The following is a 115,343-nucleotide window of genomic DNA, read 5'->3' on the forward strand; positions in this document are numbered from 1 at the left end:
AAAAGTAGTCCCAACAGCAATAGCTTATGGGATAGCGGGGTTGGACGGTAACCAGTCCGTCAACGTGTCAACTCCACTGGTGTTAAGCATTCGGTAGCAGGTACGAATGACACACCAGAGACCCCCACTTCAACCGGAGTGTCAGCGGAGGTAAGTGGTGGGAGTATTCATTAGGGTCATTAATGTTTAATAAGAGCGAAGGCTGCTGATATAGCAGCCTTTTTTAATAGAATTAATAAGTTCTGTAGAGTTCTATAGTTTCGGGGCTGCCAGACGCTTCGCAAGAGCTGTGATCACTTATAATCCGAGTCTTTATGACGATATCCCTTCGACTCAGGACCGACTTGTTCGATTTATTCTTCACCTGAGCGAAGGGGATTTCGTCATAAAAGGGCGAGAAGGGAGGGTCTGAAAGAAGGGGATATCACCCTAGATATATATATTCCCAAAAATAAATAATGGTTGACACCGTAAAAACAGCGATGCTATGATAAGCCCCATAAACAAATCCGAAGTAAAGAGGTGAAGGGAAATGAACCAGTTCTTCCAAACGTTTGAGGGAAAACTTAAGCCAGCATATAACGAGCATCAATCCATCAGCGATATGCAGCAGGAGCCTCATTTCACCGACATCCAATTTCATAATCAAGATCTTTACAGCAACGTTAGCCGATCGGTTAGTCGGGTGCACTCCACACCCTGATGTACATGCCGATAGTTCTACATAAGCGTTCCTCGTAAAGACGACTTGATGCCAAGTGGTCTTTTTCTATGGCTGAAATGCCGTGGAGAAAGGTCGATTGGGCGGAAGTGGTCTTTTTTTTCAAATTCAAGGAAAGGCAAGGTGATAACCATGAGAAACAGCAAACAGCACAATTATCAACCAGTCGAACATAAGATTAATCGAGTTTTTATTGCTGATTTCTTTGGTTTCCTATTGCCTCATAACCCCTTAGGTAGTCGATTTACGAAACAAGGAAGCGGACCGTCACATCATCGGCGAAGCTTACCTTCGTTGACTGGGTGATGTTACCCTATATTCGTGTATCGAGCTACCTAAGATCCGGATGATCCGTTCGCTGCCTGTCGGCAGAAGCGGTACCGGTGAACAGGTAGCTTTTTTCATGGAGACCATGGCGAAAAGGCGAACGCAGCGGATTGTGACTCCGTTAGTACCAGTTCGAGTCTGGTTGGTCTCCCCAAATATTGCCCGATTGCCAAGCGGCAAGGCAGATGACTTTGAATCATCGATCGCAGGTTCGATCCCTGCCGTTCCGACCACAATTTTATGGAGGCGTTAAGATGGCAAAGAGTAAAGCACGTAAACAAAGAGAACAACTCGTAAGACAAGGTAAGTTAGATCCCGTGATGGGCAGAGGAAGTTGGCATGGCGTACGACCTGTAACACGGAGTATTCCAAACAAGAAGAGAGACGCAAAGAATCATGACTACAGTCGAGCACTTAACGCGGGTTGAAGGTTGGACTGTGGTCATGGTGAAACATATCGGAAGGGTCGAGGCGATAGGCGCGCCTTATCGCAATTTCGCGGTCGCATAGCTACTATGAAATTTATAAAGAGGAGTTGACACACATGGCTTACCAAACCATCGCGGGGGTCCGCGTCTGGGGGAACCCGGATGAAGGCGTGTTAGCCCAAGCCCATACTTGCGCGGCCTATGGCAACGTGGTTCAAACCCTGTTAATGGCCGATCATCACAAAGGCTACAGCCAACCGATCGGGGGAGTTGTCGTATACGACGGTCAAATCTCACCTTCAGGAGTAGGTTACGACATCGCTTGCGGCAACAAGGCGGTCAGAACGAATCTATACGCCGCAGATATGAAATCCCAACTAGGGAGCATCATGAATGAAATCGCACGGAAAATTTCGTTCGGGGTCGGGCGCGTGAACAGTGAGAAGGTGGATCATTCGTTATTCGACGATCCGGATTGGAGCGTATATTCGTCCGCTGCATGGCAGGGGCCGATGAGTTCGACCCTTATAAAGATTAGATAGGTGCGGAAGATATGGATGCTGGCTCACTATGAACTAGCGGAGATGAATAGATAGATTCTATTTTCTCGGTTGTGAACGTGATTTAACGATAGCAGGCTGGCAAAGGATCGACATTATTCGTGAATATCTAGAATGTATTTCAGAGCTAAGAAGGGATATGCCTCTGCTTACCTCACGGGGTTGGTTTCAGATGTTTATAGATTTTATGAACGATTCAAATAGAACAAGCTCTTCTTCAACACTCAAATGAGCTGGAAGTCTAGGCAATTATTCAAAAATTGAACCTATAGGTTAAAGTTGAATTCGTGTGTATGTAAGAGCGAAGGGAGGATTGTTATAGTCTGATTGGGTGATGAACATTGAGCTTCGACTATTCTATTATTGGAAACCGGATTAAGAAAGCTAGGGAAGACAAGGGGATCACACAGGAGATTCTTGCGGAATCCATGGATGTTTCCAACGCTTACATAAGTAAGATAGAGAGAGGCCGGACACCGGTTAATCTTGATAATTTGGATAAAATATGCGCGGTTCTTGAGACAACTACCGATTATATTTTGCGTGGAACGAATACCACTACCGACGATTATATGCGGAATGAAATTATAGATATGCTAGAAGGCTGCTCACCGGAGAAGATCAAGCTGATAGCAAGGGTGATTAAACCGATTCTTGAATACAAAGAGTAATGACAAATAGAGGAGGCTGCAATCCTTGGCTCTAACTCTGGCTCTGGAATTAGCGGAAACCTTCATCCGAATCAAGTTGCGAGTATTGGCAATGACACATCTTTATGTTCGTACTCAGAGCAATAGCTTAGTCATTTACTCTATGGAAAGAAATGAGGAGGCAATAAGGGGAATTCTGACACATTCTTCAGGGAATGAATTTATTCTTAGTATCGCTAATCATCGAGGTAAGTGGGAATTGATTCCATTCGTAGGTGAACTGGCGAAGATGATGGATTTGTTGACTGAAGATCTGACGTTTGCTTTGGCTCGATGGTCTGAAAGCGAAATCATTGTATAACATGGGCACATGCTGAAAATAGGTGGAAGATCGGGGACAAAAGTCGGCCCCTCGCTCCCACCATGCCCCATCTAACTACGACGAATCCGGCCTCAAGATACTAACGATATAGTCACTTCAGCATCAGCCCTTTTCAAATAAAAGAGAGCCGAGTAAAGTTACTCCGCGACTCTCAAATTAATGCTATAATCTTCCTTGTACAGCCGCCTTGGGTGGGAAAATACATGCCTCCAGTACGGAGGTGGTGTGTATGTCGTTTTCGTTAATTGAGGTTATAATGCTGGGATCTTTTCTTCTCGCCCTTTTAACTTACTTAAAACGAAAATAACCCATCCTTAGGTTGCGCCAGGGAATAGGTTACTTTCATCTAGACACGTTTTTTGCTTGGTAGGCTCCCCACTCAAGCGTTGTACAGGGGGAATGGCGTTGGCGCGCCGTTCCCTTTCTTTATTTACAAGTGTAAACCACAAATTTGAATTACGCAATTGTTAGATAATAAATATTCATTGTTTTTGCGGATAACGGCAGAACGCAGGGCGAGATGGTCGTCTGGATACGCAGCAATCAAGCTGTTTATGTTACTTTATATGACATGAAAATACATGTAATGATATATTCATTGACACAACATGGGGTTGGACCTTTATAATGGAGTTAATGGAAAGACAGAACGATAACCGAATACGCGGATGATGGTAGCGGGAGAGATTACCGGTTTCGAAGGTAACGCCGAAGGAGTAAGCCCCCTTGCGGGTGAATCTCTCAGGTAAAAAGGACCGCTATCGGACGCAACTCTGGAGAGAATCCCGGCAGCGGGATCACCCAAGGGGAAACTTGCGTATCGTTTACATGGACACCATGGAGCGAAGGCGAGGTAACTCTCAGGTAAAAAGGACAGAGCGAAAGGAACGCATGCAAGCGCCTACGGCGAAACGCGTGCAGATCCTTTCGGCTGTCCTTTTTGTTGTTCCGAATAGACTGTATATGAGGTGATGGAATGAGCGAATTACGACGGACTCCTCTGTTTCCCCTTTATGCGGGTTGTCCCGCCGTCCGATGCATCGATTTCGGCGGTTGGGAGCTGCCGGTCCAGTTCTATGGCATTCAGCGGGAGCATGATGCGGTTCGCGGGCAGGCGGGACTGTTCGATGTGTCTCACATGGGTGAGTTCATAGTGACCGGACAAAACGCGGAAGCCTTCCTGCAGCGGATGACGACGAACGATGTGTCCCGTCTATCGACGGGACAGGCGCAGTATACACTCCTGTGTTATCCGAATGGTGGCGTTGTCGACGATCTGCTGATTTACAAGCTGAACCAAGACCAGTACCTGCTCGTGGTCAACGCCTCGAATATTGAAAAGGATTTCGCTTGGCTGAGCGAGCACCTGCTCGGAGACGTCGTATTGGAGAACCGTTCCGAACAGACTGCGCTGCTGGCGCTCCAAGGGCCGGCAGCCGCGCAGATTCTAGCCCGCGTCACGGCGGAGCCGATCGGTAAGCTTGCTCCGTTTTATTTCCTCCATCAAGCGGAAGTGTGCGGACGCAAGGCACTTGTCTCGCGCACAGGTTATACGGGAGAGGACGGCTTCGAAATATATCTCGACTCCGGGGACGCTCCGCATGTATGGCGGGAGTTACTGCGGGCAGGCGAGATAGACGGCCTTATTCCTGCAGGGTTGGGCGCGCGGGATACTCTCCGCTTCGAGGCTAAGCTTCCCTTGTATGGTCAGGAGCTGTCCAAAGACATCTCGCCGCTGGAAGCGGGACTCGGCATGTTCGTGAAGCTGGCTAAGGAGGGCGGTTTCATCGGCCGGGAAGCACTGGAGAGGCAGAAACAAGAAGGCTTGACTCGCAAGTTGGTCGGAATCGAAATGCTGGACCGCGGCATTCCGAGATCCCATTATCCGGTGTTTGCAGGCGACCGCCAGATCGGCGAAGTGACGACAGGAACGCAGTCGCCGACGTTGAAGCGCAATCTGGGATTGGCGTTGCTGGATATTGCTTATACTGAATTGGACACGGAAGTATGGGTGGAAATTCGCGGCAAACGGCTGAAGGCCGCCGTCATCAAAGCCCCTTTTTACAAAAGAACGCAGACAACGGGTGAAGGAGCAAAACCATGACAAAGCACCGCTACTTACCGATGACGGAACAGGACGAAACCGAAATGCTGAAGGCGATTGGAGCAAATTCCATTGAAGAGCTCTTTATGGATATTCCCCAATCTGTTCGCTATGACGGCATCCTGCCGATGTCCGGGGCGCTGAGCGAACCCGCATTGCTGAAGCATATGCACCAACTCGCGGACAAGAACGCCGATTTCGACCGATTCACCAGCTTTTTGGGCGCAGGCATTTATGATCATCATATCCCCGTCGTCATTAATCACGTCATTTCCCGATCTGAATTTTACACGGCTTATACGCCGTATCAGCCGGAGATCAGCCAAGGAGAGCTGCAAGCCATCTTCGAATTCCAGTCGTACGTTTGCGAGCTGACCGGCATGAAGGTTGCCAACGCCAGCATGTACGACGGCGCCACCGCGTTGGCGGAAGCCGCCGCGCTTGCCAGCGGGGCAACGAAGCGCAAGCGAATCGTCGTCTCCCGCACCGTTCACCCGGAAGCCCGGGAAATTCTACTTACCTCGGCGCGCGGGTTGGGACTCGAGGTCGTTGAGGTCGGCTATGTGAACGGCACAACCGACCTGGCTGAGCTGGATGCGGCGATAACCGACGATACGGCAGCAGTGCTCGTTCAGACGCCGAACTTCTTCGGCTGCTTGGAGGATATCCGGTCCATAGAACCGGTTATTCATGCGCGCAAAGGTCTGCTCGTCATGAGCGTCAACCCGTTATCGCTCGGAATACTCGAATCGCCTGGTGAGCTGGGTGCGGACGTTGTCGTAGGAGATGCGCAGCCGCTTGGCATTCCTGCATCGCTCGGCGGTCCGACCTGCGGCTTCTTCGCGGTGTCGGAGCCTTTGATGCGGCGAATTCCTGGCCGGATCGTCGGGCAGACGGTTGACTCGGAAGGTAAGCGGGGGTTTGTGCTGACGCTGCAGGCGCGCGAGCAGCATATCCGCCGGGAGAAGGCGACATCCAATATTTGCTCGAACCAGGCGCTGCTAGCTCTATGCGCTTCTGTATATATGTCCACCTTAGGCAAAGCGGGCATGCAGGAAGCGGCTTTACTGAACCTGAGGAAATCCCATTACGCCTCCGGGCAGGTGGAAGGGAGCAGGTCTTTCTCGCTGCCGTTCACCGCTCCGTTCTTTAACGAGTTTGTCGTGAAGCTGCCGGCGGGGGCGGAAGCGGGCTTATTAAACGCCAAGCTGCTCAAGGCGGGATATATCGGGGGTTATGATTTGGGTGCCGCATATCCGGAGCTTGCGGGACATCTGCTCGTCGCCGTGACGGAACGCAGAACGAAGGAAGAAATCGAAGGATTTATTTCCGAAATGGAGGCTTGTCTATGAAACCGGAAAAAGCACTGATCTTCGAGATGAGCAGGCCGGGACGTATCGCGTACTCTTTGCCTGAATGCGATGTTCCCGACATTGAGGCTTCCACCGTTGTTCCCTTCGGGCTGCTGCGCGGTAAGCCGGCAGAGCTTCCGGAAGTGTACGAGGTTGATGTTATTCGCCACTATACGGAATTGTCCCGCCGCAACTTCGGCGTCGATAACGGTTTCTATCCGCTCGGCTCCTGCACGATGAAATACAATCCGAAGATAAATGAAGATGTGGCACGATTCGCCGGCTTTGCCAAGATTCATCCTTACCAGCCGGAAGAGAGCATCCAAGGCGCACTTGAGCTGTTGTATACACTCCAGAATGATTTGGCCGCGTTAACGGGCATGGATCAGGTGACGCTGCAGCCGGCGGCCGGAGCGCACGGCGAGTGGACCGGACTGATGCTCATTCGGGCATATCACGAAAGCCGCGGCGATCACCGCACGAAGGTAATCGTGCCGGACTCCTCCCACGGAACGAACCCGGCCAGCGCTACGGTGGCCGGATTCGAGACCGTCACCATTAAATCCGACGCACGCGGCATGGTCGATCTCGATGCGCTGCGCGCCGCGGTCGGCAGCGATACCGCGGCGCTCATGCTGACGAATCCAAGCACGCTCGGCTTGTTCGAGGAGCAAATCGTAGAAATCGCTGAAATTGTGCATAATGCAGGGGGCTTGCTCTATTATGACGGGGCCAATTCGAATGCTATTATGGGAATTACCCGTCCTGGGGACATGGGCTTTGACGTCGTCCACCTCAATCTGCATAAGACGATGAGCACGCCGCATGGCGGAGGCGGTCCGGGTGCAGGACCCGTTGGCGTCAAGAGCAGGCTGACCCCGTTCCTGCCGAAACCGATCGTAAGCCGACGTGAAGACGGAACGTATTATTGGGACACAGACCGTCCGCAGTCGATCGGTCGCGTCAAAGCCTTCTACGGAAATTTCGGCATTCTCGTTCGTGCTTATGCGTACATTCGTACGTACGGTCCCGATGGTCTCCGTCGTGTGTCCGAATGCGCCGTACTGAATGCTAACTATATGATGCACCGGCTCGCTCCCTATTACGAAGTCGCTTATCCCGGCATCTGCAAGCATGAATTCGTGTTATCCGGCAAACGGCTTAAGACATTTGGCGTCCGTACGCTCGACGTGGCCAAGCGGCTGCTCGATTTCGGTTATCATCCGCCGACCATCTATTTCCCGCTTAATGTCGAGGAAAGCATCATGATCGAGCCGACGGAAACCGAAAGCAAGGACACGCTCGACGCGTTCATCGAAACGATGATCCAGATCGCCAAGGAAGCGGAGACAGATCCGCAGATCGTGCTGAACGCGCCTTATTCGACCGTCGTCAAGCGGCTTGACGAAACGACGGCCGCGCGCAAGCCGGTACTCTATTGCACTTGCGGCTGAGCCGCTGCGCATCGGATGTCCAAGCGATAAGACAGACAATCTATATGAAGAGAGAAGGCGCTTAGATGAGCGAAGTCAGAGAACATTTGGTGTACAGTCCAGAGCACGAATGGGCAGTAACAGTTGAAGGGCAGATCGTCAGAATAGGTATTACGGATTATGCGCAAAGCCAATTGGGCGACATCGTATTCGTCGAACTTCCGGAGCCGGGAGCGAGTGTCAATGCCGGAGAAAGCATGGGATCGATCGAATCGGTCAAAACCGTCTCCGAGCTGTACAGCCCGGTATCCGGCAAGGTGCTCAAAGTAAACGAGATATTGATCGATCAGCCCGAGCTTCTGAACGGAGAGCCCTATGAAGGCGGTTGGATCGTCGAAGTGGAAGTCGAGGGAAGCGTGGAAGAAGCCTTCGGCAAGCTCCTGACGGCGGAAGGGTACCAGGCCATTATCGAGTAAAGGATTAAATGGCGAGGAGGGATCTAATCTTGAAGCAGTTCGATATTGTCGTATTGGGCGGCGGTCCCGGAGGATACGTTGCTGCGATACGGGCGGCACAGCTCGGACGGACTGTTGCGGTAATAGAGCGGGATAAATTGGGGGGTACATGCCTGCATAGGGGCTGTACCCCCAGTAAGGCGATGCTGCGCAGCGCGGAAGTCTATCATTCGATTCGGCACAGCGCGGAATACGGGATAGAAACGGAAGGCAGCAGGCTGCGTCTGGAGCTGGTGCATGCACGCAAGAATACGATAATCGAGCAGCTGCATAAAGGCGTTCAGTTTCTTATGAAGAAGAATCGTATCGAAGTGCTGCATGGTCACGGACGGATTGTTTCGGTTCCGGGAAAAGAAGGTTCTCCGGGGGTTATAGCCGTTGCGGCGGCAGGAGAAGAGAGTGATATCGCTTTCGACAACTTGATCATCGCCACCGGATCCCGCCCACGCTCTTTGCCCGGTCTTGCGATCGACGGGAAGTATGTCATTACCAGTGAGGAAGCGCTGGAAATGGACGCTCTGCCCGCCTCGGTCGTCATCCTCGGCGGCGGAGCAATTGGCGTCGAATGGGCGTCCATGCTGAACGATTTCGGCGTGGAGGTTACGATCGTAGAGTTCGAAGGCCGCCTGCTTCCGCTTGAGGATGCAGATGTGTCCAAAGAACTTCAGCGGCTGTTCGCCAAGCGGGGGATTAAAGTGCTGACCGGCGCAAAGCTGCTTCCGGAATCGCTGAAAACCGGACCGCATGGCATATACGTTCAGGCGGAGCAAGCGGCTGGCCTGAAGGAGCTGTCCGCAGACAAACTTCTTGTAGCCGTCGGTCGTGAGGCGAATGTTGCTGGCTTTGGCCTTGAGCAGACAGGGGTCCATATTGAGCGGGGGGTAATCGCTGTAGATGGTGCAATGAGAACCGCTGAACCGAATATTTACGCAATCGGCGACGTGATCGGCGGCCTGCAGCTTGCTCATGCGGCCAGCCACGAAGGTCTATGCGCGGTTGAAGCAATTGCCGGGACGCATCCGGAGCCGATCGATCTTACGCTTGTACCACGATGCATTTACGGCCGTCCGGAGATCGCCAGCGTCGGGGTAACCGAACAGCAGGCGGTGGAGCGGGGGCATGAAGTCAAAACAGGGAAATTCTCGTTCAAGGGCATCGGAAAATCGCTTGTCTACGGAGCGTCCGACGGGTTCGTCAAAGTGGTGGCGGATGCCCGCGACAATGCCATATTAGGGGTTCATATGATCGGACCCCATGTCACGGATTATATCGGAGAAGCCTCTCTGGCCCAATTGTTAGGCGCGACGACCTTGCAGGTAGGGAAGATGATCCACCCCCATCCGACGCTATCCGAAATTATCGGCGAAGCGATGCTGGCAGTAGATAGAGCAGCTATCCACATGTAGTAAATCGACAAGCAAGAGGAGGGGATACGCATGTGGAGATTCGTGCATACCGGCAACCGTTCACCAGCCGAAAATATGGCGATTGACGAAGCGATGCTCTCAGCGCATCAAGAGGGAATTACCCCGCCGACCGTCCGTTTTTACGGGTGGAACCCCGCAACATTGTCCATCGGCTACTTCCAGCAAGCGGACAAGGAAGTTGATTTCGCCGCCCTTCGTTCCCGCGGCATCGGATTTGTCCGGCGGGCAACCGGCGGGCGTGCTGTGCTTCACGACCGCGAGCTGACTTACAGCATCATCGTTTCCGAATCTTATCCGGGCATCCCGGCCAGCGTGACGGAAGCATACCGCGTGCTTAGCATCGGATTGCTTGAGGGTTTCCGCCGCCTTGGATTAGACGCGCGTATGACGGGAATGGACGCTGTGATGGATGAAGCCGAGGAGACCGCAGCATTGTCCAGCACGGGTTCTTCGGCTTGCTTCGACTCGCCTACGCGCTACGAACTTGTCGTCGAAGGCCGAAAGATCGCCGGCAGCGCGCAAATGCGGGCCAAAGGCGTTATTCTCCAGCATGGTTCCATCTTACTGGATCTCGATACAAACCTTCTATTCGATGTGCTTCGTTTTCCCGACGAACGCGCGAAGATCAGGATGAAACGCGTCTTCGAGAGCAAGGCGGTTGCGGTCAATGCTTGCATGCGCGAGAGGAATAAACCAACGGTAACCATGACGGAGCTCGAGGCCGCCTTCCGCGCAGGATTCGCGGAAGGTCTCGGTGCCGATTTGGTGCCGGGCAAGCTATCGGATTTGGAGGAGGAGCGGGCGCGGCTTCTTGCCATCGAGAAATATGCCTCTGACGGGTGGAACCTTCGAAGATGAGCTTCATCCATTATTGTAATATTTTATAAATAATTGATTCATAGCTATCAATCCGCAGTTTAGACGAATCTTTCTCAGAGCGACGATCGTCTTTTCCCGTACGATAGATTACATTCTCGCTATCTCTAGAAAATTCGCTTGCCAAAATGTTATTTTCAAAACTGACATACAAACAATCCTTTGATAAATTAACTAACACCAAATACTTGCTGTCTTCATATTGTCGCGTATAAGACAATACCATCTCTTCCGAGTTACGAATGAACTCTAGTTCTCCCATCCAAAATGCCGGATTGTTTGTTCGAAGATGAATCAGGAATTTATAGTGCTCAAACATCTCGGTATCAAATTGATTCCAGTTCAATTTATATTCATCGAATAGAGACGTCCAAGTTTCCATCGTTCTCTCATTAAATTCTTGCCCCATCATAATGAAAGGTGTACCTTCAAGAGTCAACAAGATAGTAGCTGCAGGCCCTGCAAGCTTTTCGCCAAAATCATCACATATTCTTGACTGTTCTTTCTCCTCTAGCCAACTCATTCTTCGAGCATTTTTAGGAAAGCTGTACTTATAAGAGTTATAAATCTCCATAAAATCATTTTGCGTAATTGTTCCGTCACTCATATCGCGAATCAGTATCCGGGGATTGCCATCGTAGGTCAAGTCACAAGATTCAATATGATGATATTCATCGTATGATTGGGAGATAAGGATGAGATCGGCTTTTACTTGTTGCAGTGCATGCTTAATCTCGGATAGAAAGTCATAGGGAGTAAGGTCCGAATCATCTAATCTAAACCCGTCGAAATCAAACTCAATAATCCAATATTTCATAGCCTCAATGACGTAATTCCTCATTTGACGGTTATTAAATTGTATACCGGCGAAATACTCTCGATTGGGTACATCATAATAGATTTCATTTCGTTCATTTCGCGTAAAATATTCCGGATGGCTTCCCGTCAGAATGTGATCCGCGCTTGTGCGGTTCAAAACCCAATCCATAATGACTTTAATCCCGTTCTCATGTGCTTTGCGAATAAATAGTAATAGGTCATCTTTTGTTCCCAAACAAGGATCAATCGAATAAAAATCTTTTACCGCATAGGGGTCTCCGTATTTACCAATCCTCCCTTTAAGTCCAATTTCGTTAAACGGCATCAGCCAAAGTGTATTTATGCCTATTTCTTTGAAATAGTCTAACTTCTCTGTTAGTCCATTAAAACCGTACTCGGTAAACGCCCTAATATGAAGTTCATAAATCACCGATTTTTTAATCCATTCCGGACTATGGATAGCCGTAAAGTTCTCATACATATATCCCGGCCGTTCTTTGGAAATCTCATTTGTTCTGATCAGAACTTCTCCATCCTCAGTAACAGTAATTGCCGAATTATTCTGCCCATCCTCCGACACGCTCGGATTCATGGGGTCCAAAATCCACGCTTCCCCGTTAAACACGAATTTATAGAGATGTCTTCCCTTAGGTATGGCTAATTCAATTTCCCAACCTTTTGCATCCTCCATTTTGCTCATGCAGTTTCTATCGCCATTCCAATGATTAAAAGTCCCTGCTACCGAGACACGATCAACTTGAACATCCGGGTAGTAAACAAATCTTACACCCTGTGCTCCTTTTGTCGGAAAGTGAGGTGGCATCGTATGATCTCCTTTATTGTGTAATGCGGCTCTATTCTTTCTCTTCTCATATAGTAGCTGAAATGAAACAATCTACCAATTACAGATTCCATTCAAATATGACGCTATTCTGCTGTTATCTTCTATTCCTAGGAGATGAGATTCGGATTGAGCATCGATTAGATTTATTTTCCAAAGACAGAGCTGCTACCCTCTTAAAATCAGATAGAGTACCGAATACTTATAGAGAGTAAGCAGATAATTTAAGGAGGAGTATAAAAAATGAGAAAAAGTTGGATGATCATCGGATCGTGTGTAATGGCGTTAAGTCTTATGACCGGATCGGCATTTGCAGCATCGGGAAACAGTAATGGTTCAGCAGGTGCGAGTAAGCAGGGGTCGGGACAATTAAACGTGGATATTACGGTGGAAGCCGAGGCAAACGCGTCTGTTACCTCCGCTACCTATGGCGACCAAGGTCATAATGGATACAAGGGACTTCTTAAAGCGATCGTTAATGTGAAGGACAAGCCTGCCGGAGCAGCTATCGCAGAGCTTTTGATAACCAAATACGATACAAAGCTTACTGCTGAAATGAAAGCTGAACTTGAGGCTATCGTAGAGGCGGATGCGGCTTTGTCGGCGGTTGCTGATTATATGGTTATTAACGGAGACGTGAACGGCGCGGTTTCTGTACAGAAGGAAGCTGTTTTGGCTGATGTCGAAAATCTTGAGGCTTACAAAAAGCTAGGGAAGCTGTACGCTAAAATAGGGAAAAAGGGCATCAAGCTATATGTAAACGGTGAAGAGCCTGCTTTTACTACAGCCCCATTCGTTCGCAGCGGTAAAACTCTAGTGCCATTCCGCGCTATTGCAGTGGCTTTAAAAGCAGATGTAAGCTGGAACGCAGAGGAGCGTTCTGTTACCGTTATCCGTGACGGTATAACCGTTAAACTCTTTATTGATAGTAAGACTGCATTTGTTGACGGCAAGAAATTAACCCTTGAGGTTGCGGCAGCAATCGAAGGGGGCAGCACTGTTATTCCCGTTCGATTCGTCAGTGAAGCTTTGAAGGCCTCTGTTAAATGGGAAGCTGAAACCAAATCCGTAGTCATTTACGAGTAATAATCCGGAAAATACCGATCGACTATATTTCTTTCGTGCCAAAGCAGTTGTCGCAGAGTTTCCTCTGCGACGGCTGCTTTTTAATAGGAAGTTATAGCGTTATGTGAAAAATGATTACCCGCGAATCTTGTTTCTTGCTGAAATGATTTATTTCCCTTTACAATTTATTTAAAGGGGAGTGACGAGATGACAAGTGCTGTGCGAGAACCGAATATTTCTAAATACGCCCCTAAACGGTATCTTTGCAGGAGAACGAATCTAGCATTGACTTCACTTGACGGTCGGCTGGATAAACCGTTCTGGGATATCGCGGAATGGAGCGATAATTTTGTGGATATTGAAGGCGACGCCAAGCCCTCGCCTGCCAAGAGAACACGAGTTAAGATGCTTTGGGACAACAACTATTTGTACTTCGGCGCTGAGCTCGAGGAAGACGAAATATGGGCGACGCTCACCGAACGGGAATCCGTTATTTTTCAGGACAACGATTTTGAGATTTTTATCGATCCCGACGGTGATACCCATAACTACTACGAATTCGAAATGAACGCTTTGAATACGATTTGGGACTTATTGCTGGTGAAGCCGTATCGCGAAGGAGGACCGTGCGTGAACGGCTGGGATATCCATGGTATCCGATCTGCGGTTCATATTGACGGGAGGTTAAATGAACCTTCAGCAGACAACCGTTCTTGGAGCGTTGAGGTGCTGATGCCGTGGAACGCACTGAAAGAATGTGCTCTGGAAGCGCGGCCTCCTCTTCCCGGTGAGTTTTGGCGGGTTAATTTCTCACGGGTACAATGGCAAGTGGAAGTAAAGGACGGTAAGTACGTGAAGAAACAGGATCCCCAGACAGGGCGTCCTTATCCGGAGGATAACTGGGTCTGGTCTCCGATGGGCATTGTTAACATGCATTATCCGGAGCTATGGGGTTATGTCTTTTTCACCAATGATCCGTCCGGAGGAATACCTCAAATCCCTGAGGATGAACAACGGAAGTGGGATCTCCGAAGGCTGTACTATCGTCAGAGTCAATATTATGCGGAACACGGACGATACAGCAACGATATTGCGGCCTTGCAAGTAAAGGATTGTATTGCTAAGCCCGAGATTGAGACAACATCCCGAACGTTCCTCGCATCCGTACCGAGTTCAGACGGGAGAACGCGGATATATATACAGGAGGACGGGAAAGTATGGAGCCCGTGAACCATAATGTTCTGTCAATGGAGAAACAATTTATATTCGCGGACGACCGGCCGTTTCCGAGCTGCCACGCCTCCACGCTGGCTATTCTACCTAACGGGGACGTACTGGCGGCATGGTTCGGCGGGTCTTACGAAAAGGCGAGCGATGTCGCGATTTGGATGTCCCGCCGAAGCGGGGACGCGTGGTCGGCGCCGTATAAAATCGCGGATGAAGAAGGCATTGCGCACTGGAATCCTGTTCTGTATGCGGAGGGCCTGAAGATTTGGCTATTCTACAAAGTGGGACATGAAATCCCGGCCTGGTTTACACGGATTATGCGCTCGGAAGACGGCGGGCAGACCTGGTCGGAGCCGGAGGAGCTCGTCCCCGGCGATATTGGAGGCCGGGGCCCCGTTCGCAGCAAGCCGATCCGGTTAAGCGACGGTTCAATGGTAGCTCCAACTTCGGTGGAATACCGCGATCCGGAAACGCCGGGAAAGGAAATCTGGGAAGCCTATGTGGATATCACCGGGGACTCTGGAAATACATGGACTCGCAGTGCTATCGTTCCGATGAATGTATCGGAACTGGTTGGAACAAACTATGGGCCGAGCAAAGGGCTCATTCAACCGACGCTGTGGTCGCCCGGCGGCTTTATCGTTCACATGCTGCTCCGGAGCACGGAAGGAATGATATTCCGGAGCGATTCCGAAGATGGCGGTTTCACCTGGTGTACGGCGTATCCCGCAGGCTTGCCGAACAACAACAGCGGGATCGATGTTGTTCTCATGGACAAGGGGAAGCTGGCACTCGTGTTTAACCCCGTGAGCGGTTTTACGACCGATTCTCCGCGCACCCCTTTGGTCATCCGCTTCTCTTCGGACAACGGATTCACATGGACGGATGAGGTTGTCCTCGAAGACGGTCCCGGCGAATATTCCTATCCGGCAATTGTTTACAGAGACAATGAACTTTACGTCACCTACACGTGGAACAGGGAACGGATCGTCTTCAGGAAGCTGGTTATGCTACCGTGAAGCGTTGGCTTGAAAACGGGGATTTTGGGTCCCGTTTCTTTTTTTTTCAGGAAAAGCATCCGAATCCAGGCAATCGCGAGGAAAAATGCAATCTTTCAGAATTAAGTGAATTGCGGAATCCGGCACCTGTTTTGTAAAGTTTAAGTAAACAGGGGAGGTATTTTTAAGTGAGCGATTTCACTGAGGAAGTGCAGAACGGAGTTCACAATTTCAGCAGCGAATCCGATTGGGTTAAACCGGAAGATCCGCTTATTCTAGAGCGGCTGGAATGGTTCAAGGATCAAAAACTGGGATTGATGATGCATTGGGGTCCCTATTCCCAACTGGGTACGGTGGAGTCGTGGGCTCTGAGCGACGAGGACGGCGACTGGTCACGCGACGACATTAACTGGACAAGCGACATGGAGGAATTTAAACGCCAATATTTCGGATTGAACAAGACGTTTAATCCGGTTCGCTTTCAGCCGGACGTATGGGCGGAGCTCGCTGCCGAAGGCGGGTTCAAGTATTTGATATTCACGACCAAACATCACGACGGCTTCAGCATGTGGGATACGCATGCGACGGACTACCGGATTACGGGCTCGGACACTCCTTTTCACACCCACCCCTATGCGGACATTTGCAAGCACGTATTCGATGCGTTTCGCTCGAAAGGATTGGCCATCGCCGCTTATTTCTCCAAAGCGGATTGGAACACCCCGTACTATTGGGCGCCGGGTATGGCGCGAGGCCGCAACATGTGGCGGGGACCATCCTATGACCCGAAGGACTATCCCTGGCTGTGGGAAAAGTTCGTTCAGTTTACCCATGAGCAAATCATGGAATTGATGACCCGGTATGGTCGAATCGATGTACTGTGGTTGGATGCCGGCTGGGTTAAAGCAGGAAGGGGCGGGCAGGATATAAGGCTTGGCGAGGTCGTTGAACGGGCGCGTGAAACCCAGCCGTGGCTGCTTTCGGCCGATCGCACGGTTGGAGGTCCGTATGAAAATTACGTAACGCCGGAGCAGACGATTCCGGACGGCCCCCTGAATGTGCCATGGGAAAGCTGCATAACAATGGGTACCTCCTTCTCTTTCCGCTATGAGGATCAATATAAATCGACCAGAAAACTGGTGCATATTCTTCTAGAGGTGGTGGCGAAAGGAGGCAACCTAGCGTTAAATGTGGGACCCCAGCCCGACGGTCGATTGCCGGAAGGTGCTGTTAGACGAATGAAGGAGCTTGGCGCATGGATGAAAAAGTACGGGGAAGCCGTATATGGGACACGAATTTGCGCTCCTTATTATACAAGCGGATGCGCGTTCACCCGCAAAGAGGATACGGTATACTGCTCTTATCTATATCCAAGTCCGGATTCACCTGTAACGGAACATATCCATATTCCCTATATGGAAACAGTTGCGAGCATCGAATTGATCGGCGTCGACGGAAATCTAGAATATGTCCGGTCAGAAGAAGGGATAACTGTTCGTCTTCCAAGGTCCGAATGGACGGGCGAAGCCCCGATCGCTCACGTATTGCGGATCATGACGCTTTGATCGGAGAGCCGCTCATTTCCAATCTTTACATGATACGCTAATGCCGCAAAAGGGCACTTTTCGGGTATGAGTTGTGATATAAAGGAGAAAAGGGGGTTCCGTTCCGTATGAATAGAAACTGGTTCCGCAAACTCCTTTTATCATACCTGCCTGTGTTTTTCGTCGTCATCACGATTTTATTCGTGGTTTTCTTTCAGACGTTAAATGAACAGAGCCGCAAAGAAACGATCAAAGCCAATGAATTTCTAGCCCAGCAAGTTATACGGACCACGGACAACTCGCTGAAAGCGATAGATTACAATGTCGTGAGAGATATACTCATCCATCCGGTCCTGTCGCGGTTTTTCAGCCTTGAAAACATCGACGCTTACGAGAACATTCAGGCCGTTAAGGTTATGGAAAACTTGAAATTCAATTATCCGATCATTGATTCCATTTATTTCGTACGATTGAAGGACCAGTACGTGTTAGGTGATGGTTCCTCCTTCAGAATGGAAGAGTTCGCGGATAAAACCTTCATCGAACAGGTTAAGCAGAGCAAAGCTAACGTTAAATGGACGGACAAAAGGATTTATAAAGCGTACCCCGATGTCGCTGGAGAAGAAGTCATTACGCTTGTGCGGGGATACCCTTATTTTAGCAGTGTAAAAAAAGGTTTTTTTGTAGTGAATGTCAGTTTGCCGAAACTTACGGCTTCCATCGTCCAAATGTATAATCCCGGTATCAGCTTTGTCCGTTTAATCGACGGCCAAGGACAGAATCTGGTGGGAGTAGAGGATGAAGGGAAAGTATTCTCCCAGTTTGTCTCTCCTTATACCGGTTGGCAGGTGGAAAGCGGCCTTATCGACAAAGGGATTATTCGTCTTACCCTGAAGTTTTATAATGTTTGGCTTATCACGGCGATTGCCGCGGTGCTGCTTGGCGTCATTTGGCTGATCTACGTAACCAAACGGAATTATAAACCGATCGGGCAGATTGTCTCGCTGATCCAAACCAGCTCATTGACGAATAAGGAAGCTGGCAAGCCGGGCGAGAACGAATTCGGCTTCATTCGCGGCGCATTGGAGCATATGATGGAGGAAATGCAGAAAATCCGGCAGCAGAACCTGGACATTTTCATCCGGCAAAAAAAGCATAGATTTCAGGAAGCGATGGAAGGATCCGTTCCGATTAACGAGAAGGAATGGCTATCCGACTTGAAAAAATATAATCTGGATGTCGTCGGACAGAAAGCCTACGTTCAAGTGCTGGAAATCGATGGTTATCACTCTTTTTCTCAAACCTATAATCAACACGATCAATCCCTGCTCAAGTTTCTTCTATCCAGCGTCCTTCAGGAAACGGTTCAGATTCGAGAAGCGTACATTTGGGCGGAATGGATGACCGACCGCCGGCTCGCCGCTATCGTATGGGTTCCAGATGAGGAGAAAATGATAGAGCTTAGAGATAAAACAGCCGCATTGGCCATTCAGTGGGTGAAACAGAATCTGAGCTTCACGATCACCCTTGGTCAGGGAAGCACGGCTTCCACGCTCGAAGAGCTGCGCAGTTCTTACGAAATTGCAGTCAGCATGCTTCAATATAAAGCTGTTCTGGGCACGGGTCGGGTTATTCATCCGGTAGAAGTAACAAGGCCCCAAACAAGGAGTCACGAATACTTCCACACGATCTATTCTTTTACCCAAGCCTTTCGGTTGCCCGATCATGAATGGGACAAGCATTTGAACGAATTGTTCAAGCAAATCAGGGACTCCATCTCCTCGCGGAAAGAAATCGAAAGTCTCTTGCAATTTCTTCATCAGCATTTGGACCGCGTCTTTTTGGAACTGTCCAAAGAGTATCGGAATGTTTGGAAAGAAGCGGAAAAGGAATTACTTGAATTAGAGAAATACTGGGAAACAGTTAATGAACTCGAGCGCCACTGCATCCGTATCTTTGGGGCTGCATCCGAAAAAATGAAAACCTTAAGGGATTCTCATCGAAACCGGATCGTCATTGGCGAAATCCGCAGCTACATCGAAGAGCATTATGCCAACCCGGATCTTTCACTCGACTATTTGAGTAATAAATTCCTGATGCAGGCAAAAAACATCAGCAAATTGTTCAAGGAAGAATTCGGCGAAAACTTCGTGGACTTCCTGATCGGGCTCCGCATCAAAAATGCTCAAACAAGACTTCTTGATACGGAGAAATCACTGCAAGAGATCGGCTTAGAGGTAGGGTACTACAATTACAATTCCTTTAACCGCGCCTTCAAAAATATCGCGGGAGTTTCTCCCAGCGATTTCCGCAAGCAAGCTGGAATTTGATTTATAATGTTGCGACTATTCGTTCAAATCCTTGGTTCGTGTCAATAAATCTGACGCGAACTAAGGATTTTCTATTAGGTGAAAAGTGAGAAGCGTAGAAAATTACGAAGTAAGCGCTTTATTCCAACTTTTATAAGCTATTTCTGGTGTTGAGAAAAATGTGTTGTCAACGAATCTTACAAATTGATCGATGAAGTAGGGGGAGTTTAGTATTAAGTTATCAACCGGGGCAACCTGCAGAGCAACGCTCGGGCTAATCGGGACAATAAGGGGAAATGCGTATGAGCCAATCTTGGATAAAGATGAAGCGAAGTTGGGAATTATACTGTCTTGTTTTTCTCCCAGTGCTGTATCTACTGATTTTCAAATACATTCCGATGGTCGGAGTCCAAATCGCTTTCAAAGATTTTAATGTTATAGACGGGGTTTGGGGGAGCCCTTGGGTCGGAATGAAGCACTTCGAATTGTTCTTTAATTCCCCAAATTTTTGGATGATTATCAAGAATACGCTTGGCGTCAGTTTCTATTCCTTGTTTGCCGGGTTTCCTGTTCCAGTCTTGCTTGCATTGGCGTTGAATGAAATTCGCACCGGTTTCTTCAAGCGGTCGGTACAAATGGTAACGTATGCCCCGCACTTTATTTCCACCGTTGTCATGGTTTCTATCCTCATTCTGATGCTCACGCCGCATGTCGGAGTAGTAGAGCGCATATTCACGTTCCTAGGACTGCCGACATCCAACTTCATGGGGGTTCCAGAATATTTCAAATCCATCTATGTCTGGTCCGGTGTGTGGCAGGAAATGGGGTACAATTCCATCATCTTCATCGCGGCGCTCGCAAGTGTCGATCCTTCCTTATATGAAGCGGCCCGAATCGATGGAGCCTCCAGAGTGCGGAAGATTATTCATATCGATCTGCCTGCTCTGGTTCCGGTTATGATCATCATGATGATCCTGAAACTAGGACAGGTTATGGGCATCGAATTTGAAAAGATTTATTTGATGCAAAACTCGCTCAATATAAGCTCGTCCGAAGTCATCTCCACTTATGTTTACAAGGTAGGTTTGCTCGGCGCGAATTTCAGCTTCTCCACGGCCGTCTCCTTTTTCAATTCCGTCATAAACCTGATCCTGGTTCTATTTGTAAATTCCATTGCGCGCAGATTTTCACAGACAAGCCTGTGGTAAAGGAGGAGAAACATGTTTAACAAAAATAGAATCAAAGAATCCTTCGGCGACCGTGTCCTCCTCATATCCCTTTACACCTTATTAAGTGTGTTGATGCTGAGTGTCTTATATCCCCTCCTGTACATTTTAAGTTCGTCGCTCAGTTCGCCAAGAGCGGTCGTGTCCGGGCAAGTATGGCTGTTTCCGGTAGAGTTTTCGTTCAGGGCATATGAATCAGTGCTCCAAAGCTCTCAGATTATGCTTGGCTATATGAACTCGATTATTTATATGGTGGTCGGAACGTTGATCAATGTCGTGTTAACGGTGCTGCTGGCGTTCCCGCTTTCACAGAAAAATTTTTATGGACGTAATATCGTCGTCATTATCATGATGATTACCTTCTTCTTCAATGGGGGACTCATACCCACCTATTTGCTCGTCAAGGACCTTCACATGCTGGATACCCGTTGGGCGCTTTGGCTTCCAAGTGCGTTGTCCGTCTTTCAGGTCATCGTTGCCAGGACTTTTTTCCAAACCTCCATACCGTCAGAGCTTCAGGAAGCAGCTCAGATCGACGGGTGCAGGGACATCCGGTTTCTGGTAAGCATCGTAGTTCCGTTGTCCAAACCAGTTCTTGCCGTTTTGGCACTGTTGTACTCGGTAGGTCATTGGAATGCATACTTCGATGCCTTGATCTACTTAAGGTCGGAACACTTATTCCCGTTGCAATATGTACTTCGCAACCTGCTGATCCTCAACGCGGCCGATCCCGAAATGCTGGCGAATACGGCGCAAAAGATGCGCGACCAAGGCTTCGAGACAGTACTCAAGTACGCGCTGATCGTGGTAGCCTGCATCCCTGTCCTGGTTATGTATCCTTTTATACAAAAGCATTTTGTCAAAGGCGTCATGATCGGTTCCTTAAAAGGCTGAGTGCAGAAACCAGGTTTATTCTTGATGGAGGTGAGGGCCCAAAGAGAAGGAAGGCGCAATACCGCTGCACCGCCGTATCATGAGTTTTCTGCATTTTGGATTTACATTCAAAGGAGGAGTCTGTTTTGAAAAAATCATTGTGGGTAACGGTCATAATCTTGCTAATCGTAAGTATGGTGCTAGCCGCTTGTGGCAACAACAAAAAAGAGAATGCTGCAGAAACGCCGAGCGCCGGAACTAGCCCTACAGCCAGCGCAGAACAATCGACACCAGCGGAACCGGTGGAAGTTACTTTCTTCGCTCCTCAGGGAAAAGCTCCATTGGAAGCCAACGATTATACGAAGCTGGTCGAAGAGAAGTTTAACGTCAAAATTAAGTGGGATCTTGCTCCCGCAGATGCATTGGTTGACCGCAGACAGCTTCTGCTGGCCAGCGGCGACTATCCGGAAGTGTTCTTGGAAGGCAAGTTTTCGAATTCAGATCTCATGACGTATGGCAAGCAGGGTGTATTGCTTCCACTCAACGATCTGATCGAGAAATATGCTCCGAATCTCAAAGCGTTGATGGAGAAGAAGCCGTTTTTGAAACAAGCGATGACGGCTCCGGACGGCAATATATACGGAATTCCGCGTTTCAACGAATGTTACCATTGCACATATTCCCAGAAGTACTGGATGAACAAAGAATGGCTCGACAAGGTTGGATTGCCGGTACCGACAACGACGGACGAGCTGTACACCGTGCTTAAAGCTTTCAAAACGATGGATCCGAACGGCAACGGTAAAGCCGATGAAATTCCGCTGACCGGCGCGCCAAACAAATCCGTCTGGAATGGCAACATCGACGCTTACCTGATGAACTCGTTTATTTATAACGACAACGATAAATATTTGACGATGGAGGGCGGCAGGGTAGATTTTGCTCCAAACAAAGAAGCATGGAAGGAAGGCCTCGCGTACATGAACAAATTGTACAAAGAGGGGTTGATCGATCCTGCTTCGTTCACACAGAACGATCAGGCGATTGGCCAGCTGGGCAACCGTGAGGGCGTGGAAATAACTGGCTCCATAACCACCGCGCTGGTCAGCTACCTGCTTAATGTCGGGGAAGAAAGCATTACCCGTCACAAGCATTGGGTCATCGTGCCGCCGCTCAAAGGACCGCAAGGTGTTCAGCTTGCAGGTACGTGGCAAGGTCTGGGAGAATTCGCGTTCACGATTACGAACAAAGCGAGCGAAGCGCAGCAAATCGCCGCTATCCAAATTGCCGATTATGCCTTTAGCGAAGAAGGCGCACTGTTAAGCGAATACGGAACGAACGAAGGCGTCGGCTGGAACAAGGCGCAGCCGGGCGAGAAAAACAACGACGGCGAACAGGCTAAATATTCCTTCGAGGGCCTCAAGGCGCAGGATGAGAACGCTGTTAGAAACGACAGCTGGTCGCTGCTCGGACCTAAGGATATGTCAAAGGAATTCCGCGACTCGTTCGCGTCATCGCAGGATCCTTTAAGCATCAAGGGCTACGAAAGACGTCTGGCGGATGCGACGAAGGCATATGAGCCATATGCTCCTAAAGAAATCTATCCGGCAAGCGCATATATCCTTCCGGAGGATTCAGACGTTGCAGCACAGCTTGCGACTTCGATCAAAGACTATGTGCAAAGCAATATGGCCCAATTCATTCTCGGCAAAAAAACCATCGACAAGGACTGGGATTCATACGTGAAAGGCTTTGACGGATTGAACCTGACGAAATATATTGAAATTTACCAAAATGCGATCGCAAAAAAATAATCGCTAAACGAGCGGAACGGAAAATAACCTTCGGGTTTGCTTCCTTCCGCTTTGTTTATAAATAGAGCAAAGGAGCGGGATTATGAGCTATAGGGATTCGTCTCTGCCGGCAGCGGAAAGAGCCCGGAAGCTGCTGGCTTTAATGACGATCGAAGAGAAGATCGGCCAACTGATTCAGCCCTTCGGTTGGAAAATATACCATAAAGACAATGGCAGCATCCTTCTTGATGAAGCCTTCAAAAATCAAGTGATAAATGGCGGCGTCGGGTCGCTGTACGGAGTGCTTCGCGCCGATCCGTGGACTAGGGTTACGTTGGAAAACGGACTGTCGCCGGAAGAGGGAGCCAAAGCGGTCAATGAAATTCAACGCTACGCAATCGGAAGCTCGCGGCTCGGAATTCCGATCCTGTTTGGCGAGGAATGCTCGCATGGACATATGGCGATCGGCGCAACTGTTTTCCCGGTTCCAATCCTAGTAGGCAGTACATGGAATTTGGACTTATATAGGCGAATGTGCCGCGCGATTGCAGCGGAGACCCGAAGCCAGGGAGGTGCTGTGACTTATTCCCCCGTACTGGATGTTGTCAGGGATCCCCGCTGGGGCCGAACCGAGGAGTGCTTCGGAGAAGATCCCTATATGATCGGAGAAATGGCGGTGGCCGCAGTCGAAGGGCTGCAAGGAGAAAATCTAGATTCCGAGGATAGCGTTATCGCGACGCTGAAGCATTTCGTAGCATACGGCAGCTCCGAAGGGGGTCGGAATGCGGGGCCGGTTCATATGGGCTTGCGTGAGCTGCAAGAAAGCGACCTTCTCCCATTCCGTAAAGGAGTTGAGGCAGGCGCTTTGTCCGTCATGACAGCTTACAACGAAATCGATGGGGTTCCTTGCACGTCGAACGAATATTTGTTGCAGCAGCTTTTGCGTGAAGAATGGGGCTTTGACGGATTTGTTATTACGGACTGCGGCGCCATCAATATGTTGGCCTACGGTCATGATGTTGCTCAGGATGGGGAAGAAGCGGCGGCGATCTCCCTCAAAGCGGGCGTCGATATGGAGATGTCCGGTGAAATGTTCGGCAAGCACCTTCAATCGGCACTGCAGAACAAAAAGGTTACGGAAGCGGATCTGGACGAAGCGGTTAACCGCGTATTGAACATTAAGTTTAGGCTCGGATTGTTTGAACGCCCGTATGTCGATCCCGGCAAAGCCGCGCAAATCATCGGCTGCCGGGAGCATGTCGAGCTTGCCCGGCAGGTCGCCCTTGAAGGGATCGTTTTACTGAAAAACGACGGCGGGACGCTTCCTTTGAACAAAGACACCGGTAAAATCGCGGTGATCGGGCCAAACGCGAACCAAATTTATAATCAACTTGGAGACTATACCTCTCCGCAGCCCCGCCATCAAGTGGTTACCCTATTGGACGGTATCCGCAACAAATTAGGCGGGCATCGTGATGATCGGATCCTGTACGCACCGGGCTGCAGGATTAAAGGGGATTCCAAAGAAGGCTTCGAGCTGGCATTGAAATGCGCCGCGCAAGCGGACGTTGTCGTCTTGGCGCTGGGCGGCTCCAGTGCGCGCGATTTCGGCGAAGGGACGATCGATCTCCGAACAGGTGCTTCCGTTGTAACCGAGCATTCGTGGAGTGACATGGAATGCGGCGAAGGGATTGACCGGACGGGCCTGCATTTGCTTGGCGTACAGCTGGAGTTGGCGCAAGAAATTCATAAGCTGGGGAAACCTGTAATTATCGTTTATATCAATGGCCGTCCGATTGTGGAGCCATGGATTGACGAGTTTGCCCATGCGATCATAGAGGCTTGGTATCCGGGACAGGAAGGCGGTAACGCCCTGGCCGATATTTTGTTCGGCGACGCTAATCCTTCCGGTCGTTTAACCGTATCGGTTCCGAAAGACGTAGGTCAGCTGCCGGTTTATTACAACGGGAAAAGAAGCAGGGGCAAGCGGTATCTAGAAACGGACGCGAAGCCTCGTTATCCGTTCGGCTTCGGGTTAAGCTACACGTCGTTTCATTACGACGGACTGAGCATTTCCCCTGAACGGATCACTCCGGATATGGAAGTGACTGTAACGGTCAACATCACCAACACGGGCGCGGTTTCGGGCATGGAAGTAGTACAGTTATACGTTTCCGATAAGGTCAGCTCCGTAACCAGACCTGAGAAAGAATTGAAAGGTTTCCGTAAAGTGACGCTTGCGCCCGGAGAAACCCGTATGGTTGCCTTTACGCTTGCGAGGGAGCATCTACAATTGTTTAATCAGCAGTTTGAGCCAGTCGTCGAAGATGGGGAATTCCGAATTATAGTCGGGGGAAACGCTGACGAGGAATTTATCAGCACGTCTTTATTCGTTCAGAATGAGGTGTAACCTAATGTACCGAATATTACGTTTCATTAAATATTTATCCGATAAACAATGGCTGAACGCCGTCCCGATTCGCGACTGGGAGATGAGAAAAGCCCGTTATGTCAACCCGGGAGAATATGAATTCGAATCGGCCCAAGACAGTTTGTTTATGACGGATCGGTTGGACGGCAAGCATGGAATTACTTACTTTTTGGCTAAGAAAATTGTGATTCCTTCGGAGTGGGCGTCCGATCCGGTCGGTTTGGTCATCGAAGGCGGAGGAGAAGGGCTGCTGAGAGTAAACGGCGTTTCTTATCACGGGTTGGACCGAAACCATCCTTTCGTTCCGCTGTATTTGGGCGAGATCGGCAGCGAACCGCTGTTCGAAATCGAGCTGTACGATCCGATTCCGGAGCCGGTCGATCCGTTAAACGCTCAATCTACGATCCATCCGCCCGTCCAAAGCCTTCATATTCGGCTTGTTCGCGTGAATAAACCACTGCAGAGCTTATTATATAGCGTCATGGTGGCTTACGAAGCGATGCTGCTGCTTCCCGAGCAGGATTTGGCCCGGTTGAAAATGATGAAAGCTTTGTATGAAGCGATGGATGAAACGGACCGGTTTCTTGAAAGCCGACCGACCGATGGAGAATGGATGCGCTCCATGGAGGAAAGACTGGTGGATCGCATTCAAGCGTTAATGCCTGATCAACGTGCGGGCGGTATGATGCATATGGTCGGCCAATCGCACATCGATGTGGCTTGGCTATGGCCCGTGCGGGAAACCGTCCGCAAAGTCAGTCGTACATTTTCCACCGTGACTACTTTGATGGAGGAGTATCCGGATTTCGTCTATTCCCAGAGCCAGCCGTTGTTATATGCTTTCGCGAAGGAACACGATCCGGCGTTATACGAGATAATCAAAACGAGAATCGCGGAAGGACGTTGGGAATTGGTTGGCGGCATGTGGGTGGAGCCGGATTTGAACATTCCGAGCGGAGAATCCCTCGTACGCCAAATGCTGTACGGCCAATCCTTTTATAAAGAGGAATTTGGGAAAACCTCGAATATAGAATGGCTGCCGGACACATTCGGATACTGCGCTTCGCTTCCGCAGATGTTGAAGCTTGCAGGCATCGAATATTTCATGACAACGAAATTGAATTGGAACGATACCAACAAGTTCCCTTACGATCTGTTCCACTGGGTAGGAATTGACGGGACGTCGATCCTATCTTATTTGAACCATGGCTTGAACGAGCATACGAAACCGAAGGATATCCATGAGCATTGGCAAGCTTTTCGTCAAAAAGACAAGCATGACGAGCTAATGCTGCTGTACGGGCATGGAGATGGCGGCGGCGGGGTTACCCGCGAGATGATCGAATTCGTACGCCGTTCTCCGCTCATGACCCATTTGCCATCTAGCCAGTTCAGTACAGCCGGGGCTTTCTTCGAAGAGGTCGGGAAAATCGGACAATCGCTGCCGCAATGGAACGGCGACTTGTATTTGGAGCTTCATAGGGGAACCTACACGACGCATGCTCGCAATAAACGCAACAATCGAAAGGCAGAAGTGCTGTACCGTGAGGCGGAAATTTGGAATAGTATTGCGCCCCTTTATAGGAATAGGGAACAGGTGAACAACATTCAAGAAGCGCTTCGCGAAGGCTGGAAGCTAATTATGTTGAACCAGTTTCATGATATTATACCGGGCACGGCGATAACCGAAACCTATGAAACGTCCGCAAGAGAGTACGAGCGGGTGTTTGAGCTGGGGAATGAATGCCTTGAGCAATCGCTGCAGACAATAGCGGCGCAAGTTTCGGCAACCGGAGAAGGAACGCCTTATCTCGTATTCAACAGTCTCGGTTGGGAGCGGGATGAAGTCGTCACGATTGACGGGGACGCCGAACTCTTGAGATCAGGCGTAATCGATCATACCGGAAATCAATTGGAATGCGATGTCCGAGGCAAGGAGTCTGTTCCCGGCCATTATACGATGTCGGTTAACGTTCCATCGATTCCAGCCTTCGGTTATACGACGATATGGCTCAAGACGTTGAAGGAATCCGCCGGCGATGATTCATTTCGCGCGATAACAACGGATTCGTTTGACGCTTGGGAAACCGGCCAATACCGGCTGGAGTTCAATTCGGAAGGGGAAATTACGCGCTGGCTGGATAAAACCGCCGATCGCGAGCTTTTACTTCCCGGAGCGAAAGCCAATGAATTGCAATTTTTTCACGATAAACCGCTCTATTGGGATGCCTGGGATATCGACCCTCGTTTTGAAGCGCAGCGTGCCGGTCAGGTTAAACTGGTCAAGAAGGAGCTTGTCTCGCAAGGAAAGACGGCGGACGTGTTAAGGTTTGAGTGGATGTTAAACAGATCGTTCATCAGCCAGGACATCATCCTGTATCATCATCAACAACGGGTCGATTTCAAAACAAGCGTACAGTGGAATGAAGACCATAAATTATTGAAGGTAGCGTTCCCTGTCGACATCGTTGCCAACAAGGCGACCTATGAAATTCCATTCGGCGCTTTGGAAAGGCCGACCCATAACAACACGAGCTGGGAACAAGCCCAGTATGAGGTTTGCGGCCATCGCTGGGCGGATTTGTCCGAGGGCGGATACGGCGTAAGCCTGCTGAACGATTGCAAATACGGCTACGATATCAAGGGCAGCACCATGAGACTATCTTTATTGCGAGCTCCGAAATGGCCGGATGCTTCGGCAGATCAAGGGGAGCATGAATTTACTTACTCCTTGTATCCCCACCAGCTGGATTGGCGGAGAGCAGGAGTTGTTCGCAAAGCCGCCGAACTGAATCACCCCGTCATAGTCATGCGTATCCCTGCACCGAAATTTACTGCGATCGATCAAGCTTCCTTGCCAAGCGAACAGTCCATAATCTTCTGGGAGAGCCGCTCTGTGATACTAGACACGATAAAAGCCGCGGAGCGCGGCACCGGAACGATCCTTCGGTTATACGAATCATCGGGAAGCCGGGAGAGTGTCAGCATCCGTATTCCGAATTTGCCTGCCCAGGTTTATACTGTCAACCTGCTTGAAGAAGAGCTGGAACTCTTGAACATAAACAATGGAATTCTGAGCTTGGATTTCAAGCCGTTCGAGATCAAATCCGTCTTATTGCTGATGTAGAGGGAGATAGAATGAAATGAAATTACCGCAGGCGATACAAGATGTATTGAAGATAGCCGAATCAAAACTAAGTCACGACCCGAAATTGCTGTACATGTTTAAGCAGTGCTTTCCCAACACTTTGGAAACAACGACAAAGGTCTCGGATGACGGGACCTCTTTCGTGTTTACGGGAGACATTCCGGCAATGTGGCTCAGGGATTCAAGCGCGCAGGTTCGGCATTACTTGCCGTTTGCCGCACAGGATCACGAGCTGCAGCAAATCATAAAGGGATTGATCAAGCGGCAGTTGCAGTATATCGCTGTCGATCCTTATGCGAATGCATTCAACGAGGAACCGAATAACCAACGGTACTCGGAAGATATTACGGAGCACAATCCTTGGGTATGGGAACGCAAGTATGAATTGGATTCCTTGTGTTATCCGCTTCAGCTCAGTTATTTGTACTGGCAATCCACGGGTGATGCTTCGTTGTTCGATGATCGCTTTAAGGAAATCGTTTATTTGATCATTCGGCTATGGACAACCGAACAGAGACATCTTGAACAGTCACCGTATCGTTTCACTAGATTGAACGGTCCGGCTACAGAGACACTCCAAAACTACGGAATGGGTATGCCCGTTAATTATACGGGAATGACTTGGTCAGGCTTTCGTCCAAGCGATGATGCCTGTACCTTCGGCTATTTGATCCCTTCGAATATGTTTGCGGTTGTTGTCCTTCGATATATACAGGAAATAGCCAGTGAAGTCTATCAGGATGAAGCTTTGGAGAAGCGGGCCGCCGTTCTAGAGGCGGAAATTAATTATGGGATTCAAACCTATGGCATTGTGCAGCATCCTGTTTTCGGTAAAATATATGCCTATGAAACGGATGGATATGGCAACTACAACTTAATGGACGATGCGAATGTACCCAGCCTGTTATCCATCCCTTATTTAGGCTATGCCTCTAAGGAGGATCCTATCTATTGCAATACGAGAAGATTCATCTTGAGTGCGGAGAACCCTTATTATTATGCAGGAGAACACGCTCAAGGGATCGGCAGTCCTCATACGCCGAAGCGCTACATTTGGCCGATCAGTCTCGCCATGCAGGGATTAACATCCAATGACCCGGAAGAAATTCAGAGCTTGGTCAAGGTGTTGACCGCTACGGATGCTCAAACTGGATTCATGCACGAAGGCTTTCATGCGGATGACCCGAAGCAATTCACAAGAGAATGGTTTGCTTGGGCGAATAGCTTGTTTGCCGAATTCATATACAGCGTATTCATTGCGTCACCTTAGTCATTCAGCAGCCGAACATAGTTCAAGGCTTTGACAGAAAGCTGTTCCCAATGCATGGAATGGCGAGAAGGCACTTGAACCCATCCATTCATGGGGCGACCGGGCATTGGCTCAAATATTCGGACTCCTTCCATAGACATTAAGCTGTCTTCCGCAGGAAGCTTGAACACCATCTCTTCTTGATGGTACATGGCGAATGCTTTATTGTTTATCTTTAGGCACTTTGCGCCGAACATATTGCCTTTAGCTGCGTTATCCGTAAGGTTAAGGTGCGCGGCAATTTCATTAAACTTTTCCTCAGACTGCGACAATGAATTTCCTCCTAATGAAAACTACACGAATAATTTTCAATTGCCATGACAACATTAAGATGAATGCAAAGAACAGCAAGACAAGTCTTTCTCACAAATAGGAGGTTGCTTCATGACCAATAGTCTGGATGCCATTCGTGCCGATCAAGCTAATTTCCTGGACGAAACTGAGGATGAAGTGAAGGAAGTCCCATCAAGTACGGTTGGCGGTGAAGCAGTCGAGGCGATGGTTACGCACATAAATAAATATGATGTGCCGGAAGAAAAAGAAGGCAAGTGAAGCTTAGGTTTCATTCGTCCCTCCAAAAAACCTGACCTAGTAGGGTCAGGTTTTTGATTGTATGATCTCAAACAGGCAAGGGGGTGAATCCCGTGAGCGAAATGGACTCCGATGTAAATGAAGACCGCAATAGAGAATGGCAGTTGGATCAGTCTTTTGAAGAATGGTATGCACAGATGGAAGACCAATTTCAACAACAAGAAGGAATTACACGTGTTCCTACTCAAAATGTATTCGAAGCTGCGGAACAGATGGATGATGGCTCCTCATGAAAATAAGCAATAAACAAAAAACAGTCTAACACTTTCGTGTTTGACTGTTTTTTGTTTCCGTCAGCTATCGGATACCGGTATACTTTCGGAGGAGGCTAAGATTTACCATGTGCACGCAATAAAATTCACACTTCTTCGATAAGATTCATACTGGACAAGGCAGGAATCCTGTCATACTGTTCTTTATATGTATTGATTAAGGAAGAAGGGTTTGCCATGTGGAGCCGGATTAGACCGAAAAAGATGTATTTAAGCATATTTTTATTTTCCTGCATAGCCGTGAGCTTGCTCACCCTAGTATTCACCATGTTGCTGAGTCAGCAGTTCGCTCGAAGCGCAATGGATGAAATGGAAAAGTCTAATCGGGAGAAAATGAAGCAAGTCGTGAAAACCTCGGAATTTACCTTGCAGAAATTACGTCAGTTTGCGCTGAGAATCTATTCGGATGAAAGTATTGCACTTTGGACGAACACGGATAATAACGATTACTCTCCATTAGCATTGAGTAAAGCCGCGACAAGCGTAAGGGAATTTATGAGCAGCGAGCCTTTCATTCACGGCATTTATTTAATCAATTTCAGTATTGACCAAATCTACACCTCAGACTCAAGCATTTACACGACGCAGAATTTCTACGACCCCATCATGTTGGACTACATTAAGGTCCAAAAAACGCCGTATTTGCAGTATGTTAACCATGAGGTGGAAGGTGAATCGTTTCTGGCTCTTGTCGTGCCGGCAGCCGGTCCTAATCAGAACTATCATGGTTTTGTTGCGATTCTGTTCAGTAAACCCTTGTTGAATGTGAACATGCTGCAGATTTCGGAGGAAGATCAGAACAAAATATATATCGAAGGCAAGAATAAGGAGTTCATTCTGGGCAATACGGATCCTGCGTTAACGAAAGAACTAATGGAAATGGATAAATCGGCAGCAAAGCAGAACGGGAGATGGAAGTCCGGCAATGAAACCTGGTCTATTCAGACAGAACGGTTGCCTATAGAAGGATGGAATGTTTATCACTTATCGCCGATCTCTCTCTGGCAAGCAAAGGTAGCCAAGATTCGGACCGAAATTATCGGTTCCTCAATCATTCTGCTGTTAACTCTACTGTTATACTTGTTCTGGCAGTCCTACCGCAGCTTGAAGCCTATTAGCGACTTGGCCTATCAAATACAAAACAAGCTGGGCAAGAAACATCCCATCGTACAGACAACGAAAACCAATAATGAAATGTCATGGATTCATTCAGGGTTCGATTCCCTTGTTGAGAAGATCGAACAATTGGATTTATCGCTCAAGAGCAGCAAAGCATTGGTGAAGGATGATTTCTTGCGCCAATGGATTCTAAATTCGAAGTCTTCCAGACCGATTAAAGAGTTTATTAGAAACCAAACGCAAATTCTCCGAACCGGATGGTTCCGCATGGCGGTCATACGTCTGGAATCGTATGGACGCTTCGAAGAGCAATTCGACTTTGCTTCGCGCAAATCATTGCGCTTTGCATTAGGAAACATTATGACCGAAGTCCTTGTGAATCACGGCTATGCTGCAGAAACGGTAGATTTCGGCTCTGATCACATCGTGGCGCTCATTTCTTCGTCTACTTCAGAGGAAGACTTGGGATTAGTTGTGGGAGCGATGGAGGACGTAAAGATCCAGATCAGTCGATGGCTGAAGCTGGAGGTGCACGCTGCTGTAAGCTCCGTGCTTGATGTGGAGGAGAATTTGCAGATTATTTATACCCAGCTGTACGAACTGACGTTAATGGGATTCATTAATCATGAGGACAGGGTGTTTACCTCCGAAGATCTGGAGCGATATGAACGCGGCAAAGACAGTGATCTAGATGAAGCATTGCTGAAGCAGGTTATTCACTCTGTTCAGCTCAAGAACGATAAGGCTCTTGAAGGTTATTTGGATCATCTCACCTTGCACATGCAGGAGCTAAGCTATGAGGAATGCAAGCTGCAGCTGACCCACATTATTTATTCGATAATGAAGAGTTTCAAAAATTATAAAACGTTTCAAGGGATGAAGAGTATCCATACTTTCCTGGAGCAATTTGCAACCTTAGGGGAAGTGAAATCGTGGTTGTACCAGGAGATGCTGCAGATCATAGACCAGCACCGCAACAAGAATGCCTCAAGCCGGAAGGATGAGGTCGCTGCCGAGATGGTCGAATACGTACGTAATCATCTTCACAATCCGATGCTTTCCGTGGATGACATTGCCGCCCATGTATCTATGTCCGTGAACTATACCAGACAAATATTCAAGGACCATTTCCATTGCTCATTATCCGATTATATTACAAACCAACGGATAGAGTATGCTATCAAGCTGCTTACAACGACCGATTGGACCGTAGCCGATATAACGGAACAGTCCGGTTTTCAAACCAAGAGCACCTTCTTTTCCTTGTTCAAACGAGCAACCGGAATGACGCCGAATCAATACCGTTTGGATAAGACACAAGCTGAACAGTAGAAATTCGTACTCGGTTTGTTAGAATATATGTACTCATCCATTTGTAACATTCCGTACCGTTTGATAGATACCGGACTGTACGGAAGCTGAGCAATCCCATTATGATCAGACACGAACCGAGCAAGCGGGATGCACGAGCAAAACGCAAATGATCGGCATGTCACTGCTCAGTTGATCTTAAAAAATGGAGGGGTTAATCAATGAAGCTAAGAAGGAAAGGTCTTATGTTAATGGCGGCTTCGCTAATGCTGGCAGGAACGTTGGCCGGCTGCGGTTCGAATGAGGCGGCATCGTCAGAAACCGGTAAATCAAATGCGGCCGAACCGAGTGCATCAGCAGCTTCCACAGACGCCAAATTAGATCCAGTCACACTGAAAATCATGTTCCCGGGAGATCCGCCGGCCGATTGGAGTGAAGTGAAGGGAGAGATGGAGACCCGTCTTGCCGATTCGCTTAATGTGAAGCTGAACGTGGTGTTTATTCCATGGGCCGATGTCCTTCAGAAGCGTCAAGTCGCCTTGTCCTCCGCGGAAGACTACGATCTGATCTGGGACAATAGACCGGAACAAAGCATTGCTGCTGGTCTCTATGAACCGTTGGACGAACTGATCGAGAAGTACGGACCTGACATCAAGAGCAACCGCTCTCCGCAGCTGATGGAAGCCAACAAAGTAAACGGCAAATTGTACGCGGTTCCGCTTGAAGTCAATTTCATACGTCCGTGGACGTTTGTCATCCGTAAGGACATTCGGGAGAAGCTGGGTATCGAGCCGATCAAGAGCTATGACGATCTGATCAAATTCATGTACGCTGTGAAAGAGAAGGTTCCTGAGGTAACTCCATTCATCGCTAATGGTTCTGAACATGTTGGTCTGAGGTTGGCTAGTATGCTTGATCCCAATGCCAACCTTGCCGCCGTATTGAATTATCCAGGATTGTACACCAAAGGGAATGATGGCAAGGTCTATAATATTTTCGATGACATGGACCCAATGATCATGAAAAATTTCGAGCAAAATCACAAGTTCTATCAGGACGGGATTTTTGCCAAGGATGCCCTTTTGCTTAAAAATGGAGAGTTCACCAAGGGGAAGGCAGCGGTTTCTACCTTCTTTGATTTCGGAGTAAATCTAGGTACTCGTACAGGGTTAGATAAGTCGGTTCCGGGAGCGACCGCGGAAGCTTTCAGCCTATTTGACCCGAGCATGAAGCTAAGCTCGACGTACAAAGCAGGCAACCATATTGCCGTTCCCGTTGTCAGTAAAAACAAAGAACGCGCCATTCAATTCGTCAACTGGCTGAACCAGAAGGATAATTACGATTTGCTTGCATACGGTATCAAAGGTAAAAACTGGGAAGATGCGGGAGAAGGCTTATATAAACCAATCATAGAAAAGCCTTATGGCGGTATTCCTTTCGCTTGGGGCTGGAACCCTGCATTGGATCGCATCGATGCCAGCTTACCTGAAGATGTCATCAAGCTGAACAAGTGGCAGAGGGATCCGGATAATTTCACAACGGATATTCTCTCCGGCTTCACCTTCGATCCAAGCCCGGTATCCAATGAAGTGGCACAATTAAGCAATGCCGGTAAAGAGTACTATGAGCCGATTGTATTAGGTCTGGTGGAACCAACAGAGGGTTTGGTCAAGCTTAAAGAAAAGACGTATGAGAATGTCAAAAAAATTCAAACCGAGTATCAAAAGCAGCTGGATGCGTTCCTAGCCAGCAAGAAGTAGCTTAACCCTGTAAGCCGGTGACCTGGAATTCTAGGTCTTCCGGCTTTTTTTAATGGACGAAAACAAACGTTTACCGCCGTCCAGGTTTGTTGGTACCTGGATTTAAACTCATGATCTGCTTAGGGATACCAAGATCTGGAGATGGTGCCTTATCGCTTTAAAGTGTGAAGCGGTTCTGTACGAAATGTTCGTGCGGAGAACAGCTTGCAAACAAGAAGACGGAGAAAGCAGATGCAAGAACCCGGAGCCAACCGCGACAGGCAGTTAGAACAGGTGGTTGTTGAAGCTACAATCCGGTAGTTCTACGAATCACCCACAACCCGTCAATCCTTTTGTGTGTCCGTAAATCTGTATGATTTTTCGAATAGAATAGTTGGGATAAGCGCTAAAAGGAGAGATTCTATACGATTTTTCATACAGATTTAACGATATTAACATCTTGGGGGAAAATCGATATGATTTTTCATACAGAATCGCTCGAATCGAGTGTTACGCACGAAGTAATGTGAGCATTAAAAAGAGTAGCAAAAGTGCATCTAAATTCACCTTGAACACCTCATTTTTAGCCATTACTTGTAAAAGTGCATTTAATATTGCGCATTTAGGCTGAAATAGGCTAATGGCAACAATATAGATGTACTTTTACATCAATGATGCAGAAACCCCCGGAAATCCAACAATCAGATGTATTTTTACAACTAATTGGAACATGGCCTAGAGGTCATCCCTGACCAAGCGTATTACCACTTAGCCTAAGCCAACGAAGCCGCTTTACTAGGTACTGGTAAACTCCGTACTTCCGCGAGTGATAGAATTCAAACCTCCACAGTTGTTACCGTTGAAACTCATTGATAAAAGCAAGACTATACGCCCAGCTTCGTGAATGCGTAATATTCAATTACATAAGAAAGGAAAGGTGAGCATGAACATGAGTATGATGCTGGAGCTCAGGAAGAACAAATGGTTATATGCTATGTCGCTTCCCGTGATAGTGTACGTATTTATTTTCTCTTATTTACCCATGTCCGCACACATATTGGCGTTCAAGCAGTTCTTACCTGCGAAGGGGCTCTGGGGCAGTCGATGGGTGGGACTCGATAATCTCACGTTTTTCTTCACAGGTCCGGATTGGCTGGGGGTTACGTTAAACACGATATTCTTGAACCTTCTGTTCATTACGGCAGGCACCGTTAGCTCATTATTGATAGCCCTGCTTCTTAATGAAATCAGACAAGCGTTTTTCAAGAAAGTAACTCAATCTCTCGTGATATTGCCGCATTTCATTTCCATTATCGTCGTTAACCTGATGGTGACGAATTTCTTCAACGGACAGGACGGCATGATCAATAAAGCGTTGAATGATTTCGGGTACTCGGCGGTCGATTGGTTTCAGACGCCGTCGGTCTGGCCTATGCTGTTGACGATCATCTTCGTATGGAAGGGAGCCGGCTGGGGTTCGATTATTTATCTTGCGACCGTAACCGGCTTCTCCGAGGAATATTACGAAAGCGCAAGAATTGACGGCGCCAAGCGATGGCATCAGATATGGTATATTACCCTGCCTCTGCTCAGGCCGACCATTATCGTACTTACGCTTCTCGCGCTGGGACGTATCTTTTACGGAGATTTCGGCTTGATTTATGGAATCATAGGAGACAATTCTCTGCTCTTCAAGGCTACGGATGTCATCGATACCTATACTTACCGCTCCTTGAGGGATGTCTCGAATATGAACAGCTACAGCAATGCCGCAGCAGTCGCCTTATTCCAATCGGTTATGGGTTTTATCACCATCCTATTCTTCAATTGGATTGTCCGTCGGGTGGATAATGATTCGAAGATATTTTAGAGAGGAGCTTAAGCATGATATCGAAACAACGAGATACTTCCCAGCTTACCGTGTCCGTCGCGGCATATGTATTCATTGGCTTTTTTGCCCTGATTTGCCTCATTCCCTTCTGGCTTGTGTATATCGGATCGTTCACAGCGGAGCATCAGATTGTCAGAGGCTTCCAGATGCTGCCGACGGCTTTCTCGCTTGATTCCTATCGCTTCTTATTCGCGGGCAATCAGGTGTACCAAAGCAGCTTTGTTTCCGTGTTTATTACTGTGGTCGGTACAGCCGGAGCCGTGCTGCTGACTTCCATGTTCTCTTATGTTGCAGCTCATCAGAAGGTGAAATATCGGAATTTTCTTTCCTTTTACATTTATATCACGCTGCTGTTCGCGCCTGGTCTGGTGGGCTATTATTTGCTCATCTCCAACTGGCTGAGCTTAAGAGACTCGTTATTGGCGTTGATCTTGCCGCAATTGTTCTCCGCATTTAACGCATTCTTGATGACCTCCTATTTCCGAACGCTTCCCTTTGAATTAAGCGAGGCGGCGACTGTGGACGGAGCCCATGAGCTGTATATCTTCTTCCGGATCATCTGGCCGATCTCGATGCCCGTAATCGCAACAATCACACTGTTCTATGCGCTTTCTTATTGGAATGACTGGTTTAATGCGCTGATGTTTATCGATAATCCGCAGAATCACCCTTTGCAGATGATGTTAAGAAGGATCGTGTCCAATGCGAATCTGGATTATCTGAATACGAATGTAAACATTCCCGTTTCCGCATCGGGCGTGCAGCTTTCCACGGTATGTGTCACCATTGGGCCGATCATATTCTTGTACCCCTTTCTGCAGCGCTATTTCATCAAGGGGATGACGATTGGCGCGGTCAAGGGATAGCTTTAAGCTTTCACTTCCTAATTGGCGGAGGATAAATGATGACTGTTTACAGCAATAAGGAGCAGCTATTGGCAAGTCTTTCAGCACGGGAAGCTTCTTACAATCCGGCAGTAAAGCTGCAGTATGGACCGATGGAGAAAACCTATCATACCGCTCTTAAAAAGGATTCCTATCCTTATGTGCACTACACCTACTTGTCTGTCGTATATGCACTGGATTTATTGGACAGCGGGCTGTCTGATTATGCACAGCGGGCGGCAGAAATAGCAGCCGTCATTGTGCAATTACAGGACAGGCGTAAAGATAGCCCTACCTATGGAATTTGGTCCTATTATTATGAGGAGCACCTGGACCAGATGGAAGCTCCGGATTGGAACTTTGCCGATTTCATCGGTAAAAAGCTGGTTTTAATGTTAAAGCACCATGGGGATCGCTTAAGCGAAGGGCTCAGGCAAGGATTATCGGAGGCAATAGGACGTGCTTGTCAAGCGATCGTGAAACGGGATGTCGGTCCCAGCTATACGAATATAGCGGCGATGGGGGCTTTCGTTACACTCGTAGGCGGAGAGGTCATTGGGCTAGAAACATTTGTGCAATATGGTCGGAATCGACTGCGGCGGCTTTATGATTACACCGTACGGCTGGGCACCTTTGTCGAATTTAATAGCCCCTGTTATACGCCGATTACCATGGAGGAGCTTCACCATATTCATGAGGAGACCAAGGACCCCGCTTCCGTCATGCTAACCGAGAAGCTGCTTTTCATCGCATGGAGAATGGCAGCCGAGCGTTACCATCCGCGTACGAAGGAATGGGCAGGTCCGCATAGCCGCTCTTATTCTCCTATGCTGGAGAGCTATCCGGACACTCGAGCGCTTCGTTGTCCGGAGGAGCTATTACCTTACTTTAGCACGGAGGAGGAACGTTACTTCCGTTGTACTGTCTTCGAGGAAGAGGAGACGGGTTACCAGAGCTTTGCTACCACGTACATGCAGGAAGCGTACTGCTTAGGCTCCTTCTCCAAGGACATGATGTGGAACCAACGCCGCAACCTGATTGCTTATGTGGATAACCATGGCAAGGCGGCCTATGTACAGCTGCGCTTCCTGAAGGATGGGAGGGACTTCTCGTCGGCTGTCTTCACGGGAGTGCAGGATAAGAGCGATATCGTATTCGGGATCAATATGGCGCTGGATTTCGGGGACTGGCACCCGGTTTTGGATCCGATTAATGGCGTATTTAAGGCAGAGGATCTTCGAATCCGAATAGAAATCGGAGGTTATATCGAAGGGGTGGATTGTGACTCTGGCAACAAGCTTGATTACGATGCTGCGGTTGTCATTGGCAGGCAAACGGTGCGGGTTAAGCAGCTGTCTGCTTTATCGGACAAAGGTGTGCCCCGTATGGAGATCACCCGATCTGAGCAAGAAGGTACCCTGTGCATCGATTACATCATCTATGATGGTCCAAGGAATCGGTTCGATTTCCATGAATGGAATCAAGCGGCATGGGTGTTTTTGTTTACGCTGTCGGAGCGCGCAGAGGAGCTGGAAGCCGGAAGCGAATATAAGGATGGATCACTATACGCCTGGTGCGAGAAGCAAGGACGGAGGATGGGCATCACCATCCCTGTGAAGCCGGACTGCATTGGGCAGCTATTTCAAAATAATGAAGTCTCATTTATGACAGAGGAGGTGTAGAAATGAAGCCGCATTTCCGATATTCTCCGCAGCCGGTGCTCGAACCGGTTCCTGGCTGTGAGTGGGCGAGCAAAATGGTGCTAAACCCAGCTATTGTTAAAGATCCGACTTCTGATAAGCTGCATATGCTCTTTCGGGCTACGGGACCATGGTCTCGGAAGCGCAAGGAAGGGAAGCACGACCCGTATCCGATTTTTCTGGGATATGCGGCAAGCAGCGACCTAGGCAAGACGTGGGATGCCGATTTTTCCAGGCCTGCGCTTGCTCCAGCTCTGAATGAGGGTTTCGAAGATATTTACATTACGGACATACACGGAACCACGGTGCGCGATTATTCGAACGGCTGCATCGAGGATCCGCGCCTATTCCCTGTGGGAGATGAGCTGTATCTATCCGTGGCATGCCGAATGTTCCCGCCGGGCCCGTATTGGCTTATTGACCAGGAGCCGTCGGTTGATACGCGGAACGACTATGTGCCCGGCTGGGTGCATGAGGGTGATGATACTTTCCATGTTACCGCGCGAACCAACAATACCGTAACCGTTCTGTATAAGCTGGATTTAGAATTGTTGAAGGCTGGCCGCTATGAAGAAGCTTTTACCTATGTCTGCCCCTTAACGGAAGGTCATGTAAGCGATAACCGCGATGTTTTCCTGTTCCCCGATAAGATGAGGATTGACGGGAAGCTGCAATATGTGATGCTTCACCGCCCGATGACGCCTGCCTTATTCCCGCAAGGATCTAAGCTAAAGAAACCGTCGATCTACCTCGCTGCGGCGGAGAAGTTGGAGGACTTCGTAACGGATCGGGTAACCCATCGACTGCTGGCAACCAGCCAATTTCACTGGGAGGATAACAGGATTGGGGCAAGCTGGGCGCCTCTCAGGATTTCAGCTAACGAATGGCTTGTTTCTTATCATGGCAAGAAGGATGTCCAATTTGGTTACACGCAATCGTTCCTGATCGTACGCGAGCAGGATAATGACTTCCCGGTTGTGATGCATCGATGCTCGGAGCGATTAATGTACGCCCAGCAAGCTTGGGAGATGCCAAGCGATTATCCTACGCCTTGCTTGTTTACAACAGGAGGAATTATTGCAGGAGATGATCTGATAATGTCTTATGGCGCTGCCGATCAGAAGGTGGGTATTTCTTGGGTTAATTTCGATTCATTGGTGGAGTATGTTAAGCAATTTGACGCAGAAGGCAGGAAGATGGAGGGATAATATGGGCTATTTATGTAAGCGCTTAATTTCAAAAAGAATACATGTTGCAAGAATGAGAGGAGATGGTTCCTATGTAGCCCCAAAAGTATGGATTTCTCGTTCGCTAGCGCGTCTATCAAACACTTTTTTAGGAGAAAAGAGGAGGTTGAATGATGGGAACATGGCGTAAAGGATATCAAACTCGTGTTTTGGCACTATTTCTAGCATTCCTAATGATAGCAACGTTTATCCCTGCCGGAGATGTTGAGGGGGCAGGCACTCTGCTAAAAACCGGAAATTATTACTATAAACCTGCGCCGGATGGGGGTAATTCGCCTGATAAGGGAGCTACAGGTCTGATTTCCTCGACCAATGGCGTGCTTTTTGACGGATTAACGACAACATACGCCGGATGGATGGGGAGTGCGACTTCCCAAGGGACTGTACAGGTGGTATTTGACCTGTTGAAGGACTACCCGTTGGAAAGTATTAACGTCGTACTGAATTCACCCAATAGCTTTTGGGGGTTTAAAGAGTTTACGGTCAAGTACCGCCCTGAGGCTGTAACGGATTTTTACTATATTGCTGCCAAACACATCAGATCACCTGGAATAACCTCAACGAGCCCAAGCTCAACCTGGAACTATTCGGTCAACATACCGATGTCGAACAAGACGGCCAGATATATTGTAATCGATATTAAGCGTCCTCATGCCTTTCAGCATATCCCCCTCACCGAAGTTCAAATTTATAAAGGGACCGGACAGGAAGGCGTGAATCCCGGTCCAGCGCTTACTGTGGAGCAAATGGCTCTCGAGCTTAAGAAGGATGCCCTAATGGTAGACAAATATGGGCAATGGGTTTACGAAACATGGGATGGAAAGGTGACATCCGACGCGCAGCTGCAGCAGGAATACACGGATGAGGCAAATCTGCTATCAAAGGTTTCGCTGGACCCTTCAAAATATGATCAGTACGGCGGGATTAAAAATGGAGGACATTACACTAAGACCGGTTTTTTCCGACTACAGCAAATCGATAACAAATGGTGGTTTGTTACCCCGGACGGGTATAAATTTATTCTAAAGGGCGTGGATGCTACAAGTATATGGGAGTGGGGATACGGAACGCCGCTTAAAAAAGCGGACGGCACTCCGAAGCAGGTGTTTGAGGAGCTTCCTGATCCCGTTGCTTATGCTCCTGCCTATGTAAATGATTCTAACGGAGAAAGAGTAAGCTTCGTCATTGCCAATGTCATGAGAAAGTATGGCAGCGACTTTGAGTCGAAATGGGAGGATATCACCAAGAAACGTTTGATAGATTGGGGTTTTAATGCCTTTAGCAAGTGGACAAGACCGACTAATGTAACGTTTCCGTACATTCAGGTCTTGCAGGATCCCGGCAGCCTAAGAAGGATTCAATGGACATACGATGTTTTTGACCCGCAGAGTGAATCCATAATAGAAACCGCTTTGACCGCGCAGCTTGAAAAGGCGAAAAATGATCCGTGGTTAATCGGATATACTTACGATAATGAGGCTGGGTGGTCTGCCGATATCGTAAAAGAGGTACTGACACACAATTCTACATCTCCGGCGAAAAGCGCATTCGTGGATTTTCTTGCGCCAAGGTACAACAATGACATTAATGCCGTTAACCAGCTTCTAGGTACGAGCGCTGAATCGTTCACTGCGTTAAAGGATACTTCGATCAATATAGCCAAGGTTCCGGCTGCGGATGTGTCGGAATATATTAAGCTAGCATCTAGAACCTATTTCTCTACTATCAGAAGCATAATTAAAAAATATGATACAAACCACCTGTTCCTGGGCGCGTCTATCGTACCAACCTGGCGGACCAGTCTGGATTGGGATTCAGCGGCCATGGAGTTTGTGGATGCCTTCTCTGTAGATAATTATACGAATAGCGCGGATTGGATATCCAGATATGAGACTTACGGAAAACCCCTATTGAATCTGGAATATACATTTAGTACCACAGAGCGCGGTTTGTCACCCGTGAATGCGGCTACAACTGTACCCAGTATAGCGGATAGAGGTTTGGCCTTCAAAGCTTTCGTCGAAAGCCAAATCGAACATCCGTTGTTTGTTGGCTCTGGTTATTTCTCGTACTATGACCAAGCGGTTACAGGGCGTAAAGACGGAGAGAATTTCAATATAGGCTTAGTGAATCAGCAGGATCAGCCTTATACAGATATGGTAAACATTTTGAAGACCGTCAATGCCGGTTTGGAAAATGTACATGCTTATGGGATTCCTGTGACTTATGAAGCAGAAGATGCTGTGTTAAGCGGACCGGTTACTGCGAACCAAATTTCAGGGTATACCGGTACAGGGTATGCAGACTATATCCAGGCAAGCGGAGATTATATCGAATGGACGGTGAAGAAGAACATTTCCGAAACGTATGAATTAACGTTCAGGTATGCCAATGGAAGCAACGGGGATCGTCCGCTGCGGATAACGGTTAATGGCAGCGTAGTCAACAGCAGCTTGTCCTTTCCGCCGACAGGCGGCTGGAGTACTTGGTCGACGGCAAGCGCGACCGTTTCTCTGAACGCTGGGAACAATACGATACGGGCAACCGCGATCGGATCAAGCGGCGCCAATGTGGACTCTCTAACCGTGAAGTACACCGATCTTACGCCTCCATGGATTTCGATCGATGGCGTGGAAAACGGACAAAGTTATACGGACAGTGTCATCCCGGTTGTGAAGGCTGACGATGCCGGAAGTGGACTTAAAAGTCTTGATGTGAAGTTGAACGGAGTAAATTGGACAACGGGAACGGCGATTACGGTCAAAGGCGAGCATACTTTAATCGCGACGGCGATCGATAACACAGGCAACGCAGCTACGCAAACCATTCGCTTCACGCTTTATCACGGCACACAGCTGCAGGTGGAACCCGCAGCGGGCGTATTGAGCGATACGACCGTTCTGAATGCCGTGCTCACGGATTCATTCGGACAGCCGGTATCCGGGGAATCGGTGACTTTCACCGTTGACGGAACGGTTGTCGGTACGGCAGTTACAGATGAGCAGGGGAAAGCGCCGTTAGGCTACCAAGTGGACGTTGGCGCGGTGCCGGATGCGGATACGCTTGCGCATGACCTGCAGGCCGCATTCGCCCAAAACGATGCCTCCCATTATCGCGGCAGCGACGGAAGTTCCGTATTGACGGTGGCCAAAGAGGGAGCAGCCATCGAGTATATGGGTTCAACTGTCGTGTCGTCCGATATGGAATTGGCGCTTGCCGCCAAGATAACGCAGGAGGATGACGGAGAACCGGGCAGTCTGGCGGGATTGCCGGTGCGGTTTACCGTCCACCGTATCCATGTGGACGGAACAACAAGCTCGGTAACGAGCGCAGTATACGGTACAGACGAGGCGGGAAACACTTCCGCATCCGTCTCCCTGCCTGCCGGTTTGTATGAGGTCAAGGCGGAAGTACTGCCGAACAGCTATTATAAGACGGCGGAAACGTCGGAAGTCGCGGCCGTTTACGAGCCGCGAACGGGAATGCGGATGAACGGCTGGCTGGCGATTCCCTCGGGAAGCAGCGGGCTCAGCGACAAGGCGAAGAAGCTGATGATCGAAACCGATTGGCAGTACGGCGAGAATGACCTGCTGCAGGGCAAATTGAAGCTTCGCGCCGAACCGCTGGGGCTGCAATTGGAAACGCTAGCCGCCGAGTGGATGGTTATAACGGAAGATTCGCACGTATATTTGCAGGCGGTGGCTCAGGATAAGAACGGTGAAACATATACTATCCGGATCATGGCACCGACTTCATCCGCAGCAGGAGGCAATGCGCAGACTCCCGTATCGGTGACGATCTGGCAAGGAAGGCAAACGAACGGGACAGCGCTGTTTCAGGTATTCAGTCAAAGTTTTTACGGCGACATTAAATAAAGACTCATTAAACATGCAAGACTGTATTGAAGCCCGCCTCTAGACGAGTGCGGGCTTCTTACTTGTAATTTGTATCAACCTTCCTTAAGGGGCATTTCAAAATTAGGGTTCTGGTAGTTCTGCCTTAAATATTTGGACTGCTCTTTTTCAAATAATTTGTTAAATTCTACGCACGACATATAAGCATCATAAAAAATAAAAGAGTAGATGGACGGGAGGTATAATGTCCACTGCATATCTAAAACCTTATTAGCCTGTGAAAAATCACCCCAAAGTGTGAAATTTATTGCTTCTGGTATATGGGAAAAATACATAATTAGTATGGTATATCCGAAGATAAAAAAACCCATTAGCACCTTATGAATATATAGATGTCCTAGCCCTGGAGTTAAAATGGACCAAGCAACCGCATTCCAAGGTTTTCTTTTATCCAAATAATTGATATCCCATGTGCCCAACTTAATCGGTATTAGCGGTGCATCTTCTCTATCCGCTAAAATACTGAGTTGATTTAAATCTATTGTTGAACGATAGCTATCCCAAAGGGCATACATATAGATTCCGACATAAAGCATTAACCAACGTTCGTCCAGGATTTCTTTAGCCTTATCGAATTGTCCTAGAAGCGAATACATAATACCAAGATTAATCTTGGCTTGGGAATTGATAAATAACTCCCACGATAACAAAATAAGAGCCTTTGCGTTCCGATGCAGCATCAGCGCTCCGAATCCTGGATATGCAAAGGCGAAAAAGGCGATAACCCAAGGGTTTCTCAAATGGAGTTGGGTCGTAGTAAATTGGGATAAATAAGCCCTTGCTCGGCGATCTGGAGGGATTTGATTCAATGTCGTAAGCCGCCTTTTTTAGCAGGTATGTATTAATATTTTCAGTATGGAGAAGAAAAAATAACCGGGGCGTCGGCCGACGTTATTGAGGTGCCCTCTTGTAAATTTTTAATCCGAGAAATCCCCAATGCCGTGTTATCCCAAAGAATATTTTCAACTGTTTCCCATTGGTGTTCATCACAACGAATGATCAAGACCACTTCCGAGGTTATATTTTTCGTGCCGTAATTACTCTTTTTCACGATCAAAAGCTTCAAAACAAAACCCAATAAAATTCCCGATACGGCTCCGATAATTCCCCATATAATAGGACCCCATTTCAAAACATAACCATAAATGGCTCCAAGAAGCATGAAACACGTTCCCAGTATCGCTGCGGCATCGAACATACTAAATCCGTCTGCTCGATGGATGGTATCAAACAGCTTCCGTGGTTCTGTTCTTTTATCCATAGGTACAGCGAGTATCTTTTCTTTCAGAATTCCTTTTTGTTCTAATGCGGTAATAGCTAATTCCAAAAAAATGGATTGTTCAAATGTCGCTATAACATACAATTTGGGTCACCCTTCCTTAATGGGCATTTCAAAATTAGGGTTTTGATAGTTCTGCCTTAAAAATTTGGACTGCTCTTTGTCAAATAATTTGTTATATTCCACGCACGACACATAAGCATCATAGAAAATAAAAGCATAAAGTGATGGAAGGTATAATGCCCACTGCATATCTAAAACTTTTTTAGCTTGTGCAAAATGACCAATAAATGTGTAATTAATAGCTTGCGGTATATGGGAACAGTACATTATTGCCAGGGTATAACCTAAGAGAAAAAAACCGGTTATTACCTTATGAAGATATAGATGTCCTAGTCCTGGAGATATTAATGACCATGCAACTGCTGCCCAAGGTTTTCTTTTGTCCAAATAATTCATATCCCAAACACCAAACTTAATCGGTATTAGCGGAGCATCTTCTCTATCCGCCAGAAGGTAGAGTTTATTTAAATCTACTGTTGTACGATAGCTATCCCACAGGGCAAACATATAGATTCCGACATAAAGCATTAACCAACGTTCGTCCAGGATTTCTTTAGCCTTATTAAATTGACCCAGCAGCGAATACATAATGCCAAGATTAATCTTTGCTTGGGCATTGATAAATAACTCCCACGACAACAAAATAAAAGCCTTTGCGTACCGATGCAGCATTAGTGCTCCGAATCCCGGGTATGCAAAGGAAAAGAAGGCGACCACCCAAGGGTTTCTCAAATGGAGTTGTGTCGTAGTAAATTCGGATAAGTAAGCCCTGGTTCGACGAAAAGGAGGGATTTTATTCAATTTCTTAGGCCTCCAAAGCTTTCCTTCATTGTTTTCTTAAAAAAGTATTTGACGAAATGAAAAAAAGCGATATATAAACCGACAACCAACAGATAAACAGCATAAGAGTGGAAAAGAGTCCAGCCCGTGTAGTTAAAAATTCGGACTTTCATCATCATCCATTCGAATAATACGGCAAAAATCGACCAAGCCATAAGATAAAAGAAGATGGTGATCCCACGTACATTCCACTTATCATAAACGTACAACATGAGATAACCGAAGGCAGGGTACAGGAAACAAGTCAAGAAATCAAATAGTTCGAATTCCATTGAGTCGTTTAGATAATACAGGACATAGGGAGGGTATTCCAAAATTAAATCGGTTGCTTTTTCCAGAGAAATACTGAACATATAAATCAACATGGTGATGGTTTTCGGAAATCGCTGCGGCAGAAGGAAGAATAAAGCGTATACAGCGATTAACGCGACCAGAATGATCCATTCGTTCATATCGAAGTCATTGGGAAGTACAAGTACTTTCACCCGGTTTTCACCTCTTTTTCAAAAACACTCCGAAACCATATCTTAAACAGGTATGTAATAAAAATAATCGCTTTCCATTGGACAACTGTCCACCATATCTGCCAAGGCTCAGCATGGTGGAGCACCTCCAACCAATCGGACAAGTATTCGATTCCGGTCAATATGGCGGTGAAAGTCACAGTCAATATCATCTTAAAGAAAAAGGAACGTACCGATCCATACAGATCCAATAACCAAATAATCAGTAATGGCATTAAGACAAACCTATTGATAACGAATGACCAGAGTAAAAACAGGTTAGTGTTTACCTCGATTAATTTATAATTCAAGATGAGGATGGCAAATAATGTCCCGTGTACTAATAAAATAACAAACCAATTAAATAATATTTCAAGCAGATGGAGTCTTTTCGGGGTTACCGCAAAGAAAATGACAAATATCAAAGTTATTGAAAAAAAGAAACTGAATACCGTCGCCGCATCTATCGCCATCGCAATAATCCCTCTGCATTTGTATTTTTCAGTATTATTAGTTTGTTTGGGATATTTATACATGGACCATTAGAGGTATTCGTTTGATGTAATCACTCCCTCTTAAAATAATCATTAGATTTGGTCACGTCGCTCGTTGCACCAGAAAGTTATCACGAATGTGAGGATTGTATACGTAATGGGGGCCGCTTCCATATAATCGAATTGCAGTCGAAGACTCAAATCTGATTTATGGGAGGAGAATAATTAATTGAAACGAATGAAGCTGGTAAGCAAATGGATCGTTGTACCTTTGGCACTAGCAATTGTAGTATCCTCTTGGAGCCCGATCTGGTCGGATTCGGCTTATGCATCAGGGTTCGATGGTAAGGTGGAAGCGGTCAATGAAACGTTTAATGCGATGGCCACAGGGCAGACGCCTGTAGGCTTCACGGTTTCTGAAGGAGGAGGAACGGTTCGAGTTGCGGAAGTGCCGAACGCCTTGGATAAGAGCGTTTATCTAGACGACACGAGCACTTCTACGAATGTCATTATGAGTACGTCGATCGAACCGTTGGCCGGACAGGTTACGGTTGAAATGGATTTTATGATGCAGGCGTATGTCAGTTCCACAAAGGTCATTAGGTTGAAGGGAAGCGGCGGAACGCCGATTATCCTCGAAACCAAAAGCAATAGCGTGACCTATCGTCATGCCGATAATACATATGAGCCGATTGCAGCGGTTACGGCGAATGAGTGGATTCGTTTGAAAATGATCGCTGATACAGACACCGACACGGCCGACATATACGTAAACGGCGAACTGAAAATCGACGGCGCTCCATTCTATAGTCCATCGAACACCGTGGATTTCATGGAGTCGTTTACGCCGAACAGCAGCACCGGCTCCCATTATCTCGATAATATTGTCATAGCTGGTTATCCCGAAGGATACGTGCCACCTGTTGTCGTTGTTGAAAGCGATTTCAATAATGAGGCGATAGGTGAGCTTCCGGTTGGTTACAGTGCTTCCGAGGCGGGTGGAACGGTGCGGATTGCAGCTGTACCGGATGAAACAAATCGGAGCGTCTATCTGGACGATACGAGTGATAGCACGAATGTGATTCTTAGCAAATCATTTGATCCTTTGGCAAGTGAAATAACGCTGCAGCTTAAATTTATGCAGCCGACATATACGAGCTCCACCAAGGTTGTTCGCCTCAAGGGTGATGGCAAGACCTCTGTGGTGCTTGAGACAAATGGCGGCTTTATGAACTATAGACACGCGGACAATACGTTCGAGCCTCTGGTAACTGTTGCGGCAGGCGTCTGGTACGATATCGCTGTCGTGGCAGACGTTACGTCTCAGACTGCAGATGTATATGTAGATGGAGCATTAAAGCTAGAGAATGCACCTTTCCAACAGGCGGCGGACCGTGTCGATTACTTCGAGACATTCACGCCGAACAGCAAGATGATCGGACATTACGTGGATGACATTATTATCGCGGGCACACCGTATGTGGCCACGGAGGATCCGGGGACCGGCGGCGGGGGCGAACAGCCATCCGAGCCACCGGTAAACGGTATCTATGAAGCGGAGGATGCGATATTATCCGCCGCTATCATCGATAATAAGCATCCTGGATACACGGGCACGGGCTTCGTCGATTTCAATCCGAACGCTCCGGGCGGATGGATTGAATGGACGGTGAGTTTGCCTGCAGCCGGCGAATATACGTTGGAGTACCGTTATGCGTCCGGTGCGGCAGAGGATCGCCCAGCCGAGATCGCTGTGAACGGAGTTGTTGCGGCACCGCAACTAGGCTTCCCGTCGACCGGAGATTTCGCCCAGTGGCAAACGGCGTCCTTCAAGACGACACTTCTGGCTGGCGCTAATGTAATCCGTGCAACGGCGACAGGTCCGAGCGGCGGCGCGAATATCGATCACTTGCGGATTCATGACGGATCGGACACGGAAGGACCGCCACCGGTTGCCATGGAAGAGGTTGAGGTCACCGATATTATCGGAGGGTTGCTCCTAAAGAAGCTAGATGCGATTGGTATGCTTGCTGGGGAGCGTTCAGCAGATCGCGTAATCACGCGGATCGAGTTCATGTCCCAGATGAACGACACGCTTGGCCTCGTGCATGATGATAAGTTCCAAGGGCTGTCTTCTCAGACTGCCATATGGGAGAAATCCTTAGATGAATGGGATGCGTACGTATTGCAAGCCGCAAAGTCAGCGGGCTATGTAGCAGAAGATGACAACGCGGAGGCTCGCCCGCATGAATCATTGACACGGAAAGCCGCGGCGGATATGATCGCTCGTGCGCTCAGCTTGACGGATAGCAACGGAAGCATTGGTGCAGTCGTTCGCCACGGCTATATGTCGGGGAAGGGCGGATTCGGTGAGAAAGCGATGGTCACGTCCGCTGAAGCGCATGAAATTATCGCGCGAATTGCCGCGGAAACGCAGGGGTCACCCGAAGTTCGCATCGTCGGCGCACATGCGGTCGCAAGCAACATTGTGGCGGTGACGCTGAATGCACGGCTTGCAGAGGTGGACTATAAGGATCTGACGCTGAGCTATCCGACGGGAAGCTGGAAGTCGCTCACGCCGGCCTTTAAAGGGTTGCAATTGAAGAAGGGTGCGAAGGGAACGAATACGTTCGGCAATACGGTTGTCTTCTTCGAAACCGTAGAGCAGCTAGGGAATGGTGCAACGTTTGCACACGAGAAGAAGCCTGGCTCGTTCACTGGTGATTTGGCGCAGGCTATTCAACAAGCGAACAACCTAGTGTCATGGCAGATGGATCACGGTGGTTGGACGAAGGCAATGCCCTACAATCGTCCATGGAACACAATAGAGAAGAAGTCCTCGCAGTTTGGACCAACAGGCATTGAGCTTGGCACCATCGATAACAACGCGACCATTAACGAAATTCGTTTTATCTCACAGGTGTATCAAGAGACGAACGATGCAGCCTACAAGGAAAGCATTCGACGCGGCATCGATTTTATCTTAGATATGCAATACGATACCGGCGCTTGGCCGCAGGTATATCCGGAGCGCGGCAGTCCGGGGGACGGCGTCTACTATTCGAATTACGCTACGTTTAACGATAACGCGATGATCAATGTGCTCGAGCTGATTGATGATATCGTCAATCAAGCATATCCGTTCGATTCGGCGATCGTCGACAATGCAACGGTGGAAGCGCTTATGCAGGCGAAGTCACTGGGGATCGAGTATATTCTACGCTCGCAGATCGAAGTGGATGGGGTCCTTACTGCTTGGTGTGCGCAGCACGATCCATATACGTATGAGCCGAGGAGTGCTCGGGCTTATGAGCATCCGTCGATCTCAGGGTCCGAGTCGGTAGGAATCGTCCGATACCTAGCGGCGCAGCCTAACCAGACGGAAGAGATTCAACGTGCCGTAATGGGCGCGTTGGAATGGTTTGACTCCGTCAAGCTGGAGGGCATCCGTTACGTAAGTGCTGACCCGAATGGCGTTTACTTTGTTGAGGATCCAAGTGCGGTATCCTGGTACCGATTCTACGAAATCGGTACGAATAAAGGTATCTTCTCCGGTCGCGATGGTATGATTAAGTACAGCATTCAAGAAATCGAACAAGAGCGAAGAGACGGATATTCATGGGGCGGAAGTTATGCCAGGCAGTTACTTGAAACCATGAAAATGACGGGTTATTTCGTAAATGGGGTGTATGCGCTGGCAGAAAATACAAACTCCGTCACCACGGACGGAAGAACGCTGAAGTCAGGCGATATGGAGCGGGTTGGTGATCTTCGCAGCCAGCTTAGCGCGATGACGAATCACTTAACGGTCGCACAGGACGGCAGTAAAGACTACGTGACGGTTCAAGCTGCGATTGATGCGGTGCAGGCCAACAATACTGAACCCGTAGAAATTTCTATCCTTAATGGGATCTATAAAGAGGTCGTGACGATTCCGGCGAATAAACCGTTTATTACTTTAGTCGGGGAAAGTGCGGAAGGAACCGTTCTCACCTATGATAATTATGCAGGTCTGGAACGCCCGATCGGTGGTACTTACGGTACGAGCGGAAGCGCAAGCGTATTTGTAAACGGTAATGACTTTACTGCACGCAACCTTACTATCGAGAATTCCTTCGATGAATCATCTGTCAATGTGCAGAACAAGCAGGCAGTTGCACTAAATGTACGAGGTGATCGTCATCGGTTTATCAACGTCCGTTTCCTGGGCAACCAGGATACGCTGTTGACGAACGGAGGCACACAATATTTCTATCAATGTTACATTGAAGGCGATGTGGACTTTATCTTTGGGGGCTCCCGTGCTGTATTCGAGGAAAGTGTGATTCATTCCTTGGATCGGGGTTCCTCTTCGAACAATGGCTACATTACGGCAGCGAGTACGATGATCACAGAGCCGTTCGGCTACTTGTTCTTGAACAGTAAGCTGACAAGCGACGCAGCTTCTGGAACGGTCTGGCTCGGACGTCCGTGGCACCCGAGCGGCAATCCTAATGCCATCGCTAGTGTGCTATTCATGAACACAGAGATGGGGGCGCATATTAACCCGATCGGTTGGACGGATATGTCCGGCTTCCTAGCGAAGGATGCACGGTTCGCCGAGTATCAAAACTATGGCCCAGGCGCAATCATCACCGATACGCGTCCGCAATTAACGGACGAAGAAGCAGCGCAATGGACGATTGAGAACGTGCTTAAGGGGTTGAACCCGAAGGGGGAGTAAAGGGGCTATCTTAAAAGTAGTAAGTTCACTTAAAGACAGCTCACTTTATCAAAAAATCATGAAAATTATGCAGATGTGGTGGTACAGGGGGCTAATCCTGTACCACCACTTTTCGATTTTGTTCGATTAATGATTTCTTGAGTAGATTATGTGCAAGTGAAAGCCACCCGACCTCTAAGCTTACCCTGGCCAGTCCGAGACTTTGGCGATTATTCCGTAGATTAATGTAAGGTAATATGACATTTATTTGTGATGGTGTAAAATAAATTAACAAATTGACTTGACTAATTTGAAATAATCAATAAAATAAATAATATAACAGATTAATAATGAACAAACGGTGTCATGATTACTAACATCTAATAGGTTTGATGACAATGATGTCTTTCAAACATATGGGCAATGGAGCCCTGCAGAAACTAATTGTTTTGCGCGTTTTTATTTCCGCGTGAACAGTCGGCGAATGCAGGGCTTCCTTTATTGGTATGACACGTAGATGTGTCTTCTGGGCAATGTCGCCTATCCGCAGCAGCAACACAATAATGGTGAAATGCCGTTTTTAACGGATAAATCCTGTTGTGTGCTTTTGTGGGTAGGCGTTTTATTTTAGACACATTAATGTGGGGGGAAAAGTCCGATGAGCGATAAGATGACGAGACGGGATTTTTTGAAAAAGGCTAGCCTTGCAGGAGCTGCAGCATTGGTATTGCCAAGCGCGCTCCTTGCAGCATGCGGCGGCGGTGGCAATAACAAGCCGGCAGCAACGTCCGGAAACAAGCCTGTAATGTCGGGAAAAAAGATCAAAATCGGTTTCATTCCGCTGACGGATTGCGCTTCGGTCGTCATGGCCAAAGAACTCGGCCTCTTTGAGAAGTACGGCGTGGACGTGGACGTCACCAAGGAAGCATCATGGGCCGCGGTACGCGACAAATTGCTCTCCGGAGACCTGAATGCGGCCCACTGCCTCTTCGGAATGCCGTTCTCCGTTTACACTGGGGTCGGCGGCCAGGCCGGCAGCGAGCTGCCAATCGCCATGATGATCAACGTGAACGGGCAGGCGATTACACTTTCCAACGAGTTCAGCAAAGCTGGCTTTCGAGATTTGAAGGCGGCTAAAGCCGCAATCGAACAGAAAATGTCAGAGCGCGAGACATCTTTCGCCGGGACCTTCCCAGGGGGAACGCACGACCTCTGGCTTCGCTACTGGTTGGGGGCAGTCGGGGTAAATCAGAGCAAGGTGAAGATCATCACGATTCCGCCGCCGCAGATGGTTGCCAATATGAAAGTTGGGAATATGGACGGGTTCTGCGTGGGTGAGCCATGGGGCGGAGTGGCTGTCCGCGAGAAAATAGGATTCACTCATATTTCCACTCAGGACATCTGGAAGGACCACCCCGAGAAGGCTCTTGTCCTCAACAAGACCTTTAGCACCCAAACCGACGAGGTGAAGGCTGTCATGAAAGCTGTCCTCGAAGCGTCGCAGTGGCTCGATAATTTGGATAACCGCAAAGAAGCTGCTAAGGTGATCGGCGGCAAGGCCTACGTTAACGCCCCGGCCGATACAATCGAGAATCGACTGCTCGGTAAATACGATCTCGGCGCCGATCTTGGCGAACACGTCTACACGGACGATTATATGCTCTTTCACAAGGGCGGCAACGTGAATTTTCCGCGCAAGTCCCACGCCATGTTCTTTATGAGCCAGTACGTCCGGTTTGGATACTTGAACCAACACCCGGAGTACGAGAAGATTGCCGACAAGCTGATTATGAAGGATCTGTACCGCGAAGTCGCGGGCGAAATGGGAATAGCTATTCCCGACGACGACATGAAGCCATTCCAGCTCAAATTGGACGGCGCTACGTTTGACCCGAGCGATCCGGCGGGATCGTTAAAACAATACGGAGGTTGATCGTCATGAGTGAGCAATTGGAACAGGGCGTCACAAATAGAGTGTTATCACCGGGGCGCCTCGCTCTGCCTTCCCACTGGAAGAACGGCCTAAGAAACGGCCTGCGCAAGACCGGTTACTTGCTCGGGAGCATGGCGCTTCTCGTCCTGTTGTGGGAGATAACGAGCCGGCTCTCGGGTAAATCCCTTCCTGGACCCATGAGTACGCTGGCCACTTTCTGGGAGCTCGTCTCAGATCCGTTTTATGACTTCGGGCCTAACGATAAGGGGATCGCGCTGCAGTTAATCGCCTCGCTGCAGCGGGTATTCGCCGGATTCCTATTGGGTGCGCTCGTCGCGGTGCCGCTTGGGATAGCTATGGGCGTGACCCCGTTCTGCAGGCAACTCTTCGACCCGATTGTCCAAGTGCTGAGACCCGTATCCCCATTGGCATGGTTCCCTATTGGGCTGGCGGTATTTCACTCGGTCGGTCCGGCCACGATCTTTATTATCTTCATCACGTCGCTTTGGCCGACGGTCGTAAATACTGCCTTTGGCGTCTCGTCGATTCCTAAGGACCATCGAAACGTCGCTGCGGTCTTCCGCTTCTCGAAATGGAAGTTCCTGACGAAGGTGCTTCTTCCCTACGCGTTACCGTATATCCTTACGGGATTGCGGCTGAGCCTTGGAATCGCCTGGATGGTTATCGTCGCCGCAGAAATGCTTTCAGGCGGAACCGGTATCGGATTCTTCGTCTGGGATAGCTGGAACTCTCTCAGCCTGGAGCGGGTTATCTCTGCTATCGTGCTCATCGGCTTGGTTGGTCTCATTTTGGACCGATTCTTTCATTATATTGAAAAACGATTCAGCTATGGGGGGTGACGGTATGTCTTATCTGAATATAGAAAACATCAGTAAGGTGTATCCAACCAAGAAGGGCGATTTCCAGGTCCTCCAAAATATTAACTTGAACATCGAAAGAGGCGAGTTCGTCTCCTTGATCGGACACTCCGGTTGCGGCAAATCCACAATTCTTAATATCGTCGCCGGACTGGAGAAGCCAACGACCGGTCAGGTACTCCTAGGCGGAGTACCTGTTACCGGGCCCGGCCCGGATCGGGGCGTCGTCTTTCAGAACTACTCTCTCTTGCCGTGGCTTTCGGTATGGGGAAACGTCTACGAGGTCGTCGACGCTGTCTTCCCTGACCGTTCACGGGATGAAAAGAAGGGTATCGTCGAGCATTATCTCAGTGTGGTCGGATTGTGGAAGCATCGCCATAAGCGGCCGGACGAGATTTCCGGCGGTATGAAGCAGCGTGCGGCTATTGCACGTGCTTTCGCGGTTGGCCCTCAAGTGCTCCTTCTCGACGAACCCTTCGGCGCGCTGGACTCACTTACTCGTGCCACTCTTCAAGATGAGCTTGTCAGTCTGTGGAAGCCGACGGAAGGCGGAAACGGCGACGACGGATCTGATGGCGGTACTGACACCGTCATTATGGTAACCCACGACATTGACGAAGCCATTCTTCTATCCGACCGTATCGTGGTGATGACCAACGGTCCGGCCGCAACAGTGGAGACGATCATTACCGTTCCGATCAAACGTCCCCGTGCGCGGCGCGAGGTGATCCACCAATCCGTTTATAACGACCTGAAAGATGAATTGCTGGAGTATCTTCACGGCAGACCAGCCGTTGAAATGAGGTAAGTACGCAAGTTAAATTCAAAATGACCATGGGGGTGGCAAGATGATAGGTAATATCGGAATTCCTGGATTGATTTTAGTTCTCGTCATTGCTTTGGTCGTGTTTGGACCGCGCAAGCTGCCTGAAATCGGAAGTGCTTTCGGAAGGACGTTGATGGAATTTAAAAAGGGAGCCCGTGAGCTCACCCAGAGTTACGATGAGAAGGAAACAGAAGGACAAACACCTAAACAAAAAGAGCTTATTGAAATTTCCGAGAAACCGAACTGAGAAGAAACCTCAGTTCTAATTTAATCGGCCAGAACAAACGAGTGTGGATGAGGGAGTAACCCCTTTCGCTAGGGGTCAGCCAACGCCCTCACTCGTTTTTCCTTTTTTCAATGCCGCATGGTGGTAAGCTTCAGACGTTGAGGAAGGAGCGATACAGGATGGATATGCATAAGTCAGTAGTGGAGCATATGGAAGAATTCCGTACGCGTTTTATCGTTTGCGGCATTGGTTTTCTTGTATTCTTTATCTTTTCTTTATTATTCGTAAAGGATATTTATCAATATCTCGTCAAGGATCTCGATCAAAAATTAACGATTCTCAGTCCAGGTGATGTGATCTGGGTGAACATGGCTATTGCGGCCATAGCTGCACTTGCTCTGACGATTCCTTTAATCGCCTATCAGGTATGGAAATTCATGACACCGGCGATGACTGAGGATGAGAAAAAAGCCACACTTGCGTTTATTCCTGGTTTGTTTTTCTTGTTTATTATTGGGCTATGCTTTAGTTTCTACCTTATCTTTCCAACAATCATGTCTTTTATGGTGGAGCTGGCGGAAGATGAGTTTCAAATCATGTATACGGTGAGCGGATATTTCACATTCATGTTTAGATTGACGGTTCCTATCGCCATTGTATTTGAAATTCCAGCGGTTGTCATGTTCTTGACGCGCCTTGGAATACTTAAACCACAGCTGTTAAGAAAATCGCGGAAATATGCCTATTTCATTCTCGTCCTATTATCGGTTGTATTGTCGCCTCCCGATTTTTTGTCCGATGTACTCTTGATATTACCGTTAATATTGTTGTATGAAATCAGCATCCTATTATCTGTATGGGTAAATCGGAAACAAATCCAAAAGGGGCTATCCTGGTCATAACCCTATAGAAGTAGACAACTGCAAAAGGTTTTTAAGCAACGGCTGTTAACCGGGAATCTATCGGGGAGCAGCCGTTCTTTTATATGGATTGCGAAAATTTATCTATAGTGGAGAAAATGAGAGATTTAGCGCGAAAATATCTCCTTGCATTGACTAAACAGAATAATCTGAATATTTAATTATTTATTAAAATAGGCTATAATAAAGACATCAAATGAACTACCTTTCAGCTCGATTATCCAGCTTCAGGTGAACCTAAGGTGACCAATCGGCTGCTCATGGAAGACGAGTCAGCCCGGCTCACACCCAATAAGTAATCACCTGAACTGAATAATATACATTTGCATAGAAGGGAGAATCATCCGATGACGTAGCGTGAGGCGAAGCATGCTAGCACACCTCCCGGCATGCGGGTATCCGAGTGATAGTAATTCTACAGGACATAAGCAATAGGACGTGTGTGGTTACATGCCAAGCATGTTTGATTTATCAAATCTGAAATGATGTACATGTTGTGCATGTATCGGAGGTTTAACGAATACAAATGAATAGTTTATCGAAATATTAGCCCTGTTCATGGATATCCATGAGCGGGGCTTTGGCATTTGGGGAGAACTTAAAAGGAATGATATAATATGACCCAAACATAACATTATAACTGGGTGGTTTTACATGATAGGTGCGAGGGTAATAAAGACTTCCTTGGCTGTGGCAACGTCAGTTCTTATTGCTAAAAGTTTGGATTTGTATGTATATCAATTCGCAGGAATCATTGCGGTTTTATCTGTTCAACCTTCACTGTATCGTTCATTACGAAATGGAATCCAACAAACAGCTAGTGCTCTAACGGGAGCTGCGCTTGGGGCTATAGCCTTATTTACCATAGGCGAGTCTTTTTTGGCGATGGGTTTTGTTGCATTCATGTTGATGGTATTCCATGTTTACATCAAATGGACGAATTCGCTTTTAGTTTCCGTTGTCATAGCTATTAATACAATGGGGACTATAGGGCTTAATTTTTGGGAAGCGGCATACAGCCAAATGGCGTTGGTGTTAATAGGGACAGGCGTCGGAACCCTCATAAATTTAATACATAAGCCTGTTCATCAGGAAAGAGCTGAAATCATCCTGAATCAGGCGGAAGGAATGCTTCGGGTACTGCTACATTACATTGTTCTTGATTTGGAAAAAAATCAAATCACACCTTATCCATTCATGAAAGAACAAATTGATGAAATTAGACTGTACTTAAAAAAGGGAAAAGAAATTTCAGGTCTTATTATAGAAGATCGGAAGTTTAGTAAAACTCCAATTAAAAATACATCCAAAATTTTCCAATCTTTTGAAACGATGGCGGAACGAATTCATGACATGTCTAAAACTCTTACGAATATTGACTTAGTCGATGATGAACTCAAGTTTTCGAAAAAATCACTTAAAATTGTTATTTCAATGCAAGAAAAAATTATTCAAGGAAAAAGATTGAACCTTAAATTACTTACGCGTGTATTGGATCAAAAAAGAAATGAATTATGGAGAGGTTCGGATGAATCTGAGGGGTTTTATAATTTTTATGGATATATTAGAGCCTATCTCAAGGAACTGGAACATTTCCTAGTTGAAAATTCAGGACAAATAAAGAAGCAAATATCTTATTCTTCGATTGATCGGCCAGGACTTATAGCGGAAATTTCCAAACTATTGGTAAATTATGATTTGAATATTACGAATGTTTCAATAAGGGTTAACGGCGAATTTGCAACAACAACGATTGAGGTCTCTTGTAGATACGACTTTGAGGGTAATAAGATGATTAAAGAAATTCTAAATGTAGATGATGTACTTACAGTCAAATTTGATTAGCTATAATTTCAAATAATAGTATTGTTTAGTTTCGATTAGGTAATAAAAGAAATATATTACTTAAGCGAAGGAGTTATATAAATGCATGCCATGTGGAAGGGGACCATTCAGGTCGCGAAGTTTCAAGTTCCTATTAAATTGTACGCCGCTACAGAGGATAAAGAAATATCGCTTAAGCAAACCCATAAACCTTGCGGGGGCTCTATCGCTCATATGAAATTTTGCCATACCTGTAATGCAGAAGTAGAAATGGAAGAAATACAAAAGGTATATGATTTAGGCGGCGGGAATTTTGTGGAGGTCACTATGGATGAGCTAAAGAAAATTACGCCTCCAGCCTCGAAAAGCGTCGTGATCGAACAGTTCGTGGATGAAGCGGATATCAATCGTATTCGGTTGAAGAAGCACTATTATGTGGGAACCGATGAGGTGGGGGAAGAAGCCTTCCGGCTGTTTCATAAGTGTCTCCTTCAATCGAGAAAGATCGGAATAGGCTACATTACGCTTAGGTCGGTTCAAAATCTAGCTGCGGTGTGGCCGCTTGAGGAAGGGTTGGTCCTTTCCACTATGCTATATAACGAAGAGGTCCGATCTATGGAGCCTATCATTGCTCCAACTAACAAGTCAAAAGCGTATGTATCCGATGACCATCTATTTGTGTTTAACCAATTGATCCATGCCATGTCGACACCCTTCGTTGGCTCCAAATATATAAATAAGTACGACGAAGCTCTGAGGTGCCTGATTGAAAATAAGATCACTAATAAAATACCTAGAAATGTCGTTGCGGAAGAGCCGTTACTACAAAGGAATGCAAACTTAGAGGATTTGTTATCGTCGATTCATACAAGCTTGGACTACGTAAAGAACGAGTCCGACGTATTTACCCAGTCGGACTTTAACCAAACTCATTGATATTTAAACACAATACGAACTAGCTTATCGTTATCAGGGGTTCGAGTAAAATCCTCATGGGAATAACTGAAGCCAGAGAGTCCCTTTTGAGCGTTAAAAGCCTTCCTCATATCCGAGGTTACCGTTGTTCCCTTCATATAGCGGATGACCAGTTCCTGCTGGCGATTGTCTACGGCCGCGCCAATCTTGCTAGTTAAGTCTTGCAGGTTCGCTGCGGTATTCTCATCCGTTAGGTAGACGCAGCCCATTTCCGGATTAATCAGCGTTGTAACTTTAGGGGTTATTAGTATGACCCCTACAACGAGTAAGCCTATCATCCATTTTCTCATCGGATTTTTTATCCCCCCCAGTAATTATTTGATAATGCGGTGCATTCGCGGAAAGCGAAATGCTGGCAGCCTAGACATTTGTTACGCTCCAGCTGGAGCAGTGCACAATTAATGGCGTCACCCGTATGCTTGAAAAAGTGATTTGTTCCAATGAAGTGATATAAACCTGTCTTATTCAATACTTCTGCAGGTTGTGGTTGAATTCCCGAAATAAGCACGATACCGCCAAGCGACTTGAAATGCTTCACCAAGCTGGCTAGATTAGACTCGCCTGTCGTATCCATGAAAGGTACATTCCCCATGCGTAGCAGCAACACCTTAGGTCTTAGTCTGATCGCATCCATAATCGATTTCTCAAACGCATTCGCGACACCAAAGAAGAGGGGACCCTCAATCGTGTATATGCTTATTTGGGGGCAGTTATGACCTTCGGTTACCATGTGAGGCTTCATTTTCTCGTTCTTGGCAGCGGGATCGGGTAACACCTTGGATACCCTCAGTGCTTCACTCATTCGCTTTACGAATAGAATAACAGCCAGAATTAATCCGACTTCAACCGCCGTAGTTAAATCAATAAATACGGTTAGTAAAAAGGTAAGGACGAGTACAATGGAATCGCTCGTTCTAGTTCTCAAGACAAAGGCAAATTCCTTTCTTTCGCTCATATTCCACGCAACCATCATCAGGATAGGCGCCATACTGGCAAGCGGGATATCGGAAGCATAAGGAGCAAACAAAATAAGCACTAATAAAACAACAGCACCGTGTATGACTCCAGATAAAGGGGAGGCTGCTCCGCTCTTGATATTGGCTGCGGTTCGAGCAATGGCTCCGGTCGCTGGAATCCCTCCAAAGAGAGGAGTAACTATATTAGCAATACCTTGTCCAATCAGCTCGCGATTGCTGTTATGGCGAGTGCCGCTCATTCCATCGGCAACAACGGCCGATAACAAAGATTCTATGCCTCCCAGCATGGCAATAATAATAGCTGGGCCAATCAGCATTTCAATTCGGTCCCAGGTGATGTTCAGCATTTGAAAGTGAGGTAATGTACTTGGGATAGCTCCGAAGGAGGATCCGATGGTTGCTACATTTCCTTTGAAGAACAGGGCTGCGAGTATACTGGATACAATAAGCCCCATTAATGAACCCGGGATCTTCGGTAGAAGTCTTGGGGTAAGCAGGATAACCAATAAACATACCCCGGCGGTTATGACACTATATATATTAATGGATACTAGATTCACCGCAATTTCCATCATATTGGGCAGAAAATTTTCATGCTTCTCGATATCGCTCAGGCCTAAGAAGTAAGCGATTTGGCCGCTAAAGATAATGACGGCGATTCCAGAGGTAAAGCCAATGATTACAGGACGAGGAATAAACTTAATTAACGCGCCGAGCTTAAATGCTCCCATAAGAACTAACATAATTCCTGCGAGAAATCCGGCGATCAATAAATTTTCGTACCCGAATTGCATGACAATGGCGAAGAGAATCGGAATAAATGCACCGGTTGGACCGCCGATTTGAAATCTTGAGCCACCGAGCAAGGAAATTAAGATACCGGCAATAATGGTTGTATAAATTCCGTATTCGGGCTTGACACCGGCGGCAATAGCAAACGCCATTCCTAATGGAATGGCGATTATCCCTACAATTAGACCGGAAATAAGATCCTTACGAAATGCTGCTGCATGGTAGTCTTCAAATCTTCCCGTCCATTTCATCTATTTACCTTCTTTTGTTCATATATTTGATTATTTGAATATACATGAAATGTTACTCCCGTAAATTCATAAAGTCAATCACAATAAGCGGACTTATTTCCGCTAAAGAGAATTGAAAAAAATAAAAAAACAAGGGTATCCTTAGTATTGCTTACGGATACCCTTGTTTTTGCGTTTATGGCTCATTTCGGATGACCTCGAGCAATGAAATCGCATCCACGAGGTGATTGTCAAAAATCTGCTTGGTGACGGCTAATAAATCTTTAATCAATGGATCCTTTAGTGAATAGATCACCGAGGTTCCTTCTTTTATGCTATTTACTACATTTTTTGTACGCAATACGGATAATTGCTGAGATACAGCCGAACCTTCGGAGCCCAAAATATGTTGGAGCTCATTTACGTTTTTTCCCCCATCGCTAAGAATTTCGAGAATTCGAATTCTCATGGGATGAGCAAGAGCCTTGAAAAAGTCGGCCTTAAATTGTTGAATGTTCTGATTCATATATATATACTCCCTAATTGTTAAACTTTTGAATGTATGAATATAATAGCATATTTCTTATCGGAATAACCCCTCGACAGTTTCTGGCAAAAAACGAGTGGAGACCCCCTTAAAATACGAATTGATAACGAATATATAGAGAGTAGAGATAAGTACATACTTAAAGGAGGCAATTACAAAATGAGAACAAGCTGGATGATCATCGTATCCTGCGTAATGGCCGTAAGTCTGATGACGGGCTCGGCATTCGCGAAGTCGGAAAATGGTAAAGGTGCAGATAAGAAAGAGGTCTCAACCGGTAATAGCAAGTCGGGGGAGGGGAAAATACACGTTGAGCTGGAAGTGGAAGACGATACAGATGCTAGTGTAACATCCGCAACATACGGAAAGGGTCATAAAGGATACAAGGGACTTCTTAACGCGATCAATAATGTGAAGGACAAGCCTGCAGGGGCAGTCATTGCAGAGCTTTTGCTGACCAAATACGATACACAGCTTACAGCAGAAATGAAAGCTGAACTTGAGGCTATCGTGGAGAAGGATGCGGCTTTGTCGGCTGTTGCCGATATGTTGGCTGAGAGCGGAAGTGTAACCGACGCAGTATATGTACAGAAGGAAGCTGTGCTAGCTAACGTCAAAAATCTTGAATCTTACAAAAAGCTAGGCAAGCTGTACGAGAAAACGGGGAAAAAGGGTATCAAACTATATGTAAACGGTGAAGAGCCTGATTTTGAGACAGCTCCGTTCGTTCGCAGCGGTAAAACTTTAGTGCCTTTCCGGGCAATATCAGAGGCTTTAAATGCGGATGTGAGCTGGAACAAAGAAGAGCGTTCCGTTTCCGTTACCCGCGATGGCATTACCGTTAAACTCTTTATTGACAGTAAGACCGCTTACGTCGACGGTAAACCAATAACTCTTGATGTTCCTGCAGCTATCGTTAAAGGCAGCACGGTTGTTCCTGTTCGTTTTGTGAGCGAAGCCTTAAAGGCTGCCGTGAAATGGGAGCCCGAATCCGAATCCGTGGTCATCTACGAGGAATAATCAAGCGCTTGATCATCTAACTTAATGAGCAAAGCAAACCCAGAACCGGAATGGTTCTGGGTTTGTGTGTTATAATCTTTAAAAAAGATGGGGTTCCCAAATGGAGTGATGATTGTGGATAGGCTGGATTTGTTCGATGGAAATGACCCCTTTGCCACACAAGAAAGTATCCTTCAGCTCTTCGAAGAAGTCGATAAGGACTTAAAGGGTCAACCTTTGATTGATGTTTATGTCGTAGGATATTCTGCAATTGTCCTAGCAAGGAAAAATAATCGGGGTTCAAATGACGTTGACATTATCCCCTCTAGGTTCTCAAGAGTTTTCTCAGATCACGGACTTGAAGTGTTCGATGAACATTATTTCTACCTTCCAACAGATTATAAGTCCAGAGCTAGAGAAGTCGATAAGAAATATGAGAGCCTTAGGGTTAAGTATGTAGATGCACACGATATTTGGTTTACCAAACTCGGGGCTTTCCGTAATAAGGATAAAGTTGACATGATCCAGATGATCAAAGAAAGCGTGGTTGACGCGAATGTCTTAATAGACATCATGATTCCAAAAACAGTCCTTCCTGAAGAAGTATATGAGGCAGCTTTCAAGCAATACGTGCTTGGATTGGTCGAGAAATGGTTGGGATCCGGCATCGATGTATCTCAGACTAGCACTGTCTTAAAGAAGATAGAGGATGTCTCCACAGAAAACTACCGCGCCAGCTATTTGAAATATCTATTGCCATTAGTGGATACCAGCTTTTTGGAGGTGTCATCCCGTTAAATATAACAAAGTCGATGTATAAGGTTTTGTATAGCATGCGAATTAATGATCTTGCTTACAATGACTTTATGATGGACCGATTCTGCGATATCCTGCTTAAAGATACTGACAAGAGAGGGATGTTTGCCATGCCTCTGCCTGAAGATTATAAAGACCTGCAAAAGCTGGTGTGGTCATTTGTCCAAACGTTTAGGAAGAAGGTAGCTTCTGAGCATTCGGAGTACGACGGGGTGATATAAAATCCAATTCGAGCTATCTCTTAAGCAGACTCTCTGTTTGAGGGATAGCTCTTTTGTATAAAATAAATATTTACAGGAAAATTGTAAACTAACCGGGAAGAGGAGTTGGATGAAGAACATGGAAAAAACGAGAACTTATATAATGGTCAAGCCAGACGGTGTAGAGCGGGGGCTGATCGGTGACATTATCTCGCGGTTTGAGAAAAGAGGAATGAGGCTGGTAGACGCCAAGCTATTGAATGTAAGCCTGGAATTGGCGAAGCAGCATTACATCGAGCACCAGGCTAAACCTTTCTTCGGGGAGCTAATTGATTACATAACCTCCGGCCCCGTGTTCGCGATGATCTGGGAGGCTGAGGATGCGGTGACCGTTGCCCGGAGTATGATGGGTCCCACCAAGCCGGCCAACGCGGCTCCCGGTACAATAAGAGGAGACTTCGCGTTGTCGGTGGAAGCTAATGTTATCCATGGCTCTGATTCTCCCGAGAGCGCGGAACGGGAAATAGGTTTGTTTTTTGGAACTGCCCAGTAATTGGATTGGGCATGCAGCTATTCTGCAGTATGATACCGCTAACCCGTTACAGATTCGCTTTGATACTTATCATAGTCGGCAGTTCTGCAAGTCAGCTTAAGCAGGGTACCCTCATATTCATGGCTCATGGACTGTACATGAGCGCGTTCGTTAAAGTAGGACACCCAACCTCCCTTATCGAAAGGGATAAGGAGCTCGCATTCCACGTAATCGTTGAAAATACGCTGGCTTATCAGTCCAGTGAGTTCATCGATTCCGCTATTGTTCCTTGCGGAAAGGTATACGTTGTTTCCGTCGATCCGAGGATACTTATACTCCGTCAAATCCAGCTTATTATAGGCGTATAAGGTTGGAATATGATCAGCTCCCAACGCTTTTAAGGTCTCGGTCGTTACCTCGATCAGCCTCTCATATTCCGGGTTGGAGAAGTCGACCACATGAACGAGCAGATCCGCCTCGGTTACCTCCTCCAGCGTGGAGCGGAACGCCTTGATCAAATGGTGGGGGAGCTGGCTGACAAACCCTACCGTGTCGGTTAAGAGAAATGTCTTGCGGTCAGGCAGCTCAATGCTGCGGACGGAGGTTTCAAGCGTTGCGAATAACATGTCTTGGGCAAGCACTTGCTTGCCCAGGACCGGATTATACTTGTCGATCATCACGTTCATCAGGCTAGATTTACCGGTATTCGTGTAGCCGACCAGACAAACGACGGGAACTTCATTTTTCTGGCGCTGCTTGCGCTGAACCTGCCGCCTTGCAACCATTTTGTCCAAGTCGGCTTGCAGCGCCGAGATTCTGTCCTCAATTCTTCTCCGGTCAAGCTCTAGCTTGGTTTCGCCGGAGCCTCTGTTCTTCAGGCCGGAGCCGCCGCCACCGCCTTGCCGTCCTAAAGACTCGCGAAGACCCACCAGGCGAGGAAGCATGTATTGCAGCCTAGCAATCTCAACCTGCAGTTGGGCTTCCTTTGTCTGTGCACGTGTCGCGAAAATATCCAGAATCAGAATCGTACGGTCAATGACCCTGCGATCGATCGATCCTTCGATGTTGCGAATCTGAGAAGGGGTGAGCTCTTCGTTGAAGATCACAACTGAAGCGTTAGTTTGCTCTAAAAGTTTCTTTAATTCCTGCATCTTACCGCTGCCAATATATAGCGATGAGTTTATCCGGTTGGCCTTCTGCTCTAATTGCCCAATCACCTCGATCTGACAGGCGGCAGCCAAATTTCTCAGCTCCTCCATCGAGCTTGGGAAGTCGGTTTGGTTCTGTAGCTGCACCCCGACGATAATCGCTTTCTCGCGTAATTGTTCCATCTATTCATCATCCTCCAATTTGTTGAAGCGAACAAAAAACACACAGGCGATCTGCCTGTGTGTTGAGATAAACGTTAGAGGACATCGGAAAAAGAACGCAAGAAGACGAAGTTCGCCGCTTGCTGGATCAGACCTATGAATAGAGAAATGAAACGGATGCCATCCATCCTTAACTGCAAAAAGAAGAGGTTCTTTCCTTTTGCAGTTAAGAGCAAGCCGTTCATTATCCAACATATTGGGTTCATAGGACAGACTAATCCTGAGTCCTCTGCACACAGGCAGAGCCTTTCGCGCTATTCAATTAGCCGCGCAAAGATCTAACTCGGATGTAGTCTATCACACGTAACCCTCCGTTCATTTAAGGTAACTCGATAGTAGCACAGGGATACACGGATTGCAATTTAGGAATTTACTTTTTATTTCCTGATTTGTTGCCTTTCCTGTCCGATGTTCGAGTTGTTGTGTTCTGATTAGCATGCCCTTGCTGCTTAGACAAAATGATTCGCCTCCTTATTTAGTTATGGGATATTTTTCGTGCATCACGCCTAAGTTATTCGTCTTTCTAACAGTAAAAATTACCCATACATTTTTAATGATAATGGTATAATTATAGAAATACTCGAGTATATAAGCCCGCTCTAAACATAGGAGGCTTGTTTTCCGCATGAAAGCTGAACAGGGTTTAATCAAATACTCAGTCAAAAACAAATTGGTCTTGGCATTCGCTATCATTTTGCTGTTGCCAAGTGCAGCAATTGGGTGGATTTCTTACACTACCGCAAAGGATAAAGTGGATGACCAAATGAAGCGGGCAGCTTCCGAAGATGTAAATTTGCTTAATGAAACGATTACTCAAATAATAAATGCCAAAATAAGTGAAGTTAATATCCTGTCGGAAGAAATATCTCTTGGATCGACAGGCTCGAACCAGGGAATCGATGATCCCAAAGTTAAAGAGAAGCTGGATAGGTTTTTAAGGTATCATCCCGAGCTGGAAGGGATCATTGTCGGAACGGAAGAAGGGAGATATCAATTCTCTCCAAGCAGCGTGATGCTGCCCTCTGATTACGATCCAAGGGAAAGACCCTGGTACAAACAAGCGATGGAGAACAAAGGGAAGGTTATCATTACGGATCCGTACATCATGCAAGGGACCCATAAAGTCGTTTTGTCCATAGCAAAGGTTGCGAGCGACGGTCATGGCGTCATCGCACCTACTCTTGATTTGAAAACACTGGATACCATCGTAAAGGGAGTAAAAGTAAGCAATCAAGGATATATTTTTCTAGCTGATGCAAAAAGAAAATTTTTATCTCATCCTACGCAGCCAACGGGTGGTGAGCTGAAAGCATCGTTTACAGACACCATATACAATTCCGATTCAGGCGAGATTGATTACATAAACCCGATTGATGGAAAATCCAAGAAAATGGTGTTTACCACGAATCGATTGACCGGATGGAAAATAATGGGTACCTGGTACAAAGAGGAAGTGGTGCAGGAAGCCGCCCCCATTTTCAACGCGACTATACTTGTAACTTCCATTGCTTTACTTGCAGGGGCAGCGTTTGTATTCTTTATTATTCGTTCCCTTCCATCCCCGCAGCTCGAGCGGAAATATCAAATCCTCTATGAACTCTCTCCTTTGGCGATTCTGTTATTGGATCAAAAAGCCAGAATACATGATGCCAATCCAGCTGCGCTTCAGCTGTTCGAGATGTCCGCAGGCGAAATTAAACTGCAGGGTTTCCCTTCTTTAATGGCACCGAACGATCGGAATACTTTCATTAGGCAGCTTGAGAGCGGTTTGTTGAATGAAAAATCAGGGAACAGCGAATTCAGGATAGTGATAAATGACCAAGAACAAAGGTTGGTCAGTGCGGAAAGCGAGTTTATCACCATTGCCGGAGAGCAATTCCAATATGTCATTCTTCGGGATATCACGGAGCAAAAACGGACGCTGCAAATGCTCGAAGAGAGCGTAGACCGGTACACTTCCTTGGAGAGCTACAACCCGGATTCCGTTGTTTCCTTGAGCCTGGATGGAATGGTCATGTCCGTGAATCCGGCAACCGAGCGTATATTCGGCTATCCGGCGGCTCAACTTATCGGGAAGCATTTTACCGAATCGATGAATAAGGAGGATGCTGAGAATTCCTTGTCCTTGTTCCATCGGATTGTCTTTGAAAAACTGTTGTCGAGCTCGGAGCTGCGGGTCCGGCATCGGACGGGAGATCCATTGGATCTGCTGGTTACGCCGGCTCCGATCTACATCATGGGCAATATGGTAGGCTGCTACATTATTTCCAAGGATATAACGGAGCAGAAACGAAAGGACGAGCTTCTGATGAAGTCGGAGAAGCTCTCTATCGCCGGTCAGTTGGCAGCCGGAATCGCCCATGAAATCCGCAATCCGCTGACGGCAATTAAAGGTTTTGTACAAATGATGGGAAGCTCCGAGGCTTATAACCCTAAATACTTGCAAATCATACGGGAAGAGATGGAGCGCATCGAGCTGATTATCAGAGAACTGCTCATGCTGGCGAAGCCGCAGGCTATCCAGATGAAACAAGAGGATTTGAGGGCGCTGATCGAGGATGTCATCCTTCTGATTGAAGCTCAGGCGATCCTGCAAAATATTGAGATTCGGTTGAACCCGGCGGACCAGAACTGTTTCATTCAATGCGATGCCAATCAAATCAAGCAGGTGTTCATCAATTTCTTTAAGAATGCAATCGAAGCGATGCCGCGAGGCGGAGTCATTCAAGTGAATTTAGAAATCAGCAGCGACCATGAAGCCGTTGTCCAGATCAAGGATCAAGGCTGCGGCATCTCCGAGAAGCAGCTGCGCCTAATCGGTGAGCCGTTTTATTCCACCAAGGAAGCAGGCACAGGTCTAGGAATGCTAGTTAGCTATAAGATTATCGAGAACCATGGCGGCTGCATCCGTATTTTCAGCCAGATGGACCTTGGAACTACCATCGTCGTGACTCTTCCGGCTATTAAGGGCACTAACTATTAATGAGGTTAGTGCCTTTTTATTATTGCTTTCTGAGTCCAGCTTCGTATCTTGATAATGATTCATGAGCATTCGAAAGAAGCCTTGATTCCCCCTTATATTTCGAAAACTGAAGGATCTATTTCATTGAGGCTGGTTTTGCATGTACTGTGATCACGCATAATCCGAGCCTTAATAACGATATCCCTTCAACTCAGGGACCGACTTGTTCGATTTATTCTTCAGCTGAGCGAAGGGGATATCGTCATAAAGGGGTAAGAAAAAAGAGGATCGCGCACGTTGAAGGAAGCGAAATACTTGAGTGACAAGAAGGGAAGTGGAAGCCATGAGCGATAATCGATTTGAAACCCGGTGCCTTAGTTCTTTGGCCAAAGTGTTCGCCGAACAGGAACTGAACGACCCGCCAATGATCAAGGGATCATCCATGCGGAACGAAGCCTACTCGTTTCAGGTGGCTTATCGTGCGAATCAACAGTTGAAAGGAATACTGGTTCGGATCGACTCCGATTTATCGGATGCGATTTCCATTCGGACCGTCGAACTTGTTCCTTCCGAATTGCCGATTTACGCCGACCACGACCACTCGATTATTAGTGCCGAGCCGGGGTTGTTTCCCGACCCCTTGCATCCTATTGATGACAAGAAAGGAATTACGGCTATGCCGGGACAATGGGGGGCCATCTGGCTGACGGCGGATATCCACGAGCAAGTGCAGGCGGGTATTTATCGGGTACGAATCCGGTTTGAAACGTCTGCGGGAGAGCGCTTGGCCGAGCAATATTTTGATCTGGAGATCATCCCTGCGTCTTTACCGAAACAGCGGTTGATCCATACGGAATGGTTTTATGCGGACTGCCTTGCTGTTCATTATGGGCATGAGGTGTTCAGTGAGGAGCATTGGGACATGATCGACCGATACGTTCTGACCGCGGCGAGGCATGGGATGAATATGCTGCTCACTCCGCTTTTTACGCCGCCTCTCGACACTGAAGTGGGAGGGGAACGGCCGACGGTTCAGTTGGTGGATGTGGTGAAGGCCGGGGAAACGTATCAGTTCGGATTTGACCGGTTGACCCGATGGGTAGAAATGTGCGACCGAAGAGGAGTCGAATATTTCGAAATGTCCCATCTCTTTACCCAGTGGGGGGCAAAGCATGCACCTAAAATAATCGCAGAAGTAAATGGGGAATGTCAGCGAATATTCGGCTGGGAAACGGATGCGGCGGGAGAAGTTTACCGAAACTTTCTATCGCAATTTCTTCCGGCGCTAACAGATTACCTGCGTTTGCATGGACTAGAACAACGCTGCTATTTTCACGTATCGGATGAACCGAACCTTGATTGTCTAGAATCCTATCGGCAAGCCAGTGGGATGATTAACGAGTACATGCCTCATTTTCCGATTATAGACGCTTTGTCAGACTATGATTTCTATGAAAAAGGACTTGTAAAGCATCCGATTCCTGCAAACAATCATTTGACGGCGTTTGTGGATAATGACGTGCCGAATTTATGGACGTATTACTGCTGTGCGCAATACAAGAAAGTATCTAATCGCTTTTTTTGTTTCCCATCAGTGCGCAATCGCATCATCGGTATGCAGCTCTATAAATTCGATATCGCCGGATTTCTGCATTGGGGCTACAACTTTTGGTTTACGCAGCTTTCGCGAAAGCAGATCGATCCGTACCTTGTAACGGATGCCGGCGGAGCTTTTCCTTCAGGAGACGCATTCCTTGTATACCCAGGCGACGAAAGTCCGATCGAGTCGATCCGTCTGGAGGTTTTCTTCGAGGCGCTGCAGGACTTAAGGGCGCTGCAGCTGCTCGAAAGGTTGATAGGAAAGGAAAAAACGCTTGAGCTGTTGGAAGAGGGGCTGCCGCATCCGCTAACATTCACCGAGTATCCGGACGAGTCAGAGTGGTTATTGTCCAAGCGGGAACAGATCAACCGGACGATTTCCGAATACGTCCAATCATAAGCCGTTACTCCGATCAACTCAACCCACCCAATCCCGCCGCAAGGTAAAGAGGTCCTTCAACGCGTCCGTAGACAGCTCGGTAATCCAGCCTTCGGAGGTGGAGATGACATTCTCGCTGAGCTGCTGTTTGTTCTCTAGCATTTCATCGATCCGCTCCTCGAGCGTGCCGAGAGAGATGAACTTGTGAACCTGAACATCCCGGGTTTGACCCATACGGTAGGCACGGTCCGTCGCTTGGTTCTCGACGGCCGGGTTCCACCAGCGGTCGAAGTGAAATACATGATTCGCTGCTGTAAGGTTCAGTCCGACACCCCCAGCCTTAAGCGATAGAATAAAGACGTTAGGCTGATCTTCAGAAGCTGGCTCCTCTGCAGATTGAAACTGTTCAATCATACGGTCGCGCGCGGTTTTCGATGTGCTTCCGTTCAAATATAGAACAGGCTCCTGAAGTTCTTGCTGAAGCACGAGCCTCAGCATTTGTCCCATTCCGAGATACTGAGTGAAAATCAGGCATCGTTCGCCCTCTTCACGGAGCTCTTTGACCATGGCCAGCAGACGCTCAAGCTTAGAAGAACGGCTGATTAGCATTTCCGTATTGGACTGACCGTTCCCCGCTGCGTCTGCTGTATTTTCCGACAACGGTTCCTTCGTCATGAGCATCGGATGGTCGCATAGCTGCTTAAGCTGCGTAAGGGCGGCAAGTATAGCGCCTTTACGTTCAATGCCTTCCAGCTTCTGCATTTTCTCTAACAGGCTGTTAACGGTTTGCTCATATAGCGCACCTTGCTCGGTAGTTAAATGTACATAGGTCTTCATCTCGTTCTTCTCCGGAAGGTCGAGTTGTATGGCAGGATCCTTCTTCTTGCGGCGAAGCATGAATGGCTTGATCAGCTTCTGCAAATCCGCGGTGCGCTGTGTATCGCGTTCTTTCTCAATCGCATTGGCAAATTGATTATTGAATGTGCGCGAGCTGCCGAGATAACCTGGATTGATAAAATCGTAGATAGACCACAGCTCCGACAACCGATTCTCGATCGGAGTACCGGTAAGGGCGATGCGGTGCCGTGCGGAAAGGCTTCGAACAGCAGCGGATTGCTTGGTTTGGGCATTCTTTATATTTTGCGCTTCGTCTAGGCAGATGGCGGTCCAGGTAAGCCCTTGAAGAGTTTCCTGGTCGAGTGAACAGGTAGCATAAGAAGTTAGCACGACATCGGCATGCTTGGCGTCCGAGATGAAGCTCTCCTCGTTAAGTCGTTTGCTCCCATAGTGCAGCATGACCTTCAGCGAAGGTGCAAATCGGGTGAGCTCCTTCTGCCAATTGCCGAGAACGGAGGTTGGACAAATGATCAGGGAAGGGATTCGGGAATCCGACTCTGCTATGGTATTTTCTTTAATGTGCAACAGGTATGCGATTAGCTGAACGGTTTTGCCCAGTCCCATGTCGTCCGCCAGACACGCTCCAAGCCCGAAGCGACGAAGGAAAGTCAACCACTCGTACCCCTCTTGCTGATAGGTCCGAAGCTCCGCTTGAAGACTACGCGGCACAGCTAGCTTCGGATGCTCTGCCTGTTGATTAAGCTGGCTGATGAGCTTGATGAGATGCTCACTAAGTTCAACTTCCAGCTTGATTCGTTCGAAATCGTCGGCTTCTAGTTCGGACATGCTGTCTTCCGCTGAGTCACCTAAAGCTGCATCATTATCTCCCAAAAGGTGCAGCTGCAATACGTCTTGGAAGGATAGTCCTCTCCCTTTGTCTACGCTTGCCATAGCTTTGCGAATCTGGGCAAGCAGGGCAGGGTCTAGCTGGATCCACTCGCCGCGGAAGCGCACTAGCCTTACGTTGCGAGCAACGAGGTCGGCGAACTCGGCTTCCGATAGGTCAATTTCACCAATGGCAATCCGCCAATTGAAATCGATGAGCGAGTCGAGCCCGAACAGCGAGCCGCCGGTACGGCTTCCTTCACCGGAGTTAACCTTGGCGCGAAGCCGAGGCTTCCTCCGGCTGGCGGTTTCCCACCAAGCCGGCAATAAAACCTGCCATCCAGCTTCTAGGAGCCGAGGGCTATCCACCGCCAAGAAACGCCAAGCGGCTTCATCGTCTAGCTGATTGGCAAGGATATCGTCGCCTCGAGCGATGAACCTCTCCGCGGGCAGACTAACGCGCAAACGCTCTAGCCAGCTCGCCGAACGCTGGCGTATATGGGGTGTCCAGGCGCTTGGCCAAGAACCGAATAGCTCGCCATCCTCGTCGATCCGCACATGAGTTAGCACGGCTGCATCTCTCTTATCCTGGAGAACAAGCTGAAGACGCCAATTCAATTCATTGTCATTTGGCTCCAGCAATTGCAAAGCCGGTCGGAAGGGGGCGTTGTCAGCTTTCCAGCCAATCGTAACCAGCCACTCTTTCTCGTCTATTCCCGTATCAACGGTACCTTTTCTAAATAACAAAGGAAATTCTCTTCTTAGGTCAGCTGCTGCCGCTTCCGAGTCGTAGCGGGTATTAAAAACGGCTGCAGAATAGGCGGCTCGTAATCCTTCCATAAAATCTGCATCGGCTGCGGCTTTTTCCAATGTCTTTCGCTCAAGCGGATCCATCGCTTCTTCGTCCCAAGTCCATTGAAGCTTGCCTGACTGAAATGCGGAATAGTTGGGGATATATTTCTTACCCCTCAAGCAGTTAGCCAAGAGAGGGGCAAGGCGAATTAATTGCTCTGCTCGATCGCCCCACTCCCATTCGATATGCTGGAGAAGCTCGAATTCGGCGAAGAAAGGAATGACCTGCTCGGCGGGAAGCAGGATAAGCTCGATCCCCTCTACGGTATGGACAGCGAGCTCAGTCCCGAAGAAGGAAGCTTCATGCCAGGCAAATAAACGCTGCTTAATGAATAGTCCGGATGTAAATCCACGCTCGCCAATAGATCCAACGATAATCGCATTCCCATACTCGTCCAAGCTGATTTGTAAGCTTATGATTTCGGTATAATTACTCATAGCAGCAACTTTCCTTTCCTAAGCTCTTCTTGCAACGCGCGCAGACGGCTGTTACGAATGGCGAATGCTTGGATATAAAGCTCCCATCGCGGCTCCTGCTTCGTTTTTTTATATAGCTTAGCCAGACGCTTTAAAAGCTTGACCGCGGCCTTGTAGCTGTCCCGATTTTTGTTCAGAACGTATCTCTCGACGGCTTGATGATAGAAGGGGAGCAAAACTTCCGGCGCATTCTTCTCTAGGGGCGCAAGTTCGGTAACGCGGAAATCCAGAGCGTCGCTTCCTTTGCTTAGATGATAATCCATCCAGCGCTTCCAGGCACTCCTGGCAAGCAGCTTCTCTTCGTAGAGGGGACGCGAATGCGGAAGCATAGACACAAGCGTGTCCCACATCTGCGACTCCGCTTCCGGCAGATGTTGAATCGCTGACTCCCAATAGTCTGAATAGACAGGAAGTCTCGTGTTACGGAAGGAGCTAAAGAAAGGGGCCAGTTTAATTAACCATAAAGTTAGTCGTTCCCATTGCTCCGCTTTCAAGAGGTGAGACAGGAAATAGAGAGAAAACTCCGCTGAATGATCAATTTTCTCCTGTATGATGTCAAGCCGGTCCCACGCCTCTTGGTCATTAGCTTGAAACAAATACATCCCGATCTGGGCGATCGTGAATGAGAAGCTAGTGTGGGAGATGTTAAGCTTGCCCGCAGCGGCTTCTAATTGTTGAAGCTCTTCCATGTAGGGGAGCGTGTTTGGGGTAGCAGGACAAACCCAATAGATCCATACATTCATATAGTGGGAGAGGAAATAGTGGTAATCATCAGTCTGGATCAGCATTTCTTTGCGCAAATAATCTAGGGTCTGCCGAATGAGGTGCTCGTTGGAAGGGTCGGATGTTAGATGCTGGGCTTCCGTTATTTTCTGCTCGATGATATCCTGCAGGTCCGACGCAACATGGTGGATCTGATAGGCCAGATAGGAATTGTGATGTCCCGACGGACTATAGGCTTGTTTAGTTAGCTTGTTGAGGACGAATAGATGGCTATGCAGCACAAAAAAATTCTCAAGGCTCGACGGGAGCACTAGTTTAGCTAAATGAATGGATTCCAACGCATCCGCAACATATTGAGCGTTCCTGGTATTCTGGGCTAAACGCGCGGTACAGAGCTCAAAGAAATCATGCCACTGCGGAATGCTTAGATTGGGGATCAATCTAGCCTGTTCCTCCAGAGCGGCCTCCTGTTCTTTTCTTATCGTAAGAGCGTTCTTCTTAATGGAAGGTGCGGTATAGACGGAAGGCTTTACGGTTAGCTTTGGTTCGGCATTCGTCTTAGCATTCACTAGCAGAAATACCGACCGGCCCTGCAGGTCTGCGAACTCTAGAAGCGACGCAACGATATGCTTGCAAGGTCGGCCGACTGGGCATGAGCAGCGGCTTTCCGAGAAGATCTCCAAATTAATTCTTACCCGGTATTGTGCCGTTCCTTGTACGCTGGATTCAATAGAAAAGGAATTGGGCATGTTCATGTATTGAACACACCCTTGCTTATAATATTGGAAACCCCGCTTGAGGGTAAGATCGTCGAAATGAGCAGTAACATTTTCGACGAGCCGATTCCACTGGGCATCATCAAGTGTGTAGGTTTGTTTCATATTCCACAAGGCTCCTATTAGAGATTCTTCACCATTTACATCCTTTAAGTATATCATTATTACGAATTGGATTATTAACCGAATAAACCATGAATAGTAAGAAATACTATGGTGCCCCGTCAGGGGTTATTGTCGTTACGGAGTGAGTTTTTCGTTTACGGACCTTAATAATTTGCACATCGGCAAGGATACTGTAAAATATAGAAAGGATTGCTGAGAGCTGTAGCTTTTCTTGAAAGGAAGTTTCTCCATGAATAATTCCCGAACTCGCTCTGTTTTAATGGGGATAGGCATTTTTTTGTTAGCAAAGTTCAAGTGGGCATTTGCTTTGTTGAAATGGACGAAGTTTGGCGGGACATTCATTACGATGGCAGCTAGCATGGGTGCATATGCTATCTTCTACGGATGGAAGTTCGCGGCAGCGCTCGTCTATTTGATTTTCGTCCATGAAATGGGACATATTATTGCCGCCAAGCGCAAAGGAATTGCAACGTCACCAGCCTTTTTTATTCCCTTCGTAGGCGCTTTAATCTCCTTGAAGGAGAGACCCCGAGATGCTGCAACCGAGGCATATTTGGCCTATGGCGGTCCACTTGCTGGGCTTATCTCCTTCTTGCCTGCTGTATTACTCTATCAATATACGGAAGAGCCCTTCTGGGCACTGGTTATTTTTCTTGGAGCAATGATTAACCTATTTAATCTACTCCCTGTATCGCCGCTGGACGGTGGAAGAATCATCTCTGTGTTATCGACGAAGATTTGGCTAGTAGGCTTATTGGTTCTTGGCGTATTAGTCTTTCTTTCCCCTAGCCCCATTCTCTTCCTCGTCTTTCTTGTCGGGTTGTTTACCTGGTGGAATCGTGCGAGGGAAGGCTATAGCAGCTTGATCTTCTTGTATGAGAAGCAGAAATTAAACGAATTCCTGGCTAACATTCAGCAATGGCCGACCCTAACCAGTACCTGGGAGCTTAAACAATCTCTTCTGGCAAGAGCGAATATGAAGCAGCCTAAGGATTCAGGGCGCAAATGGCATGTTCCTTTCCTGCATGATAAGGAACGTCTAACGCGAGACCAAGAGAAAATTGACCATGTTCATGTGACTCAGACTTTAGCTCTGCTTCAAGCTTGGGAACATCAACCGGTGGAATATGCGGAATCGGATCCTTCGCGTCCCATTCCTTCCGAGCTCTTGCTCAGTGCCCAGCGGCAAGCAAAAGCGAGGATTGATCAGTTGGATGTAGAGCTGCAACGTTACCGTACTTATTATCAAGCTTCTACCTCCGTGAAGTGGAAGGTGTTAGCTGCCTATCTCCTTCTAGCTGCTGTCTTGTCCGTGTTCATGCTCTATGGCCATCGTCTAATGGAGCTGCACCAGATAGGCTAACGGTAGCACGTTCATTACAAAAATCAAGCCCGGTTTCCCCTAAAAAAAGGGAATCGGGCTTATCTGCGTCAACTACAACAAATTTCATATGGTATAGTTAATAAAGCTTAATACAACATAAATCGCATTATAAGGTATAACATATAGGGGAATTCCTCAAAATTCCGGATAAAATAGTAGAGAAATCATATAAAAACATTAAAAAGATATAATCACTATTTACAAAGTAATGGATTGGTTATAAAATGAAAACGTAATCATTCAGGCGGTGCAGCTGATGGGATGAGATTTGGATATACCAACTCACGGGAATGCGCTTGATAAAGCCGGAGGGGGGAGTAAGCGCAGTTGCGACACTGCAGTTTTGAAAGGGAATATACATTTTGAAAGCCTAGGGGAGGACAAATCGAAATGCATTTTTTCAAAGTGCGCAAAGTCATGGTCACCATCATGGCAATAATGCTTGTCTCAATGGTTATCGGCTGCTCAAGCTCCAACAACGACTCATCGCCAAGCGCGTCTTCGACGCCGAGTGCAAGTCCGTCGGCTTCAGAAACGACGCCTGCTTCTCCTTCCGCTTCTGCGGATACAGCACCTGATCTCCAAGGTGCCGCTGTGAAAATCGGGTTGTGGTGGGACGGCGCCGATCCTCGGCTAAAAGAAGTAAAAGACCGCACTCCTGCAGATGACGAAGTGATCGCGTTGATCGAAGCTGCAGAAAAGAAATACAATTGCAAAATCGAATACGTCAAGTTCGGCGATTACGGCAAATACGTGGAAAACTTCACGACTACTTCACTCGCCGGGGAGCCGTTCGCGGATGTGGTTGTACTCGAGCTGTTCTGGGCGTTCCCTCAGCTAGTTAACAAAGGTTTTGTTGCACCGATCGACGATTATCTGGATGTCAACGATTCGAAATATATCCCTTGGATGAAAAACGGCGGAGCGTTCCAAGGCAAGCAATACGGATTCATTGATTCCCCTCCGTCACCGTATGGAATTTTCTACAACAAAACACTCGTTCAAGAGCTTGGACTGGAAGATCCTTATGAGCTTCAGAAAAATGGCCAATGGACATGGGATAAATTCCGCGAGCTTTCCAAGAAAGCGACGAAAGACAAGGACGGAGACGGCAAAGTCGACGTATTCGGTTTTATCGGAGACTTGAAGACGAGTCTGCAGCAGTTCGTTTACGGCAACAAAGGCTCCTTCGACCATGACGCCAATGGCGATATGAAATTCGCTATGGACAGCGAGAACGCTATTCAAGGACTTCAACTCATGTCGGACATGTATAATGTCGACAAGTCGATCATTCAACCGGCGCCGCAGGATGGCAACGATAAGGCGTTCATCGCAGGCAAAGGTGTTATGTACGGAGGCTTCAGCTGGGAGCTTGGCGGTTTCACGGATAATATGAAGGGTGTCGAAATCGGATACGTATTCTTCCCGAAAGCGCCGAATGCGGATGATTACAACTCCTTTACGCCGTTCGGCAACATGTTCATGGTATCCAAATACTCCAAGCATCCGGAAGTAGCTATGAAGATTATGGACGAAATCAGCTTGCACGGCAAAAACAAAGAATTGTCCATGGAAGCATGGAAAAATTCTTGGTCGCCGGATGCGTACGACACACGCGTTCAAATGTATGACAAAATCGGATACAGCGGCAGCTTCATAGCGGTCCCGGACGGTGATAAATTGGTTGACGGTGTTGTGAAGGATATCACTGAAGGCAAAGTCGCTCCTGCGACTGCTGTTGAAAAGGTGAAAAATCAATTTGATGCCAATATCCAGAAATTGCTCAGTGAAACGAAGTAATCTTAAAAATTCATTCTGATGGGGTACCCCTAATTCGATGCTGGCCATTACCTGCCATGGCGATTTAGGGGTACATCTTGTGAGGGAGACTATGCGGCGACCAAGCTACAAATTTGTATCATTACTTGCCATTTTTTTATTTGCAGTTATCTATTTTATAGTATACCTGCTCGGAGGAAGCGCCAGCCGTGTTGTTTCCGCAGAGGATCGCCCGCTTGACACTTCAGGACTAAAGGGAATCGTTTCTTACAAAAAGGGCGGCTACGATGAATATCTGGCCAAATATCAGAACGCCGATAAGCCGAGTGCGGAAATCCGCTTAGAAGGAGAAAGCTTCAGCCAGACATCAGGGATGACGGCAACTGTCTTGGATAATTTTGAAGGCGTGCAGGGGAGAATGGCCCAGACTGGCGATGTTGGATCGGTCACGTGGGAATTTCAAGTTGAACAAGCCGGCCTATATAACGTGGGCATGAAGTATTTTACGGTAAAAGGTAAAGATTCAGATATTGAAAGGGAACTGATGATCGACGGAGTATCACCGTTCAGAGAAGCCAAAAGCTTGATCTTCAACCGGATATGGAAAGACGAGAAGAGCCAGTTTGATCGTGATGACCGCGACAACGATTTAACGCCTAAACAAGTGGAAGTTCCAATGTGGCAGGAAACGTTATTCAAAGATGCATCGGGATACTACGAAGAGTCGTATTATTTTTACTTTTCCAAAGGAAAGCACGAGCTGACGTTAACCTCCATCAAAGAGCCGCTTGTCATCGATTATTTGAAGCTGACAAATCCGGAGAATACGCCGACTTATGACGAGCTGGCGAACCTATATAAGCAAAAAGGCTATAAGCAGGCTAAAGAAGGATTCATAAATGTACAAGGAGAAGTGCCGGCATACAAATCGACCCCTGCGTTGATGCCTTACAACGACCGTTCTAGTCCGGCTATCGAGCCTTATCATGCATCGAAGCTTCGAAACAATGCTGCGGGAGGCTGGGCTTGGCGTATGCCCGGACAGTGGATCGAATGGGAATTTGAAGTGCCGGAGGACGGGTTGTATCAAATTGCGGTCAAAAACCGCCAAAATTATTTGACCGGCATGTCCTCTCTTCGGACGTTGTACATCGATGGTGAAATCCCGTTCAAGGAAGCGAAGCGGATCGGATTCGCATACGACAGCCCATGGCAAATGAAGGTGCTGGGCAGAGACTCAGACCAACCGTATCTCTTTTATTTTGCTAAGGGAGAGCATTCCATCCGCCTTGAAGTGACGCTTGGCGAATTGGCACCGCTCGTTCGATCGGCAGAGTCGAGCATTCTGGAACTGAATGCTATGTACCGGAAGGTCATCAGCTTTACTGGAGTTGTGCCGGATGCGTTCCGGGATTATGCCCTAGAGAAGCGGATTCCTGAGATGACCGATACATTCCGTCAGCAAAGCGAACGGTTATATATGATTGCCCAGATTATTCAAGGTCCAGATGGAGGCAGCAACGACCGTTCGGCTTTGCTGAATTCGCTTGCCTATCAGTTGAAGGACATGGCGGACAGGCCGGATACGGTTCCTGGCCGGATTGATGCATTTAAGAACAACGTGGGTGCTCTCGGGTCTTGGATCTTGATGATGAATGAGCAGCCGTTGACCATCGACTATTTGATCGTTTCAGCGCCCGGCGCAGTACTTCCAGACCCGAATGCTACGAATTGGCGGAAGTTCCAATCGGGAACGGCATCGTTCGCGGCGTCATTCTATGAGAACTATGACGATTTCAGCAGTGCGGACGAAGCTGGAAAATCTGTGACGGTATGGGTAACCACGGGACGCGACCAAGCGCAAATTTTGAAGCGGCTGGTCGATGACTCGTTTACTCGGCAAACCGGAATCAAAGTGAACTTGAAGCTCGTATCGGCGGACGTCTTGCTGCCGTCGACCGTTTCAGGGGAAGGTCCCGACATCGCACTGCAAGTTGGCAACGAAGTGCCTGTTAACTTTGCGACGCGCAATGCGCTCCAAGATTTGTCCAGTTTTCCCGATTTCGACGAGGTGAAGACGCGGTTCAACGAAAGCGCCATGGTGCCCTTCGAATATAACGGCAAATCTTATGCATTGCCTGAACAGCAGACATTCCCGGTACTCTTCTACCGGAAAGACATTATCGAAGATGAATTGAAGCTAAAGGTACCGCAAACGTGGGAGGACATGTACGCGCTTATTCCGGAGCTGCAGAAGCACAACCTGCAGTTCGGCTTGCCGCAGAAGGGGCTTAACGCTCAGGGGAATGAGACGGTAACTACGGATATCATCACGCTGCCCCCAAGCCCAACCTTTGCGATGCTATTGTATCAACACGACGGACAGTTCTTTAAGAACCATGACATGGCCAGCGGCTTGGACGAGGAGACGGCAATCCAGCAATTCAAGAAATGGACGGATCTCTACGTCAACTACAAGTTGCCTATCCAGATCGACTTCGCCAACCGGTTCCGAACTGGAGAAATGCCGATCGGCATTGTCGATTATACGATGTACAACAAACTCGCTGTATTCGCTCCCGAAATTAAAGGGTTATGGGAGTTCGTACCCGTTCCCGGCACCAAGATGACGGACGGCATGATTCGGCGGGATGTCGGCAGCGGCGGGACCGCATCGGTGATGTTCAAGCATGCCCAAAACAAGGACGCCTCTTGGGAATTTCTGAAATGGTGGACTAGCAAAGATACGCAGCTCGCATTCGGTCGTGACATGGAAGTCCGATTAGGGACTTCAGCGCGTTACCCGACCGCAAACATTGAAGCGTTGACGCTGCTGCCGTGGCCGACGAGGGATTTGAATAAGCTGAAGGATCAAATGCAGTGGGTGAAAGGAATACCGGAAGTGCCGGGCGGCTATTTGACCGGGCGCCATATCGACAATGCATTCCGCAAAGTCGTTGTCCAGGGCGAGGATCCGCGTGAGACGATGGAGTATTATGTGCGATATATGAACGAAGAGATTACCGCTAAGAGGAAAGAATTCAATCTACCCTATGAGAAGTGAGGGGTTGACCCATCTATCCGATCATTCGTAAAAAACTGGGATATATGACGACAGAGATTAGAAAAAACAAGCATGCTTATGTATTGATGGCTCCTTATTTCTTGATATTCGCTGTATTTACCGTAATCCCAGTGTTGATGTCCGTTGTTCTTAGCTTTACCTATTTCAATATGCTTGAGCCTCCGCGTTGGGTAGGCTGGGACAATTATGCCAGGCTGTTCGTACAGGACGATGTGTTCCTTATCGCGCTGAAAAATACATTTTTGTTTGCTTTCATAACGGGTCCAATCAGTTATGTCGCTTGCTTCCTGTTCGCGTGGCTCATCAACGAGCTTCCGCCAAAACTACGCGCGTTATTGACGTTGATTTTATATGCGCCGTCCATCGCGGGCAATACGTATCTCATTTGGTCGACGTTATTCTCAAGTGATTCGTACGGCTACATGAATTCGTTCTTGATGGAATGGGGATTCATTCTTGAACCCATCCAATGGCTGCAGGATCCGCGTTACATGCTCGGTATCCTTATGGTGGTGCAGCTGTGGTTAAGCCTTGGCACAGCCTTCTTGGCGTTCATTGCCGGTTTGCAAAACGTCGATCGAACCCTATATGAAGCTGGGGCACTCGACGGCATCCGCAACCGCTGGCAGGAATTGTGGTTTATTACCCTTCCTGCGATGCGTCCTCAACTGATGTTCGGCGCCGTAATCCAGATTACGTCGGCATTTGCCATTGCGGAGATTTCCATCTACATGATTGGTTTCCCGAGCGTAGATTACGCGGCGCATACGATTGTAACCCACTTGGTCGACCATGGAACGATCCGTTTCCAAATGGGCTACGCATCATCGATTGCCACGATCCTGTTTGCGATCATGCTGGGAACGAATATGATCACGCAGAGACTGCTTAAAAAAGTAGGTGAGTAGAACGACGATGAATCTGAAGATGCTGTTTCGGAAACGGCTTAATCGTTCTTGGGCCGTCGATATTTTACTGTTCTTATTGCTTGCAAGCGTCGCTGCTTTCATGTCGCTGCCTCTCGTCTATACGTTAAATAGGGCGTTTATGCCGATCGATGAGATCTTTGCGTTTCCGCCCCGGTTTATTGTAGGACATCCGACCTTTTATAATTTTAAAGCATTAGTCAGTATTTTCTCGGATTCCTGGGTGCCGTTATCGCGGTATGTGTTCAATACGTTTTTTATTGCAATCGTCGGAACGGTGGGGCATGTGATAATCGCTTCGGCCGCGGCCTATCCACTTGCAAAAACCAATTTTCCGTTTCGAAATGTCTTGTTCAGCCTTGTTGTAATGTCATTGATGTTCACCGCTTACATTACGCAGGTGCCGAACTATATGACGATTTCGTGGCTCGGTATGATCAACACTTATTGGGCGGTCCTGATTCCGGCATTCGGATCGACACTCGGGCTATACCTTATGAAGCAGTTCATGGAGCAAATCCCAGATGCCTTGATCGAAGCCGCGAAAATCGACGGAGCAAGTGAATATCGAATTTTCTGGCGGATTGTCATGCCGATCGTAAAGCCCGCATGGCTGACGCTGATTATTTTTTCGCTCCAAAGCTTGTGGACGAACGGTTCGGTTACGAGCCACAAATATATTTATAGTGAGCAGCTCCGCACGGTGGATGCCGTTTTTGGACAAATCGCGAGCGGCGGTATCGCCAGGACGGGTCCCGTAGCTGCCGTGACGCTGCTGATGATGATCGTGCCGATCACTGTATTCATCGTGACGCAGAGCAACGTCATTCAAACGATGTCCACATCGGGGCTGAAAGAGTAAGGAGGGGGAGCCAGATTTTGACTGCCAAAAGGTTGACTGCATCGATGATGCTGGTATTGGTCTTATTCGTAATCGCTGCTCCCGCCGCCGCTTCGTCCGATGGGTACAACTATTCCTATTGGGGAAAGGCCGTACCAGCGCCCGAGGCCTACACGCCGGCGAGGGTGATTTACGGACATGATTTACAGATTGGCCCCTTGTCTTCACCGCAAGACTTATATATTGGGCAGGAAAACAAAGTATATATTGCAGATACAGGAAACAACCGGATAGTTGTATTGAACGAACAGCTCGGTGTAGATCGGGTCATTAGCGAATTCGATAACAAGGGCAAGAAGGATAGCTTCAACCAGCCCGAAGGCGTATTCATCGACACGAAAGGCGGCATCTACGTTGCCGACACACAAAATCGAAGACTTGTCGAGCTGACGCCCGATGATCAGTTCGTACGGGAAATCGGCGAGCCGAAATCAACGCTGATCCGCCAAGGCTTTCCCTATTCCCCCGTCAAAGTGGTCGTCGATCAGGCTCAGCGGATCTACGTCGTTAGCCGTGGATCGTATGAAGGAATAATGGAATTCGACTCCGACGGCGGATTTACCGGTTTTATAGGAACGAACCGGGTCAAGTTCAGCCCGGCGGATCTTTTTTGGAAGCGGATTTCTACCAAGAAACAGCGCGACCAGATGCAGCAATTCATTCCGTTGGAATTCAATAACATCGATTTGAATGAAGATGGTTTTATGTACACTACGACATCTGAAGAAAAGTCAGACCGACCAATCAAGAAGTTAAACCCGTCTGGTGCCGATATTTTGCGCAGCAAAGGGTATTTTCCACCCAAAGGGGATATCCATACTCTTGATGTGGGCAGTGTTCGCGGGAGCTCGATTTTCGTCGACGTGGCCTCTGATGAAGGCGGGATGTACAGCGCCCTTGATTCTAAACGCGGACGCATATTTACTTACGATAAGGATGGCAACCTGCTTTATACGTTTGGAGGATTGGGTGGACAACTAGGAAGGTTCCGCACTCCATCGGCAATTGGAATGCTTGGAGAGCAGGCGATTGTGCTGGATAAAGACAACAATCGGCTGACGGTGTTCGAGCCTACACGGTACGGAAGCTTGATCCGCCAAGCGGTAGCTTCGCTGTATAACGGCAAGGTGGAACAGGCGACCGCAGCTTGGCGGAACGTGCTGCAATTGAACGGTAACTTTGAGGTTGCATACATCGGGATAGGTAAATCGCTAATGAAGCAAGGTGATTATAAAGAAGCGATGGCGTACTTTAAGCTTGGGAACAACCGAGAGAATTATTCTGAAGCCTTTAAGCTGTACCGCAAAGGAATCGTCATGGATAGCTTCGGCTATATCGTACTCGGGATCGCGATGATAGTTGGAATGATCATCGGCGCCGTGAAATTCGTCAATCGTCGGACTGCCGCGCTCCATTACGAGGAAATCGGCGTACTGAAAAACCCGTTTTATACGATGATTCATCCGTTTGACGGTTTTTGGGAGATGAAGTTCGAACATAAAGGCAGAATTAAAATCGCGTTCGTTATTTTGTTTTTGTTCACACTGCTTACCATTTTGAAGCGGCAGTACAGTGGATTTGTCGTCAATTTTAACAATCCTGCCGATCTGAACAGTGTAAACGAATTGAAATTCATCATAGTGCCGTTTGTCCTTTGGTGTGTGGCCAACTGGTCGCTGACCACCTTGATGGACGGGGTGGGCAAATTTAAGGATATCGTAATGGCGACGGGATATTCCTTGATGCCTTTTGTGATCATTTACGTGCCTCAAATGTTATACAGCCAAATGATAACGGCGGATGAAAGCTCGTTTTATTATCTAATGGACACGTTCGCTTATCTTTGGTCTGTTTGGCTCTTGTTCGTCGGTACGATGACGATTCATCAATACTCGGCCGGCAAAACACTGGTGACCATGCTGCTAACGCTTGTTGTGATCGGTATCATTCTGTTCATCGGCGTGCTGTTCTTCAGCATGATTCAGCAAATCATAAGCTTCGTAACATCGCTGTATCAGGAAATGTCCTTTAGAATTTAGAAGGGGGGACGGTCATGAATAGAAGGAAACTACTTGTAATCGCAGTCCTCAGCCTTTGCTTAGTTATCGGCGGTGTGATCATGAATCACGCTGGCGACCAGGTTACTCAAGCTGAGTCAGTTGCGGCCGCGACAGCCAAAGCTCAGACGAGCGGCACTGATAATGGCGCAATCAAAACCGCAGGCGAAGGCGATGCTGTGGTCACGGCGGCGGAGCAATCGGCTTTCGCTTCGATGGAGCTTGCCGCCGAGAACGAAACCTTGATGTTACATATCAAGCGGGAGACGGCGGAGATCGCGGTAAAGGACAAACGTGATGGATATATTTGGTTCTCCAATCCGGTCGGGCGTGTTGATGATCCGATCGCCTCACCGCTCTACAAATCAGAGCTGTCTTCTCAAGTGCTCCTTTCTTATTATAACGAGAAGGGGCAGATCTATAGTTTCAACAGCTACGATGACAGTGTAAAGAAAAATCAGTTCGACATGCAATTGATGGATCAAGGCGCCAAGGTCGTTTATCGGTTCGGACATGTATCGGCAAACACGGAAATCATTCCGGCTGTAATCAGCAAGGAGCGGCTTGAACAGCGGATCTTAAACAATCTGAAGGATGAGAAGGACCGCAAACAGGTGCTGTACAAGTACCGATTTAATGAAGAGAAGCAAGTGTATGAGGTGCGGAAGCTGCAGGACAATGTCGCCGCAGAGCTGGCGGGTCTGCTCGCCTCAGCCGGGTATACGAAAGAGGATGCTGCCGAAGACAACAAGGAGAACGGAATGACCTCGCAGGAGTCGGAAGACTCAGCGGAGTTTACTGTGCCTGTAGAGTACATGCTCGACGGCGAACATCTGGTCGTATCCATCCCGGCGAAGGAAGTAAAGTATACTCCGGCGTTTCCCCTTGCGAGTATCCAAGTGCTGAAATATTTCGGGGCAGCGGACGACAAGAAAGAAGGGTATATCTTTGTACCCGACGGTTCCGGGGCGATTATAAAGCTGAACAACCAAAAGCTGAATGCCGAGCCTTATCGTTTGCCGGTATACGGTCAAGACGGAACATTTGACGTTAAAGAACGGATTCTGACCAACGAACCAACTCGCCTACCCGTATTCGGCCTGAAGCAGAATGATCATGCGTTCCTTGGCATTATGGAGAACGGGGAGGCTCTGGCGAGTGTTTCGGCCGATATTGGCGGACGTTACGTTTCTTACAACAACGTAAGTGGAAGCTTCCGCTTCGTGGCGATGGATCTCTATACACTGAGCTCGGGAAGCAAGACCAGCTCGGTGCCGATGTTTCAGGCGAAAGCGTATCAGGGCGACATTCGTATCCGCTATGCTTTCCTGTCCGGGCGTTCGGCGGATTATGTTGGAATGGCGGGAACCTACCGTAATTATCTTATCGGTAAATACAAGCTGGGAAAGCTTGAGCATGCGGAGGATTCCCCTTTTGTTCTCGAATTGGAAGGCGCGTTCAAGAATCGCAAATCTTTCTTAGGCATTCCCTATTCATCTACAGAGTCGTTAACGTCATATGACGAAGCGGTTAAGCTGCTCACCATGCTGAAGGAACATGGGATCAGCAACGTGTCGCTTCGGTATGTAGGCTGGTTTAACGGCGGGATCCGTCACGACTCCCCCGGGGAAATCGATATCGAAGGTGCCCTCGGAGGAAAAAAAGGGTTCCGGAGACTGATCGATTACACGGCACTCAACGGGATAAGCCTATACCCGGATGCTGCCTTCCTGAAGAAATACAAAGGCGCAAGCGGCAGTGCGAATTTTCTAGATCGCCGCAAGGCGGGGATTTATGAATACGACTCCGTTACTTATATGAGAGATACTACCCGGTTCTCGCATTACGTAATGTCTGCTTCGAAGCTTCCAGGTGTGGTTGATGGATTTCTTGCCGATTACGCTAAGCTCGGAATCAGCGGAGTATCCTTGCGGGATATGGGCGATGAAGTGAATTCTGATTTCGATCCGACCACGCCGGTGAATCGCCAGGAAGCGCTTGAGGCGATCGTTAAGGAAACAAGCAAGCTGAAGAAGCAGGTCGGTTCCCTTATGGTGAACGGGGGCAACGCTTATTTGCTGCCATACGCCAGTGCGGTAATTAATGCGCCGACAGTAAGCAGCGCGATGAATATCACGGACGGGGACGTTCCTTTTTATCAGATCGCCCTGCACGGTTATGTGGATTTGGCCGGCGCACCGTTCAACATGGACCGATATCAGAATCCGCGGGTTTCGATGTTGAAGGCGCTCGAGACCGGTTCGAACATCTATTACCAATGGTTCTACAGCCCTTCGTCGACAGTTAAGGATACGGCTTTTAACAGCCTGTACGCGCTTCATTACCAAGATTGGTTCGACGAAGCGATTAAGCTGTATCAAGAAGGGAATGCCATATTGAAGGACGTTCGTGATCAGACGATCACGGGTCACCGAAAGCTGGCAGATCAGGTCGTGGAAACGACGTTCGAGAATGGAATATCGATTTTCGTCAATTACAACAAGACTGCCGTGCAAATAGACGGCATGAAGGTTGATGCAGAGAGCTTCCGGGTAGGCGGTGAACCAACCAAATGAAGAAAGTCATGAGCTTAAAACTAAAGAAACGTTTGAGCCTAAAACAGAAAAATGCATGGTTCGGCGTCCTGTTCGCGATGCCGCTCATCCTTGGGATGATCATGCTGTTCATTCTTCCGCTCATCCAATCGCTGCTCTACAGCTTTAGCTCTATCAACCTGATAGATGGCGGATTCTCCGTTGACTACGAGGGAGCCAGCAATTACGAGAGCTTATTCACCTCAAACCCGGATTATCCGCGCAGACTGGTTGAATCTATCGTTGACATGATCGTCAATGTGCCGCTTATCATCATCTTCGGTTTGTTCGCAGCCGTTCTGCTGAACCAGAGATTCTGGGGGCGCCCCTTCGCAAGGGCCATATTCTTTCTCCCGGTCATTCTCGCTTCCAGTGTTATCGCGAATTTGGACATCAGCAGCTTTGTCGGCGGCGGGGCGATCCCGACCGGCAGCAGCGGCGGGGATGCGGGGGGCAACATGCTGCAAAGCTTTGAGTTGAAGAAAATGATGCTGGAATCCGGGTTTTCCCCGGTTATAGTCAACTATATTACCGGAGCAGTAGACCGAATTTATGAAATCATTAGCTCCTCCGGCGTGCAAATTTTAATCTTCCTGGCGGGATTGCAATCGATTTCACCCTCTCTCTATGAAGCGGCGAAAATCGAGGGCGCCACCGGTTACGAAAGCTTTTGGAAAGTGACATTTCCAATGATGACACCGCTCATTCTGACGAATACGGTCTACTCGATTATCGATTCGTTCAGCAACAGTAAGGTTAATGAATTGGTTTCGCAAACGGCATTCGAGATTTTCGACTTCGGGCTAAGCGCCGCGATGTCTTGGGTCTATTTCTTATCCGTGTCCGTCATTCTCTTTCTTTCCGTCGGTTTAATTTCTCGTAAAGCGTTCTACTACGATTAGAAGGAGGTGAAGTCATGAGATCGCCAACCGAATACACAAATTTGTTCGTGCGAAGATACAACCCTCTGGAAAAGGGAAAACAGCTGTCGTGGATGATTATTCGGACCGTCATGATCATAGGCTTTTGCTTCATCATTTTGTTTCCGTTGTTTCTGAGGGTGTCTGTCGCGGTTCGGAGCAGGGCCGATATTTACGATCCGACGGTTCTTTGGATTCCGCGGAACTTCACGCTCGAAAATTTGAGAATTGCAATAGAGACGACAAATTATGTTGAATCCTTGCTCAACACTATTCTGATCTCCTCGAGTACGACGATCATCCAGTTGGTATCTTGCGCGTTGGCGGCTTACGCGTTTGCCCGCCTGCCTTTCAAATGCAGCGGACTTCTGTTCGGACTGGTCATCTTCACGATTGTCGTGCCGCCTCAAACGATCATGATCCCGCTTTACTTGACGTACCGTAATTTTGACCTGTTCGGCCTTATCCCTCTATTCACGGGGAAAAGCAGCCTTAATCTGATCGATACGTTCTGGCCATTTCTGATTTCCTCGGGTACTGCAATGGGCTTGAAAAACGGATTGTATATCTACATTTTCCGGCAATTCTTCCGCGGTATTCCGATAGAAATCGGAGAGGCCGCATTGGTGGACGGAGCGGGCGTGTTCCGGACATTCTTTAAGATCGTGATTCCGAATGCGGTGCCAGCCATTATTACGGTGCTGCTGTTCTCATTTGTTTGGCAGTGGAACGACAGCTATTATGTCAGCTTGTTCCTAAAGCAAGTGAAGGTGCTGTCCACCAGCCTGATGGATATGGGGATGGGATTGAAGGAGCCGGATCCGGTCTATACTTCGATGCTGCTCAATACGGGCGTATTGCTTATGATTGCACCGCTGATCCTTATGTATCTGTTTGTTCAGAGATATTTTGTGGAAAGCGTGGAACGTACTGGTGTAGTCGGATAAGAAATGCGGAAAAGTTAGCAGATGATTTCTCTATTGGATATACCAACAAACAAGGATATAATTATCATATATCCGAAAAGGCCGGGGTGTGAATCCAATTGTTGCATGGTGACAAGCCGTTATACAGTCAAATAATCGAGATTTTACGAGGATATATAGAGCGCGGCGAATATGTACCGGATCAGCAGCTGCCGACCGAGGTGGAGCTTGCGGAGCAGTTCGGCGTGAGTCGGATCACATCCAAGCGGGCTCTTATTGAGCTTGAACGTGAGGGACTGATATATCGAAGACGAGGCAGCGGCAGCTTCGTGAAGAAGCAGAGCGTTATCCGTAGAAATGTGGAAGAACAGAAATCCACTTCGAATCAGATTATATCCATGATCATTCCCTATGTCGCTGCGAACAATATGCTAGGGTATATTCCCGGTATTGCCGCTTATTTGGAGTCCAAAGGGTACTACTTAAGCATTCACAATAGCGATTGGAGCAGCTCGCAGGAACGTGAGCTGCTCCAATCCCTGCCCAAGAGAGGGACTTCTGGGATCATCCTATATCCTGTCAGCACGCAACGCAATTTGGATATCGTACATGCTCTTCATATCAATGATTATCCGATTGTAACCATAGACCAGTACTACAGCATCCTTACGATGGGCAGCGTGGTCTCGGACAACTTCGACGGCGGTTACACGGCTGCGTCCAAGTTGATAGAGCTTGGACACTCCCGTATCGCGTTCTTGTCGACGATCGACATTCAATACCGCAGCACTGTAAGGGATCGCTACTTTGGATACTGCAAAGCTTTGAATGAGAACGACATTACCGTGGATATCGACCTTGTATTCAATGGAATGCCTGTGGAAGCTGAAGGAAACCCATTGAGCAGAAGGGAATTTTACAAAACACTGTTGAATCAAATGCTCGAGCTGCAGGTAACGGCGATCCAGGCGGAACACGATTTAGTCGCATTTGAAGTCATCAAGGCTGCGGTCGAATTAGGCATTCGAATTCCAGAGCAGCTGTCGATCGTCGGATTTGACAACAATCAGGAATACACGCTTCACGCCGATGTTCCGATCACAACGATTGAGCAGGATTATCAGGAGATTGGGAAAAAGGCCGCAACAATGATTGTAGAGCACGTGGAAACCGGTGTGCCGCAGACGAATCGCACCGAAATTCCAATTCTATGGATTCCTCGACAATCGACCGGCTCGGGGCAAGAAGCTCAGAATCTGGACGTTGAATAGATTGTCTCCAGGATGCAGACCATCTTACGATTGTTAGAAATCGTAAGATGGTCTTTTTTGTACTAGATATAACCAGAGTATCTAAAAATCTCGTAAAAGGTATATCAAATATTTACTGATCATAGATTAGAGTATATAATAAAAGAGGAAAAAGTAAGCTTTCACAACTAATAAGGTATATAAGCGACAAGAAGCAGGAGGACATATGGGAAATAACAAGGTCGATAAGAAAATTGCGCATATCATCTCCCATTCACATTGGGACCGGGAGTGGTATTTACCTTTTGAGAAGCATCGTTATTATCTGGTCAAATTAATGGATCGTTTGCTGGATATTCTGGAACAGGATCCGACATACAGCAGCTTTCATTTGGACGGGCAGACCATCATACTGGAGGATTATTTGCAAGTGCGCCCAGAGAAGAAGGATCGGCTTGCGAAGTTGATCCTTGAGGGTCGGATTCACATCGGGCCTTGGTATATTCTGCAGGACGAATTTCTCACGAGCAGCGAGGCTAACATCCGTAATTTGCTGACCGGACATCGGGATGCGAAGGAATATGGCGCGTTGTCCAAGCTTGGATATTTTCCCGATTCTTTCGGTAATATGGGGCAAGCTCCGCAAATCATGCGACAGGCGGATATCGACACAGCCGTCTTCGGCCGGGGGGTCAAGCCCACCGGTTTCAACAACATGGTAGGGGAGCAAGACTACGAATCGCCTTATTCGGAGCTTCACTGGGAATCGCCGGACGGGTCGCGCATGCTGGGCATTCTGTTTGCTAATTGGTACAGCAACGGCAATGAAATCCCGACGGATCAAGAGAGCGCCCGAGTTTTTTGGGACGAGAAGCTTGCGGGAGCAGAGCGATACGCTTCAACACCGCACTTGCTGTTCATGAATGGCTGCGACCATCAGCCGATCCAGACGGATTTGCCTATGGCGCTGCAGACAGCCAGGGAGCTTTATCCGGACACGGAGTTCGTTCATTCCGACTTTGAGACGTATTTGGAAGCGCTTAAAATGACCGTCCCCGACGATCTGCAAACCATCAGCGGCGAACTCCGCAGCCAGCGTACGGATGGATGGGGAACATTGGTCAATACAGCTTCTGCACGTGTATATATCAAACAAATGAATGAACAATGCCAGACGCTGCTGGAGAAAGGCGCGGAGCCCTTGGCTGCGTATGCTTCACTGCTTGGCTTCGACTACCCGCATCACCAGCTTCTGCACGCGTGGAAGACACTCATGCAGAACCATCCGCATGACAGCATTTGCGGTTGCAGCGTGGACGAGGTCCACCGTGAAATGATCACGCGTTTCGAGAAAAGCCGTCAAGTTGCGGAAATGGTTGCCGATGAAAGCGCGGCTTTCATTGCCGAACGCATCGACACGTCCGTTTTTGCGGCTGTCGGAAACGGCGCGATGCCTTTAGTAGTATTCAATACAACCGGCTGGGCGCGAAGCGGTGTCGTAACTGTTGATCTTGATGTTTGCCGTATCTATTTCCGCGAAGGCATTCCGTTCGATGAGATGAAGGAAAAGGTAAAATCGATGCCGATTGAAGGCGGAACTATACTAGATGGCGAGGGGGGCCAAACGGCATGCAAGGTGACGGATCTTGGTCTTCGTTTCGGGTACGATTTGCCGGATGACCGATTCCGTCAACCATACTTCGCCCGCACGCTCCGCATCGAATTCGAAGCGGCTGATGTGCCGGCGAATGGGCACAAAGCTTATGCCTTTCTCCCATCCCAGATTTCCGCTGCCGATGGTGATCGCTCCTTGCTAGTAGACGAACGGTCGATGGAGAACGGACATATAAGAGTTCGCGTGGAGGCAAATGGGTCCCTTACGCTAACAGAAAAGAAGAGCGGCAAAACGTTTCGCGGCCTGTGCATGTACGAAGATACCGGAGATATCGGCAACGAATATATGTATAAGCAGCCGAATGGCGAACTGCCGCTGACGACGGAGCATGTAAAGGCTGAGGTGTCCGTGCTCTCTGATACGCCATACGAGGTATCAATTGAAATTGTGCATGACTGGGAAATACCGGCCGAAGCGGAGCCGCTGCTCGCGCAAGAGAGGGAAGAACTGGTCTGGTTTACCGGACGTCTATCCGGGCGGGTCAGCCGTACGGTGCCGCTGCGAATCCGTACGGTCGTCAGCTTGGAGAAGCATGGCAAGGGATTGAAAGTACGGACCGAATTCGTCAATTCGGCTAAGGATCATCGCGTCCGTGTGCTGTTCCCTACGGATCTGAATACCGATGTGCACTACGCCGACTCGATATTCGAGGCGGTGAAGCGGGATAACGAGCCTGCGTCTGAGTGGAGCAATCCAAGTTACTGTCATCACCAGCAGGCGTTTGTTAGCTTGCATGACGAAGAGGCTGGGCTGACCATTGCCAACCGGGGATTAAACGAATACGAAGTGCTGAGGGACAGCAGAAATACTATTGCCGTCACCTTGCTGCGTTCCGTTGGGGAATTGGGTGATTGGGGCGTGTTTCCGACACCGGAAGCTCAGTGTATCGGCCCGCACACCGCAGAGTTCATGATCATTCCACATGGGGCGGGAGGGATTCAGACGGAGGGTTATTTCGCAGCTTATCAATTCCAGACTCCATGGTTTGCGAAACCGACCGGGATTCACAATGGGACAGTCCCGCCTCATCACAGCTGGATTGTTTGGGACGCACCTGAGTTGGCGTTGTCGGCGGTGAAGGTATCCGAGGACACGGGAGATGTTATTGTGCGTTGGTTCAATTGGACTGACCGGGAGTCGATGTTGTCGGTTACGCCTGTTTTCCCGCATGAACGTATATCATTCAGCGATGTGCTGGAACGACGCCGTGAAACCTTGGACGGCATAAACTGTCACTCCGTCGGTCCTCACCAAATCATAACTCTGTCAATATCGCCGATAGGAATAAATTGAAATTGAATATACCCGTACCTTCCGAATCGCTTGTCAACCATTCTAGAAGAGGTGATCGAAGATGAAGATCGGTTTAAGCACTTATAGCTTGTTGGATACCCTTAAGGCGGGAGAAATGACCGTTCTGGATGTCATTCAATGGATCGCGGACAACGGGGGCGAGCATATGGAGATCGTTCCCTACGGATTTACGCTCGTCGACAATCCGGAGCTGGCGGACGCCGTCAGGGAAAAGGCGAAATCGGCGGGCATCGAATTGTCCAACTATTCGATGCCTGCGAATTTCGTGCAGGAGACGGAGGAGCTATTCCAGCAGGAAGTGGAGCGCGTCAAGCTGCATGTCGACCTCGTCGCTCGCATGGGCATGAAGCATATGCGCCACGACGTCACCGCGTTCACGATCCCGAAAGACCAAATGACGATTGCCTGGTTCGAGCAGCACTTGCCGCTTATGGCACGTGGAAGCCGCCTCATCACCGATTACGCAGCCCAGTCCGGCATTGTGACGACACTCGAGAATCACGGCTTTAGCGCCCAAGCCAGCGATCGGGTGCAGCGCGTCCTGCAATACGTCGATCATCCGAATTTCCGGACGACGCTAGACATAGGCAATTTCATGTGCGTGGATGAGAATCCGATCATTGGGGTGATGAATAATCTCTCTTATGCCTCGCTCATCCATATCAAAGATTTCTATTTCCGTCCCTATGACGAATCCCCGGGAGAAGCCGGATGGTTCCGAACCTCGCACGGCAACTATCTTCGCGGCGCAATTGTAGGGCATGGGGACGTCGATATTCGCCGCATCATCAAGCTTATCAAAGCATCGGGATACGACAGTTACCTCACGGTAGAGTTCGAAGGCATGGAGGATTGCAGGTCAGGCTCGAAAATCGGGATGGACAACTTGCGGCGCTTCTGGGAAGAAGCTTGACGATAGGAGGAAACTGACGTGTATAAGAACGGCGTTCCAGAGCCGAATATCGATTTCGCTCCTAAGCATTACTTTTGCCGCCGCGCGCTGGGACCACTCGTTCTAGACGGACGCGTAGACAAACCGTTCTGGGAGGATGCTCCGTGGACCGACGACTTCATCGATATTGAAGGCGAATCCAAACCGAGGCCAGCTAAGCGGACCAGAGCCAAGATGCAATGGGATGATGAGTATTTTTACTTTGCGGCGGAGATGGTGGAGGATCAAATATGGGCCACTATGACGGAGCGGGATTCGGTTATTTTTCATGATAACGATTTTGAAATCTTCATCGATCCGGACGGGGACTCCCACCAATACTATGAATTCGAAATCAATGCGCTTAATACTGTGTGGGATTTGTTGCTGGTCAAGCCGTACCGAGATGGCGGCCCCCCTGTTAACGGCTGGGATATTGCCGGGTTAAAGACGGCCGTACATATTGACGGCGAGCTGAATCAACCAGGGGCGGACAACCGGGGATGGAGCGTTGAAGTGGCGATGCCTTGGGCCAGCTTGCGGGAATGCGCACCTGAGGGGCGTATTCCGCTTCCCGGCGAATATTGGCGCGTCAACTTTTCCCGCGTCCAGTGGCAAGCGGAAGTCATGGAAGGCAGCTACCGAAAGGTTGTCAACCCGGCAACCGGTCGGCCCTACCCGGAAGACAATTGGGTATGGTCCCCGATGGGATTGATCAATATGCATTATCCAGAGCTATGGGGATTCGTCATATTCTCCGCTTCCCAAGGGCCCTATTCGTTCGAGCTTCCTGCTGACGAGAAGATCAAATGGGAGCTGCGCAGGCTTTATTACCGCGAACGCAATTATTACGCGTTGCACGGGGCTTTCTGCCGTGAAGCGGAAATCCTGATGAACGGCGGCAATTGGTCGATCCAGCCGCGGATCGAAACGACCGACCGGCTGTTTCAAATTTCCGCGCTGTCGCCCTCCAGCGGCACGACTTATTATATCCGGGAAGACGGAAAGCTGTGGAAGGAGTGATTCGCGATGGCGGTCAGCACCAATGTATTTTCCTTGGACGATCCAACGCGCGTGCAAATTGAGAGCAAATTTGAGATCAAACGGAAATTGGCCTTTGCGAGGGAAGATGATCTGTTCGGCGTGTTTCAGGAGGAGCTGAGCGCGGAGGAAATGTGGGCATTAAAGTTCCTCTATGCCTATATGCCGCTGAACGATTTGGCCGATTATGACGGACCCCTGTTTCTGCGTCACGTCCGACGGACATTAGAGATCCGCACTTTGCTGCCTTGGGGCAGGCGAGTTCCGGACCACCTATTCCTGCATTTCGTGCTTCCGTACCGGGTGAACAATGAGAATGTCGAGGATTGCAGGGGTATTTTGTATCAAGAGCTGGCGGAACGTGTGAAACATCTGACGATGGAAGACGCCATTCTGGAAACCAACCATTGGTGCCATGAAAAGGCGACATATGTTGGCAATGATCCAAGAACCGTATCTCCGATGACGCTAATCCGCACCGCACTGGGACGCTGCGGCGAGCAGTCGACATTGGCTGTCGCGGCGCTGCGCAGTGTGTGCATTCCCGCAAGGCAATGCTATACGCCGCGATGGGCGCACAGCGATTCGAATCATGCTTGGGTGGAGGCATGGGCGGATGGAAGGTGGCATTATATCGGAGCATGCGAGCCGGAACCCCGCTTGAACCAAGGCTGGTTCAGCGGTCCCGCCCGAAGGGCGATGCTGGTCAACACGCGAGTGCCTTCCAACTACCCCGGACCTGAAGACATTACATTGGCGCACGAGTGGTTCACGGAAATTAACCTGCTGGACGGGTATGCGCCTGCCCGGACGATCAAGGTATGCGTCAATGATCATGTCGGTGATCCCATTCAAGGGGCTTCAGTGCTGCTGCAGGTGTACAACTACGCGGAATTTACGGCGATCGCCAAGCTGACGACCAATGAACAGGGAGAAGTCTCGCTCAAAACCGGGTATGGAGAGTTGTTCGTGCATGCTTCGCTCGGTGCGCGATGGGGAGAGAAGAAAATCCGCGTTTCGGACGGCGATCTTTGCCACATCGAACTCGATCGTCTCGAGCAGGAAGACGGCTCGTCTGATATGGACATGGTTCCGCCTCCGGAATTGCCGGATGACACGGCGATGTCTATTCCGGAAGAGGAGAGGCAAAGGCACAACGAACGTGTGCAAGCCGGAGCGCGCATCCGCAAGGACTTCGAGGAAACGTTCGTTGGCAAGGAGCAAGCTTTCGAACTGGCAGGGGAACTCGCCCTACCCTCGGAACGTGTTTGGGACGTGTTGCGAAAGGCCAGAGGGAACAGCCATGAAATCGCAGCATTCCTCCGCGAACAAACCGGCGAGCTAGGGGAGTGGCCGCTTCGTCTGCTTGAAAGCTTAAACGATAAAGATTTGACAGATACGTTAAGGACGGTACTGACGGATCATTTGATCGGTGCGCTCCCCTATCGGGATCAGTTCGACGAAGAAACCTTCGTCACCTATATCCTTTGCCCGCGCGTATTGTACGAAATGATCAGCCCTTATAAGCGGGCGTTTCAAGGGAGTTTCTCTATAGAGCAAACGGAGCGGTATCGCAGCAATCCAGCGGAATGGGTCCAGTATCTTTCGGCCGCGTTTGAAGTGGTGGAGGACATGACCTATTATCAGGGCTCGGCGACACCGCTCGGCAGCTTCCGGCTTCGGAAGGGCGACAGCACTTCGCGGGATATTCTGTTCGTCGCGGGATGTCGCAGTATAGGTATTCCTGCACGATTACAACCTATCTTGCGCAAACCGCAGTATCGAGCGGAGGGCGTTTGGATCGATGCGGAGTTCGAACCCGCATCCGGCGCGAAAGCCCAAGCGGCAACGGGCGGCAGAGTAATGTTGCTTCGCGACCCAGAAGCCCAAATCGACACGCCGGTAGCTGCTTATTTCATCAACTTTTCCTTCGCCCGACTGGAGAATGGCGTGTATCGAACCCTGTTTTATCCACACGGTAAATCCGATGTTTACGAGGAGGCATTCGAGCTTGAATCTGGTTCCTACCGGATGACGGCTGGAACCAGACTGAAGGACGGCTCCGTGCTTGTCCGCCTGACCCGCTTTACAGTCCGGTCCGGCCAACAGCTCCAGCTTCCGCTGACGTTTAGGCAGCAGCCATCCGATGTGCCCGTGTTGGGCAAGATGGATCGCTCGTTGGCGTTCGCGTTAGCGGACGGAACAGGCGGCACGCTCGGAAAGCTTGCAGGCCTGCAAAGCGCCGTATTAGCCTGGATCGAGCCAGACCGCGAGCCCTCAAAACATTTGATTCGTGAAATCGGCGAGCTCGCCTCAAGTTATGCGCAGCATGCCACATCTGTCATTCTCGCCGTTGGGAACGAGGGATGGACCGCTTCATTCGATCCGTCATCCTATCCGTTGCTGCCGGAAGGGACCGTCTTCGTACACGATGTCTCCCAAGCGGTGATGCGGCAAGCCGCATCCCTAATCGACCTCAATGGCGGGGGGTTGCCGCTCGTACTTGTACTGGACGAAGCTGGCTGTATCCGTTACTTTTCTTCCGGGTATAAGCTTGGAATCGGTCGAGAAGTGCTGCAAACCCTTGCGCGGTTGGCGGAATAGCGGCGAATGGCCGTGCTGTAGCAAGAGGATCTACAGAAGGAAGGGATCGTGATGTCGATGGAACGAAAATGGATTTCGGCGGGTTACGCCGGTGACGATGCGCTTCCGCGCATAACGAAGGAAGCTGCGCTGAAGCTCACCCACTTGAACGTGGCGTTCGGACATGTCCGGGATGGTAAAATTTGCATCGACCATTTGAAACACCTGAATCGCCTGCCTTTGATCAAATCCGACAATCCTGAATTGTCCATTTTGCTCTCAGTTGGCGGATGGGGAGCAGGCGGATTCTCTGAAGCCGCCTCCGAACCGGAGGGAAGACGGAGTATGGCGGATACGGCGATTCGTATTTTGCGGGATCACCCGTTCGACGGTATCGACCTCGACTGGGAATATCCCTGTTATGCCGTGGCCGGAATTGCCTCGTCTCCCGATGATAAGAAGAATTTCACGCTGCTGCTGCGGGAGCTCCGGGAAGCGCTGGATCGCGAAGGTTCGGCGCGAGATCGGCATTACCTGCTGACCATCGCTGCTGGCGCTGACCGATATTATATCGACGGAACCGAGATGGAGCAAGTGCAGAAGTATTTGGACTTCGTCCAGATTATGACGTACGACATGCGAGGCGGCTTCCAAACCTTGACCGGCCACCATACGAATCTTTATACTTCGACGGGCGATTTATATCGTATCAGCGTGGACGCGTCTGTCCGCATGTTTGTGCAGGCGGGTGTTCCACGGGATAAAATTGTCATCGGCGCCGCTTTCTATTCCCGGATGTGGAAGAACGTCCCGGACCGCAATGGCGGACTGCACGAGATGACCGCGGGTGCCGGCGGGTACGGTCCCGATTATACCCGTCTGACAGCCGAGTATATCAACCAAAACGGTTATAACCGATACTGGGATGAAGAAGCCAAAGCGCCGTATTTGTTTGACGGTGAGAATTTTATTTCCTACGACGACGAGGAATCGCTTCGCCATAAGTGCGAGTATGTCAAGAACGAGAACCTTGCCGGGATTATGTTTTGGGAATATGCCTGCGATACGACACATCGTCTTTTGAACGCGATTTACGAGAGCTTTGAAGAAAATATCCCAACTGGGAAAAACCGATAATCTACCAACAGAGGGTGAAGACTGCTTGGAGCAATTCAGACTGCCTAAAATATCGATTCCCGAAATGAAACTGCCTAATGCCATATATAGCGTGCTGGCCGACGCGGAGCGCCAGCTAGCACATCGGCCGAAGCTGCTGCAGCTGTTTCAAAACTGTTTTCCAAACACGCTGGCGACGACGGCCAAACGGATGGATGACGGAACAACATTCGTCATTACCGGTGATATCCCGGCCATGTGGCTGCGCGATTCCGTAGAACAAGTCATGCCTTATGTCCCCCTGCTCAAGGATGATAAAGACTTGCAGCAGATCATTGCCGGCTTGATCAGGCGGCATATGATGTGCATCACGATCGATCCATACGCGAATGCATTTAACGAATCGGCCAATGATTGGCATTGGAATGCGGAGGATCAGACGGAAATGTCCCCTTGGGTGTGGGAAAGGAAATTCGAGCTCGACTCCATCTGCTTTTCGATGAAGCTGGCCTACCTATACTGGAAGGAGACGGGATTCGCAGACATATTCGATTCCGGCTTTAAGTCTGCGATGCGGATCGTGGTCGATCTATGGAAAACGGAACAGCGCCATGCCGAGTGTTCGCCCTATCGCTTTATAAGGGACAACGGAGTTTTGACCGACACGCTTGTGCAAGAAGGAAACGGGTCGCCAGTCAATGTCACGGGGATGATCTGGTCGGCTTTCCGACCGAGCGACGATGCCTGCGATTTCCACTATAGTATCCCGTCCAACATGTTCGCGGTCGTGACACTGCGGCAGATGCAGGAAATCGCCCGTTACGTTTTCCGCGATGAGCCTTTCGTTCGAGAGATGGAGCGGCTGGAAGCTGAAGTTGAACGCGGCATACAGTTGTAAGGCATTTATCGCCATCCCGAATTTGGCCCGATCTACGCGTACGAGACCGATGGCTTCGGCAACTACTGTCTGATGGACGATGCTGGAACGCCAGGACTTATCTCGATTCCTTATCTCGGCTACACGACTGTAGACGATCCGGTCTATATCAACACGCGTAACTTCGCCTTAAGCAAACAGAATCCCTTCTATTACGAAGGGAAAGCGGCGAGAGGAATCGGCAGTCCCCACACTCCGCCGGGTTATATATGGCACATGGCACTGTCGATGCAGGGATTAACCGCGGCGACCCGGGAAGAGCGGCTTACGATGATCGCCATGCTGGAAGCGACGGATGCCGATACCGGCTTCATGCACGAAGGTTTTCATGCAGACAATCCAGCCGAGTTCACGCGGAAATGGTTTGCTTGGTCCAACAGCCTGTTCTCTCAGCTTGTCTATAAGGCGATGATAGAAGGAATTCTGGCATGACGAACGCGCTCATTTTCTATGATCCGGCGTTTCCTATGGCGGACGGTCAGACGGTAAGCGCCGATATGCTCGAGGGTATCGGACGTATCGTCTGTGCAGATGGGCTCTCGGGTGCGCTTCATCAGGGGAGAATCCGGATGTTTCGTCAATTTGCATGCCCCAAATTTTCCTAAGGAGTCTTAGACGGATCTGCTTGCCTATTTGAAGCGTGGTGTCGATGACAAGTCAGTTATATTCGAAGTCATACCTTATCGGGTATGACTTCTTTTTACGGAAATTATTAGGTATAGAATTAATGTACAGTGCATTTTCTAAATAAGAATATGCAAACAAGAGCAACAATTAACAGCAATCAATACAAGAAGAGCTGGGAGGCTGGAAAATTGAATTATGCATATCTGGGAAAAACGGGTCTAAAGGTTAGTCGCCTTTGTCTAGGGACAATGAATTTCGGACAAAGCACTGACGAGAAGGAAGCTTTTCGCATCATGGATGCAGCGCTGGATGCGGGGATTAATTTCTTTGATACCGCTAACGGTTACGGAGGGAATAAGCGGGGATATACGGAAGAGATTATCGGCCGTTGGTTTGCCCAAGGCGGGGGTCGCCGTGAACGCGTGGTGTTGGCTACTAAAGTGTACGGCAACATGGAGGATCAGAACGACGGGCCTAATATGGCAAGCGGGCTTTCGGCTTATAAAATACGCAGACATTTAGCAGCGTCGTTAAGTAGACTTCAAACCGATCATATTGAGCTGTATCAAATGCATCACATTGAACGCAACGCAACCTGGGATGAGCTGTGGGAGGTATTCCAATCCCTTGTTCAACAAGGAACCGTTGATTATATTGGCTCTAGCAACTTTGCTGGCTGGCACCTGGCAGTGGCACAGGCTGAAGCCAAGGCTAGGAATATGCTTGGACTCGTATCCGAGCAGCATAAATACAGTCTTTTATGCAGAGAGCCAGAGCTTGAAGTACTGCCATCGGCTAAGCATCATGGGATTGGTGTGGTCGCGTGGAGCCCGCTTGCCGGGGGGCTGCTCGGAGGGAATGCGCTTAAACCTGAATATGGCTCAAGATCTTCGCATGAAGCAAAGGCTATAGAGGAGAGACGTTCGCAATTAAAGAGATACGCGGCGCTATGCTCAGATGTGGGTGAAAGTGAATCCAACCTGGGCTTAGCTTGGCTGTTAGCCAATCCAGCACTTACGGCTCCTATTATTGGTCCCAGAACCTTGGGTCAGCTCGAGAATTCACTGCGCTCTGTCGAGATCGTTATTAACGAAGAAACGAATAAAGAGCTTGACTCGATCTTCCCGGGTCCGGGAAAACCAGCTCCAGAAGCCTATGCGTGGTAATGATAATATCCGTGGTGAGGTCCCCCTGCAGGACGCCTGTGCGTCTTGTTGGGGGTTTTTCCGTATAATTTGATAAACAAGGTATTAATTAAGTTGTGGATGTGAATAGAAAGAATACGATGGGTAATAAGAGTTATAGCGCCCAAGGAATGATTGGCGTCAAGGAGGAGAATGGTATGAGTAATCCGAAAAAAGATATCAAGAAGGATGTAGAAGACATCTGGCAATCGATTGATGGTATAAAAACGGATATGCGGAGTGCCATTCTGGAAGTGAAGGATGTAATCGTAGAAGCGAGGGAATCCTTCGCGAATTGGAAAGAGGGAGCTAACATGGACGAGATGGGCGAGCTGGTGAAAGAAGGCAATGCATTTGTTATCCACGGAAAAGAAGGGCAAATAGGGGAGATAACGTATGCGCCAATTGATGAGAACACTTGGGTAATCAATCATACCTATGTGTCTCCGCCCTATCGCGGCCGTGATGTTGCACAAAGAATGCTGCGCCGTGTAGCTGAGGAAGCCAGGCTGGAGAACAAAAAGATCGTTCCGCTCTGCTCATACGCGGCTGCGCAATTTAAGCGAAATCTCGAGTACGATGACGTTTGGCAGCAATCCGAGGTATAGAAATTGTGATACGGGGGTTAGAAAGATTTAATTCCCGTATCCGTTTCTATCCTGAATAAGGAATTTGTGAGAAGTCCTTCTAACCGGAGGGGCTTGTTTTTGTTTTTTACGGGCCTTATGCTTACATACAGAAAGGTCTAAATTTAATAATAAACTCGTTGGTCTTAAAGGAGTTAGTAACGGTGGAGACGGCTTTAATTGGAAGCTTTATATCTGCAATGGCTACTGTTTTAGGAGCAGTGCCAATTTTATTTATAAAGAAGCTGTCTGAGAAGTGGAAGGATATCCTAATCGCTTTCACAGCCGGGATCATGGTCTCCGCTTCGACCTTTGGACTTATGCCGCAGGCCATTAAAGAATCAGGCATCGCGGGACTGATAATCGGATTTATTATTGGTATTTTTGTTCTCGATCAGATCGAGAACAATATTCCCCATGTCGATGTCGAGAATGATTCGAGGGTTAGCTCCTTTGATTCGAAGTCATTATTGGTTATCATAGCCTTGTTTATTCACAACATTCCGGAGGGACTCAGCACAGGTTTTAGTTATGCGAGCAATAACGAAGGCTTGGGACCAATGGTAGCTATCTCTATCGGGGCTCAGAATATACCCGAGGGTCTTGTGCTGGCTGTTTTTCTCATCAACTCGGGCGTGAGCAAATTCAGGTCTCTTCTTATTGTTGCCTTAACAGGACTGATGGAGGTTATGTCCGCAGTCGTCGGTTATTTCTCGGCGAGCTACATAGAATCGCTAATTGGGTTTGGGCTAGCCTTTGCTGCGGGGGCCATGATGTTTATCGTGTACAAGGAATTAATCCCGGAAAGTCACGGTCATGGGTATGAACGAGCGTCAACTTACTCTTTTATTTTGGGATTGTTAGCGATGGTATATATCAGTTATCTATTTGCTTAGTGCGAAGGCTGCAATCGCTCCTCCCTTTCCGAAGGGACGTTTAAGAATTTCATCTCAGGATTCTGTAGCAAGCTAAAACGTCCATAACCGTGAATCAGCTCTGTGTAACAGTCGATCTTTGATCGGCTGTTTTTGTAGTGCATTCTAACACGTTCGCAGCGTCTTAATCCCGCTAACCGAGCTGCTTCCGCGCTTCTAACACGCTCGCAGCGTCTTAATAGGGTAAAAGCACTCTATATTGAGACCATGTATTATTTGGAGAAGGTTGAGAGAGTACCTTATCACCATCCGGGAAGTGCAGCGCTGGGCGATGGTGTTTATGAGAAAGCGAAGCTAGCAAACATCCTGCTGCTAGAAAATCACGGCGTTTTGGTGTACGATACTTCAATACGTGAAGCGCGCATGGCCTTACAACCACTAGAGATGGCTTGCCGTATGCTCATTGTCTCGCAATCCGCGAAAATTCCGATGTCTGGCTTGTCTCCTGAAACGGAACGGGATTTTATCGAGAATGCGGGGTATAAACCAAGAAGGAACTGGAGTCTATAACTCATGGATCAACAGGCGATACTAGCGCTTACCTTTTTTCTGATCACGTACAGCATGATTATTGCGGAGAAAATTCACCGGACAATCGTAGCCATGATTGGCGCCTTATTGGTCGTATTTCTGGGAATTGTAGACCTAGATTCAGCGATTGAGCATCATATTGATTTCAATACGCTGGGACTATTAATCGGGATGATGATCATCGTAAGCGTAACTGCCAAGACCGGATTGTTCACTTACATTGCAGTTGTCGCGGCTAAGAAAGCGAGAGGCGAGCCGGTTAGAATTATGGTCGCACTTGCTCTAATTACGGCTGTGGCATCGGCATTTCTAGACAATGTCACGACTGTGCTATTGATGGTGCCCGTCACGTTCAGCATTGCGAGGCAGCTGAAGCTTCATCCATTTCCCTTCTTATTCACACTAATTCTGGCATCCAATATCGGGGGTACGGCTACCTTGATCGGCGATCCGCCGAACATTATGATCGGAAGCGCGGTTAAAGAGCTTACCTTCATGGCCTTCATCGATAATTTGGCGCCAATCGTTATCATTATCATGGCGATACAACTCCCCATATTCGTACTTATGTTCCGCAATAAGCTTAAGACAGCGGAGGAGAATAAACAGGGAATCATGGAAATGGACGAGAGTGGTTTAATTACCGACCGACCGCTGCTTATTCGTTGCCTCATCATTCTGGGAATAACGATTGTCGGCTTCTTCCTCCATCAGCTCATTCATGTGGAATCCTCCGTTGTCGCACTCTCCGGCGCATTCCTGCTGCTCATGCTCTCAGGAGAGCATACAATGGAAGAAGCTTTTACCCGAGTGGAATGGACGACAATCTTCTTCTTCGTCGGCTTGTTCACATTGGTTGGAGCTTTAGTAGATACGGGTATTGTTAGTGACTTGGCGCTGAAGGCGATTGAGCTTACGGGGGGAGATCTTACAACCACGGCTATGCTTATTCTCTGGATGAGTGCAATCGCCTCGGCATTTATGGATAATATTCCTTTCGTGGCGACGATGATCCCTCTAATTCAGGAAATGGGCAACATGGGAATCGAGAACCTTGAGCCGCTATGGTGGAGCCTTGCATTAGGGGCTTGCCTAGGAGGAAATGGAACGTTAATCGGAGCTAGCGCGAACCTGATAACGGCAGGATTAGCAGCCAAAGAAGGATATCCGATTTCCTTCATTAAATTTCTTAAGTATGGCTTTCCATTGATGATTCTCTCCGTCGCATTGTCTAGCATCTATATCTACTTAAGATACTTGATGTAAACATGTTACTAGAAGCATAGAAGCGGGGAGCGCCGAATATTTTTGGGCGCTCCCCTTTTTGAGCTCTATTTAGGTGGTTTTGTTGATTTGGATTGCTCAACCAGCGTGTTACGCTCCCAGAATACGCCTTCCGAATAGCCTTGGATCGAAGGGGCGCTCACTGCGGTCGCAAGCCTTTTCTCCGCTAGACAGCAATAGGTTTCATCGATCTCGATTCCTACATAACGACGGTTTAATTTCTTAGCCACGACTGAGGTTGTGCCAGCGCCCATGAAAGGGTCGAACACGACGTCGTTCTCATCAGAGCTGGCGAGAATGACTTTGGCTAGCAGCTTCTCCGGCTTCTGCGTGGGGTGATCGGTATTCTCGGGCATGGACCAGAAGGGAACCGTTAAGTCCGTCCATAGATTGGAGGGGAAAGTAAGCCGGAATTTCCCGTCGGAATCATCCTCCCAGTCTTTCGGCATCCCCGCCTCCGTTCGATAGGGGGCGACCACCTTTCTCTTCATTTTCACGCGGTCCACGTAAAATTTGTAGTCCTCTGATTTCGCGCAATACCAGATATCCTCCGAAGCGTTCTTCCAATTGTTCAGCGCTCCTCGGCCCTTCTCGCGTTCCCAGGTAATGCGGTTGATAATATTCAGGTGTTTAGAAGCAACCTCGTAGATAGAGTGGCTTGAGCGCCAATCTCCGCAGATATATACGGTAGCATTGGGTTTCAGAATACGAACGATTCTCGAAAACCAGTTGTCCAGCCACTCCGTATATTGTTCGTTGTTCATGCGTTTGAAGGTTTTCCCGTTAAAATTTTTCGTTAAATTATAGGGTGGATCGACGAACATAAGATCTACAAATTCATCAGGTAAAAGATCAATCACCTCAAACAAGTCTTGGTTGATCGTTCTGTTTATAAGCTGCTCAGTCTCCGCTTTAGCTGTTAACGTGATTAACTTTTCCCTATATTTTATTCTCTCCGACTCATTAAGAGTAAGCGTGCGATTTCTCTCGGCTCTTACTTTGTCTTCGTTTTCTTGCACTTCGAAGCACCGCCTTTTACTTCACAATCATAACAGGACAATTCGCTCTCTTGGCAACTTTATGACTGACGCTGCCGAGAACAAATTCCTGTAGTCCGTTCAGACCTCTGCTTCCTAGCACAATGAGATCCACTTGATTCTCGTTAGCATATTTCACAATTGCCGGACCAGGTTCACCATGCAAAATTTTTGTTTCGAATTTCACGCCCGCAAGCGCCGCTTTCTCTTCAACGGCGATAACACGCTTTTTGCGAAGGTCGGTACGATCGAGATCATTCCAATGGTGCAGCACATCCGCTTTTACAACGGCTGCATCGAGTACGTACACAATTTCAACAAGGGTTTCCGGGTCGCAAACGGCAATCTTCATTGCTTGGTCCGCAGCCCTTAGAGAATGTGGAGATCCATCTGCGGCTATCAATATTTTTTTGTACATAAGGTTGACCTCCTCTGATTTTACAAGCGTTCCCCTCGTTTTACCTTCTCGAGAGCTTCTTTCAGGTCTGTTTTACGGATTCGCCAATGCCGCCCAATCTTAAATGCCGGAATTCGTCCTTCATTCACTAATTTGTAAGTCGAAACTTCGCTGATTTGCAAGTATTTGGCTACTTGTTCAACTGTCATAATTTCATGCTCCAAGTGGAAAACTCCTTAATGTATAAAATTAGTTGCTGTAGATATAACTCAATTATACCCAAATGCATTAAAAATGTATATTTTAATCAATACTTAGCCAATAAACCTTGATTTCAAGAGTGATTAAAAGGAAACAGAAGAATTCTCACTTTAAGAGCGCTTTCTTGACAATAAAAGTGCCTCGTAATAAAGATGCTAACTCTGTATAATCCAAAAAGGAGATAGCTAACGGACCCGACTTTTCTGAGAGTGAAAAGTCAAAGTATATATCTATGGGAGGAATGTTGTTTTGGCAGCTAGTTTAAGCATAAAAAGAGATTGGTTCACAGATCCGAAAGCAAATATTCTGGCAGGTATGACGGTAGCGTTTGCTCTTATACCTGAAGCCATTGCTTTCTCGATTGTTGCAGGGGTTAATCCAATGGTAGGGTTGTATACTTCCTTTATCATTGCTGTAATGATCTCGTTTTTTGGTGGAAGACCGGCAATGATCTCCGCAGCTACTGGTGCAATGGCATTGCTAATGGTTGGGCTGGTCAAAGCACACGGTGTTGAATTTTTATTCGCGGCAACGGTATTGACGGGAATCATTCAAGTTATTGTAGGCTATCTTAAGCTTGGCAGATTTATAAGCTTCGTACCTCATTCTGTAATGACGGGGTTCGTAAATGCGTTGGCGATTCTTATATTTATGTCTCAACTTACGCATTTCGTAGGACAGGGCTGGATCATGTATAGTCTCGTTGCATTGACTCTTCTGATCATTTATATTCTGCCCCGATTCACAAGAGCAGTGCCATCTGCATTGGTAGCCATTATCGTTGTATCAGCAATAACGATAAGCTTAAAGATAGGTGTGCCGACAGTAGGTGATATGGGGAATATTATCAGCGCGTTTCCAGTGTTTCATCTTCCTGACTTTATTCCGACACTTGATAATCTTATGATCATATTACCTTATTCCATCTCGCTGGCTCTGGTAGGTCTCCTAGAATCATTGTTAACGGCAACCATTGTGGATGACATGACAGATACAAGCAGCGATAAGAACCGAGAAGTCAAGGGTCAGGGTCTTGCTAACGTAGTTACTGGATTTTTCGGAGGTATGGCTGGCTGCGCCATGATTGGCCAATCCGTTATTAATGTCAAGTCAGGCGGCCGTACTCGTTTATCTACATTTGTCGCGGGTACTTTCTTGTTATTTTTGATCATTGTTCTTAGCAGCGTCGTGAAAGAAATTCCGATGGCGGCTTTAGTCGGCGTCATGATTATGGTCTCGATTGGCACATTCGACTGGTCATCGCTCGTTCAGCTTAAGAAGATACCCTTTGGCGATGCGCTTGTAATGATTGTAACCGTCAGTATTGTTGTTATTACCCACGATCTATCTTATGGCGTTATGGCGGGTGTACTTCTAAGCGCATTAATCTTTGCGGCGAGAATATCCAATCTTAGAGTATCTTCTCGATTGGAAAAGGACGGAAAGAAGATTTACTCCGTTTCGGGCCAATTATTTTTTGGAACGACGTCACACTTTGCCGAGAAGTTCGAGTTTTTCGATGATCCCGATCATATCGTGATTGATTTCAACCACTCCCATGTGTGGGATCACTCTGCAGTGAATGCCATTGCAAAGGCGGTTGCGAAATATCGGCAGTTAGATAAGCATGTTGAAGTTGTAGGGCTGAACGAGGAAAGCAAACGTATTATTGATAAAATCGGCATTGAGTCGCCGGGTGGTCACTGACAATTCGCGATACCTCAATAAAAGCCAAGGAAGACAGATTAATGTCTTCCTTGGCTTTTTCTTGGTTCCTATTCAGATAACCCCCGAATCCTCTTTCCAACTCTTAGCGGGCACCCACTGCTTTGTCTTGAAAGAATAGCGTTTAATTACGCGAGCAGGCGCACCTACGGCAATACTATATGGCGGAATTATTCCCCTAACGACACTCCCAGCACCAATGATTGATCGTTCCCCAATATTGGCGCCTGCAAGAACGCAAACATTCTGCCCAAGCCAAACCCCTTTGCCTATCGTTGTCGGTGAGAATGTTAAAGGCTGCTCCGCATATTGAGGCCCTTCCGGATCGATGGAATGATTATTATCGCTTATGTAACACCCTCCGGCAATCAGAGCATCATCTTCAATGATCAAACAATGCCTGCTGGAAAGGAGTACTCCATGCCCGATGCTAACACCATTTCCTATCTTTAGGATTGGGACGGGTCTTGATGTTTGTGTTTGTGGATTAGCGGGATAAGTCTCAATCCTACAGGAGGGTCCGATATAAACTCGGTCGCCTATTGCAATATATTCCGCATGATGAGTATACAAGGGCGAACTAATCGTCGTCCGTTTGCCTATTCGATAAAAAAGTAATTTATACAGTAGCAAAGTCACGATTTTATTCTTCACTTCTCGTGTTCGTTTAAGAACATGTCCTATCCATTGGGACATTATCACCTCTCCTTATGATCATTTTGTAGCGACTAACCCGTTCATATATGAATGCCCAAAGGCATTACTCTGCAAAAAATAATTCAAGCAGAAGTTGACTTCATTCACCATGGCTCGTACTTCAGTCGTGGTTACTTCATTATAACGATGATGTTTTCGAATCGACACGGGGTTTTTTTAGCGAAAAAGAACAAGTTTTGTTGAAATTAGGTATGCCCAATTATTTTACTTAATGGATATATTTTGTAAAAATAAATCTCGTAACTTGACAAAAAGATACATAATGTTACAAAAAAACACCGTTTACCCAAATGGATATACTTTGCTACAATTAGTATCAATATCTACTAGATTTCTTCCAATGTTCGTCAACCTGATGACGGTGCGACAGAGATACCCGTAGAAACGAAAGGGGAATACCATGAAACTTGTCAGCAGAATGGGTTTAATTATTATGTTACTAGTTACGTTCGTACCCGTGAATAGCATGTACGCAGCGCCCGGCGATGGAGCACCTAGTGAATATGGTGACAATTTAATTGTCAACGGAACGTTTGAGGAACAGTTAGAACAAGGGTCACAACAAAGGGTAGCACATTGGGGAGTCTGGCCTCCGGAAGATACATTTGAGGTCGTTGATATAACATCCCCACCGGGAAATCGGGTGTTGAAGATGCACACGGAAGACATCCCCGCGCAATGGGGAGTTTCAGAGGCTCATCAATGGGTCAGCATGGTAGAGAACCAGCCTTTTGCGCTTTCAGCTGATATTTTCTTTGAATTCGCGCTAAATGCAATTGTTACGATGCGAATTGATTTTTATGATCAACCAGTTCCTCATCCAGATGCTTATATTTCCCACATTTTTAAAGATGTCTACTATAATTCGGCTGCTCCCAACAAGGCATTCAATGATGTTGATATTGCCGGGATAGTGCCGCCGGGCACTCGATCCAGCAAGGTCGAGTTTGATATAAAAGCTACCCAAAAGAATGCGAAAGGAACGGCCTATGTCGATAATGTAAAATTGCAATATCAGTGGGCGCCTACGGATCTAAGAGTAGCGGCTCGAACGGATACATCTATCAATCTTGCATGGGACAAGCCGCTGTTTGGTGATGGTTATCAGTATGAGGTCTATGATGATGATAAGGGAATATTGCTGGGAGAGTCGGAGGATACAACCTTCACCGTGGAAGGATTGGAGCCTAATACAGCCCATACGTTTTATGTTGTAGCCAAGACGATTGATAAAGTATCTTTGCCGAGTAATACATTACAAGCAGCGACTAATAAACCGGACGGCACGATTACGATCATGCCGCTTGGCGACTCTATTACAGCAGGCGTTTTTGACGGGGGGTATGTTCCAGGCGGATATAGAGGGTACCTTTCTGAGCTTTTGCAGAGCAGGGATTCTAATGCACATTTTGTTGGTTCCCTTGACACCAATCCGGCGGATATTGAGAATTTCGATCGAGATCACGAAGGGCATGAAGGGTTTACAACGACACGTATCGCCACAGAATTGATTGACAGTCGGGTGTTCGTGTATGCACCTGACTACATTCTTTTCCATGCAGGTACTAACGATATGTGGAACGCGGACAATAAAGCAAAGGACAATATGAAAAAAATGCTGGAGAGCATTACGACACGCCTCCCGGAAACCTACGTTATCGTTGCATCAATACCAGGCATATATCAGCCCAATGTAGAGTTGCTTCCACGAATCCAAGCGTATAACGCCGACTTGAAAGAGATCGTGCAGCAGTTAAATGCTGCCCACAAGAAAGTCGGTTTCGTGGATATGAATGCCATGGTTACAGAACAATATTTTACCGCTCCCAACGGTGATCGTATTCATCCGAACGCGGATGGCTATAAGACCATGGCAGAAGTGTGGTACGATGCCTTGGATGCGGTAATAACGACTGGCGACGTTGCGGGTATGTTTCCTGAAGCGCCGGTAATGAACGATCCAGAGCTAAACACAGATAATACTACAGTCCAGTTATCCTGGCAGGCCGGTGCCGATAACATCGGTGTCGACCACTATCAGATTTATCAGAATGATATCGCAATTCCGAGTGTCACTGAAGCGACTTACGGCAACATAACAGGACTTGCTCCTTCTACTACGTATAATTTTTCAGTTGAAGCTGTTGACAAGGCGGGTAACCGATCCCGAAGTAACAGTGTTAGCGTGGTGACTCCTGACATGCCCGATTCGAACCCGCCGACAGCTCCAACCGATGTGACGGCAGTAGCTGTCACGCACGATAGCATCAAGCTATCTTGGGTTCCAGGCACTGATGACATCGGAATTCGTAGCTATGAAGTGAATTACAACGGGTTAACTACTACTACCGTTTCGGATGCCGTATACAGTGGCTTTGATCTTATGGGATTAAGTCCAGAAACACCTTATTCCATTTCTCTTAAGACAATCGATCTTGCGGGGAATATGTCTGATGGCACTGACCCGATAGTAGTCGAAACCAGTGCTGCGCCTCCAAGCGGTCTTAAAGTTAAGGATAAATCTTCAGCAAGCATAACACTGACATGGAATGCTGCGGAAGACAAGGATGGTATAGCTTCATATCGTGTCTACATGAATGATTTACCGCATGTCACAACTGAAGAAACTAGCTATACCTTTAATGACTTGATACCAGGTCAAACGTATGTGTTCAAAGTTACGGCGGTAGATAAGCATGATAATGAAACCACTCCAACAGACATTTTATCTCAGGTAATGGTGCTGCTGCCTCCAGTAGGTTTAGCGGACACGAAGACAACCACTAACACGATCGATATCCGTTGGTCATCTGTTGATGGTGCTACTGGATACAAAGTGTATGTGGATGAAGTATTAAGAACAACGGTTAGCGGCACAGAGTATCGGATTGAAGGGTTAACGCATAATACGGAATATTCGATTGCCGTGAAATCCGTGTTCGGAGAAGGGCTTGAATCTGTTATTAGTGACGTAATTAAAGTCAAAACGGACATGATGCCTGAACCACAAGGACCAACGGGATCATTCGCGTTCCCTGTGACCCCTGCCGATCTACTGGAATACACCGAGACGGACAAAGGCATCAAATTACGATTCGTTCCGAATATCGATGAGACTAAGAAATCGTTGAACGGAACAGACGAGCGATTGGTGTTAAGCATTCCGTCCGATAAGCCGTTTGATATGCTGGAAGTCGAACTGAGCGGAGAGTTGCTGAAGCTGGGAGCTGACAAGAAGAAGCCGGTCGATATCCGAATGGGAGGCCTTACTCTGGAGCTTGCTCCAGGTTGGTTGAACGCCGCTGATAAAGATAGCGTGACGCTCATGATTGCTGCCCGAACACTTGAGAAGGATGAATCGGTTTCGAAGCAGTCACTCAAGCCTCTATCATCCGCTTATGACTTCGAGGTTCAGTTGAATGGCGCCAAGGTGTCCGCTTTCTCCGAACCTGTTAAGTTAAAGGTATCGACAAGCAGCACACCATCTGCAGATCTTTCGGGTGTTTACCTGTTGGACGAAACCACGGGAGCGTGGACATACCAAGGAGGATCCATCGGCTCGGGCGGTCAGGTAATGCTGGAGCTGCCGCATTTCTCAGAATATGCCGTATTCACCAGTGTGAAGACATTCGCTGATATCTCCACTCATTGGGCGCTGAAGGATATTGAATCTCTCGCTGCCAAACAAATCGTATTCGGTTTGACGAATGACCAATTCGGTCCGTCCGGCGAAGTGAAACGCGCAGAATTTGCAGTCATGCTGGCCCGGGCATTCAAGCTGAAGGCCGTTGACGGAAAGCTGCCGTTCGAAGACGTTTCTGAACAGGCATGGTACCATAATGGAGTAAAGGCGGCATACCAGGCAGGCTGGATCCAAGGGGTTAGTGAAACTCGATTCGATCCGAATGCTCGTATTACCCGCGAACAGATGGCGGTCATGATTATGAAAGCATACCAGTATGCTGCGGAAGGCAGCCTGACACAAGATGATCAGACGGAGGAGTTACCATTTAAGGATGCAGCCGATAT

At 48.1% G+C, this 115,343-nt stretch carries 83 protein-coding genes, 1 tRNA gene, 2 pseudogenes and 2 riboswitches (1 of these 88 running past the window's edge); of the genes and pseudogenes, 69 read left to right on the top strand and 17 right to left on the bottom strand.

Annotated elements, in window-relative coordinates:
- Positions 1-532 precede the first annotated feature (532 nt).
- The 11 genes and pseudogenes from ACESLK_RS12360 (at position 533) to ACESLK_RS12410 (ending at position 10,757) form a co-directional block, all read left to right on the top strand.
- Positions 533-703 carry a hypothetical protein gene (locus tag ACESLK_RS12360; RefSeq protein WP_373229768.1) on the top strand — a complete coding sequence of 57 codons (171 nt, stop codon included), beginning with the start codon at positions 533-535 and terminating at the stop codon, positions 701-703.
- Between the two features lie 424 nt (positions 704-1,127).
- Positions 1,128-1,202 (top strand) — tRNA-His (locus ACESLK_RS12365).
- A 390-nt stretch (positions 1,203-1,592) separates the two neighbouring features.
- Positions 1,593-1,982 (top strand): annotated as a pseudogene (locus ACESLK_RS12370) (RtcB family protein); the annotation flags it as partial.
- 395 nt (positions 1,983-2,377) lie between these two features.
- The gene (locus tag ACESLK_RS12375) at positions 2,378-2,707 is read left to right on the top strand and encodes a helix-turn-helix domain-containing protein (protein WP_373229769.1); all 330 of its coding nucleotides are present in this window, start codon (positions 2,378-2,380) and stop codon (positions 2,705-2,707) included.
- 25 nt (positions 2,708-2,732) lie between these two features.
- Positions 2,733-3,047, top strand: a complete 315-nt coding sequence (locus ACESLK_RS12380; RefSeq protein ID WP_373229770.1) for a hypothetical protein — start codon at positions 2,733-2,735, stop codon at positions 3,045-3,047.
- 689 nt (positions 3,048-3,736) lie between these two features.
- Positions 3,737-3,836: riboswitch (glycine riboswitch) on the top strand.
- Between the two features lie 3 nt (positions 3,837-3,839).
- Positions 3,840-3,947, top strand: a riboswitch (glycine riboswitch).
- 97 nt (positions 3,948-4,044) lie between these two features.
- On the top strand, positions 4,045-5,172 hold the full coding sequence (gcvT, locus tag ACESLK_RS12385) for a glycine cleavage system aminomethyltransferase GcvT (protein WP_373229771.1): 1,128 nt from the start codon (positions 4,045-4,047) through the stop codon (positions 5,170-5,172).
- Entirely contained in the window at positions 5,169-6,524 is a 1,356-nt protein-coding gene (gene gcvPA / locus ACESLK_RS12390) for an aminomethyl-transferring glycine dehydrogenase subunit GcvPA (protein ID WP_373229772.1), read from the top strand. Before gcvT ends, gcvPA begins: the two co-directional genes overlap by 4 nt.
- Positions 6,521-7,978 (top strand): aminomethyl-transferring glycine dehydrogenase subunit GcvPB, encoded by a 1,458-nt coding sequence (gcvPB, locus tag ACESLK_RS12395; protein ID WP_373229773.1) that lies wholly within the window; start codon positions 6,521-6,523, stop codon positions 7,976-7,978. The genes gcvPA and gcvPB overlap by 4 nt, the downstream gene beginning before the upstream one ends.
- Before the next feature lie 65 nt (positions 7,979-8,043).
- Positions 8,044-8,433, top strand: a complete 390-nt coding sequence (gene gcvH / locus ACESLK_RS12400) for a glycine cleavage system protein GcvH (protein WP_373229774.1) — start codon at positions 8,044-8,046, stop codon at positions 8,431-8,433.
- Between the two features lie 26 nt (positions 8,434-8,459).
- A complete protein-coding gene (gene lpdA, locus ACESLK_RS12405) occupies positions 8,460-9,878 on the top strand; it encodes a dihydrolipoyl dehydrogenase (RefSeq protein ID WP_373229847.1) in 1,419 nt (472 codons plus the stop codon).
- A gap of 30 nt (positions 9,879-9,908) precedes the next feature.
- A complete protein-coding gene (locus ACESLK_RS12410) occupies positions 9,909-10,757 on the top strand; it encodes a lipoate--protein ligase family protein (RefSeq protein ID WP_373229775.1) in 849 nt (282 codons plus the stop codon).
- 10 nt (positions 10,758-10,767) lie between these two features.
- Here the strand turns inward: ACESLK_RS12410 and ACESLK_RS12415 are convergent, their stop codons facing one another.
- Positions 10,768-12,417, bottom strand: coding sequence for an alpha-amylase family glycosyl hydrolase (locus ACESLK_RS12415; RefSeq protein ID WP_373229776.1), 1,650 nt, complete (start codon positions 12,415-12,417; stop codon positions 10,768-10,770).
- Between the two features lie 261 nt (positions 12,418-12,678).
- On the opposite strand from ACESLK_RS12415, the gene ACESLK_RS12420 reads away from it, so the two are divergent.
- The 11 genes from ACESLK_RS12420 to ACESLK_RS12470 all read left to right on the top strand — a co-directional run bounded on the left by ACESLK_RS12420 (position 12,679) and on the right by ACESLK_RS12470 (position 30,319).
- Positions 12,679-13,521 carry a copper amine oxidase N-terminal domain-containing protein gene (locus tag ACESLK_RS12420; protein ID WP_373229777.1) on the top strand — a complete coding sequence of 281 codons (843 nt, stop codon included), beginning with the start codon at positions 12,679-12,681 and terminating at the stop codon, positions 13,519-13,521.
- A gap of 186 nt (positions 13,522-13,707) precedes the next feature.
- On the top strand, positions 13,708-14,730 hold the full coding sequence (locus tag ACESLK_RS12425; protein ID WP_373229778.1) for a carbohydrate-binding family 9-like protein: 1,023 nt from the start codon (positions 13,708-13,710) through the stop codon (positions 14,728-14,730).
- Positions 14,718-15,746 (top strand): sialidase family protein, encoded by a 1,029-nt coding sequence (locus ACESLK_RS12430; protein WP_373229779.1) that lies wholly within the window; start codon positions 14,718-14,720, stop codon positions 15,744-15,746. The genes ACESLK_RS12425 and ACESLK_RS12430 overlap by 13 nt, the downstream gene beginning before the upstream one ends.
- Positions 15,747-15,913: 167 nt before the next feature.
- The gene (locus ACESLK_RS12435; RefSeq protein ID WP_373229780.1) at positions 15,914-17,290 is read left to right on the top strand and encodes an alpha-L-fucosidase; all 1,377 of its coding nucleotides are present in this window, start codon (positions 15,914-15,916) and stop codon (positions 17,288-17,290) included.
- Positions 17,291-17,397: 107 nt separating this feature from the next.
- Positions 17,398-19,599: a helix-turn-helix domain-containing protein gene (locus ACESLK_RS12440; protein WP_373229781.1), complete on the top strand. Its 2,202-nt coding sequence runs from the start codon at positions 17,398-17,400 to the stop codon at positions 19,597-19,599.
- 275 nt (positions 19,600-19,874) lie between these two features.
- Positions 19,875-20,786 (top strand): ABC transporter permease, encoded by a 912-nt coding sequence (locus tag ACESLK_RS12445; protein ID WP_373229782.1) that lies wholly within the window; start codon positions 19,875-19,877, stop codon positions 20,784-20,786.
- A 12-nt stretch (positions 20,787-20,798) separates the two neighbouring features.
- Positions 20,799-21,698, top strand: a complete 900-nt coding sequence (locus ACESLK_RS12450) for a carbohydrate ABC transporter permease (RefSeq protein ID WP_373229783.1) — start codon at positions 20,799-20,801, stop codon at positions 21,696-21,698.
- Between the two features lie 125 nt (positions 21,699-21,823).
- The gene (locus ACESLK_RS12455; RefSeq protein ID WP_373229784.1) at positions 21,824-23,491 is read left to right on the top strand and encodes a type 2 periplasmic-binding domain-containing protein; all 1,668 of its coding nucleotides are present in this window, start codon (positions 21,824-21,826) and stop codon (positions 23,489-23,491) included.
- 82 nt (positions 23,492-23,573) lie between these two features.
- Entirely contained in the window at positions 23,574-25,880 is a 2,307-nt protein-coding gene (locus ACESLK_RS12460; protein WP_373229785.1) for a glycoside hydrolase family 3 N-terminal domain-containing protein, read from the top strand.
- Between the two features lie 4 nt (positions 25,881-25,884).
- Entirely contained in the window at positions 25,885-29,028 is a 3,144-nt protein-coding gene (locus tag ACESLK_RS12465; protein WP_373229786.1) for an alpha-mannosidase, read from the top strand.
- Positions 29,029-29,044: 16 nt separating this feature from the next.
- Positions 29,045-30,319 carry a glycoside hydrolase family 125 protein gene (locus ACESLK_RS12470; protein ID WP_373229787.1) on the top strand — a complete coding sequence of 425 codons (1,275 nt, stop codon included), beginning with the start codon at positions 29,045-29,047 and terminating at the stop codon, positions 30,317-30,319.
- Here ACESLK_RS12470 and ACESLK_RS12475 read toward each other — a convergent pair.
- Positions 30,316-30,630, bottom strand: a complete 315-nt coding sequence (locus ACESLK_RS12475; RefSeq protein ID WP_373229788.1) for a hypothetical protein — start codon at positions 30,628-30,630, stop codon at positions 30,316-30,318. The two genes, ACESLK_RS12470 and ACESLK_RS12475, sit on opposite strands and share 4 nt — an antisense overlap.
- A 112-nt stretch (positions 30,631-30,742) precedes the next feature.
- Between ACESLK_RS12475 and ACESLK_RS12480 the strand changes: the two genes are divergently transcribed.
- The 9 genes from ACESLK_RS12480 to ACESLK_RS12520 all read left to right on the top strand — a co-directional run bounded on the left by ACESLK_RS12480 (position 30,743) and on the right by ACESLK_RS12520 (position 44,987).
- Complete coding sequence (locus ACESLK_RS12480) at positions 30,743-30,910, top strand: hypothetical protein (RefSeq protein WP_373229789.1); 168 nt, start codon at positions 30,743-30,745, stop codon at positions 30,908-30,910.
- A gap of 92 nt (positions 30,911-31,002) precedes the next feature.
- Positions 31,003-31,182: a hypothetical protein gene (locus tag ACESLK_RS12485; RefSeq protein ID WP_373229860.1), complete on the top strand. Its 180-nt coding sequence runs from the start codon at positions 31,003-31,005 to the stop codon at positions 31,180-31,182.
- A gap of 279 nt (positions 31,183-31,461) precedes the next feature.
- Positions 31,462-33,672, top strand: coding sequence for an AraC family transcriptional regulator (locus ACESLK_RS12490; RefSeq protein WP_373229790.1), 2,211 nt, complete (start codon positions 31,462-31,464; stop codon positions 33,670-33,672).
- 200 nt (positions 33,673-33,872) lie between these two features.
- Complete coding sequence (locus ACESLK_RS12495; RefSeq protein ID WP_373229791.1) at positions 33,873-35,411, top strand: extracellular solute-binding protein; 1,539 nt, start codon at positions 33,873-33,875, stop codon at positions 35,409-35,411.
- Between the two features lie 928 nt (positions 35,412-36,339).
- Positions 36,340-37,260 (top strand): ABC transporter permease, encoded by a 921-nt coding sequence (locus tag ACESLK_RS12500; RefSeq protein ID WP_373229792.1) that lies wholly within the window; start codon positions 36,340-36,342, stop codon positions 37,258-37,260.
- 14 nt (positions 37,261-37,274) lie between these two features.
- Positions 37,275-38,147 carry a carbohydrate ABC transporter permease gene (locus ACESLK_RS12505; RefSeq protein WP_373229793.1) on the top strand — a complete coding sequence of 291 codons (873 nt, stop codon included), beginning with the start codon at positions 37,275-37,277 and terminating at the stop codon, positions 38,145-38,147.
- Positions 38,148-38,185: 38 nt separating this feature from the next.
- Positions 38,186-39,847, top strand: a complete 1,662-nt coding sequence (locus ACESLK_RS12510) for a hypothetical protein (protein ID WP_373229794.1) — start codon at positions 38,186-38,188, stop codon at positions 39,845-39,847.
- 2 nt (positions 39,848-39,849) lie between these two features.
- Entirely contained in the window at positions 39,850-41,073 is a 1,224-nt protein-coding gene (locus ACESLK_RS12515; protein ID WP_373229795.1) for a glycoside hydrolase family 130 protein, read from the top strand.
- Positions 41,074-41,225: 152 nt separating this feature from the next.
- Positions 41,226-44,987: a carbohydrate-binding protein gene (locus ACESLK_RS12520; RefSeq protein ID WP_373229797.1), complete on the top strand. Its 3,762-nt coding sequence runs from the start codon at positions 41,226-41,228 to the stop codon at positions 44,985-44,987.
- A gap of 74 nt (positions 44,988-45,061) precedes the next feature.
- On the opposite strand, the gene ACESLK_RS12525 is transcribed toward ACESLK_RS12520, so the two are convergent.
- The 5 genes from ACESLK_RS12525 to ACESLK_RS12545 all read right to left on the bottom strand — a co-directional run bounded on the left by ACESLK_RS12525 (position 45,062) and on the right by ACESLK_RS12545 (position 48,022).
- Positions 45,062-45,835: a hypothetical protein gene (locus ACESLK_RS12525; protein WP_373229798.1), complete on the bottom strand. Its 774-nt coding sequence runs from the start codon at positions 45,833-45,835 to the stop codon at positions 45,062-45,064.
- A 41-nt stretch (positions 45,836-45,876) separates the two neighbouring features.
- The gene (locus ACESLK_RS12530) at positions 45,877-46,353 is read right to left on the bottom strand and encodes a hypothetical protein (protein WP_373229799.1); all 477 of its coding nucleotides are present in this window, start codon (positions 46,351-46,353) and stop codon (positions 45,877-45,879) included.
- Between the two features lie 42 nt (positions 46,354-46,395).
- On the bottom strand, positions 46,396-47,040 hold the full coding sequence (locus ACESLK_RS12535; RefSeq protein WP_373229800.1) for a hypothetical protein: 645 nt from the start codon (positions 47,038-47,040) through the stop codon (positions 46,396-46,398).
- Positions 47,041-47,165: 125 nt separating this feature from the next.
- Positions 47,166-47,693: a hypothetical protein gene (locus ACESLK_RS12540; RefSeq protein WP_373229801.1), complete on the bottom strand. Its 528-nt coding sequence runs from the start codon at positions 47,691-47,693 to the stop codon at positions 47,166-47,168.
- Complete coding sequence (locus ACESLK_RS12545; protein WP_373229802.1) at positions 47,690-48,022, bottom strand: hypothetical protein; 333 nt, start codon at positions 48,020-48,022, stop codon at positions 47,690-47,692. Before ACESLK_RS12545 ends, ACESLK_RS12540 begins: the two co-directional genes overlap by 4 nt.
- A gap of 421 nt (positions 48,023-48,443) precedes the next feature.
- Here ACESLK_RS12545 and pelA point away from each other — a divergent pair, with 421 nt between their 5' ends.
- From pelA to ku, 8 genes are all read left to right on the top strand, one after another.
- The gene (gene pelA / locus ACESLK_RS12550) at positions 48,444-52,928 is read left to right on the top strand and encodes a pectate lyase (RefSeq protein ID WP_373229848.1); all 4,485 of its coding nucleotides are present in this window, start codon (positions 48,444-48,446) and stop codon (positions 52,926-52,928) included.
- Between the two features lie 637 nt (positions 52,929-53,565).
- Complete coding sequence (locus ACESLK_RS12555) at positions 53,566-54,840, top strand: ABC transporter substrate-binding protein (protein ID WP_373229803.1); 1,275 nt, start codon at positions 53,566-53,568, stop codon at positions 54,838-54,840.
- A gap of 5 nt (positions 54,841-54,845) precedes the next feature.
- Positions 54,846-55,700 carry a nitrate ABC transporter permease gene (gene ntrB, locus ACESLK_RS12560; RefSeq protein ID WP_373229804.1) on the top strand — a complete coding sequence of 285 codons (855 nt, stop codon included), beginning with the start codon at positions 54,846-54,848 and terminating at the stop codon, positions 55,698-55,700.
- 4 nt (positions 55,701-55,704) lie between these two features.
- The gene (locus ACESLK_RS12565) at positions 55,705-56,526 is read left to right on the top strand and encodes an ABC transporter ATP-binding protein (protein WP_373229805.1); all 822 of its coding nucleotides are present in this window, start codon (positions 55,705-55,707) and stop codon (positions 56,524-56,526) included.
- 40 nt (positions 56,527-56,566) lie between these two features.
- Positions 56,567-56,791, top strand: coding sequence for a twin-arginine translocase TatA/TatE family subunit (locus tag ACESLK_RS12570; protein ID WP_373229806.1), 225 nt, complete (start codon positions 56,567-56,569; stop codon positions 56,789-56,791).
- Between the two features lie 158 nt (positions 56,792-56,949).
- A complete protein-coding gene (gene tatC / locus ACESLK_RS12575) occupies positions 56,950-57,672 on the top strand; it encodes a twin-arginine translocase subunit TatC (RefSeq protein ID WP_373229807.1) in 723 nt (240 codons plus the stop codon).
- Between the two features lie 672 nt (positions 57,673-58,344).
- Entirely contained in the window at positions 58,345-59,535 is a 1,191-nt protein-coding gene (locus ACESLK_RS12580; protein WP_373229808.1) for an aromatic acid exporter family protein, read from the top strand.
- 81 nt (positions 59,536-59,616) lie between these two features.
- Positions 59,617-60,450 (top strand): non-homologous end joining protein Ku, encoded by an 834-nt coding sequence (gene ku / locus ACESLK_RS12585; protein WP_373229809.1) that lies wholly within the window; start codon positions 59,617-59,619, stop codon positions 60,448-60,450.
- Here the strand turns inward: ku and ACESLK_RS12590 are convergent.
- From ACESLK_RS12590 to ACESLK_RS12600, 3 genes are all read right to left on the bottom strand, one after another.
- Positions 60,444-60,779 (bottom strand): hypothetical protein, encoded by a 336-nt coding sequence (locus tag ACESLK_RS12590; RefSeq protein WP_373229810.1) that lies wholly within the window; start codon positions 60,777-60,779, stop codon positions 60,444-60,446. The two genes, ku and ACESLK_RS12590, sit on opposite strands and share 7 nt — an antisense overlap.
- Positions 60,780-60,787: 8 nt before the next feature.
- Positions 60,788-62,509, bottom strand: a complete 1,722-nt coding sequence (locus ACESLK_RS12595) for a SulP family inorganic anion transporter (RefSeq protein ID WP_373229811.1) — start codon at positions 62,507-62,509, stop codon at positions 60,788-60,790.
- A gap of 175 nt (positions 62,510-62,684) precedes the next feature.
- On the bottom strand, positions 62,685-63,014 hold the full coding sequence (locus ACESLK_RS12600) for an ArsR/SmtB family transcription factor (RefSeq protein WP_373229812.1): 330 nt from the start codon (positions 63,012-63,014) through the stop codon (positions 62,685-62,687).
- A 180-nt stretch (positions 63,015-63,194) separates the two neighbouring features.
- Here ACESLK_RS12600 and ACESLK_RS12605 point away from each other — a divergent pair, with 180 nt between their 5' ends.
- The 4 genes from ACESLK_RS12605 to ndk all read left to right on the top strand — a co-directional run bounded on the left by ACESLK_RS12605 (position 63,195) and on the right by ndk (position 65,603).
- Positions 63,195-64,055 (top strand): copper amine oxidase N-terminal domain-containing protein, encoded by an 861-nt coding sequence (locus ACESLK_RS12605; protein ID WP_373229813.1) that lies wholly within the window; start codon positions 63,195-63,197, stop codon positions 64,053-64,055.
- Positions 64,056-64,169: 114 nt separating this feature from the next.
- Positions 64,170-64,832, top strand: coding sequence for a DUF6036 family nucleotidyltransferase (locus tag ACESLK_RS12610; protein ID WP_373229815.1), 663 nt, complete (start codon positions 64,170-64,172; stop codon positions 64,830-64,832).
- Positions 64,833-64,867: 35 nt separating this feature from the next.
- Positions 64,868-65,071 carry a hypothetical protein gene (locus tag ACESLK_RS12615; protein WP_373229816.1) on the top strand — a complete coding sequence of 68 codons (204 nt, stop codon included), beginning with the start codon at positions 64,868-64,870 and terminating at the stop codon, positions 65,069-65,071.
- Between the two features lie 118 nt (positions 65,072-65,189).
- Positions 65,190-65,603 (top strand): nucleoside-diphosphate kinase, encoded by a 414-nt coding sequence (ndk, locus tag ACESLK_RS12620; protein WP_373229850.1) that lies wholly within the window; start codon positions 65,190-65,192, stop codon positions 65,601-65,603.
- Between the two features lie 38 nt (positions 65,604-65,641).
- Here the strand turns inward: ndk and hflX are convergent, their stop codons facing one another.
- Positions 65,642-66,913: a GTPase HflX gene (gene hflX, locus ACESLK_RS12625; protein ID WP_373229817.1), complete on the bottom strand. Its 1,272-nt coding sequence runs from the start codon at positions 66,911-66,913 to the stop codon at positions 65,642-65,644.
- Between the two features lie 664 nt (positions 66,914-67,577).
- Here hflX and ACESLK_RS12630 point away from each other — a divergent pair.
- Positions 67,578-69,935: a PAS domain S-box protein gene (locus tag ACESLK_RS12630; protein WP_373229818.1), complete on the top strand. Its 2,358-nt coding sequence runs from the start codon at positions 67,578-67,580 to the stop codon at positions 69,933-69,935.
- Between the two features lie 322 nt (positions 69,936-70,257).
- Positions 70,258-71,913, top strand: coding sequence for a DUF4091 domain-containing protein (locus tag ACESLK_RS12635; protein ID WP_373229819.1), 1,656 nt, complete (start codon positions 70,258-70,260; stop codon positions 71,911-71,913).
- 18 nt (positions 71,914-71,931) lie between these two features.
- Here the strand turns inward: ACESLK_RS12635 and ACESLK_RS12640 are convergent, their stop codons facing one another.
- Together ACESLK_RS12640 and ACESLK_RS12645 are read right to left on the bottom strand one after the other, a co-directional pair.
- Positions 71,932-74,904, bottom strand: coding sequence for a DEAD/DEAH box helicase (locus ACESLK_RS12640; RefSeq protein WP_373229820.1), 2,973 nt, complete (start codon positions 74,902-74,904; stop codon positions 71,932-71,934).
- Complete coding sequence (locus tag ACESLK_RS12645) at positions 74,901-76,547, bottom strand: SWIM zinc finger family protein (protein WP_373229821.1); 1,647 nt, start codon at positions 76,545-76,547, stop codon at positions 74,901-74,903. The genes ACESLK_RS12640 and ACESLK_RS12645 overlap by 4 nt, the downstream gene beginning before the upstream one ends.
- 250 nt (positions 76,548-76,797) lie before the next feature.
- Here ACESLK_RS12645 and ACESLK_RS12650 point away from each other — a divergent pair, with 250 nt between their 5' ends.
- The 22 genes and pseudogenes from ACESLK_RS12650 (at position 76,798) to ACESLK_RS12755 (ending at position 107,159) form a co-directional block, all read left to right on the top strand.
- Positions 76,798-77,931 (top strand): site-2 protease family protein, encoded by a 1,134-nt coding sequence (locus ACESLK_RS12650; protein WP_373229823.1) that lies wholly within the window; start codon positions 76,798-76,800, stop codon positions 77,929-77,931.
- Positions 77,932-78,342: 411 nt separating this feature from the next.
- Positions 78,343-79,755 carry an ABC transporter substrate-binding protein gene (locus ACESLK_RS12655; RefSeq protein WP_373229824.1) on the top strand — a complete coding sequence of 471 codons (1,413 nt, stop codon included), beginning with the start codon at positions 78,343-78,345 and terminating at the stop codon, positions 79,753-79,755.
- 79 nt (positions 79,756-79,834) lie between these two features.
- Positions 79,835-82,798, top strand: coding sequence for an extracellular solute-binding protein (locus ACESLK_RS12660; RefSeq protein WP_373229825.1), 2,964 nt, complete (start codon positions 79,835-79,837; stop codon positions 82,796-82,798).
- Positions 82,799-82,842: 44 nt separating this feature from the next.
- Positions 82,843-83,727 carry a carbohydrate ABC transporter permease gene (locus ACESLK_RS12665; protein WP_373229826.1) on the top strand — a complete coding sequence of 295 codons (885 nt, stop codon included), beginning with the start codon at positions 82,843-82,845 and terminating at the stop codon, positions 83,725-83,727.
- 7 nt (positions 83,728-83,734) lie between these two features.
- Positions 83,735-84,607, top strand: coding sequence for a carbohydrate ABC transporter permease (locus tag ACESLK_RS12670; protein ID WP_373229851.1), 873 nt, complete (start codon positions 83,735-83,737; stop codon positions 84,605-84,607).
- Between the two features lie 17 nt (positions 84,608-84,624).
- Entirely contained in the window at positions 84,625-86,685 is a 2,061-nt protein-coding gene (locus tag ACESLK_RS12675; RefSeq protein WP_373229827.1) for a YIP1 family protein, read from the top strand.
- Positions 86,686-86,699: 14 nt separating this feature from the next.
- Positions 86,700-89,279 carry a DUF5696 domain-containing protein gene (locus ACESLK_RS12680; protein WP_373229828.1) on the top strand — a complete coding sequence of 860 codons (2,580 nt, stop codon included), beginning with the start codon at positions 86,700-86,702 and terminating at the stop codon, positions 89,277-89,279.
- Positions 89,276-90,199: a carbohydrate ABC transporter permease gene (locus tag ACESLK_RS12685; protein ID WP_373229829.1), complete on the top strand. Its 924-nt coding sequence runs from the start codon at positions 89,276-89,278 to the stop codon at positions 90,197-90,199. Before ACESLK_RS12680 ends, ACESLK_RS12685 begins: the two co-directional genes overlap by 4 nt.
- 14 nt (positions 90,200-90,213) lie before the next feature.
- Entirely contained in the window at positions 90,214-91,164 is a 951-nt protein-coding gene (locus ACESLK_RS12690) for a carbohydrate ABC transporter permease (protein WP_373229830.1), read from the top strand.
- A gap of 98 nt (positions 91,165-91,262) precedes the next feature.
- Positions 91,263-92,414: a GntR family transcriptional regulator gene (locus ACESLK_RS12695; protein ID WP_373229831.1), complete on the top strand. Its 1,152-nt coding sequence runs from the start codon at positions 91,263-91,265 to the stop codon at positions 92,412-92,414.
- A gap of 205 nt (positions 92,415-92,619) precedes the next feature.
- Positions 92,620-95,361 carry an alpha-mannosidase gene (locus ACESLK_RS12700; RefSeq protein ID WP_373229832.1) on the top strand — a complete coding sequence of 914 codons (2,742 nt, stop codon included), beginning with the start codon at positions 92,620-92,622 and terminating at the stop codon, positions 95,359-95,361.
- Positions 95,362-95,422: 61 nt separating this feature from the next.
- A complete protein-coding gene (locus tag ACESLK_RS12705) occupies positions 95,423-96,295 on the top strand; it encodes a sugar phosphate isomerase/epimerase family protein (RefSeq protein WP_373229833.1) in 873 nt (290 codons plus the stop codon).
- Positions 96,296-96,313: 18 nt separating this feature from the next.
- Positions 96,314-97,336 carry a carbohydrate-binding family 9-like protein gene (locus ACESLK_RS12710; RefSeq protein WP_373229834.1) on the top strand — a complete coding sequence of 341 codons (1,023 nt, stop codon included), beginning with the start codon at positions 96,314-96,316 and terminating at the stop codon, positions 97,334-97,336.
- Positions 97,337-97,342: 6 nt separating this feature from the next.
- Positions 97,343-99,958, top strand: coding sequence for a transglutaminase domain-containing protein (locus ACESLK_RS12715; protein WP_373229835.1), 2,616 nt, complete (start codon positions 97,343-97,345; stop codon positions 99,956-99,958).
- 57 nt (positions 99,959-100,015) lie between these two features.
- Positions 100,016-101,074: a glycoside hydrolase family 18 protein gene (locus ACESLK_RS12720; protein ID WP_373229852.1), complete on the top strand. Its 1,059-nt coding sequence runs from the start codon at positions 100,016-100,018 to the stop codon at positions 101,072-101,074.
- A gap of 25 nt (positions 101,075-101,099) precedes the next feature.
- A pseudogene (locus ACESLK_RS12725) lies at positions 101,100-102,422 on the top strand (glycoside hydrolase family 125 protein).
- Positions 102,419-102,595, top strand: coding sequence for a hypothetical protein (locus tag ACESLK_RS12730; RefSeq protein WP_373229836.1), 177 nt, complete (start codon positions 102,419-102,421; stop codon positions 102,593-102,595). The pseudogene ACESLK_RS12725 and the gene ACESLK_RS12730 overlap by 4 nt, the downstream one beginning before the upstream one ends.
- Positions 102,596-102,805: 210 nt before the next feature.
- The gene (locus ACESLK_RS12735; RefSeq protein WP_373229838.1) at positions 102,806-103,783 is read left to right on the top strand and encodes an aldo/keto reductase; all 978 of its coding nucleotides are present in this window, start codon (positions 102,806-102,808) and stop codon (positions 103,781-103,783) included.
- 176 nt (positions 103,784-103,959) lie between these two features.
- A complete protein-coding gene (locus ACESLK_RS12740; protein WP_373229839.1) occupies positions 103,960-104,409 on the top strand; it encodes a GNAT family N-acetyltransferase in 450 nt (149 codons plus the stop codon).
- Between the two features lie 182 nt (positions 104,410-104,591).
- On the top strand, positions 104,592-105,323 hold the full coding sequence (locus ACESLK_RS12745) for a ZIP family metal transporter (protein WP_373229840.1): 732 nt from the start codon (positions 104,592-104,594) through the stop codon (positions 105,321-105,323).
- A 141-nt stretch (positions 105,324-105,464) separates the two neighbouring features.
- Positions 105,465-105,872 carry a class II aldolase/adducin family protein gene (locus ACESLK_RS12750; protein ID WP_373229854.1) on the top strand — a complete coding sequence of 136 codons (408 nt, stop codon included), beginning with the start codon at positions 105,465-105,467 and terminating at the stop codon, positions 105,870-105,872.
- A 3-nt stretch (positions 105,873-105,875) separates the two neighbouring features.
- A complete protein-coding gene (locus tag ACESLK_RS12755; RefSeq protein WP_373229841.1) occupies positions 105,876-107,159 on the top strand; it encodes an ArsB/NhaD family transporter in 1,284 nt (427 codons plus the stop codon).
- A gap of 65 nt (positions 107,160-107,224) precedes the next feature.
- On the opposite strand, the gene ACESLK_RS12760 is transcribed toward ACESLK_RS12755, so the two are convergent.
- Genes ACESLK_RS12760 through ACESLK_RS12770 form a run of 3 tightly spaced genes read right to left on the bottom strand, consistent with a single transcriptional unit; the run spans position 107,225 to position 108,820 of the window.
- The gene (locus ACESLK_RS12760) at positions 107,225-108,196 is read right to left on the bottom strand and encodes a DNA-methyltransferase (RefSeq protein ID WP_373229843.1); all 972 of its coding nucleotides are present in this window, start codon (positions 108,194-108,196) and stop codon (positions 107,225-107,227) included.
- Between the two features lie 16 nt (positions 108,197-108,212).
- The gene (locus ACESLK_RS12765) at positions 108,213-108,632 is read right to left on the bottom strand and encodes a universal stress protein (RefSeq protein ID WP_373229844.1); all 420 of its coding nucleotides are present in this window, start codon (positions 108,630-108,632) and stop codon (positions 108,213-108,215) included.
- Positions 108,633-108,652: 20 nt separating this feature from the next.
- Complete coding sequence (locus ACESLK_RS12770) at positions 108,653-108,820, bottom strand: helix-turn-helix domain-containing protein (protein ID WP_373229855.1); 168 nt, start codon at positions 108,818-108,820, stop codon at positions 108,653-108,655.
- Positions 108,821-109,187: 367 nt separating this feature from the next.
- Between ACESLK_RS12770 and ACESLK_RS12775 the strand changes: the two genes are divergently transcribed.
- Positions 109,188-110,579 (top strand): SulP family inorganic anion transporter, encoded by a 1,392-nt coding sequence (locus ACESLK_RS12775; protein WP_373229856.1) that lies wholly within the window; start codon positions 109,188-109,190, stop codon positions 110,577-110,579.
- A 72-nt stretch (positions 110,580-110,651) separates the two neighbouring features.
- Here the strand turns inward: ACESLK_RS12775 and ACESLK_RS12780 are convergent, their stop codons facing one another.
- Entirely contained in the window at positions 110,652-110,990 is a 339-nt protein-coding gene (locus tag ACESLK_RS12780; RefSeq protein ID WP_373229845.1) for an acyltransferase, read from the bottom strand.
- Between the two features lie 724 nt (positions 110,991-111,714).
- On the opposite strand from ACESLK_RS12780, the gene ACESLK_RS12785 reads away from it, so the two are divergent.
- Positions 111,715-115,343, top strand: the 5' portion of a protein-coding gene (locus tag ACESLK_RS12785; RefSeq protein WP_373229846.1) for a fibronectin type III domain-containing protein. Its footprint extends 145 nt past the window's final position; only the first 3,629 of its 3,774 coding nucleotides appear in the window; it begins with the start codon at positions 111,715-111,717; its stop codon lies off the right edge, out of view.

This window comes from Cohnella sp. (assembly GCF_041640265.1).
In the GTDB taxonomy this organism is placed as follows: domain Bacteria; phylum Bacillota; class Bacilli; order Paenibacillales; family Paenibacillaceae; genus Cohnella.

Excerpts from the sequence above, each read along its gene's own strand:
- ACESLK_RS12740 (WP_373229839.1), top strand. The coding sequence starts at position 103,960 with ATGAGTAATCCGAAAAAAGATATCAAGAAGGATGTAGAAGACATCTGG.
- ACESLK_RS12450 (WP_373229783.1), top strand. The coding sequence starts at position 20,799 with ATGTTTAACAAAAATAGAATCAAAGAATCCTTCGGCGACCGTGTCCTC.
- gcvPA (WP_373229772.1), top strand. The coding sequence starts at position 5,169 with ATGACAAAGCACCGCTACTTACCGATGACGGAACAGGACGAAACCGAA.
- ACESLK_RS12630 (WP_373229818.1), top strand. The coding sequence starts at position 67,578 with ATGAAAGCTGAACAGGGTTTAATCAAATACTCAGTCAAAAACAAATTG.
- ACESLK_RS12685 (WP_373229829.1), top strand. The coding sequence starts at position 89,276 with ATGAAGAAAGTCATGAGCTTAAAACTAAAGAAACGTTTGAGCCTAAAA.
- ACESLK_RS12495 (WP_373229791.1), top strand. The coding sequence starts at position 33,873 with ATGAAGCTAAGAAGGAAAGGTCTTATGTTAATGGCGGCTTCGCTAATG.
- ACESLK_RS12570 (WP_373229806.1), top strand. The coding sequence starts at position 56,567 with ATGATAGGTAATATCGGAATTCCTGGATTGATTTTAGTTCTCGTCATT.
- ACESLK_RS12755 (WP_373229841.1), top strand. The coding sequence starts at position 105,876 with ATGGATCAACAGGCGATACTAGCGCTTACCTTTTTTCTGATCACGTAC.
- ACESLK_RS12460 (WP_373229785.1), top strand. The coding sequence starts at position 23,574 with ATGAGCTATAGGGATTCGTCTCTGCCGGCAGCGGAAAGAGCCCGGAAG.
- ACESLK_RS12580 (WP_373229808.1), top strand. The coding sequence starts at position 58,345 with ATGATAGGTGCGAGGGTAATAAAGACTTCCTTGGCTGTGGCAACGTCA.
- ACESLK_RS12645 (WP_373229821.1), bottom strand. The coding sequence starts at position 76,547 with ATGAAACAAACCTACACACTTGATGATGCCCAGTGGAATCGGCTCGTC.
- ACESLK_RS12670 (WP_373229851.1), top strand. The coding sequence starts at position 83,735 with ATGAATCTGAAGATGCTGTTTCGGAAACGGCTTAATCGTTCTTGGGCC.
- gcvT (WP_373229771.1), top strand. The coding sequence starts at position 4,045 with ATGAGCGAATTACGACGGACTCCTCTGTTTCCCCTTTATGCGGGTTGT.
- ACESLK_RS12655 (WP_373229824.1), top strand. The coding sequence starts at position 78,343 with ATGCATTTTTTCAAAGTGCGCAAAGTCATGGTCACCATCATGGCAATA.
- ACESLK_RS12680 (WP_373229828.1), top strand. The coding sequence starts at position 86,700 with ATGAATAGAAGGAAACTACTTGTAATCGCAGTCCTCAGCCTTTGCTTA.
- ACESLK_RS12500 (WP_373229792.1), top strand. The coding sequence starts at position 36,340 with ATGAGTATGATGCTGGAGCTCAGGAAGAACAAATGGTTATATGCTATG.
- gcvPB (WP_373229773.1), top strand. The coding sequence starts at position 6,521 with ATGAAACCGGAAAAAGCACTGATCTTCGAGATGAGCAGGCCGGGACGT.
- gcvH (WP_373229774.1), top strand. The coding sequence starts at position 8,044 with ATGAGCGAAGTCAGAGAACATTTGGTGTACAGTCCAGAGCACGAATGG.
- ACESLK_RS12700 (WP_373229832.1), top strand. The coding sequence starts at position 92,620 with ATGGGAAATAACAAGGTCGATAAGAAAATTGCGCATATCATCTCCCAT.
- ACESLK_RS12415 (WP_373229776.1), bottom strand. The coding sequence starts at position 12,417 with ATGCCACCTCACTTTCCGACAAAAGGAGCACAGGGTGTAAGATTTGTT.
- ACESLK_RS12510 (WP_373229794.1), top strand. The coding sequence starts at position 38,186 with ATGACTGTTTACAGCAATAAGGAGCAGCTATTGGCAAGTCTTTCAGCA.
- ACESLK_RS12440 (WP_373229781.1), top strand. The coding sequence starts at position 17,398 with ATGAATAGAAACTGGTTCCGCAAACTCCTTTTATCATACCTGCCTGTG.
- ACESLK_RS12730 (WP_373229836.1), top strand. The coding sequence starts at position 102,419 with ATGACGAACGCGCTCATTTTCTATGATCCGGCGTTTCCTATGGCGGAC.
- ACESLK_RS12590 (WP_373229810.1), bottom strand. The coding sequence starts at position 60,779 with ATGAGAAAATGGATGATAGGCTTACTCGTTGTAGGGGTCATACTAATA.
- ACESLK_RS12600 (WP_373229812.1), bottom strand. The coding sequence starts at position 63,014 with ATGAATCAGAACATTCAACAATTTAAGGCCGACTTTTTCAAGGCTCTT.
- ACESLK_RS12535 (WP_373229800.1), bottom strand. The coding sequence starts at position 47,040 with ATGCTGCATCGGTACGCAAAGGCTTTTATTTTGTTGTCGTGGGAGTTA.
- ACESLK_RS12555 (WP_373229803.1), top strand. The coding sequence starts at position 53,566 with ATGAGCGATAAGATGACGAGACGGGATTTTTTGAAAAAGGCTAGCCTT.
- tatC (WP_373229807.1), top strand. The coding sequence starts at position 56,950 with ATGGATATGCATAAGTCAGTAGTGGAGCATATGGAAGAATTCCGTACG.
- ACESLK_RS12715 (WP_373229835.1), top strand. The coding sequence starts at position 97,343 with ATGGCGGTCAGCACCAATGTATTTTCCTTGGACGATCCAACGCGCGTG.
- ACESLK_RS12605 (WP_373229813.1), top strand. The coding sequence starts at position 63,195 with ATGAGAACAAGCTGGATGATCATCGTATCCTGCGTAATGGCCGTAAGT.
- ACESLK_RS12425 (WP_373229778.1), top strand. The coding sequence starts at position 13,708 with ATGACAAGTGCTGTGCGAGAACCGAATATTTCTAAATACGCCCCTAAA.
- ACESLK_RS12420 (WP_373229777.1), top strand. The coding sequence starts at position 12,679 with ATGAGAAAAAGTTGGATGATCATCGGATCGTGTGTAATGGCGTTAAGT.
- ndk (WP_373229850.1), top strand. The coding sequence starts at position 65,190 with ATGGAAAAAACGAGAACTTATATAATGGTCAAGCCAGACGGTGTAGAG.
- ACESLK_RS12410 (WP_373229775.1), top strand. The coding sequence starts at position 9,909 with ATGTGGAGATTCGTGCATACCGGCAACCGTTCACCAGCCGAAAATATG.
- ACESLK_RS12430 (WP_373229779.1), top strand. The coding sequence starts at position 14,718 with ATGGAGCCCGTGAACCATAATGTTCTGTCAATGGAGAAACAATTTATA.
- ACESLK_RS12765 (WP_373229844.1), bottom strand. The coding sequence starts at position 108,632 with ATGTACAAAAAAATATTGATAGCCGCAGATGGATCTCCACATTCTCTA.
- pelA (WP_373229848.1), top strand. The coding sequence starts at position 48,444 with ATGAAGCTGGTAAGCAAATGGATCGTTGTACCTTTGGCACTAGCAATT.
- ACESLK_RS12665 (WP_373229826.1), top strand. The coding sequence starts at position 82,843 with ATGACGACAGAGATTAGAAAAAACAAGCATGCTTATGTATTGATGGCT.
- ACESLK_RS12445 (WP_373229782.1), top strand. The coding sequence starts at position 19,875 with ATGCGTATGAGCCAATCTTGGATAAAGATGAAGCGAAGTTGGGAATTA.
- ACESLK_RS12520 (WP_373229797.1), top strand. The coding sequence starts at position 41,226 with ATGGGAACATGGCGTAAAGGATATCAAACTCGTGTTTTGGCACTATTT.
- ACESLK_RS12515 (WP_373229795.1), top strand. The coding sequence starts at position 39,850 with ATGAAGCCGCATTTCCGATATTCTCCGCAGCCGGTGCTCGAACCGGTT.
- ACESLK_RS12465 (WP_373229786.1), top strand. The coding sequence starts at position 25,885 with ATGTACCGAATATTACGTTTCATTAAATATTTATCCGATAAACAATGG.
- ACESLK_RS12470 (WP_373229787.1), top strand. The coding sequence starts at position 29,045 with ATGAAATTACCGCAGGCGATACAAGATGTATTGAAGATAGCCGAATCA.
- ACESLK_RS12720 (WP_373229852.1), top strand. The coding sequence starts at position 100,016 with ATGGAACGAAAATGGATTTCGGCGGGTTACGCCGGTGACGATGCGCTT.
- ku (WP_373229809.1), top strand. The coding sequence starts at position 59,617 with ATGCATGCCATGTGGAAGGGGACCATTCAGGTCGCGAAGTTTCAAGTT.
- ACESLK_RS12480 (WP_373229789.1), top strand. The coding sequence starts at position 30,743 with ATGACCAATAGTCTGGATGCCATTCGTGCCGATCAAGCTAATTTCCTG.
- ACESLK_RS12640 (WP_373229820.1), bottom strand. The coding sequence starts at position 74,904 with ATGAGTAATTATACCGAAATCATAAGCTTACAAATCAGCTTGGACGAG.
- ACESLK_RS12690 (WP_373229830.1), top strand. The coding sequence starts at position 90,214 with ATGAGATCGCCAACCGAATACACAAATTTGTTCGTGCGAAGATACAAC.
- ACESLK_RS12565 (WP_373229805.1), top strand. The coding sequence starts at position 55,705 with ATGTCTTATCTGAATATAGAAAACATCAGTAAGGTGTATCCAACCAAG.
- ntrB (WP_373229804.1), top strand. The coding sequence starts at position 54,846 with ATGAGTGAGCAATTGGAACAGGGCGTCACAAATAGAGTGTTATCACCG.
- hflX (WP_373229817.1), bottom strand. The coding sequence starts at position 66,913 with ATGGAACAATTACGCGAGAAAGCGATTATCGTCGGGGTGCAGCTACAG.
- ACESLK_RS12360 (WP_373229768.1), top strand. The coding sequence starts at position 533 with ATGAACCAGTTCTTCCAAACGTTTGAGGGAAAACTTAAGCCAGCATAT.
- ACESLK_RS12635 (WP_373229819.1), top strand. The coding sequence starts at position 70,258 with ATGAGCGATAATCGATTTGAAACCCGGTGCCTTAGTTCTTTGGCCAAA.
- ACESLK_RS12505 (WP_373229793.1), top strand. The coding sequence starts at position 37,275 with ATGATATCGAAACAACGAGATACTTCCCAGCTTACCGTGTCCGTCGCG.
- ACESLK_RS12595 (WP_373229811.1), bottom strand. The coding sequence starts at position 62,509 with ATGAAATGGACGGGAAGATTTGAAGACTACCATGCAGCAGCATTTCGT.
- ACESLK_RS12770 (WP_373229855.1), bottom strand. The coding sequence starts at position 108,820 with ATGACAGTTGAACAAGTAGCCAAATACTTGCAAATCAGCGAAGTTTCG.
- ACESLK_RS12775 (WP_373229856.1), top strand. The coding sequence starts at position 109,188 with ATGACGGTAGCGTTTGCTCTTATACCTGAAGCCATTGCTTTCTCGATT.
- ACESLK_RS12615 (WP_373229816.1), top strand. The coding sequence starts at position 64,868 with ATGCGAATTAATGATCTTGCTTACAATGACTTTATGATGGACCGATTC.
- ACESLK_RS12705 (WP_373229833.1), top strand. The coding sequence starts at position 95,423 with ATGAAGATCGGTTTAAGCACTTATAGCTTGTTGGATACCCTTAAGGCG.
- ACESLK_RS12650 (WP_373229823.1), top strand. The coding sequence starts at position 76,798 with ATGAATAATTCCCGAACTCGCTCTGTTTTAATGGGGATAGGCATTTTT.